Genomic DNA, 115,343 nt, shown 5'->3' with positions numbered 1-115,343 from the left:
TCCATCTGATAAAATCATTTAATTCTAATAGCTCGCTCATAGAGCATCTCATTTATGAACACTTAATTTCAACAATACTATTAAACATAGCCAACACTTATTGAGATATATTTCTAGTTTTAGGATAGGGTATTTTTACCTAGAAAAGTTTTACTTTACTAAAGCATCATAAACCACTTTTCCATTTACAATGGTTAAGCATACCTTTATATCTCTAATATAGTTCATGTCTGTTTTAAAAATGTCACCATCCAATACTGCAATATCAGCCAGCTTTCCAGGCTCTAATGTTCCTAGCACATCTTCCTGTCCTAGATTAAATTGGCCACCTAGTGTCCAAGCTTTAAGCAGTTCTTCTTTTGTTAAAGTGTTCTCTTTATTAAAAGGTTCTCCACCTTCGGGAAATAAACCGCCGAAAGTATGATAAATTGACTCGGGAATATCTGGAATCATAAGAGGAAGATCTGTGCCGCAGGAAATTGTAATGTTGCAATCAGCCATCTTTCTTCTATTCCAGTAGTATCTACCTCTATCAGCACCTATCTTTTCATTAATCATGGATATTTTCTCTTTTGCATTTGTTATGGACATTATCTGGGGGTATACTTCTGCTATGATTCCTAATCTGCCCATTACTTCTAAGTCCTTAGGATCTGAAAATTCAACATCGGTTATAGCGTGACGATTCGATAGTTTACCATCTGCCTTTTTACATTTACTAAATATATCAATAGCCTTTCCTATTGCAGCATCTCCTTGAGCATGAAGAGAAAAACGAAAATCTTCCTTATCGCAAGCAAGAACTTCAGCTTCAATCATAGAATAATCAATTTCTTGGGCACAATGAATCTTTGGAGCACACAAGTAAGGTTCCTTCAAGTCTCCACAAAGAGCTGATATAGAACCATCAGTCATCCTATTGTAACCGCTAAATTTAATAAAAGTACCTTTGAATTTTTCTCTCATGGTTTTTCCAAAGCTAAGGTTAGCTCCAGAACCAACCGGTTGTGACATAAAGGAAACTCTTAGTGTTAAATCTTCATTATTCTCTAATTCCTCTAAAATATCTGTGAAGCTATAAAAATCATCAAATCCCATCTCCTTTATAGCAGTTATTCCTTTAGTGTTAAGCATGGACATATAAGATTTAAACTGCTCAACAATGAAATCGTGATCATTCAAAATATCTTTTAACAATCTCCAGTAAGCTTCTGGGTAGCAGTTAGTTTCGGAAAAGCAGTATTTTATTTTTGCTGCGGTATTCATATAACAACTTTCTCCACCTTCTTCAAATAGAATTACAGGTTTGGTTGTTGAGAGGCGATCAAGAGAATTACTTTGAAGATAATTTAGTTTGTTTGAATTTAGGTTGCGTCCAAGGATTGGAGAATTATCTGAAACTACAGAGTCCTGTTCTGCCAGTACTTTCATTAGTTCCTCTAAACTATTTATTTGAGATAAGTCTATACCTGCATAATTTAAGACATATCCAGTAAAAAAGCAATGTACATCAACAAAGCCAGGACAAATCACTCGATTACCAAGTTCAAAAATTCTAGTATCTTGTCCAATGTACTTTTGTAGGTCATCATTAGTTCCAACTGCTAGGATTTTTTCTCCAGTTATAGCTACAAAACCCTTGGTAGTTGAGTTATTAGTGGAAGTAAAAATATTAGTAGACTTTAACACAATATCAGCTTTTAACATAATACACACCTCGCACATCTTTAAATATAATCTCAAAACAAATGCTGTTTTTACAATTATATTCCAATTAAATATATTTGTAAATTGGTATAAAAAACTTTTATAATTGATACTTACATAGTAGAACATATTCATTAATAAGATGAATTTATACCAATATTAAATGATTCTTCAATAAAAACTATATATAAACTAAATATATACTAGAAAAACCGTGGATTTATACATGAAAATGTTGTGGTAAATATTTACTAATGTAGATTGACAAGGAAAAAGTGTGATGCTATACTAAAAGTGGTTCGGAAATATTAGTAACATGTATGGTTGGCTCTTAGTTGTGTTCGTTCAATTTTAGTTCAATGAGCATCAATTTATGTTGAAAGGGAGGTAAAAGTGAAAGTAGCAGTCATTGGTGACAATTGCATTGACTATTATAAAAGACTTAATCGATTATATCCTACTGGAAATGTTGTAGATACTGGTGTTAATTTAAGAAAGCTAGGGATTAATACATCGATCATTTCCACAACTGGCTCAGATGATTATGGACAGCTAATGATTGACACGTTGGAAAAGGAGGGACTTGATATTTCACATTTGAAGGTTGCTATAGGAAAAACAGCAATTACTTATATGGATATGGATGGTCTTGAGAGAATACATGGTGAATATGATGAGGGAGTTCTTGAAAACATTTTCTTTGATGAAGAGGATATTGACTTTGCAGCTACGCATAACCTAGTACACAGCGCCTTTTGGGGAAAAGCTGATGGGGTTCTTGAGGAAATAAAAAGAAAAGGAGCGCTAGTTTCTTTTGACTATGCAACTGGTTTTGACAAAGAAATAGTAGACAGAACAGTTCCCTTTGTAGATTACGGTTTTTTCTCTTTTGTAGAAAAGGATGATTATGTAAGAAACTTCTTAAAGGAAAAAGTAGAGAAAGGTCTAAAGATAGCAGTGGCAACCTTTGGTGAAAAGGGTAGTTTGGCTTACGATGGACAAGATTACTATGAATTTGGTGTCTTTAAGGCGAAGGTAGTTAATACAGTTGGTGCTGGAGATGCCTTTATAGCAGGGTTTTTGTATAGTATTTTAAATAATGAGCCAGTAGAAAAAGCCTTAGAACAAGGCGCAAAAATTGCAGCTAAAGTGATAGAGGTCTTTGAGCCTTGGGTCACTGAAATAAATTAATTCAAATGAGAAGAGGTAGATATTATGTTAGAAATTGATAAGAGTAAAGTAGATTTTTTAGTAACAGAAAACATGGTAGTTGAAGTTGAAAAATTAATGTCAAAGGATTTTCCTATGATAGATGGCTTTGTAAAGACCATGGTTGAGAGGAAAATAGAAAGAGTATATTTTGTGGCCTGTGGTTCACCGCTATGCGCTTGTCAAACTGCAAAGCTTCTATTCCAAAAATACTCTGATATATCAGCAGAAGCTTTTAGTGGATTTGACTTCTTAGATCAAACACCAGCTAAGCTTGATAGCAAAACTTTAGTAGTTGGAGTATCCCACTACGGAAAGACTGAAGAGGTTGCAAATTCAATAATACTTGCAAAGAATGCAGGGGCTATGACTATAGGTATTACTCGTGATCCAGCTAACACTTTGCTATCAGAAGCAGCGGAGTTTGTCATAGGCTATGGAGCAGAATGCATCTGGGAAATTCACCTACTAGCAACTTATTATATTGCTTGTAAATATATTAACTCAATAAAAGAAAATACAGAAGTTACAAAGATACTAGAAGATATGAAGAAACTTCCAAAGGTATTAGCAGAGCTAGTAGTTTCTGCAGAAGAAAAGTCAAAAGAGTTAGGAATTAGAGCAAGCCAATGGCCTTTCATCTACACTGTAGCAGCAGGTCCACTACTTCCACTTGCCTATAAGGAAGGCATTATAACAATGCTTGAGTTTACTTGGACACATGGTTCAATGATAAACGCAGCTGAATTCAGACATGGACCATTAGAAGTGGTAGAGAAGGGTGTTCCTTATGTATTTATGTTAGGAACTGATGAATCTAGAAAAACTACAGAGAGAGCAATTAATTTTGTAAAGCAACTTACTGATGACTACATAGTATTTGACTATGCAGATCTAAATTGTGATCTACATCCAATGCTTGCACCTATGGTTTTATTTGTTCCACTTGAATATTTCTACTATTACCTGGCAATAGCTAAAGATCACAACCCAGACGATAGACGTTACTATGGTGGTCTAATGAAATACTAATTTTCTACTTGTACTAGCCTGCAGTTGAAATGTTGCTGCAGGCGAATACCTTATGAAATTGGGAGGTATTATTAATGAAAATTGGATTATTCACTTCAGGTTATCAGCGAAATACTATAGAAGACATTTTTATAGATGCTAAACGATTTGGCTATGATTATATAGAGCTTTGGGATAGGCTTATAAAATGCATGAAAGAGATCACAGAATATGCAGATAACATTCAGCATAAGGTCGTACTGGAAGCGTTGACACCCTATGAAACTAATGTAGTAAAGAGTGCCAATGACTTATGTGAGGTCTTTAGATTGGTTCCATCACAAAACTTGTTGGGAATGTGCGATATAGTTCCTCCTTATGTTCAGCAAGAAAGTATTACTAGTTATTTTGATAAACTTAAAGATAAGATGTATCACATGCATGTGGTAGACAGTGATGGAGCAAGTGATACTCATTTAATGCCTGGTGAAGGAAATATACCTCTGAAGGAGTTAATGGAGGAAATAAAAGAAATTAAATATGATGGGACGATCACAATAGAGCTGGTAACAGCTTATATAAATGAACCGAGGTTATATGCAAAGAAAGCAATAAATAATATTAAATCACTTTTGTAGTTTAGATAGTAAGCAATCAGAAAGGTGAAAATTATGTTTATAGATATCCATGTTCATCCCGCTTTTTTCGAACCTATAAACTTAGAGCCAAAGATAACGGAATTTAGGCATAAAGCCTTAGACATACAGAAAAACGGTTTAGCCCCACTAGAGCATATCTTTAATCAAATGGAGTGTGCTGGGCTAGATAAACTTACTTTACTACCTGAAGATTACACAACAATTGAAGGAGGCATCGTAGTAAGTAATGAAGAAATAAAAAAGCTTGTAGATACGGCACCAGACCGATTTATCGGTTTTGCAGCGGTGGATCCCTTTGTTAAAGGTCACTTAGACGCAATAGAGAAAGCTTTTACAGAGTTGAAGCTTAAGGGATTAAAGTTACATCCATCTAAACAACATTTCTATCCATCAGATAAATCCTTGGAGCCGCTATATAAAATATGTGAAAAGTATGATAAACCAATTTTATTTCACAGCGGTGTATCTTGGGAACCAAATACCTTATCTAAATATTCCAGACCAATAGAATTTGAAGAACTTGCATTAAATCATCCTAAGCTTAGGATTTGCCTTGCTCATTTTGGCTGGCCTTATGTTCAGGAAACGGCAATGCTTATGTTAAAGTTCCCTAATATATATGCGGATACTGCGTTACTATACTTTGATAGCGCAAGAGAATTTTATAAAAGGGTTTTCACCGAGGATATACCTTCTACTTGGATAGATAGGAGTCTTAGGCATCAAGTTATGTTTGGCTCAAATAATCCTAGATTTGAACAGATTAGAATGGCAGAAGCAATTGAGCACCTTGGTTTTAGAGAAAGTACCCTTGAACTTATAAAAGGACAAAATGCCCTTGAATTCATTGGTGGTATATAAAAGGAGAGAAATTATGGTTGTGTATGAAAGTTTTACACTACTTACTAAAGACTATAATCAGCTTATAGTATTGACAGATAAGATAAGTGAAGTTGTTTTAGAAAGTGGTATAAAAAATGGAATAGTAGCTGTTATTACAAAACACACCACTACAGGAATAACAGTTAATGAGTCGTTGGAGTGCCTTGAAAACGATATACAAACCTTTTTGGAAAGGTTAATTCCAGAAGATTTTCCTTATACCCACGCAAGGATGCTTAGAAGCTATGGGTCAACTGCAGGAAATCCTACAGGTCATTTAAAGGCACACATAACAGGTAATAATTGTGTTTTTCCTATTGTTGAAGGTGAGATAGTAAAGGGCGATGCACAGGATATATATTTCTGTGAATTCGATGGACCAGCAAGAAGGACTGTTAGTATCAGCATAATTGGTGAATAAATTTATAATTTAATAAATTTAAAGGAGGAATTATTATGTCATTGGAAATTAATAAAGCTCCTGGTGGTGGCACAAAGACTGAATTGGCCCGTAAACTTGGATTAGGTGCTGCGGTAGCACTTGGGGTTGGGACAACTGTAGGATCAGGTATATTCTCATCAGTAGGTGGAGTTGCAAGCGCTGCTGGTTGCGCAGCTTTTACTATACTAGCGTTTTTAATTGGTGGACTTATAAATATACCGGCAAATCTTGTTTATGCAGAATTAGCTACAGCCTATCCTGAAGATGGGGGGCAGTATGTGTACTTTAGGGAAGCAGGTTCACGACCTTTAGCATTCTTCTGTGGATGGATTAGCTTTTGGGCTACTGATCCACCATCAATATCTATAATGGCTTTAGCAATTGCAAACTATCTTGCTTTCTTCACTGGTTTTTCAGGGATTGTAGTAAAGCTTGTAGCTACAGCTTTAGTTCTTATATTCATGGCAATACACCTACGCTCAGTAGAAGGTGGTGGAAAGTTCCAAACCTTTATAACTGCCTTTAAGATACTTCCTTTTGTTCTTTTAATAGGAATTGGTTTATTTTATATGAATGGAAGCCTTATAACTGCACCAGCAGCTAAAGGAGCTCCAGTTGGAATAATGGCGTTACTGGCTGCAATTTCAGCAACTACTTGGTCCTATGATGGAATGGGTGCTGTATGCTATATGACTGGAGAGATAAAGAACCCTAAAAAGACAATGCCAAGAGCACTTATCATCACTGTTTTAATAGTTATAACCTTGTATACTGCTTTAAGTACTGCAATTACTGGATTACTTCCAATTAAAGACTTGGCAGGATCAGATGCACCAGTGGCTTTAGCAGCTTCAAAAATTCCTTTGATAGGAAGTGCTGCAGGTACCGTAACCGCTATAATGGCTATAATAGTTATAATTGGTTCTCTTTCAAGCTGCATCATGTTCCAACCTCGTATAGAATATGCAATGGCAAAGGATGGATTGTTCTTCAAGTCTTTTGCTAAGGTTCATCCAAAGTGGGAAACTCCTTATTTCTCTATTTTGATACAATGCGCTGTTGCAATAGTCTTGATATTTGCCTCTAATATAAGTAATTTGTTAGGTTATTTCACTTTGGTAGCACTTCTTAAGAACTTTTTAACCTTTGGAACAGTATTTGTTCATAGGAAAAAAGAGAGCTATAAACCACTATGGAAGATGCCAGCTTGGAGAGTAATGGCAACAATTGCTATGTTTATGACCTTTACTTTAATTTTTTCAACCTTTATGTGGGCTCCAGTACAAGGTATTGTTGCAGCAGCTGTAATCGTTGCCACAGGTCTTCCAGTATATTATTATTGGGAGAAAAAGAATAGATCCATAAAGCAAAGTTAGAAACGGTTTTTCTATATAGGGAACTAACTTCAACTGTTAATTTATACATGCTACAAAATCGCCAGAAGCTGCTATTTTATAATAAGTATAAATTAAGTATTCGTAAAGGTTCCCTATATTATAGAATCCATAACTAAACTACTAAATTATGTGTGGTCGAAAGTCCCAAGAAGCTGGGACTTTTGAATAAGTATAAATTAAGTTTATATAGGAACATTTAAAAAAGATAATAACAAAATTTAGATTTAAGATTATTATTAGGCGTAGTATTAATTATATTAAAAAGTTACCATATTGCCAATTTTTGTAGGTGTGATATCATAGTACTTGAACTGAAAATGCCACATTGTAGTTACAGATGAGCTACTTCTTCGAACAATGTATTTTTAATACTCTTATAAAATTTATAGTAAGTTTTATAAGTCTAATTTTCGTAAGAAGCAGTTCATCTATTAGAGATGTGTCACAGCGTATAAAGGCTATTTTCAAAACGTCATGTTGCAGGTGAGGTTTGAAAAATATAAGTTTATTTGTGAAGTGATATGTGTCTATAGATAAACTAGGAGGAAATTCAATGATTGAAAAGAATGGAAACCGATCTCGAGATGAGGCTATAGAAAAGATCGAGTACTATATAATTGAAAATAAATTAGCACCACATTCAAAGATACCATCTGAAAGAGATTTGTGTGATATGTGGAACTTTAATAGATCTACACTTCGTTCAGCTATTCAAAGATTGGTAGTTGAAGGAAAGTTGTATCAGAAAAAAGGATCAGGAACTTATGTAGCTAAGCCTAAGCTTATAAGAAATCTTCAAGAGTTAAGATCTCTATCTAGAGAAGTTATGGATAATGGTCAGTCTATTGAAAGTAAGGTGCTTTCAGCAGAAATAATAGAGAGCAACAAGCAAACTACAAAGAAACTACATTTGCCATTAGGCCATAGTGTTTATGCTTTAACTCGTATTCGTTACATAGATGACGATCCAGTGACTATAGAGTCTTCATTTATTGATGGTGAACGTTTTAAGGAATTAAAAATCCATGATTTTTCCAAGGAATCTCTATATGCCGTACTTGAAGAACAGTATAATATTGAGATAATGAAAGGTGAAGAAAGAGTTGGTATAGCCTATGCCACTGAATACGAGGCAGAACTTTTAAACATTGAACCTGGGCAAGCTGTATTTTACCTTACTGGAGTAGTATACGAAGAAGACGGAAGTCCTATAGAATATTTTAAGTCTATTGTAAGATCAGACAAGATAAGATTTTCTAGTATATTAACGAAAAGAGAGGATGGGTAATAATGAAATTAGCAGCAGTTGGAGATAACTGTATGGACGTATATGAAAGTTTAAATCAGGCCTATACTGGAGGAAATCCTGTAAATGTAGCAGTGTTTTTCGTTAGACTTGGCGGAGAAGCTTCCTATACAGGCGTAGTCGGGGATGATAAGTATGGTAAGATAATGATAGATGCAATAAAAAATAAATCAGTAGATACCTCACATATAAGAGTTTTGCATGGAAACACTGCAATAACAAAGGTTGAGATTGTTAATGGAGATAGAATCCTTGGGGATTACGACGAAGGGGTTTTATCACAGTTTAAGATTTCCGATGAGGATATAGACTTCTTAAGTACTCATGACATGGTGGTATCAGGACTTTGGGGTATGGTAGAAAACGATTTATGGAAGATAAAAGCTAAAGGAACTAAAATAGCCTTTGACTTTGCTACAAAGCTTGATGATCCAGTTGTGGAGAAAGCAATATATAATGTAGATTATGCATTCTTTTCCTATGATGAAGGGGATGATGATTTTATAAGAAACTATATGAAAGATATGTACTCTAAAGGGCCAAAGCTTGTTATTGTAACCCTTGGAGAAAAAGGATCTATCTGCTATAATGGCAAAGATTATATAACTCATGGTATTGTTCCTTGTGAGGTAAAGGATACTATGGGAGCTGGAGATTCCTATATAGCTGGATTTTTAAGAGGAATTTTATTAAATAAAGCTATAGAAGAGTGTATGCAAATTGGTGCAGAAAGTGCTGCTATTACGCTTCAGTATAGTGGTACTTGGAATTAGATTTTTTCATTATTTAGGAAATTATATTTTGATAAATCTATGTATAAGCATGCTCATAAATAAAGCTGTTTTAGACAAATCTTATTTCCAATGCTACTTCAGCATATTTCTAAAATTTTAGTTTTGAGGTTAGGAGGTGCTTTGTTTGAGTAAGGAAGAAATAAATTATCAATCTCCAATATATTTACAGCTTAGAGAGGTAATAAGAAATAAGATAGAAGATGGTGAATATTTACCTGGAATGGCCATACCTTCAGAAAATGACTTAGCAGAAATCTATGGTATTAATAGAATGACTGTACGAAATGGAATAGATACTCTTGTGAATGAAGGTATCTTAAAAAGGGTACAGGGCAAAGGTGTATATGTGGTAGGAAGCAAAGTGGAGAGGGATCTGGAAACTCTAGGTGGTTTCACTCAGACTATGAGAGAGAAGAATACTCAGCCATGCACTAAAGTACTAACCAAGGTTTTAAGAAAAGCTGGAGATAAGTATGGAACTATATTTGGAATAGATAAAGAAGATGAAATCTATTATATAAAACGTTTATGTTCTGCAGATGGTGAGCCGGTGTCCTTAGAGGAGATTTATATACCGAAGTATGTGGTGCCAAAGCTAGAAGGGATAGACCTTGGGGTATTTTCTATTTACGAAGTATATGAATTTTATGGTATAAAAATATCAAAAGCTTTTCAAACATTAGATCTAACTCAGCTTGAGCAAAGAGATGCTAGAATGCTTGGAATAGACACTAAGCTATCTGTAATGCTCTTTGAGTGTGTTAGCTATGATGAAAATGGAAAAGTTATTGAGTTATCTCGCAATTATACAAGGGGAGATAAGTGTAACTTTAATGTGCATTTTCACAAAGAAAGTTAGAATATATTTTTATATTTAGGCTTTGTTGATTTTAACAATATTATTAAACATAGTTTATTTAAATATGTGCCACTTAGTGAGGAAATTTACATTTTCAAATTATTCTTTCGGAAAGCAAAGGAGATTGAAGATAGATTTCTTATCGAAGTGGTGCATTTTTGTTTACTGTTGAAGGTTTATAGATATATGGTAGAATATTAAATGTATTACATTTTTGTGCAAAAAATATGCGAAATACTCTATAAACTAGATAAAGGTGGATTATTATGCAGATTAACGTATCCTTATCTTCAGCAGAGGAAATGACAAAGATATTAACTGAGTTTTCTAAGGGCGTAAATATAAGAAGAGAAGAAATAATGAATTTCTTAAACAAGGATGAAGGCTGCAGGATGCAGTTCAAGTTTTATGAGGATGAAATAGATAAAAATGACTACTTGGATATGCTTTATGCAGCAGTTAAAAAAACTAGTTATGAAACTGAAAACTTTATTCTTAAAAGAATGTATGATGCATTAAAAAACATATATAGCAACTTAGATTTATTATATAAGAAGCTTGATAATGTTAAGAATTTTGATCTTAAAGGCTTTGAACATAGGCTAGTGAGTACATTACCGCTGGGTACAAAGCTTAATCTAAATATATTTTTCTGTTTAGATGGCTACAATGGTGGAAGTATTGTTGATGACAACACTATGTGTCTTGATGTACTGTTCTGGCCTTCAAAGAAGGAACTTGAGAAAAATATAGAAGGAGTAGTTTTACATGAATTTCATCATATAGGATTTCTATATTGGTTAAAGAAAAATGTAAGAAGAAATGAGCTTGTGAAGAATAAGGACAAGATTTCTTTGGCAGTAAATCTAGTTGAAGGTATCCTTAGTGAAGGCGCAGCGGTATATTTTTTTAATAAAGAGCAGGATTTATATGAATTAGTTTTAGAAGGCTACGGAGAAGAACTAGCGAAAGGTTTTAAAGAAAGTTATCTAGAATCTTGGAATAACCTTGATGAAAAGATGGCAGACTTTAATCGTACTATGCTGCAGCTGTTAGATGGTACAGAAGATAATTACGATGCATTAAATGATGCTACAGAAAAGTATTTTTATATGACTAAAGATGAAGAGGCTCTAAATAAGGTTATAGGAAAATATATGTGTTCTGTTATAGAAGAAGTTTTTGGTAGACAAGCTTTGATAGATAGTTTTGTAAATTTGCAGAAATTTTTAAACTATATATATTGCAAATTGGTTTCTACAATCTAACACATAGCCTGTCTATTGTTTGAGTAGGAACCTTATTTATGTTACTTATAAACTTTTGAATTGCAGTTCTAACTTGTGGCAGAGATTTATAAAAGACATTGTTAATAACAGATGCCTTTAGCCATCCCCATAACCCCTCTATAAGATTCATTTCTGGACTATACGGTGGTAAAAACATCAATTCAAGCCTATCTTTAACTCTATTAAGAAATGGCTGAATCAGCTTTGCATGATGAATCTTAGCATTGTCTAATACCACAACAATTTTTCCTTTTGGATACTGCTTAAGTACGTTTTCTAAAAAGTCATTAAATATCTTAGCGTCATATCTTTCATGTTCCTCGCAATATACGTTACCAGTCTCGTAATCCAATATTCCCATAAGTTTAACACCTGCATTTTTACCGAACGTAGGAATTTTCCTTTGTTGTCCTCTTATAAACCAGCTCTTTTGAATTGCTTGATAATCTCTAATCATTGATTCATCTTCAAATAAGATGGTATCAACTAAGCCATTGAGGCATTTTTTTTAAAGCTTTAAAGTCACTTTTAAAAATTTCTTGCTTTTCTTTATCAGCTTTCGCTAAGACGTAAGTAGGTCTAGTATAACTTAAATTTAATCTATGAAGTACATATGCTATTCCTCTATGTGACATATTTATATTAAATTCTTTAATAACCCATTGCCTCACTAATTCAATAGTCCAATTCATTTTAGATTCGAAGCCTACATCTTCTGGAGTTTTTGTAGTTATAGTTTCTACAATGAGCTTCTCTTGAAGTGAATTGATTTTCTTTTGCGCTCCGCCGCCGTGGCCAATATTTAATCCATCTATTCCTTTTGATTTATAATTTTTTATATATGTAGAAACAGTATGTTCTTCTAGATTCTCCATTTCAGCTATTTTTCTATTTGTAAATCCATCAAAATGCTTAAGTAAAACAGAATATCTTTTATATAACCTTGTGTTTTTAGTCTTTTTTAAAGCTGATTTTAACTCGTTTATATCATCTTCATGCCCAGCAATCTTATTAAGAATCAAAATATCCATATTTAAAACCTCGCTATAATTTTTATTTTATATTCTAGTTTGGATATTTTAGTTATCTTATATTAATGGATGTTCTTACCTAAATATCATATCGAAATTTTCATCTTGCAACATATATATGTAGAAACAGTATGTTCTTCTAGATTCTCCATTTCAGCTATTTTTCTATTTGTAAATCCATCAAAATGCTTAAGTAAAACAGAATATCTTTTATATAACCTTGTGTTTTTAGTCTTTTTTAAAGCTGATTTTAACTCGTTTATATCATCTTCATGCCCAGCAATCTTATTAAGAATCAAAATATCCATATTTAAAACCTCGCTATAATTTTTATTTTATATTCTAGTTTGGATATTTTAGTTATCTTATATTAATGGATGTTCTTACCTAAATATCATATCGAAATTTTCATCTTGCAACATATATATTAAGATTGAATTTGCATAATTATTAAGTTTAACTTGTTCTTTACATAGGAATAAGATGTAATTAATAATCACATATTAAACTTAAATCAATAAATAGCTTCTAAAGGATAGGTGAAATAATGTATACCAAAAATTTACTAGCTTATAAACATAAAAATAATAGCTTCAAGAAACTAATTACCAAATCTGCCAACATAAAAATTATATTTTTTGCACTAATATTAATGGGATCTTTTTTTACTATTTCTTACCTAAATAAGTCCACTGTACAGGCTAAAAGAAATAATATTGTATTAGCAGACTTTAAGACTGATATAAATATGCTCAGCGAAAGTGCCAATGTCATTGAGATAGAAAGACGCTCTAGTAATAATATGCAGTTAAGTATGTTTGGAGCAGATGGAAAGCTACTTAAGGTAAGTGATGTTTCATCTGGATTATCAAATGCTTTAATAAAGCTTGGAGATGATAATGTAGATGGCATGTTGGAGGATAAAGAGCTTTCAGAATTAGGTATAATGAGGCTAAATCCTCAGCACTATAGAAAAACTCTTACACAACTTAAGTTTAATCTAAAATCTTTAGATAGAAATATAAAGAATTATGTGGTTATAACCAAGGGAAAGTATGCTGGAACTGTACTTTACAATGGTAGTATAAAGTTTCTCGATGATGATAATAAAAGGTATTTTGGATTGGAACTTTCAATTTAGAATATTGGCGTTGTTAAAGCAACTTCAACTATTAATTTATACATGCCACAAAATCCCCAGAAGCCGGGATTCTATAACAAGTATAAATTAAGTTTTCATAAAGTTTCCCTATAGCTAGAACTGTAAACTTGCTAAGTTAAAATATAAAAAATCAAATATAGGTATATATCTTAAAACTTGCCTTGTACAAGACCGTGGCAAGTTTTCTTTTATTTGTAAACAGTATATAATAGTAGTTGATTTTATTAGTTAATCTATTAGAAAAGGCAATTTTATAGAAGTTATGGAGTGATTTAGCTTATGAATAAAAGTAAAGAAAAAATAGATATAGATTTATATAAGGACTTAAGAATTGATTGCAGGAAATGCTTTGGATTCTGTTGCGTAGCATTGTATTTTTCTGCTTTTGAAGGATTTCCTTCTGATAAAGAGGCAGGAAAACCCTGTTCAAATTTGAATGAAGATTTTAGTTGCAAGATACATAAGAATCTAAGAAGCAAAGGCCTTAAGGGATGTACTTCTTATGATTGCTTTGGTGCAGGGCAGAAGGTAGCTCAGACTACCTATACAGGAAAAAGCTGGAGAGATAATCCAGAGTCAGCTAAAAAGATGTTTGATGCATTTTTAGTAATAAAGCAGCTTCATGAAATGCAGTGGTATCTTACAGATGCATTAAATAAAAGTAGTGATAAGGATATTAAACCTAGAATAAGTGCTTTGATGGACGAAACAAAAGAAATGACGATGTTAAGGGAAGATTCCTTGAGGACACTTGATTTAGAATCCCATAGAGATAGAGTGAATTTATTACTTAAAAAGACCAGTAAAGAGGTTAGGAGTACTTTGCTTAAAGGAAGAGAGAATAACTTAAAGCAAAAAAGGAGAGTCGCAGGAAGACTTGATCTTATAGGTGCTGAACTTAAGAAAACTAATCTTAGAGGAGCGGATTTAAGCGGGGCTTTGCTTATGGCAGCAGACCTTAGAAATAATGAACTTAACTGTACTGATTTAATTGGTGCAGATTTGAGAGATGCAGATCTTAGAGGCGCAGATTTAACTAATACAATATATATAACTCAAGCGCAGATAAATACAGCAAAAGGTGATTTAAGTACAAAGTTACCAGCTCATATAGTTCGTCCATCATATTGGACAGATTAAAAAACAAGCTTATCTAAATTAGATAAGCTTGTTTTTTTGCAGATACTATATAAATAATTTTGTGTTTTAAAGTGAAAAGTGAGATATTTAAATAAAAGGTATTATATAATATTCTGAAAAAAATAGTGTGGGGAAGTATTTAATTGGCTTTAGTAGAAGTTGTTTTTCTTAAAAGATACCATTTAGGAAACATTATACAAAATACAATTAATAAAGCGTCTGAAATATTAGATACAGTTGTGTTAAAAGCGTAATATGAGCTCATAGACATGTGATTTAGAAGCAAGGCTCTAATAATTGCTTGAACAACATTAAGTGCGCCCCAAGCAATAGTTAATATCTTCCAAGCTGATTGATATCTTGGATTATTTTTTATTTTGTCAGGAACATTTTTTATATAGGTTTGTTCAGCTATAACTTGAACTAAAGATCTATTGAAAAATAAAGAACCGAAGAATACTAAGGCTAGTAATGCATCTTGTATAATAGGTGCGATAAAATAAAACTTTGGATTATTGGAAATTATAGTTCCAACCAGACCAATTACAGCAAAGGTTCCTGCAAAGGCTGCTAATGCATTAATTTTACGTTCTTTTATAAAACCAGAAGCAATAACAGAAATACTCCATAAGGCTGAAAGTATAATCCCTACAAGTGTTAGCTTAGCCTTATCAAAACCTACAAAAATGATTATTGGAATTAGAGCACTTACAATAAAATCTTTATTTAATATTACTTTTATTAATGAAGGGTTTGTATTTACAGAATTAGGTGATAATTTTTCCATGATAAATCTTCCTTTCTATTAACGCCAATTTTTATTGGCATTCTCTATATAAATTTCAGATGGTATAACATTTGTATCAAGAATTTTTTGAGTTTCAGTTTTGATATAGCCTAAAGTTAATATCTCTTTACCAGCGTCTTCTAAGGCTGAAAAGTATGGTTTATAAAGTTCCGTTAATGCTTCGCTTTTATTAATACCTTGGAGCACGCCACCTTGGGAGCAGAGTATTGTACCAGCAAGGTTTCCTTTTGTTAACACCTTAAAGGTTTCAGCTAGACCAGAAAAATTATAGTTACCTGGAAAGCCAGAGTTAGAAATCAAAACAGTTTTTGTAGGAGTTGTTTTTTTAATACGTCTAGGGTGAGAGTAGCTTTTATCATTTTCAACTATTTCTCCAAGATTTAATGGTAACATACGATCCATAAAGTCTTTCATAATACCTGTTACTGTAAAGTAATAAAGTGGAGTAGCATAAACAATAACATCTGCCTCTGACACCTTTGTTAGTAATTCTTCCATGTCATCTTTTATGACGCAGCTTCCGGGAGTTTTTGTCCAGCAACAAAAACATCCTTGGCAGTGGTTAATGTTTTTATCTTTTAAATAAATGACTTCTGTATCAGCTCCTTCTGATTTGCAGCCATCAATAAATTTATCTAAAAGAACTTCAGTATTACCATATTTTCCTCTTGGACTACCGTTTATGGCTAAGATCTTCATTTTTATCCTCCAATAATTTTTATTTTAATTATATTAAGTCATTATTTATTTAATTCTCTTAAGGATTGTAAAGTTTCTTCACACCATTTTAGTCTTGCTTCTTCACCTATTCTACCATTACGTAAGGTTATCTTCCAAAGTGTGAAGGTTTTTTCATCTACCTTGTCTTTTCTGCTCATTATTAAACCTTCAATTACATCGTATTGAGCCAGTTCCTTTAGGGAAGCTTCTTTTATTTCTTCCATATTCCTTATGATATCTTCAGTTGGTAGGTTTCTAGAAAGAAAAAGTTTAAGAAGAAGCTCCGATCTAACAGGTTGATTTTCTGGAGGAAGTTTAAGCCATTCTTCTAATTCATTTCTTCCTTTTTCAGTAATAGAGTATACATTTCTTGAAGGTTTACCTTCCGTTTGCTCTACACGCTTGGTAACCAGTTCATCTTCTTCGAGTTTCTGTAATACGGGGTAGATATGGCCGTAATTCTCATTCCAAAAGAATCCTATAGAATGATCGCAGAACTTTTTTATGTCATATCCTGATCCTGAAATAATATTTAATACTCCTAACAGTGCATATTTAGTTTTATTTACCTTTGCCAAATCAATCACGCCTTTACGTTTATTATAATGTGATATATTTAAAAGCGATATATATCAATCTGATATATTAAGTATAAATCTCTGTGGTATATAATGTCAATACATTTTTGGAAAAAATTTAAATATAAACTGCTGTAAAGTTATAATGATTTTATTAGCATAAATATGCTTAGAAGCAAAGCTTATTGTTATAATAGGGAGTTAGTGGTATATTATATAGTTGTAATTAGAAAAGGATTAAGGTATATAGTATGTTAGAACTTATTTTAGATTTATTTAAAAGATTTAATGATGATGATGTACCGTCATTAAGTTCACAGTTAGCATTTAATTTGCTTCTTTCATTTTTTCCGTTTCTCATTTTCTTAATGACTATTTTAGGACGTACATCTCTAAATGGAATGGATATATTGATGATACTTAATAAAATACTTCCTGAGAATGTATTTAGCCTTATAAGAAATTCAGTATTAGAAATTATTAATAAGAAGAATAGTGGACTGATGTCTTTTAGTTTAATTGTCACTTTGTGGACTGCATCTGCTGCATTTAATTCGGTAATAAAGGGCCTAAATAAAGCTTACGATATAATAGAAACAAGATCCTTTATAATTGTAAGACTTGTTTCTATGCTTTGTACTATTGGCATGGCTTTTTTAATAGTTTTAGTTGGTTTATTACTTGTATTTGGAAGGATTATATGGAGAGAAGTGGATAAGAAGTTTGTATTTCTTCATAATCTGTCTAATGTTTGGAGTATTGGAAGATATTCTATCGTTGTTGCTTTAGGCACAGGTGTATTTACTTTACTTTATTATTTCGCACCAAGCACTAAGCTTAAATGGAAGGAAGTTATACCCGGAGCCATATTTTCCACAATTGGGATGATGGCTGTATCAAGTATTTTTGCATATTATGTAGATAACTTTGCAAACTATTCTTTAATTTATGGGAGCTTAGGGGCTATTATGTTTTTACTAACATGGCTATTTTTAGCTTCTATAATAGTTATTATGGGAGGGGAGTTTAATGCTTCAATAGCTTCTAGAAGTAATAATATAATAACTCATCGGATTAATAATATAAGATTTCATATATAAATAATTTTATATTTTGAAAAACTCCTCTAAAGCAATTTGGAGGAGTTTTTCGTATATATCAAAGTGAGATGACCTTACTGAGAGTTATCAATTACAACTGGAGAACCTGAAATTCTTACTTGGGCTTCTTCATGTTTCAATATCTCATCAATATGAACTAGTTCTTCAAACTGTTGTTTATATACGGATACATCTTCTAGTTTTACCTTATGTTTTGAGAATTCAACCCTATCTTCGCTTAGAGGAATACAGATTATGTCTTCAGGATTGGCGGCACTTTTATTATTAGAAGTATCAATAGATGTTTTTTCTATAATCAATACTTCCCGCTGAACAGGTATACTAAAAATCTTTTCTTCAGACAAAAGTTCTTTATGTATTTTTACATCACCAGTTTTTATCCATTCTTTAGCTAAGTCAAGTTGTTCTTCCTTGAGTTTTAGGGTGATATCTTGCAAGTCATTGTTCATACTTTACCTCCACATATCTCAAAAAAACACCTCTCAAACTTAAGCTAAGATTGGAGGTGTTTTTGTTTTATAGAGAACCTTTATGGAAACTTAATTTATACTTGTTATAAAATCACCGTTTCTGGCGATTTTGTGTCAGTATAAATTGTTTCCCTTACTAGTGATCAAGTTCGCTATCTACTACGTCAGGATCTCCGATTCTATTAACTCTTGCTTCTTCTCTTCTTAAAGTTTCGTCGATATGCTCAGTTTCTTCAACTGAACGTTTGTGTGCAGAAACTTCTCCTGTTACAACAGTATGTTTTCCAACATTAACTTTTTCTTCACTGACAGGAATTCTTATAGTTTCCTCATCAGATATAGGTGTATCACATACTTCATTATTTAAGGATTTTCTTTCGATTACTACTTCTTCATGAGCTACAGGAACATCCATTTCTTTATGTTCCTCCACAATTTCTTTACCAAGCTCCACTTCACCTTTTTGAACTCTATTTTTGGCTACATCAAGCTCTTCTTTACGTAGGCTAAGTTTTGCTTCGTTGGTATCTTTTTTGTTTTCATCGTTTCCAAAAATTCCTCCTAAAATCCCCATGTCAAAACACCTCCATCAATAAAGTCATTTGTTACGATAATAGCTTGTGCTTTTAAAAAACAAATATGTCTATTTAATATTGGAAAGAGAAGAAGCTATTATCATAATATAAAATAGAATTAAAGATAATATATTATCTATAATGAAGTAGCATATTTTATACTATTTTCTATTAAAATTTAAATTATACTATAAAAATAATTTAAAACTTATTAAAAATAATGACGTAATATGTTATGCTAGTATGTAGGAATAGTATTTATTGAGGTGATGTAGATGAAGTTGGTATTAACCAATGATAAGTTAATAGGTCAAGTTTTAGGAAATCCCATATATACTGAAAGCGGAACAATGTTTGTTAATAGAGGAAATAAAATAACTGACCGCGCTATAGCATTACTAAGAAAAATGGGGATAATAACGATTTATATAGAGGATGGTAATGATGATTTTAATTTGCAGGAAGTTCTTGAGGCACCTATCAAACTTAATGCAATAAAAGTTTTAAAGCAGATCTTTGAAGAAGTAAAGAAGAAGGAATATGTAGATGAGAAGAAAGTTACTGAGCTTGTTAAGGATATAATGAGCAATATGAACTTATCAGAGAATGCTGCTATGATAAGCAATTTAGTTCCCAATGATGACTTAGCAAAGTTAGCGGTACATTCTTTAGACGTAACTGTTTTAACCTTGATGGTTGGAATTAAAAAAAGATATGATGAAAAGAAGCTAGCAAAGTTAGGAGCAGCGGCATTGCTTCATGAGATAGGAAAACTTTTTACAAATGATAAAGACCATGTAAAGAAGGCGCAAGAAATAATAAAAAGAAATCCTTCATTTATGTCTACCACATATATGGCAGTATTTTATATGTTTGAGAGAGAGGATGGCTCAGGATTATTTGGGGTATCAGGAGATAAAGTTCATGAGTTTGCAAAGATTCTTGGTATATGTGATGAATACATAAATGATATAAGTGGAACAGAGGCGATGATTCCTCACGAAGCTATAGAAAAAATAACAGCTGATGCAATAAGTAAATTTGATAAGCAGATCTATAAAGATTTTGTTGAGTCTGTTTATTGTTATCCTAATGGATTGCAGGTAAAGTTAAATAATGGACTTAAAGCAGTTGTAGTAATGCAGAATAAGGGCTCTACAACTAGACCTATTTTAGCAGCAGAGGTTAATGGCAACTACAAATTTATTAATTTGCTTGATGGGGAGAATTTAACTCTTTTTATTGAAGAAGTAATAATGTAATATAATTTTAAAAGATATAAGAGGCTTACATAGATTATCTACTATTTTCCATGATATTGTTTGATAGTTAATTGAATCTTTGGTATTATTTATGTTATAAGATTTAATTGGGAGATGATAATATGAGATTTGAATTAGAACTGTGTGAGAAGCTGAGAGTACTCTGTGCAAAGTCTGTAAGTATGGCATATGGCGACAAATTGTGCAGAGGTTAATATATTAGGTCGCCTTTACTTAAAAGTCATACTTGTATAGGCTTTGCCTCCTTGATTTTTAATATAAGTTTAAGGAGCTGAGCTTTATGAGGTATGTAAAGGCTGAAACAATTTTACCAGAGAATTTATTAAAAGAAATTCAAAAGTATGTACAAGGAGAATATATATATATTCCCACAGAAAATATGTTTAGGAAAAGATGGGGAGAAAAATCAGGTGCCAGACATCAGATAAATGAAAGAAATGTTGAAATACGAGATAAGTATAAAGCAGGTCATTCTGTTTCTGAGCTGGCAGAGGAATTTTTTCTATCTATAGATAGTATTAAAAAGATCATATATAGAAAAAGTTAAGTGGACAAGAGTTGCTTCCTTAAGATAGAGAGGCAACTCTTAATTAATTAAAGTTTAAAGGGAGGACACTTTATGCCAACTATAGGTATAGATTTAGGTACCACTAATAGTCTTGTTGCTTATTGGACTGAAGACGGTCCAAGGATAATACCAAATATTCACGGGTCTAACCTAACACCGTCAGTGGTTAGTGTAGATGATAATGGAGAGATAATTGTAGGTGAAGTTGCTAAAGAGCGTCTTATCACTCATCCTAATTTGACAGCTTCAGTTTTTAAGAGATATATGGGAACAGAAAAATTATATAGGATAGGAAAATACTCTTTTACACCAGAAGAACTATCATCTTTTGTTCTTAAAGCATTAAAAGCAGATGCTGAAGCTTTTTTTGGACAAGAGGTAGAAGAGGCTGTAATTAGTGTGCCAGCGTATTTTAATGATACTCAGAGAAAAGCTACAAAGCGTGCAGCTGAAATTGCTGGCTTAAAAGTGGAGCGTTTGATAAGTGAGCCTACAGCAGCAGCTATAGCTTATGGACTTCATCAAGAAGAAACAGAGACTCAGTTTATGGTTTTTGACTTAGGGGGTGGAACATTCGATGTATCTATTCTTGAGTTATTTGAAGAGGTTATGGAGGTAAGGTCAATTGCTGGAGATAACTTCCTTGGAGGAGAAGACTTTACCAATCTTTTTGTATCTTATTTTTTAGAAAGCGAAGGAATTGATATAAAATCTCTAACTTCTAAAGAAGCCTCTGCAATTTATAAACAAGGGGAGATGTGTAAGCGTTCCATAGGTGAGAGTGGTACTGGAAAGATGAGCTTTAACTATAACGGCAGAGTTTTAGAAAAGAGTTTAGATAAAAATGAGTTTGAAAAACTAGCTGGTCAACTTATTTTGAGATTACGTCATCCAATAGAACGTGCATTAAGAGACGCATCTCTTAAACCTAGTGATTTAGATGCTGTAATTCTTATTGGTGGAGCTACAAGAATGCCGCTTGTAAAATCAGTAGTAAGCAGAATGTTTGGAAAACTACCTTATTCAAATATAAATCCAGATGAAGCGGTTGCTCTTGGTGCTGCCATACAGGTAGCGTTAAAAGAAAGAAATGAAATGCTCAGTGAGGTAATACTTACAGATGTATGCCCTTATACTTTAGGAGTAGAAATAGCCAAGAGGGTTGATAAGGGACATTATGAGTCAGGTTATTTTCTACCAATAATAGAAAGGAATACTCCTATTCCTGTAAGTAGAGTTGAGCGCCTTTCTACAATAAGTGATAACCAGACTACAGTAAATTTAGCTATATATCAAGGCGAAAACCGTAAGGTTGAAGAAAATATACGACTAGGTGAACTTAATGTTATGGTTCCACCAGGTCCAGCAGGTAAGGAACAATTGGACATACGCTACACCTATGATATAAACGGTATATTAGAAGTTGAGGTCACTCTAGTAAGTACTGGAGAAAAGAATAGAGTTGTAATTGAAAAAAATCAAGGAAGTATGACTAGTGAAGAAGTTGAAAAGAGATTAAATGAGCTGAAGGATATTAAGATTCACCCTAGAGACAAAATGGAAAATAAACTCTTGCTTGCAAAAGGGGAACGCTTATATCAAGAAGCTTTAGGAGATAGAAGGGAGTACATAGGACATTTACTAGAAAAGTTTGAAAGTATCCTTTCTCGTCAGAATGAAAGGGAGATAAAAAGTGCAGCTAAAGAGTTACAAGAGCAATTAGAACAACTTGAGGGGTGGACTGATTATTAATGAATAGTTGGGAAATTCTAGAGATAGAACCAACTGAGGAACTTTCAGTTATAAAAAAGGCTTATGCTAAGAAGTTAAAGGTATATCACCCAGAGGATGATCCAGAAGGCTTTCAGAAACTGAGAGAAGCCTATGATAATGCATTAAAGTATGCAAAGAAAAGTAAATCCAGTATTAGTGAAAGTACAAAGGTTCTTTCAGAAGAAAGTATTAGTTCTCAGCAAAAAGTATTTAATCAACCTGATATTAAGGAAGCTGATCACTACAAAGAAGAAGTGTATAATTATAATATCCCACATACTCGTATTGTAGATGATTATGTTGAGGAACAGATAGACTATTATGAGCTTATAGATGAATTCTTTGAAAGTGCAGAGAGTTTATATAATGACTTTTACAAACGTATTGATACTAAGAATTGGCAAGAGCTTTTGAACCATGATATTATGTGGCAGCTAAACTATAAAGAGCAATTAAGCAGAAATATGATAGAATTTTTGTTTAATCATCGTTACTTGCCTAGAGATGTATGGAGGCTACTTAATGAGACTTTTAATTGGAGTGAGATGGAAGAATATCTTGCTTACTACTATCCAAAAGGTTTCATAAACTATTTTTATAGACAATTAGGCAGTGAAAGAATACCAGGTTATAAATATTTTAGAAAAGTTGAGAAATTTGATTTTGAGAAATATCTTGAATTAAGAGAAAGAGCCTTCGCTAACTTATTAAACGGAGCTTTGGAAGAAGCAAAGGAAAATATTTTTCAAGCATATGAGCTTTATGACAAAGATCCATACTTAAAAACTCTTGAAGGTGAATATTATATAAAAAATAAGAAAAACCTCACTGCTAAGATAAAATTTAATGAAGCAGTTAAACTAACTCCAAAGGATATTGAAATACATTATTTTCAAGCAGAAACTATGTTTGATAATAAAAGATATAAGGAAGCTTTAAAAATTTGTAGCTACATAGAGGATTATTTTAAAACAACCATAGAAGTAAAGATGCTTATAGGAAAATGTAATTTGTATAGAGGTAAACTTATTAAAGCTGCACAGATGTTTAGATTGATTTTAGAATATAAGCCTCTAAATACTATGTCAAGAAAGTATCTTGCTAAAACAGCAGAACTAATGAGGGCATCTATATATAGAAAACCTCCTAGTATTCTGCTTAGATTGGAGATAAAGAAAATATATAGGCTACTTGGAGAAGAACAGAAGATAAAAGATTTACGATTCACCTTAATGGATTGTTTCAGGTTGATTAAGAGGCTATTTTATCTTTTTATTTTTTTAGTAATTGCTTTGCTTGTGCTTCAGGCATTGCTCAATGGTGAATTTGGGGCAATTGGTGTTGTTATTGTAGTGAGAATAATCTATTCAGCTAATAAGAGAAGAAGATATAAATAGTTTTTGATATAGATTATTTAGACAGTAAAAAGCAACTAACCTAGGTTAGTTGCTTTTTACTGCTTATCTACCAGTGGACATCAGATATCCTTTTATTAAAGTAAGAGATTACCTGAGAACTTACTCGGCTTGAATAGTTCAATCCTTTACTTTTACAGAGGTCTTCTGAGTCTTGCTTAAAGGTGACAAGAGCAGCTTTTATAGTTTTTTCTAAATCTTTTAAATCAGCTTTAGATAAGTACAGTTTAAGATGTTCTCGTTTGTCCATAGGTATGCAGTGATTTACTTTAGTCTCCCAAGAACCGTAATCTAAGGAGTCATATTGGAAAAGAAGTAAGTCTACATGGCTATGAAAAAGTATATCTATATTCTTAAGCAACTTAAAGATGTCATTTCTTTTGAAGTACTTTATCAACATTTCAGCATGAAACCAATAGATTCTTATCCATAAATTAATACCCCTTTAATAAAAATAGATTTATTATTCCTTAGGAATATAGATAAAGTAAAACTATACCAGTTTTTATATTTATAGTATAATTATAGTGCGTTATATAATAAAAGAATAGCTCTACAGCTATATTTATGAAATTAGAAAACTTAAGGAGTAAAGATGAAAGAAGATATAAATATTTTAGTAGTAGAAGATGATAACAGCATAAATAATCTTATTGCGAAAGTAATGCGGAAAAATCATTATAATGTAGTACAAGCTTACTCTGGTACAGAAGCATTATTATATATTGATAGAGAAAAATTTCAAATGATTATACTAGATTTAATGCTACCAGGGCTAAGTGGAGAAGAGCTGATAGAGAAGATAAGAGAAAATGAAACCATGCCTATAATTATAGTTTCAGCCAAGATAGACAAAGAGTCTAAGCTTAAGTTATTTAAACTTGGAGCAGATGATTATATCACTAAGCCTTTTGATGTAGAAGAACTGTCGGTAAGGGTTGAGGCAAACCTTAGAAGATATATTAGTTTTAGCAGCAGTGAAAAATCTAATGATAGGCTTGTGTTTAAGGATATAATTTTAGACAGAGACACAAAAGAGGTAGAGGTTAATGGAAAAAACATTATATTGACTGCTAGGGAGTTTAATATATTAGAATTGCTTTTAACTCATCCTAAGAAGGTGTTTAGTAAAGCTAATATCTTTGAAAGTGTTTGGGAAGATGAGTATTTATGTGATGATAATACTATAAATGTACATATGAGTAATTTGAGAAATAAATTACAGAAGGCAAATCCAAGTGAGGAATATATTGAGACCATATGGGGAATGGGATATAAACTTAAAGGAGTAACTTAAGATTTTCTTAAGGATTCCTTTAAGTTTTTTTATATTTTGCTTTATAAAATAATCTCATAAGGTCTACTAAGGCTTTACAGATTATATAGATATGCTTCATAAATTTGAAGTGAACAAAAAAAGCAGAAGCGGACCTATAGATGTACTGCTTAGTAATAAAGTTTATGTTTTCAAATTCTCCTCTTAGAAAACAGAGGAGCTCTGAAAATAGATTTCGGATTGAAGTAGTACAGCATTAATAAAAAAACTTGGAGGAATCAACCATGAATGAGATTTTAAAAATACAAAAAGTAAGCAAATGTTATGGAAAGCAGAAGGTTTTAGAGGATGTTAGTCTATCTTTAGAGCCAGGTGAGATATTAGGACTTGTAGGCCCCAACGGAGCTGGCAAGACTACTCTTATGAAAATAATAACTGGTCTTATAAGAAGATATGATGGAGAGGTATTCATAAAAGAGGAAAATATAAAAAGTTCCAAGGCAAGCAATACTAAAAAGGTAGGGTGTGTTATTGAAACCCCAGGCTTTTATCCTAACCTTACAGGTTATGAAAACCTATTGTTCTTTGCTGAAATATCTGGAATGAAGGATAAGAAGGACATAGATGAAATAGTTAGAAATGTAGGCATTGAGAGTTATATCCATAAAAAAGTAAAGCAGTATTCTTTAGGTATGAAGCAGAGACTTGGAGTTGCACAAGCAGTGTTGTCTTATCCACCGGTGTTAATATTAGATGAGCCTACTAACGGCTTAGATCCTGCAATAGTTCCAGAGTTTAGACGGTTCATAAAGCAAATTGCAAAGGAGAAAAATACTGCTGTTCTAATATCTAGTCATATACTTTCAGAAATAGAGCTTATGTGTGACAAGGTAGCTTTTATTCAAAATGGGAAAATAATTAGGCTTGAAAGCATGAAGAATGAAGACAGCATGAGAGCCAAGGTAGCTTTTAAAACTAGCAAGATAGAGAAGTTGGAAAATTTCTTTAAAGAAATAAATATGAGCTATGTAGTAATATCAGACAGTGAGCTTAGGGTTGAAATGGATAAAACTAGTATAGAAGATTTAGTCCTAAAAATAAGTAAAGCTGACATACCACTTAGGAGCATAAACGAAGTGAGAGAGAGCTTAGAACAAAAATACTTGAATACAATGAGAGGTGAGTAAAATGGACAGACTACTTAAGATATCTTATTTAAATGCTAAAAATCTTTGTAAATCAAAGGAATTTATTATAGGACTGTTTGCTTCCTTTGCCTATTCAATGTTATGGGTTCTTGTGGTTCATCCTCCTAAATATGATCTTTATGGCTATAGCTTTGAATTTGGAAGAGTGTTTTTTTTAATAGTGCTATATATGACTGTTTCAGTATTGAGAGATGATATTAGGTTTAACACCACTAAGACGATTTTTACAGGAATATTTAATCGAGTAGAAATCATGTTTTCTAAAGCAATATCTTTATTGATACTTGGAGTAGTATTTTATGTAGTAGCTGAAATAAATAATATCTTAGCAGCCTTGCTTTTATATTCAAGAATCGGGATAAGTGGATTTCTTTCCTTTGCTCATTGGCAATTATTAATAATTTATGTGATTACTGCTTTTACAATGGGAAGCCTTATGCTTTTGATAGCAGCATTTAGCTTTAGTGACAGTAAGTCTGTGCTATTTTATATAGTATTTATAGCTATGATCAATTTCTATACAGCAGGTGTAACAATGCTGCTTCATAGACAACCAGCCTTAAAAGAAAAGTTATGGGGCTATATGATTACACCGTTTTATAATGTAGTTTTGTTGAATCAAGGTTACTTTAATATTAAGTCAGTATATATTAATTTACTTTGGGCTATTGGCTTCATATTGGTTTCTATGATTGTAGTTAGTAGAAGAGAGATTAAATAGAGAGGAATGGAAGAAGTTATGGAAAGAGTTTTGAGTTATAGCATACTTGAGATAAAGAAAAAGAAGTTTATGAGAGACTTATTTACTTCATTGATTGCTTTTACAGCATATGCGGTTTTAGTATATTTGGTCTCGTTTAATTTAGCGAAAACTGGAGATTTACAAGATATACCACGAAATTTCCTTATGCTTATCCCATATCTTATTTTAGTATTGAGCAGCTATTCCTTAAATCAAGAATTTTCAAATCATACAGATAAGGTGATTTTTACAGGTGTATTTACCAGAAGTGAAGTATTAGCTTCTAAGCTATTAAGTTTAATTTTTACTTCATTGATAAGCTTCCTTTTTTATGAAGTTCTTGAAGTAATAACAGGCAGCTTTGAAGTTAAGCTTATAATACCACACTTATTGACCTTTATAATTTACTCCTTTGTTATAAGCTCCTTTATACTTATGGTATCAACTATGACTTCTAATTTTATTGTCACTGGTGTAATTGGTTATGTATTATATTTTGATTTAATACTTGCACTTTTCTCTAATGCGTTGGAATCCACTAATAGTGAACTTATGAGAAAGGTAATCCCTGAACTACCTTTCTATATAGCTAATACTGGCTTTGTTAGAGGAAGCTACAGTTTACATCAGGGCTTAGTAATGCTTATGTGGGGATTGTTATTTTTTGTCATAAGTTGTGTTATAATTAATAAAAAAGCTATATAAAAGGAATATACTATGAATGAAATAATACTAAGGCTAAATCATGTAACAAAAAGTTATAAAAATATCAAAGTACTTAATGATATAAGTATGACTATAAAACGAGGGCAAATCTATGGCCTTATTGGACTTAACGGAGCAGGAAAAACTACATTGTTAAAGCTTATAACAGGTATATCAATGAAGGACGGTGGCGAGCTTGAGCTTTTTGGTAAGAGTGAAAAGACAGAGATAGAGCGCGAAAGAAGAAAGCTTGGAGTTATCATAGAAAAGCCAGCTCTTTATGAAAATAAATCTATATATGAAAACATGCATATTAATAGAATGCAGAAAGGAATACCAGGGGAAGGGGCAATAGATAAGATACTAAATACTCTAGATTTAACTGAATTGAAAGATAAAAAGGTGAAAACACTATCGATAGGTGGTAAGCAAAGAGTAGCAATAGCTATGGCACTGCTTGGAGATCCGGAGTTTTTAATATTAGACGAGCCTATTAACGGCTTAGATCCAATGAAAGTAATAGAAATTAGAGAACTATTTAAGAAGCTGAATAGAGAATATGGAACTACAATACTAATTTCTAGCCATATACTAGGAGAATTATATCAATTAGCAAACTATTATGGGATTTTATATAAAGGAAGATTAGTAGAGCAATTGACCATAGAGGAGTTAAATGAGAAATGTAAGAGATTAGTTCATATTAAGGTTGACAATTCTGCTAAGGCATCAGTGGTGCTTAACAAAGCTTTAAATACATCAAATTATGATATTTTACCGGATAATATTATAAATCTTTACGATTATGTGGATGACACAGGAAGAGTCAATGAAACCTTAGTTAAAAGTGGAATTATAGTGGAACAGATTATGCCTAAATCAGAGGACTTAGAAAGTTATTTTGCAAAGGTAATCGGGAGAGAAGAAAATGTTTAATTTATTAGAAATGGAAGCATATAAGCTAAGGAGATCTAAGGCTTTCTATGGTCTTTTACTGTTAGCAGTGACTCAAAGTATCTTTGTATGGCTTTTTAATGATAAGTTAATTCAGCATAGTGGAAAAGAAACTCTGTCCTATATGTTTTTTATTCAGGCTTCCTTAGGGGCTAATATATTTGTTGGAATACTATCGGCAGACTTTATAGGTACTGATTTTACATCGGGCTACATTAAAAATTTAATTTCCTATGGACATAAAAGAAGAGATATCTTAATTGCCAAAGCTAGTGTTTACTGTTTTGGTTCTATAATTATAAACTTCATTTGTCCAGTGATATTAACCATAATAAATACTGTTAAGAATGGCTATTGTACTAATTTTACACTTGATGAAGTAATAAAGCTTATGGTATTAAGCTTAACGGCAGTTATATTACAGGTAGCTATATGTAGTATAAGCTTATTAATAATATTTTTATCCAAAAATCCAACAATTAATATAGGAATATTTGTAGCAATTGATTTTATTTTTAGAGCTATGAGCATAGTAAGCATTCGTGTTTTAAGTTTTAAAAAAGTTTATGATAACATTATTCTTTCTCAGTTCGGCATAATGTCTCAGGATAATGTTTCAATGGGACAATATGCACATTCTCTTATTATAGGCTTGATCACTATACTTATACTTTTTCCACTAACTACTTATATTTTCGAAAAGTCGGATATTAAGTAAGAAGTTATTGAAAGGCAGGATTATAATGATATATTTATCTTTAATTCTTTTTGTAATAGTAATTTTCTTAGGTTATCGTAAATTTTACATAGAAAGGCAGATAACAAGCTTAATAAAACAGCTTTCAGAAATTAATAAAAATAAAGATAGGAGAAAAGTGACCTTAGGTCTATCTAATAAAAGACTTGAAATCTTAGGAGAGTTAATAAATGAAAGTATTGATATAAGAATACAAAGCGAAGCGGAAAGGATAAAGGTAGAAAAGGATTTGAGACAAACTATAGCTAACATGTCTCATGATTTAAGAACGCCTTTAACCTCAATAATAGGATATTTACAGCTTTTAAAGCTAGACGATGCTGATAAAGCTGAGAAAAATGAATATTTACATACAGCGGAGCATAGAGCTAAATCCTTAGAGGTACTGCTAAATGACTTTTATGAATTGTCCCTTATTGAGTCTCTCGACTACGAACTAAATATGGAAAAATTAAATATAAGCAAAGTGCTTCAACAGATTGTATTAGATAGATATTCAGACTTCATGGAGAGAAATATTCGCCCAAGTATTAATATACCTGATAAGAATTTTTATATAATAGCTGAAAAAAAGTCTATAGAGAGAGTTATAGAAAATATACTTACAAACGCCATAAAGTATGCTAAGGACGCTATAGATGTATCCCTTACTCAGGAACAAGGAAAACTAATAATAACTATAAGTAATACCTTTACAAATTTAAGTGAAAAGGATATGGCAAGTCTTTTTGATAGATTTTATATGGCTGATAAAAGTCGTTCAGGAAAAGGCACAGGTCTTGGGCTAGCTATAGCTAAAGGCTTAGTAGAGAAGATGGATGGAAGTATTACAGCAAAGATAAATGATGATAGGTTTAAAATATGCTGTTGTTTTAAAGCAAGTATATAATTAAATTTGTTTTTATAGTTATAATTTTACAACTTCATAACATCTTTATGATAAGGTTGTGTTAATAAAATGAGGTGATACTATGGCTAATATTTTAATTGTGGAAGATGATGCAAGTATAAATGAATTGATAAAAAGAAATTTGAAGTTAATAGGGCACAATTGTGAAGCGGTGTTTGATGGAGAAGAGGCGCTAAAAAGAATTTCTAAAGGAGGACTTGATCTAATTATATTAGATATTATGCTTCCTAAGTATTCGGGCTTTGAGCTTATAAAGCACAAGAAGGATATCCCGGTGATTTTTGTTACAGCAAAGGATTCTTTGGAAGACAAGCTAAAAGGACTAACCTCTGGAGCAGAAGATTATCTAGTAAAACCTTTTGAAATACTAGAATTGATTGCAAGAGTTAATATAGTTTTAAGAAGAAATAGTAAGAATGAAGTTTTTACTTTTGGAGAGGTAAAAGTAGACTTCAAATGTCGGAAGGTATTCTTAGATAATAAAGAAATAGAGATGACACCTCAGGAATACACATTGTTTGAAGTTTTAATAATGAATAGAAATATTGCAATGTCTAGAGAAAAATTATTAGAAGTAGGCTGGGGCTTTGACTATGAAGGGGATACAAGGACCGTTGATGTACATATTCAAAAGCTTAGAAAAAAGTTAAGATTAGAGAACCAGATTAAAACCGTATATAAATTAGGTTATAGATTGGAGGCATGATACTATGAAGTTTTGGACTAAAACTTATTTCAGTGTACTGCTTCTATTTTTGCTAGTCTTTAATATTAGTATCTGCTATATAATGTATACAACTTATAATTCTATGATTGGAAGTGAAAAAGAAAAAGTCCTAAGCGAGTATTCTTTTATAAAGCAATCCTTAATAAATGATATGGATACCTTAGATAGTAACGGCAAGCTTTCCAATGATACTATAAAAAATCTCATAACTTATTATAGCGGTTATTACAGTAGTGAAATAACCTCTTTTCTATTTTTAGAAGATAATAAGAGTATATTTTCTAACCTACAATATAATTTGAAAACCGTGCCTGATAGTATGCTAAATACAGAAAGTAGTGAAAAAGTTGCTCTTTTATCAGAGAAGGAAAATAAATATATATTAGTATCTAGTGCTTTTGATAAAGATTCTAAGAGATATTCTCTAGTTTATTGTTACAGGATAGACAGGGTAATGGATACATGGAGGAAATTAAAAATAAACTTTATTTATTTTAGCTTTGGAATTTCATCTGCGTTAGCTATATTTTTAGCTATTCTACTAAATAGTAGTTCTAAACCTTTAAAAAAGCTTACTGATTTTGTAGTTAGAATAAAGAGTGGAGACTACGATAATAAAATTGAAGTAAAAGGCAGAGATGAATTTGCGTTACTTGGAGAACAATTTAATGAAATGTCAGAAAAAATTAGTACTACTATGCAGCAGTTAAGTAGTGATATGGAGATGAAACAGCAGTTCATAGATAACCTTTCTCATGAGTTAAGAACGCCTCTAACATCTATATATGGATATGCGGATTATATTCAAAAGGCTGCAATCTCAGAGGAAGACAAATATGAAGCAACAAGCTTCATAATGAAAGAAAGTAGGAGGCTACAGGTTATGGCTAGCAGATTGCTTGATATGACTATAAGAAGAAAGGTTGATATAGAGAAGAAAAGGATTAATTTAGACGAACTCTTTGAAAAGGTTTTAAAGAATATATCCTTAACTGCCAAGGAGAAGTCTATATCAATAAGTGTAAAAAACGAACTATACAGTATTTTAGGTGATGAGGATTTAATTGAAAGCCTTTTAATAAACTTGTTAGAAAATGCATTAAAAGCTTCAGAAAATAATCAGACTATAGAGCTAGTGGGGAAGAATTTAAATGAAAAAGCCATAATCGAGGTTATTGACCATGGAAAAGGAATAGAAGCGGAGCACATAACACACATAACAGAAGCATTTTATAGAGTTGATAAGGCAAGAGCAAAAGCTGAAGGTGGAGCAGGTTTAGGACTTACCTTATGTAAACAAATCATGGACATGCATCATGGAGAGTTGCAAGTAACCTCTGAATTAAATAAAGGAACAACAGTAATATTAACTTTTACAACTCTATAATAACTTTAATATAAGTTTATAATAGTAGATTTTTATAATTATTATGAACCAATGAGAGTTAAAAAGATCTTTGGGCTCAAATCTCATATATTTATAAATATAAAGTGAGGGTGTTATGTATGCATAAGCTAAAAAACAATGTATTAATAATAGTTTCAGGTACAGTAGTTTTAGTTTTCGTTTGTACTGTGCTGCTTGAGAGGGGTATATCTTTAGCTAGCAAAAGTGATGAAGGAAAAATCTACAATGTATCCAATAAAGTGATTTCTGAAAAGCCTATTACTAGCAATTTATCAGACAATCATGGTAGTGGGAATCTAAAAAAAATAGAATTAAATGATAAACAAAAGAATAACCAACAAGAAGTTAATAGTAATATAGAAAGTGATAAACCTACAAAGGAGTATTTAGAAGGTTATTCCTTAGGGGAGCCTGTAGATCTTAATGAGCAGGAAGCACTTTACCAATCGGTTAAGTCAGAGATAAATATAAAAAAAGAGGACGCAAAAAATATATTTGCTAAGGAAATCTATAAGATATTTGGTGTAAACTTGGATATACCAGAAAAAAAATTATCTCTTATGGGAATTAATTCGGGATATGAATGGAGTTTTTATACTGAGAGTGAAAAGGATAAAAAAGCTTACTGGTGCATTTTAAATGCACTGACAGGACAGTGCAATAAGTTTGTGAGAGTTGATTATAACGGTTTAAGCAAGGCAGAATATGGAGCTATACAGTCTAAAAGAGCTGCAACCCTAGACGAAAACCAATTAAATCATTATATCAAGCTAACTAAAGACTTAATAATTGAAAAGAACATACTCAATGCCAATATTGATAGCTTTAAAAATATATATTTAGAAAACAGTATTTATGTAGGGTTAAGACCAGTGGTAGTTATGGCTGTTCAGCTAGATATAAAAAGAAAAGTTGAGGTAATGTTCTATACAGATACAGATGAGTTATATTCAATAGATATATTTGATAGTTGGCATTAAAGAAGCTTATGGTTGTAGTTTAAACTGATTATAGTGAGATATATTTTTATACTATAGATATAGAAAATGATAAAACACCTCATCCTATGATGGAAGAAGGTGTTTTATTATTTACAAATTTATTAATTATCAACCTTAGTAAAGCTGGAAATAATAACATAGCCTAATATTACTTGGAATAGTGACAGGATGTTAACATTATTATTAAAAAAATAATCTAATGGATAAGCTATGATATCTCTAACAAAAGATATTGAAGAATAGTACAAGAATATGCCTAAAGAAAAATAAAGTGAGGGTATACCTAGAAATATAAGCTTAGGTAAATTAATTTTCCAGATGCCATTCTTCTTACGTTCAGCTGCCAGTCTTTCTATGCCTAGTAATACCCCAAGTCCAATAAATACTAGTGTTACCAATAACATAGAAGGTAAGATTTGAAAGGTGGCTTCTTTTTGTTTATTTGCCAATACTAGTGCATTGTTACTCAATACCACATAGCCTATTAATACGATACCATAGAGAAAATAGATGCCCCAATTGCTTTTTTCAATTATATCGCTCCTTTTTATAATATTTAAATTACTGAATATTTAACTGCTTAATTAACCATGTCATTTTTAATCCTTAGTTATATAAAGAGTATATCACCAATGGTATTATTTTTATACCAAATAATACCACTATGTCTTGACATTATTTTCACGTTGATAAGTGTAAGATAAGTTGAATCTTAATGCAATTATATTATATATATGGTATTATTTACATATTGATATGTGAAATAGTTATAGAAACTGTATTATAAAAATGTACATATAATAACTGTTTATAAATATACCAGATAACAATAAAGTTTGCCTTTGTAAAAATGCGAGAAAAGTTTCTTTTAACAGATAGTTTATTGTAAGTTTTATCAAACTTAGGAGGGGGAAGATGGAAAAGTATAAAGGGGCAGCTACAGCAGAATTATTAATTATTATTGATATGGGAGGATAGTATGAAATTATTATTTGAAGAATTTAAGGATGAAATAGAAGAATTAGTAAGTTTTTTAACAGCAGACTCTTGGGAGTTTTTTGGTACACCAAATCAAAAGGAAGAGAGAATTAGGGAAGCATATAAGAATGGGACCTACAATAGTGAATATTGTAAGACTTTTTGGATTATGATTGATTCATCCACGAGAGCTGGATTTATAAGGATTTATGATCTGGAAGATGATATACCAGTGTTTGATATAAGACTTTCCAGTAAATATAGAGGAAAAGGAATTGGAACAATTGCTGTTAATTGGATGGTGGATTATATATTTAATAATTTTCCGGATAAGACAAGTATAGAAGGTTATACTAGACAAGATAACTATCCAATGAGAAATGTATTTCATAAATGCGGCTTTGTTAAAGAGGCACATCACAGAAATGGATGGGTTTGCAGTGATGGAAGAAAATATGATTCCATAGGATATGGATTTATAAAAGAGGACTGGAAAAAAGGTACAAGCACTCCAGTGCAGTGGAATGATTATAAGTTTTAAAGACATACCACCTCAAAATTAAATATATCAATATAAAGCTTCGTAGATTCATCGAAAGCTTTATTTTGAGTCTAGTGATTGAAGTAGTAGGTCTTTTCAGCGGAATAGATATTTCAGTTTTACAGGATTGAAAAATGACATAAATTTAACCCTTAAGGGTGTTTTTTTGATTTATATAATTTACTTTAAACTGTATATCTATATATTATTTAAGTACATTAGAACAAAAGTTAGTAAAAAACAAATCTTATTCACTTTTCGTATTTTACCAATATATATTCGGAAATGCAGATACGCAAAAAATCGCTAAAGTTCGCTTTAGCGATTTTTTTTATTCTTTAGGAAATTGTACTTTAGATAAAGCTGTAGGTAACTATGTGCAGATGGCTTAAATGTATATATTTGAGGAAGAATAAAAAGGAGAAATTATATCGTCTAACAGATTTTTCGCATATGCATATATAATTAAAGGAATTTTGTAATAATAGTATCAATATTATAATGTAACTATTCAGCTATTCAAATAATTTAGTATAGGCTATAAAATTAATTTTCATAAACCCCTTTCTATTATTGTTAGTTTTTGATATTATATAGCCTGTCTTAAAAAACTAATGATAAGGTGGTGACTTCCGTGAGTGAAGGCAAAATAATTGAAATCTATAATCAAGGATTAACACAAGTCATGAGTGTTATTAGAGAACTTACTAATGAAATCAAGAGTTTAAATTCTCAAGTAGAAACACTATCGAAGGATAATAAAGCCCTTTCAAATCGTGTTAAATCACTAGAAAGCCAAGTTAATAAAAATAGTAATAACAGTAGTAAACCACCATCATCAGACGGTTTTAAAAAGAAAACTAAAAGTTTAAGAGTGAAGACAGATAAAAATCCCGGTGGTCAAGAAGGTCATGAGGGAAAGACTCTTGAACTCAATGATAATCCTGACGAAATAATCATACACACAGTAGATAAGTGTGATATCTGCGGAACATCTTTACAGGATGTAAAATCGGAGAGAAATATTATCCGCCAAGTAGTTGATATACCAGAGATAGAAGTTAAAGTTGTTGAACATAGAGCAGAAATTAAAAAGTGTCCAAAATGTAGAAGAAAAAATACCGGTAAATTCCCAGAGGGAATAACCAATACAGTACAATATGGAGAAAGATAAAGGCTGTATCTGTTTATTTAACTCAGTATCAATTGATTCCGTATAAACGTGGTGCAGAGTTAATTTCAGATTTATTTGATATAAATTTAAGTCAAGGATCAATGGTTAATTTTAATGAATCTTGTCATGAAAACTTGAAACCTATTGAGAAAAAATATAAAAGCATCATTAATTAATTCTCAAGGTGCTGTACATTTTGATGAAACAGGTTTGGCTATAGATAAAAAGCGTCAATGGTTACATGTTGCTTCAAACGAGAGATATACATATTATGAAGCACATGAAAAGCGTGGAAAAGAAGCTGTTGACTCTATAGGTATTTTACCTAATTTCATCGGAACAGCAGTCCATGACTGCTGGAAAACATATCTTCAATACACAGATTGTGATCACTCTCTGTGTAACGCCCATATTCTCAGAGAACTAAATGGTATCTCTGATCTAGAAAAACAATCATGGGCTGAACCAATGAAAAATCTACTAATTGAGATAAAGAAAGAAGTAGATTTAAATTGGAATATTGCTAATGCTTTAACCTTAGATAAAATAGAAGCTTTCGAAAAAAGATATACTCAAATCTTAGAAGATGGTTTCAAAGAAGATTATATTGCCAATAGTGAGTCTTATGCTAAAAAGAAAGCAAAGAAAAGTGCTAGCCTTAATTTATTAAATAGATTAAGTACTTATAGAGAACAGATACTTGCTTTCATGCATGACTTTGATATACCTTTTGATAATAATCTAGCAGAACGAGATCTGCGAATGGCTAAGGTTAAACAAAAAATCTCTGGAACCTTTAGAAGTGTTAGTGGCGCTAAAGCATTTACTCGTATTCGTGGATATGTATCCACGGTGCGAAAGCAAGGCATGAATGCACTTAAGTGTATAAACTCTACATTTACAGAAAATCCAGTTGATCCGACCTTGGCTTAGATAAGATTATTTAAGGGGTATTAAGGACTTTGATACCCCTATTTGTCATATCTAAAATTTTATCAAAAATAAAATTATATGCTATAGCTGAATAGTTACATTATAATTATATAAATAATAAGATATATAGCTAGAGTTTGATACCTGTTTTTAACTTTGGTTATGTCTAAAAATATTTTCAAAATTAAGTGGTTAATAAGGTTATGCTATATGTGCAAGTTTATAAAAGCATCGGATGGTTGACCACTGAATTTCAACATGGTACTTTAACAGAGCCTTATCTTTAAATACATATCAATATTAAGGGAGTAATGACTATGATTAATTATTTATTAGATACAAATGTGGTAATAGGACTTTGGAATCAGTATCCTTTTGTTATTGATAAGCTTATTGAAGATAATAGAATAAAGATATCAAGAGAGGTAAGTGAAGAGCTTGTTATAAAGGAAAGACGTATATATAAAGGACAACAAGTATTATCAGAGAGGTTTTGTAAACTATTATTCTCCATCATAGATACAGATAGAAAAGCAATTAAAGAGTTTTATTCTACGCTTAACATAAAGCATTCTAAGAATGGAAATACCTATGTTAATGAAAAAAACAAACTTTCCCATAATGACTTATCGCTTTTATACACTTGTTACTTAGATAAAAATCTTGTGTTAGCTACAAATGATAAGTACCTATTCAACGCAGCCACAACAATATTAGGAGAAGATAGAGTTATCACTCTAAAGACCCTGGTAGAAAATGTAGAAGTACAGGTACAGTTATAGTTATAGTTATGTAGTATAGAATTTGATATTAAGTTAAAAGTTATAGGCATTATCTTAGCATATATAGAATGAACTAATTTCATGCCATATAGCTGAGATAATGCCTTAATTTTAATAATTTACCTAACTACTATTCCCATTAGACTTACAAGAGTTATGGTTTGAGCAGTGGAAACAATCATTCCAGCAACGTCTTCTACTCTTGCTGAAATTCCATCTATCTCACAGCTTCTAAAATCCATGTCTTTTAACTTGGTATTGAAAAATTGTCCTTGAGTAAGGTCGGTGTTTCTAAACTCTACCTTTGTGAATTTACTTTCTTGATAGTCAGAAAAGCGCATCTGACATTCATGGAACAGTACTTGTTTTAATTCTGAGAATCTGAATAAGGCGTATTGACCATTACAATTGGTAAACAGTACATCTTTTAGAACAGCTTCACTAAAATTAATGCCAACTATCTTGCAGTTAACAAATTCAACTCTAAGAAGAGAAGCTTCAGAAAAATCGATATTGCATAGATCGCAATTTTCGAATCTAACATCAATTAAATCAGCTTTTTGAAGGGAGACTCCATTGATAGTCCCGTTTTCAAATACTACCTCGTTAAAGGATATTCTATCTGCCTCACATCCACTTAAGTAGCAATCACTTATATGAGCTTCAGTTATTGTGTCATAATCTAGTATATTATCCTCTGTAAGATCAAAAGTATTTAAGTTGTTTGATAGCTTTGGTTTAACTATTTTTATAGTAGCTTTGTTTTCCATATTATTTTCACCTTTACTTATGTACGTATTTTTACTTAATCAAAAATATAAGTTTATCTTAAAACTCGCAAGTATATTTTAAGCATAACTATATTTTTACATAGATGAATGAAATTTGTCTACTTAAATATTAAAGAGGTACAACTTCAATACGAAATATATTTTTATAACTCCTCTGGGTTTTGAAAGGAGAATTTGAAAATATAAATTTTACTGTGAAGTGGTACATCTATATAATTAAACTGAAAGAATAAAAAACAAAATTATATTACCTGCCTAGATTTATTCATATGTATTAAGAAAAGGCAGGTAAGCAAGAAAAACGCTAAAGAAGTTGCTTTAGCGTTTTTCTCATTAACTTTCTATTTTATTATCAATAAGCCAGGAGGCCGAAAAGAAAACAACTATTAATGATGCTATATTTAGCAATAGGTATGAAAGAGTATTTATTTTCCCTAATATATCAAATTGATAAATAGGGAACATCACTGTAAATAAGTTTAAATAGTGTTTTACTATAAGACCAACTATGAAAATAAGTATTGATATTAGCACAGAAGCTTTATTCTTATTATTTATAGCTCTTGAAACGGTTATGCAAAAGCAAATATATAGGAAAGTCAAACTAGAGTTTATTAGAGTTAGCAATAATGAAATAAAGCTAGATCCTAAAGGAGAAGGACTTTTTTCGTATAAAAGCTTAAGTAGGTTAACTGAAGGATCGAATATTGCTGTCTTATCTCCCAGTTGATGTACGAAAAGTAAAGTAAATATAGTAGTTAATATACCGAAGACTAATATATTAAAACCTGTTGATATTAACTTGGAAAGTACTTTTTTCCAGCCAGGGTAAGGTAGCATTAACTCAAGGGGAGATTGCTTGCCTGAGAGATCCCAGTTGTATACTATTATTCCCTCAACAATAGAATAAAGCGAGAAAATTCCAACCACCAGAAAGAATATGCCTGCTGCCATAACATAGCCATAATTAATGTTGCCTGGGTCTAGGGAAAAAGAAGTATCTCCGCTATTTGACACTGAGAAAGCACTGCTAGCAATCTTACCTAAGGGAAGTGTATTTATATAGAATAACAGTAAAGCTTCTATGACTATATACGCTATAAGAAAAAATCTTGTATGTCTCCATTTTTTCATATAATCATATTTTATCAAATTTATTAACATGAGAATACCTCCCTATAGATTTCATCAAGACTCATATTTTTCTCTTCTCTAAGCTGATCAGCTCCAGATCTTAGTACTATTTTACCTTGCTTTAAGAAGCATACTTCATCCAAAAGACTCTCCACTTCGTTAATTAAGTGGCTTGTTATTATCATTGAGCTTTCATAGTTAAACCCCTTCATAATAGCTGTTAGTATCTCTTCTCTAGCTACGGGATCCACACCGTTTAGAGGTTCATCTAGTACTATAAGTTTAGCTTCTCTTGATAAGGTTAAAGTTAAAGCCAGTTTTTCTTTCATACCTTTCGAAAGTGACTTCACCGTAGAATTAGGATCAAGCTTCATAAAAGTAAGGAGTTCATCAAATTTTGCCATATTGAAGTCCTTAAAAAATGTAGCATATATATTTTTTACTTTAGAAATTTTCATCCAAGGATATAAGAAATCGCTGTCTGGTAAGTAAGAAACCATTTCCTTTGTAAGATAACCAACTTCAGTTCCGCAAATTTCTATACTGCCTTTAGAAGGATGTATAAGTCCTGCAAGCAATTTTAGAAAGGTTGTTTTGCCACTACCATTTGGTCCAAGAAGACCAAGGATTTTTCCCTTTTCAAGTGTAAGATTTACATCCACTAGTGCTCTTTTGGAAAGATAATTTTTACTTACAGAATTAGCTTCAAGAATATTCATTGCTATTTGCCTCCAAGATTTTTAATAGATATTTGTTTATTTCATCTTTATTCATACCAAGAGAAGACATTTCGTTTATGAATCTTTTGGTATATTTTTGAGCTTGTGCATTTTTTAGTTTATTAACCAGATCAGCACCGTCAACAATAAAGGTACCAATACCACGCTGAGAATAGGCTATATTTTCTTTTTCAAGCTCTTGAAAAACTCTTTGAACTGTATTGGGGTTCACCTGAAAACTCTCGGAAAAATCTCTAACAGAAGGAAGTTTTTCACCACCTTTTATCTTTCCAGATACTATATCAGCCTTTATTTTTTCAATAATTTGAATATAAATAGGTGATCTTTCTTTAAAGTTCAAAATATATCACACCTCCTAAGAAATCAATAGAAATTATTATGTTAGTGTATTATTATGATAGTACACCTGTAGTAGGAAGTAAATATATAAAATGTAATTTTAATGATTTTAAGGGAATCTTAAGGTTGGTAATAAAATTATAGACACACTACTTCATATTAAGATCCTTTAAAGAAAAGCTTGTTATATAGGGAACCTTTATGAAAACTTAATTTATACTTGTTATAAAATCCCGGCTTCTGGGGATTTTGTGGCATGTATAAATTAATAGTTGAAGTTGGTTCCCTATAGAGCTTTATTTAAAGTTCAAGTTTTGAAATAGTATGTCTATATTTATGATACTGAATTCAATGAAATTCTTTATTTTGTAGTTAAGAATTGGCTTATATAATCAGCCAGTTCTGCTGCTGCTTTTTTATGTGATAATTCACCAGGATGGCTTCTTGCCCCTACAGTTTCATTTGTTGTATTTGGAAGCTGAAACACAGAAACTTTTTTATCGCCTGTTCTCTTAATATAGGAATCTACAGCTCTATTTATAGAAGGCATCATTGATAAGCCTAGCATTCCATATGCCCAGACTATATGGGCGGTTTTATTATATTTTCTGAGCTTTATAAGAAAGTTTTCAGCGGCAGTTTCAAAAGCTTTAAGATCTTCTTCATTATAAGAGCCATCTTCATTTAGTTTCTGCTTAAAAGTTTCTCCTGTAACACTATCCTTCCATTCTGGAGAGTTAAAGGCACCGCCATCATTTGTTCCTAAGTTGACAATAATTATGTCTGGCTGCCAGGAATTAAAATCGTTCTCTTTAAAGGCACCTAAAGCTACATTTTTTTCTCCAGTAAGTAAACCACAAACTTTTTCATAGTATTCAGGAATATTAAAATGAGGATTATTATCCCAGCTTGAAAGAACTCCCCATCCACTTTGAGATATAATTCTATATTCTGCATTTAAGGCTTCTGCTGTTATTGCAGTATAATTTTTAATTGAACTAAACCACATAGAGATCCAATCTTCTTCAGCTTTAGCACCTATGGCACCTTCACCTGAGGTAATGCTATCTCCAATGAACTCAAGCTTATAAGGTTTTTCTTCAACAGGATAAAGTTCACCATCAAACTTTAATGCATGTATTTGTAAAGAACAGTTTGGATCACCGTTCATAGCTTGAACATCCCTTATTATACGAATATTTTTAACAGTATTTTCATTCATTCCTCTAAATATACAAATCCAGTACCTTCCTGCAGTTAACATTTGTCTGCTTACAGGAACAGAGTTAATAAGGACACTAATCCAAGGCTCGTATAAATCATAATCAACTTCAAACTCAATCCAAAGCTCAGAGCTTTTTGCATTTAATTCAATACCACTACCTGTCCAAAATAACACTAGTGGGGAAAGAGAATTTGTTGTTCTTCCATGCACTTTTAAATTTTCAATATTGTAAAGTGGCTGCACTTTTAAATTTGTATTTTCTTTCATTGATAATCACCTCTTATTAAACTAGACTATTTAGATTGGGCATAAAACCTTTACATTAAGTTGTTAATTGAGTTTTCTTATAAATTACATAAATATTATAATATATTTATATATTAAATGTATATACCTTTATATGAGCTTGCTTTTTAAATTGTATTTAACCCTAATTTAAGGATGTAAAACTTAGGTCCGAAATCTATAAAAATAGGCTATGTTTAGTAATATTGTTGAAATTCAGTGGTTATGAAGGAGATGCTATATGAGCGAGCAATTAGAATTAAATGATTTTTTCAGATGGAATGGCGTTAATAAACTGTACTGTTTGAACGTAGTGAGTTTACAGTTTTAGCCATGGAATATGACAAAATCATATTAATTCTTTGCGTAAGCTCATCTAAGCATCGGATGACTGACCACTGAATTTCAACACAGTACATTAACATAGCCTCAAAATAAAGTTTCATATATTGATAAAAAGCTTTATTTTGAGTATAAGGATTGAAGTACTATATATAGATAATTCTATACAAAATTAATAAACTGTATAATTACAATATTTTCTTATTGCATTATAATTAAAATAAATAAAGCATTTAAACTTACTTAATATTTTATTTGTTACGTGGAGGGAAAGGTATGGGAAAAAACTCTAAAAAGGATAACACTAATCTTTGGATTGCGCTGGGTGCCATTGCTGGAGCGGCCACTATAGCTGCAGTAGGTGCTAAGAAGTTGAAAGATAGAGCTAAGAAAGAAGAAACTAATACTTTGCCTAATAGTTTTAAGGACGGAGAAAGGCAAGTTTATTTTATCGGAGGAGGACTAGCATCATTAGCTGGTGCAGCCTATCTTATAAGAGATTGTAATTTTAAAGGAGAAAATATTCATATAATTGAAGGCCTTAAGGTTCTTGGAGGCAGTAATGATGGTGCAGGAGATGCGGAAAATGGTTTTATCTGTAGAGGCGGAAGAATGTTAAATGAAGAAACCTATGAGAACTTTTGGGAACTTTTTTCAACTATACCTTCAATAGATATGCCAGGAATGACTGTTACTGAGGAAATATTAAACTTCGATCATTCACATCCTACTCACGCTAAGGCTAGATTGATCGATAGAAATGGAAAGATTCAAGATGTTAAGAGGATGGGCTTTAACAATGCAGATCGAATAGCACTTGGTAAACTTTTGGCTACTCCAGAAGAAAAGCTTGATGATATGACCATAGAGCAATGGTTTAAACATACTCCACATTTTTTTGAGACTAATTTCTGGTACATGTGGCAGACTACCTTTGCTTTTCAAAAATGGTCGAGTCTATTTGAATTTAAAAGATATATGGATAGAATGATATTTGAGTTTTCACGTATAGAAACACTTGAAGGGGTTACTAGAACACCATACAATCAATATGACTCAGTAATATTGCCGCTTAAGACTTATTTAGATAAATTTGGGGTAGACTTCAGCATTAATGCAACTGTAACTGATTTGGATTTTAAAGCTGGTGAAGAAATTACCGTTACAGCTATACACGTTGAAGATGTTGAAGGTGAAAAGGTAATTACCCTTAAGGATGAAGATGTTTGCATCATGATAAATGGATGCATGACTGACAATGCCACCTTAGGTGATTTTCATAAAGCACCAGATTATAACCCTGAAAAACCTATGTCAGGAGAGCTTTGGAGCAAAATTGCTAAAAAGAAGTGGGGACTTGGCAACCCAGAGCCATTCTTTAATCACCCAGAGGAGACTAATTGGGAGAGCTTCACTGTAACTTGTAAGGGAAATAAGCTTCTTAAGATGCTTGAGAGATTTTCTTCTAATGTACCTGGTAGTGGAGCGCTTATGACTTTTAAAGATTCAAATTGGCTTATGAGTATAGTTGTTGCAGCACAGCCACACTTTAGAAATCAACCTTTGGATACTACAATATTCTGGGGGTATGGATTGTACACAGATAGAGTTGGAGATTATGTAAAGAAACCAATGAGAGAGTGTACAGGAGAAGAATTATTAATAGAGCTATTACATCATCTCCATATGGAGGATAACCTTGAAGAGCTAATGGAAGATGTGGTCAATGTAATACCATGTATGATGCCATATATAGATGCTCAGTTCCAGCCACGAAAGAAGACTGATCGTCCTGAGGTTGTACCTAAAGGGTCAACAAATTTTGCAATGATAAGTCAATTCGTTGAAATTCCTGAAGACATGGTGTTTACTGAAGAATATTCGGTCCGTGCAGCTAGAATAGCTGTATACACCTTGTTTAATGTAAAGGACAAGAAAATATGTCCTGTAACACCATACAACAAAAAGCCTAAGGTTTTAAAGGAAGCATTGAAGACTTCTTTTAGATAGATTATGAAGGTACAATAAGGTTTTCTCTTTATTGTACTTTTTTTCTTTATACTTTATTAAATGACCGTGATGAGATCGAGTGGTGAGCCATACGATGCTTTTAAAGCTTGGGTAAAGAAGTAATATGATATAAGTAAAATATACAAAACTAAATGCAATATATATTTGACATTATATATAGTATATATTATATTTATCTTATTAATAAAAAAGTAAAAAGATGGAGATTGATGGTGATGAAATATCTTTTAAAGGATGAAAGAATAAAGAAAAAAGAAAATGAAATCTTAGCGCAAATGTTTCTTCTTATATTAGTTATGATAGGCATATTATTGATATTAAAGCTAATCTTTTTAGAAATAACTATAAAGTATTATGTATTCGACATAGGAGCTTTACTAATATCAATAGGATATTTGATATTAAGATCATTAATATCAGGAGTACCTCTTTTAAAAACTGATGATGAGTACTTAAAGCAGTTGCAGAGTAAATACAGAGCACATTGCTTCTATATTTGTATACATATATATCTAGCAGCAGTGGTTGTATCTGTTTTTTTACTTGATATGGTAAATTTCTGGAGCTTTTATTACTCAGCCATTTGTATCTTACCATCCTATGTTTATGGTAAAGTTGCCATTAAAAATGGATTGTTTACCTTTGGAGGTAAAAAGCGAGAAGCAAGAAGCCTTAGAAATCTGAAGATAAATGCTTTAATAGGAGGACTATGTTTTGTAGGATATAACATAATAATGGAAATATATAGAGGAACTATATTAGATAAACATACGTTAATTGGCATTGCTATAGTTTTCTTAATATATTCAGGGGTGAGTTACTTTAAAATAAAGCATGATATATATATGTCCGAAGAATATGCAGAGGAGCAGATTAGTGGTATGGTATATAACGATGAAAATGAAGTGTAAAATAGGTGATTAATAAATGAAGAATAAAAAGATGAAAATAGCTAGAATTGAATGCGACTTATCACAGGAGCAGTTGGCTGAAGTTGTAGGCGTTACAAGGCAAACTATTGGTTTAATTGAGTCTGGTAAATATAATCCAACTCTTAACTTGTGCATATCAATATGTAAGGCGTTGAATAAAACTCTAAATGACCTATTTTGGGAAGAGTAATATAATATTTGTTGGTAAGACTATATAGAGATGTACTACTTCATAAACAATATTGTTTTTGGAAGGGGTACATCTTTATATTTATGATAGAGGTGATTGCTATGAGTTTAAAAGGTTTTTATTTGCTTCCTCATCCACCAATAGCCTTGCCAGAAGTGGGAAAAGGGGAAGAGCAAAAGATAAGTGCAACCGGCGAAAGTTTTCATTTTATAGGAGAAGATATTGCTAAAAATGCTCCAGATACTATAATACTGGTGACTCCCCATGGGGTTATGTTTCAAGATGCCATAGCAATTAGCTATGAAGATGAGATATATGGAGATTTAAAGAATTTTAGAGTTCCTAATGTTTCCATGAAGCTTAAAATAGATAAGGCTCTTACAAAGAAAATTTATGAGTTAGCTTATAATGATGGAATACCTGTTGTAATGGCTACAAATTCTTTGCTCAATAAATATGACCAATCAGTAACTTTAGATCATGGATCTATGGTTCCCCTATATTTTATTAATAAGCACTATAGCGATTATAAATTTGTTCATATAACCTACGCTGCCTTAAGTGATATTGACTTATATAGGTTTGGAATAGCTATAAGAAGAGCAGTGGAGGACTTAAATGCAAATGCTGTGCTTATAGCCAGTGGAGATTTATCCCATAGATTAAAGGAAGAAGGCCCTTATGGATATAACCCTTATGGTGAAAAGTTTGATAAAGAGTTCCTTGACAATTTGGCCAAAGGTGATGTGAAGAAGGTTCTAAGCATAGATAAAGAAACTGTTTGTGAAGCAGGAGAATGTGGTAGGAGATCTACAGTAACACTCCTTGGAGCGTTAGAAGGAAACAAATTTAATGGTGACTTACTAAGCTACGAGGGTACTTTTGGTGTAGGTTACGGAGTAATGAAATTTAATGTGCTATCAGAAGATGTGCCAAAGCTTCCAGAGCTTGAAGATATACGAAAAACACAGCATGAAAAAAAGAGTAGTCAAAGTGATCCTTATGTAAGACTTGCTAGAGAAAGTCTTACCACTTATTGTGTGCCCAGCATGGGCAACAACTTGGCGGTGAAAGTCCGCTGTGGGCTTGATAGTGGGAACCCAATGTCATCAACTTAAGAGTATTAAATATAAATTTAATACTAATAGCATCTCCTTTGGAATTTATACACTGTAATTCCAAGGGTTTTTCATTGCACTGAAGGGATTTACAGCTTACGATATTTTGTAAAAAATATAGAAAGGATATCTTCAGAATAGGAACTAAAGATGAAAGCCTACGAGCGAATACTAGAGACTTTTGAAAAATTTACTACTGAAAGAATCAAAGAAATTGGTAGATTAGAAAAGAAAGATTTCATTAGGGAAAGGAAAATGCCTTTTGCAGACATACTAAGATATATATTAAGTCAGAAAGGTAAAACAATAACAATGGAAATCAATAACTATTTCAAAGAAGTAAACAGACGAGAGAATCGAGTCACAAAACAAGCCTTTTGTAAGCAGCGCTGTCGCTTAAATCCTGAGGTGTTTAAACAGTTAAATCGTGAGTATGTGGAAGCTATATATAAAGGGAGTGAATATAAGACCTACAAAGGATATATTATTACAGCTGTTGATGGTACAGTTTTAGAAATACCAAATACGAAAGAACTTCAAAAAGAATATGAGTGTCAGTCGCCAACATCTAAAAATACTAGAAAAAGTGCTCGTGCGAAGGCCTCTGGTATTTATGATGTAGAAAACAACATAATGATTGACGCAATACTAGAAAAATATAGTGCACAAGAAAGACCTTTGGCTAAGAAAAATATTGAAAATATGCTTAGAATAGTTGGAAATGATAAAAAAATAATAACTATATTTGATAGAGGTTATGCATCACTTGACATACTATTTCACCTAAAGCATATGCCAATTCTCTATTTATTTAGATTGCAAAGTGACATATATGCGCAAGAAAAGAATTCAATGAAGAATGATGATGAAATAGTGAATTTAAAGATTACAAAAGACAGACTAAAAAACTTTATGGATGAAGAGCTTAAAATGAAGGCCAAACAGGCTGGAGGAATAGACACAAGGCTAGTACGGGTAGTATTGTCAACAGGTGAAGTAGAATACTTAATTACCAACATACCATATGATCTAATGGATACTAAAGAGATAGGTCAATTATACTTTAAACGATGGGGTATAGAAACTGCCTATGACGTTATCAAGAATAAGTTGCATATAGAAAATATCTCAGGCAGAAAAAAGGTGATAATTGAACAAGATTTTTATGCACAAATACTATTGTTTAATATGGTAGAAGACTTAAAAAATGATGCAAATAAACAACTTGAGGAAAACAAGAATAAGGACCTTAAGTATGAATATAAGGTGAATATGAACATTCTAATAGGAACATTTAAAGAGTACATTATAAAAATTGCAGTAGAGGATGATGATTTAAAACGTAAGCAATTGTATGAATACATGTTAGGAGAAATTATGGAAAACTTAGTTCCTATAAGGCCTGGGAGAACCTTTCCTAGAACTTTTTATAAAGGTAGAAATAAGGCTAGATTAAACATTCGACGTAATAGTTAGAGATCTGCATGAAGAATATGGACTATTCAAAAATTTAATTATTGAATAGCTTATTTGCTATGCAATAATTTTCATGCCGCCTCCCTCCCCTAGCGAGGTAAGTTTAAGCAAAAAATCAAATTCTCTGTTAAGTTGATGACATTGAGTGGGAACCACTAGCTAAGGGCAAGGGTGTCCATCGTGAGGTGGAATCTGAAGGAAGCTTAAGGCAAAGTCTCGGTCTGAGGGATACGAACTACATACAAGGCTTACTAGGAACGGACGAGTTTGCAATACAAAACGAAGTCCTACACTATCCCAATTCCTAGGAGTAAATGTAGCAGATATATGAGATGAAGGTTGTTGTTCTTACCTGGGGAGGTCTGATAGATACATCGCTAACAAAGATGAATTTCTAAGCGGTAACCTACATAGCGATATGTAACTGAACTATCAGAAGTCAGCAGAAGTCATAGTAACTCCGCTAATCGCGATAGCGGATGAAGGACTGAACTTTAAGGAGGTTTTCAAGTTTGAAAGTTTCGCAGAATACTCAAAGATTGCAGAAAACTAAATATTTAGGCTCTAGTGCCCAAGATAGAGTGGAACTCGAAGATAAGCAAAGAGTGCATAGAGAATTCTCGGCAACTCCAAAGGAGAAAATCAGTGGATTTGAATATGGCTCACTAGAAAGGATATTATCCAAGGATAATATGAACTTGGCTCTTAAAAGAGTAATTTCTAATAAAGGTAGCCACGGCGTGGACGGAATGACAGTTTATGAACTTAAACAATTTTTGAAAACAAACTGGATATCTATTAGAGAAAGTATTCTTAATGGTGAGTATAGACCAATGCCAGTTAGAAGAGTAGAAATTCCAAAACCTAATGGTGGAACTAGGCTCTTAGGTATACCTACAGTTTTGGATAGACTTATCCAACAAGCTATTGCTCAAGAATTAAATAGTATTTATGATAGAAGATTCTCTGAAAGTAGCTTTGGCTTCCGCCCTCAAAGAGGAGCTAAAGATGCAATTAAGAAAGCAGAACAGTATATCAATGATGGCTATAGGTGGGTTGTTGATATGGACTTAGAGAAATTCTTTGATAAGGTTAACCATGATATCTTAATGCATAAATTATCAAGAAGCATTAAGGATAAGAGAGTATTATCCCTAATAAGGAAATATCTTCAGTCAGGAATAATGATAAATGGTGTAGTGGTCAGAAATGAAGAAGGAACTCCACAAGGAGGACCGTTGAGTCCACTATTATCTAACATAATGCTAGATGAACTAGATAAAGAGTTAGAAATGAGAGGTCATAAATTTTGTCGCTACGCGGACGACTGTAATATCTATGTTAAAAGTGAGAGAGCTGGGAAAAGAGTAATGGCAAATATAACAAATTTCATTGAAGGCAAACTCAAATTGAAGGTGAACAGAGATAAAAGTGCAGTAGATAGACCTTGGAAGAGAAAGTTTCTAGGATTCACGCTAAACCTAATGTTTGGTAAAGCATACTCATCTATATCAAAGCAATCGTTAAAGAGATACAAAGATAAAATCAGAGAAGTCCTATCTAGATCAAAACCGATAACTTTGGAACAAAGAATAGAAAAATTGAACCAAATTAATATTGGTTGGATTAACTATTATGGAATAGCCAAATGCAAAGGAATAGTGGAGCATTTAGATATTTGGATAAGGAAAAGATTAAGAATGTGTATATGGAAACAGTGGAAGAAAGTTAGAACTAGATATAAAAACCTTAAGAAGCTGGGACTTGAACACTACCAAGCTATAAAGTTTGCCAATACCCGCAAAGGATACTGGCGAGTAGCAAATAGTGCAATATTAAACACAACTCTTACAAATAAATTCTTCTCGGACTTAGGCTTAAAAAGCCTAACGCGTCAATATATTAAAATTCATTCAACTTAAAGAACCGCCGTGTACCAGACCGGTATGCACGGTGGTGTGAGAGGACGCTGAATAAAATAATTATTCAGCTCCCACTCGATTGACCACAAGAAGAAAGCTAAAAGAAATACCTGACTATGTACCAAATGAAATGAAAAATATGCAGAGAGGTGTATTTGTTTCTCTCAAAAAGCATGGAGACTTAAGAGGATGTATAGGGACCATATTTCCAGCAACAGATAGTGTTGCAAAGGAGATTATTAGAAATGCTATAGAAGCAGGACTAAATGATCCTAGATTTTATGAAGTGGAAGAAGAAGAACTTATGGATATTGATTTTTCAGTTGATGTATTAACAGAGCCAGAAGTTGCTTCTAAAGAAGACTTAAATCCAAGTGAGTATGGTGTTATTGTAAGGCATATGGGAAAGACAGGTCTTTTACTTCCAGATTTGGAGGGTGTGGATACTGTAGAAGAACAGCTTTCCATAGCTTTAGAAAAAGGTAACATAGACCCTGATGAAGATTATACTATTCAAAGATTTCAGGTAATAAGACATAAAGAAAGCTAGGAAGTGGGAAAAAGATGAAAAGAGAAGCTATGTTTTATGAGCAGCTGAAGGACAAAGTGCATTGTTATCTATGTCCACACAATTGCGTAATTGAAAATGGACACATTGGAAAATGTAATGTAAGAACTCATGAAGATGGAAAGCTTTATAGCTTAAACTATGGAGAAATAACCTCTGCTTCCTTAGATCCTATTGAAAAGAAACCACTGTATTACTTTAAACCAGGTTCTTATATATTATCTGTAGGAAGCTATGGCTGTAATTTTGTATGTGGCTTTTGCCAGAATTATAATATATCTCAGCAAATAGCTAAAAGTGAACTTGTAACTAAAGAGGAATTGGTGGATACCATACTAACTACAAAAGATAATATTGGTATAGCCTTTACCTACAATGAGCCTAGTATTTGGTATGAATATGTATATGATTGTGCTAAACTTTTGAAGGAAACTAGTAAAGAATCATCTGTTGTTATAGTCACTAACGGTTATATCAGTGAAGAACCTTTAAAAATGCTTCTGCCTTACGTAGATGCAATGAATATAGATTTAAAAAGCTATAGCAATAGATACTATAAAGAGTTATGCGGAGGAAGTTTACAGCCGGTTTTAAAAACTATAGAAATAGCCTCTAAGGCTTGTCATGTTGAGATAACTACCTTACTTGTTAGTGAAGAAAATGATAGTTTAGAGGAAGTAGAGGAGATTGCAAAGTTCTTAAGTTCCATAGATAAGGATATTCCATTGCACCTTTCAAGATACTTCCCAAGGTATAAACTTATGAATTCGCCTACAGATCTAAAATTTATGAGAGATGCAGAAATAACAGCAAGAAGGTATTTAAATAGAGTTATGTTAGGAAACGTATGATATATTTTATATAAATTAGAGTATGTTAAACCACCATATCATTGAACTTATAATCTTTTCTTTTGGTCTTTCTAACCTTCAAAGTGAGCTTTGAAGGTTTTCTATTTAATCTAATTTTTTAGGAAACCAATTTTTTTTGATTCAGTCCAATTATTACATTAAAGATATTAGACGAAAGCTAAGAGTAATATTTAGTAACATGTTATAAAGAATATGCTATTAAAAGTGTGAATTTAATATTGCAATGAAGAACTTACTTTTTCATTTTACGAAAAATATTTTAACGATGTATTGACTTAGAGTATACTTAAGGGTGTAATATTTATAATGTGTGGAAGCCGAAGAGTAAGTTAGAATAATAAGAAGAATTTAAGAGTAATGGTATTATTTAAGAGGAGGAGTTGTAATGTTATACAGAAATTTTGGTAAGACAAATGAAAAGGTTTCGATTTTAGGCTTTGGATGTATGAGACTTCCTTTAATTCCAGGAGGAGATCCATCTCAGATTGATGAAGAAAAGGCTACAAAATTAGTAAGATATGCCATAGATAACGGTGTAAACTATATAGATACTGCTTACCCATATCATGGTAATGGAATGACAAAAGGTGGAGGAGCAAGTGAACCTTTTGTTGGAAGAGTTCTAAAAGACGGATATAGAGAAAAGGTAAAGCTAGCAACAAAGCTTCCAAGCTGGTTAATAAAGTCTAGAAGCGATATGGACAAATATTTGAATGAGCAATTAGAGCGTTTAGATACAGATCATATAGATTTTTATTTAGTACATGCTCTTAACAAGGGTGATTGGGACAGGCTAAAAGCTAATGGAATAAATGAATTTTTAGATTCAGCTATTAAGGATGGAAGGATAAAGCATGCAGGATTCTCTTTCCATGATAAGTTAGAAGTATTTAAAGAAATAGTTGACTCTTATGATTGGTCTTTCTGCCAAATACAGTATAACTATTTAGATGAAGAGTTCCAAGCTGGTACTGAAGGTTTAGAGTATGCAGCGGAAAGAGGCTTGGGTATTACTATAATGGAACCTATAAGAGGCGGAAAGTTAGTTAATAATCTTCCAAATGAAGCTAAAGCTGCCTTTGATACTGCTGAAGTAAAGAGAACTCCTGCAGAGTGGGCTTTAAGATGGGTATGGAATCATCCAGAAGTTAAGGTAGTACTTAGTGGGATGAATACTTTAGAGCAAGTGGTTGAAAACATAAAAACAGCTAGCGAAGCTGAAGAAAACTCACTAACTGAAAAAGAATTACAGCTAGTTACTGATGTTAAGAATATTATAGAAAGTAAAGTTAAGGTAAACTGTACTGCTTGTGCTTATTGTATGCCATGCCCAGCAGGTGTTAATATTCCTAGGTGCTTCAGTGCTTACAATAACTACAATATGTTCCCAGGAGATGAATCATATAAATATATTCCTGAAAAAGAAAGAGCTACAAGCTGCGTACAATGCGGTAAATGTGAAACTCACTGTCCTCAAGGAATTAAAATTCGCGAACATTTAAAAGATATAAGAGCGGTTTTGGCATAGAAGTTAGATAAAGATATAATTATTATTAGGTTGCTCTAGCAAATTTCATTTTTGCTAGAGCAGTTATTTAAATAATGGCTATGTTAAATAATATTATTGAAATTAAGTGGTTATGAAGGAGATGCTATATGCGCAAGCTCATCTAAGCATCGGATGACTGTACACTTCATTTCAACATGATACTTTAATAGAGCCTAAATAATAAATTCAATGGAGAGAATAAGATGAAGATATTATATTATGATTGTTTTTGCGGAATCAGTGGAGATATGAATCTAGGGGCACTAATTGATTTAGGCGTAGATAAGGAATATTTACTTAAGGAAATATCAAAATTGAATATTTCTTCTGAATATGAAATAAAGATTGAAAAAGGGATTAAGAATGGAATAACCGGAACTAAAGTAGATGTTATCATAAAAAAGCAGGACAGTCATAGTCATATACATACTGAGGAAGAGCGTGTAGAGGAGTATCATACTCATGTAGATGCTAATGGTATTGAGTATAAGCATGTTCATAGCCACAATTCTGATGACGAACATGGACAGCATAATCACATTCATAGTCATGACAATAATCATGAGCATCAGCATACAGAGCATGAACACCAACATATAGAACATGATCATATTCATGAAGCTCATGATGACCATCATCACCATGAACATCATGGTCATAGAAATTTAAAAGATATTGAGAATATAATAAATTCCAGTGATTTAAGTGAAAGCGTTAAGAACTTAAGTCTAGCTATATTTATGAGAGTAGCTGAGGCAGAAGCAGAAGTACATGGTAAGTCAATAGAAGAAGTTCATTTCCATGAAGTTGGTGCTATTGATTCCATAATAGATATAGTTGGAGCTGCCATAGCACTAGATTACTTAAAGGTAGATAAAATAATGGCATCTACAGTACAGCTTGGTGGGGGATTTGTAAAATGCGCCCATGGGCTTATACCAGTTCCTGCTCCAGCCACAATAAGAATACTTAAAAATATACCTGTAAAAACTGGAATAGTTAATTTTGAAACTACCACTCCAACAGGGGCGGCTATTTTAGCAGAAAATGTTAATAGCTTCACTGACAAGATGGAGTTTGAAATAAAAAGCATAGGATACGGTCTTGGAACTAGAGAATTGGATATACCTAATGTGTTAAGAGTTTACTTAGGAGAGCAAGTTAAAGCTGAAGAAATAGAGGAACAGCTTTTACTTGAAACAAATATAGATGATATGAATCCAGAGATGTATGGCTATATAGAAGAAAAGCTTTTTTCTTCAGGTGCGTTGGATGTATTTAAGACTCCAATAATCATGAAAAAAGGAAGACCAGCCATAAAGCTAAGCGTTCTAACTAACAGTGCTAACGAAGAAAAAGTTCTAGCAATAATATTTAAAGAAACTACATCTATTGGTGTAAGAAAATTCAAGGTTGAAAAAGTTATGTTAAGTAGGGATTTTTCAAAAGTAAATACAGCCTATGGACAAGTGGTTGTAAAAAATTCTTACTATAAGGGAGAATTAGTTAAAGCTAAAGCTGAATATGAAGATTGTAAGAAGATAGCAATAGAAAAAGACATTCCACTATTAAAGGTTTATAGTGAAGTAAACAAATTAATTAAGTAGGAATCTTAGACTAATAAGAAATTAGGAGTGAGTAATATGTTGCTTAAAGAGAAATTTCAATTACTAAAAGATATAATTAAAGAAAAAGGAAGTGCTGCAGTAGCTTTTTCCGGTGGAGTAGACAGTACTTTTCTGGTAAAGGTTGCTTATGAAGTTCTAGGAGACAAGGTAATAGCTGTGACAGCTACCTCATCAACTTACCCAGAAAGAGAGTTGAAAGAAGCTATTAAATATGCAGAGGACATGGGCGTTAAGCATCTAATCATTTCCTCAGAGGAACTTGACATAGAGGGTTTTGCTAGTAATCCTAAAAACAGATGCTATTTTTGTAAGAAGGAGCTTTTTACAAAAATTAAAGAAGTGGCTAAAGAGAATGCGGTAGAGTATGTATTTGACGGTTCTAATTTAGATGATAACGGTGACTATAGACCAGGTATGCAGGCTGCAAAAGAATTGGAAGTTATAAGTCCGTTAAAGCTAGCAGGGCTAACAAAAAATGATATAAGAGAGTTATCAAAGGAGCTTGGGCTGCCAACCTGGGATAAACCATCCTTTGCATGTCTATCCTCAAGATTTCCTTATGGGCATAAGATAACCATGCCAAAACTTAAGATGGTAGATCAAGCGGAACAGTTTCTTCTTGATATGGGGATAAGACAAGTGAGAGTAAGGCATCATGGAGAAATCGCAAGAATAGAAGTTTCACCAGAAGAAAGAAAACAATTCTTTGATATTGAGGTTATGGACAAGATAGGCGAAAGATTTAAAGAAATTGGCTTTACTTATGTTACCCTAGACATGTTAGGTTACAGAACAGGTAGCATGAATGAAGTTTTGAAAAAAGAAGAGAAAGCTCTATTTACTATACAAAAAAAGAGTCTTAACTAGAGGTAATTATGGACAAGATTGATATAATAAAGCTACTTGAAGCAGTTAAAAATAATGAAATAGAAATAGATACTGCAGCTAAAGAAATAGAAGATCTACCTTTTAAGGATCTAGGTTTTGCTGTAATTGATAACCATAGGCAAATAAGAACAGGTTATCCAGAAGTAATATACTGTGAAGGCAAGACCGTAGAACAGGTAAAAAATATAGTTGAGTTTATGCTTACAAAGGATAGTAATATACTAGCTACTAGAGCCAGCGAAGAAATGTTTAAGGCTGTTAAAGAAATATGTGATGATGCTAACTACAACAAGCTTGGAAGGACTATAACTATAAGGAAGAATGCTTTGGAACCAACTGAAAGCTACATAGCTATAGTTTCTGCTGGAACCTCTGACTTACCTGTAGTGGAAGAAGCAGCGGAGACTGCGATGATTCTTGGAAACAGAGTAGAGAAGATTGTAGATGTAGGGGTTGCAGGAATACACAGGTTGTTTGCTAGACTTGAGGTCATAAGAGGAGCTAAAGTAGTGATTGTTATCGCTGGTATGGAAGGGGCTCTTGCAAGTGTAATTGGAGGACTAGTAGACAAACCAGTTATTGCTGTTCCTACTAGTATTGGTTATGGAGCAAACTTTGGAGGTTTTGCGGCGCTCCTATCAATGCTTAATAGCTGTGCAAATGGTATAAGCGTTGTTAATATAGATAATGGCTTTGGTGCTGCTTATAATGCAAGCATGATTAACCAGTTATAAGTTTGTAATAAAGATATCCTATATAAGTTAATGTTATAAAATTAAAGAAAAATATTATTGCCTATGATACAATTACTATATAAGTATTAAGTGATTGTATCATAGGCATTTTACATTTTGAGTCTAAGGTATATTTTTGATTTATATATTTTACTTTGAGCTGGTATATCTATATGATAAGATAGAACATAATTTGCCACTGGAAAAAGTCTAACAAATACTTAATTTAAGAATTTATTTAGATCATATAGAAAGTAAGTTTCAAAACTATAGAAAAGATTATATAGGAGGCATACAACAGTTTTAAAACACCTACTAAAACCCACTAAAATATATTGGAATATTGTTAGTTTTATGTTGTCATAATATGTGTAAAGAGGTGATAGCATGAAGTATTATACAATCGGTCAATTCTCAAAATTAGTGGGAAAAAGTATTCAAACTTTAAGATTGTGGGATAATGAAGGAAAGTTAAAACCACATCATATAACAGAAGGTAGACACCGTTATTATTCTGAACAACAAATTAATCAAGTTTTGCAAGTGCCATTTGTTAAGAAAGCTAAAAAAGTAATTGGATATTGTAGAGTATCAAGTAATAAACAAAAAGATGATTTAGCAAGACAAGTTGCTGAGATTTGGGTTTGAAATAATAGAAAATCTATGTAATAAGTATGGGACTGATATCGAAATCATAGATAACACTGAAAAAACAGAAGAACAGGAATTAGTTGAGGATTTAATTCAAATTGTTACAGTTTTTAGTTGTAGTTTGCAAGGCAAAAGAGCCAATAAAGCAAAGAAAATGATTAAGGAGCTGTTAGAGAATGATACTGGCGAAGAAAGTTAGAATTATTCCGAATATAGAGCAAGAACAAAAATTATGGCAGTCTGTTGGTACTTCAAGATATATTTATAATTGGACACTTGCAAGACAAGAAGAAAATCACAAAAATGGTGGCAAGTTTATAAAAGATGGAGATTTAAGAAAAGAATTAACTATTTTAAAGAAATCAGAACTTAACTGGCTTAATGAAGTATCTAATAATGTAGCAAAACAGGCTGTAAAAAGATGGTTGTAATGCTTATAAAAATTTCTTTAAAGGGTTAGCGGATAAACCAAGATTTAAGAGCAGAAGAAAAAGCAAACCTTCATTCTATAATGATACAGATAAACTAAAGGTTAAAGAAAATTTAGTATTAATTGAAAAAGTAGGTTGGCTTAAAACAGTAGAGCAAATACCTACAGATATTAAATATATTAATCCAAGAATAAGTTTTGACGATAAGTTTTGGTATATATCTATAGGCATAGAAAAAAAAGAAACTATATCAGAAAATACAGATATATCAATAGGTGTGGATTTAGGATTAAAAGATTTAGCAATAGTTTCAAATATAGATAAGCCATTTAAAAATATTAACAAAGCTAAAGAAGTGAAAAGACTAAAAAAGAAGTTAAAAAGAAAGCATAAACAAGTTTCAAGAAAATATGAAGATGGAAAAATTCGAATAGGAAAGGAAGGTGAAAACCGTTATAAATTTACTAAAACTAATAATATTAAAAAACTCGAAAGAGAATTAAAACTTATTCAAAGAAGGCTTTCAAATATACGTTTAAATCATATTCATCAAACAACAACTGAAATAGTGAAAACCAAGCCAAGCAGAATAGTTGTTGAGGATTTAAATGTAAAGGGGATTCTTAAAAATAGACACTTAGCAAAGGCTATACAAGAACAATGTTTCCATAAGTTTATTAGTATCTTAGAATATAAGAGTAAATTTAATGGCATTGAATTTGTAAAAGCAGATAGGTTTTATCCTTCAAGCAAAACTTGTTCTTGTTGTGGAGCAATAAAGAAAGATTTAAAACTTAAAGACAGAGTTTTTGTTTGTCCATCATGTAATGCTCAGATGGATAGGGACAAAAATGCGTCAATAAATCTTTCAAGGTATAAAAAATCAGCATAATATCACTAACAAGATAGTGCTGATATGTACTGTGCGTTACGCAGGATTTTAAGCCTTTGGAGCAACATATCAAACTGGAGTAGTCTTATGACAAAACAGGTTGCGTTGAATAAGGAATAAATCTCTAAATATTAGATTTTAGTAGATTTTATGTAACGGAGTTTAATGGCAAATTCATATATGACTAAGCAATTAATGGCGGATTCATTAAAAAAGCTAATGGAAAAGACACCCTTTAATAAAATATCAATACAAAATATTGTAGATGGCTGTGGAGTTACAAGACAAGCTTTCTATTATCACTTTCAGGATGTTTATCAGTTGCTAGGGTGGATTTATAATAATGAAGCTGTATACTATTTGGAGCAAAATAAATCCTATTCTACTTGGAAGGAAGGTTATCTTGAGGCCTTTAAATATATAGAGCAAAATAAGGCCTTTTGTATTAATACACTTCATTCGATAGGAAGAGATCATCTTGAAAGATTTCTATTTTCCAATACATCTAATTCATTAAAGCAGATTATAGATGAAATCTCTGAAGGAATAAAAGTTCCAGAAAGCTATAAGAAGTTTATAATTGACTTCTACACTCCAGCTTTTATAGCCTTGGTTGGAAAGTGGATGGAAGAGGACATGAAGGAAAAGCCGGAAACAATAATTGAAGATGTAGGATTTTTGGTAGATGGAACCATAAGGCAGGCAATGTTAAGATATGAAGAAAAACACAGATAATTGAGAAATCTGTGTTTTTTTGACGTTTAAAATTACAATAGGATTAATATGTAAAGATATTTTACAAATGGACTTTTCTGTAAATTGTAAAATTTGATACAAAAAACTATATTGTAGTTGGTATTAAATTTGTTTTATATGAAAGGGTGAAGGCTTATGAAAAATTATGAGAGAATTAATACAGTGGCTCAAAAAGGTATTGAAAGGAAGAAGGCTTATTTAGTAGGTGGAGGAATAGCCTCTCTTGCTGCAGCTGCGTTTCTAATTAGGGATGGACATATGCCACCAGAAAATATTCATATTTTAGAAGAGTCCCAGGTTTTTGGTGGAAGTATGGATGGAGCTGGGAATGCAGAAGACGGCTATAGTGCTCGTGGTGGAAGAGAATTAGAATCTAGAATGGAGTGTTTGTACGAATTATATAGTTTTATACCTTCATTAACAAACCCTGAAAGAACTGTTCTTGATGAATTTAGAGAACTAAATATTGCAGAGCCAATAAAATCACACTGTAGATTAGTAGAAAACAAAGGTCAGAAGGCGAATTTTTCTACTTTAGGCTTAGAATTTGAAGATATTATCTCCTTAAATAAATTAGTATTAGCTCATGATGATGAAATAGGAAATGCTACCTGTGAACAATGGTTCAAGCCTCACTTTTTTGAGACAAACTTCTGGTATTTTTGGCGCTCTATGTTTGCCTTTGAAAACTGGCATAGTGTATTAGAAGTTAAAAGATATATGGTTCGTTTCATGCATTTAATTGGAGGCATGAATCAGCTAGATGGTATCCTTCATACAGAATATAATCAGTATGATTCTTTAATACTGCCTTTAATTACTTGGTTAAAAAATACAGGTGTGATTATGGAACTAGGAGTACAGGTTACTAATCTAGATATAAGAAATGAAGACAATGAAAAGACCGTTGAACGAATTTATATTAATAGAAATGGAGTTGAAGAAATTATAGATACTACTTCTGAAGATTTAGTATTTGTAACTAATGGATCAATGACTGAGAATTCTACTCTGGGTAATACTGATACACCAGCTATACTTAATAGGAATCAAAAAGAAAGAGGCTGCTGGACCTTATGGGAAAACATCGCTAAACAAGATCCTGAGTTTGGACATCCTGAAGTATTTTGCGGTGATATTGACAAATCAAAATGGCTTTCTTTTACTGTAACAATAACAGATGATACTACTGTTTTTGATCATCTATTAAATCTAACTGGGGACGAGCCTGGAATGGGAGGTGTTGTAACCATAAAGGATTCAAACTGGCTTATTTCATGGGTTACTCCAAAGCAACCACATTTTATTAATCAACCTGATAATGTTCAAGTCCTTTGGGCTTATGGTCTATTCATAGATAAGGTCGGGAACTTTGTTAATAAGAAGATGAGTGACTGTACAGGAGCAGAATTACTCTCAGAACTTTTGTATCATATGGGATTAGAAGATAAGATCGATGAAATACTTCCTTCCTGCAAGGTTATTCCATGTATTATGCCTTATATAACTAGCCAATTTATGCCTCGTAGAAAAGGTGATCGCCCAGCAGTTATTCCTAACGGTTCTACTAACTTAGCTTTCTTAGGACAATTTTCAGAGATCCCAAATGATTGTGTATTTACAGTAGAATACTCTGTAAGATCAGCCATAATGGCTGTGTATGGATTATTAAAATTGGATAAAATAGTTCCACCGGTTTATGAAGGACAATATGATGTTCGTGTGCTATTAAATGCAGTTAAGACAATGTTAGGAAATAGAGAAATATCCATAGACAAATTGGTTGGAAAGCTTCTGTTTAACACAGGAATAATAAAATAAACCTTATTTCAACAGAGATTTTAGGGAACTTATATTAAAAGGTTCCCTTTATTTTTTTGATATATTTTACACAATATAATTGGATAATAAATATGCCAAAACATGAGGAAGTAACCAAAATATAAAGCTATATGCATAAAAAACAGCTATTAGTATAAATAAATAAGTTAGACTAATATAATAACCAAGTGTTATAATCTTTTTAGTCAAAAATATTATTTAAAAAGTCTTAAATGCCTAAGAGACTTTGATAGAGAAAGTAGGAGAGTGTAACCATATGATGAATGTTAATGCAGAAAAGTGTATAGGTTGTGGCTTATGCGTAAAGGATTGTTTTGTAAGGGACATAGAGTTAGTTGATGGAAAAGCTAAAATAAAAAATGAAGCTTGCTTCAAATGTGGACATTGTATAGCAGTTTGTCCAAAGGAAGCTGTATCAACAGATGATTACAATATGGAAGATGTAAAAGCTTATAATAAAGAAGAGTTTGAAATAGAGCCAGAAAGATTATTAAACTTCATTAAATTTAGAAGAACAGTAAGACAATTTCAAAAGAAAGATGTAGAAGTTGAAAAGCTTAATAAGATAATCGAAGCTGGAAGATTTACTCAAACTGGAACAAATGCTCAAAATGTTTCTTATATTGTAGTTAAAGACGGTATAAAAGAGTTAAAGGAACTTGCCTTCGAAGGATTGAAAAATGCAGGAGAATATATGCTTGCAAATCTAACTCCACAGACTATGCCTTATAAGAGATATGCAGAAATGTGGATTAATATGTATGAGGCTTTTAAAGCGGATTCGTTACAGGACAAGCTATTTTTCAATGCTCCAGCAGTAGTACTTGTTGTATCAGATTCAGAAGTTAATGCATCTTTAGCAGCTTCTAATATGGAATTAATGACTGATGCTTTAGGTCTTGGAACTTTCTTCAGTGGGTTCTTTATAAAAGCAGCTGAGACAAACAAAGCAATTAGAGAATTTTTAGGACTAAATGAAGGTCAAAAAATAGTGAATTGTATGGTTATTGGATATCCAGCAGTTAAATATCAAAGAACAGTACCAAGAAAAGATGCAGTGGTTTCTTGGAAATAATAAATAATTTATAGACATTAAGGTTGTTACTAATATTATATTAGTGACAGCCTTAATTAGTTGTTATTATTCCTCTGCAAATTTTTTTATTCAGTAGTGAAATTTTTAAGTTAAATATCTACATAATTAGGGTGAACAGGATCGACGTTTTTAGTTAGCATTTTATTTGGAATTTCGTAAATCATATAGTTATCTTTTGACTTGAAACCATGGCGTGAATAAAGATCTTTACTATCATCAGTTGCATTTAGTATTATAGCTAGACATTCCTTTTCTCTAGCAAACTCTACCAATTTAGTCAGTATCAAAGTTCCGATTTTCTGCCTTCTATAATCTGGATGAACATAGATGCTCTCTATGTAACCACACTTTCCGGTTCTATTATCAATGGAGGGAACAGTATCATAGAAAGATAGAATTCCATTTCCGATGATTGCAGCATCATCTTCAGCTAGCATAACTGCACACTGACCAGTAGATAATTTAGCTTTATAATAATCTTTCAGGTTCTCTCTGATTTCATAATATTCGTCATCAGTAGGTACCAATTCTAAAAAATCAAGTCTCAAAGACGCAAGAAGTTTAACATCGAAATCATCTGCAAATCTATATGTAAGCAATAAAATCACTCCCTAAAAAGTCTAAATGTTAAGCGAATAGATATAACATACTAAAATTTAGCAATATATTTTTACTAATATATAAATAAAAATAAAGAAATAAAATATATTATTCCTTTATTTTTATAAATTTTTGATTTAATTATTCAGGCTTTTAGATTACTGTTGTTATACTATATAAGATTAAAATGCCATTACTAAGAGTCATGTTAGTTATTATATAGCAGTTAAAATAATAGGCTCACCTTTTGTGATCACTATGGTATGTTCAAATTGTGCTACAAAACTATTATCAGGAGTTTTGTAGGTCCAACCATTAGGATCTTGTATAACATGCTCAGCCTTAGTGGAAATAAAGGTTTCAACTGCAAGAACTAAACCGTTCTTTAGTATTGTATTGTCATTAACATCAAAATAATTCAAAACATTTTCTGGTGCATCATGAAGCTTTTTACCAATGCCATGTCCAGTAAGATCTCTTATAACTGTAAAGCCATTACTATGTGCTTCATTAAATATTGCTCTGCCAATTTGATTTATTTTACTACCAGCTTTGGCTTTCATTATTGCTTTACTCAATGCAAGCTTTGAGCAATCACAAAGTTGTTTTTTTACTTCGGAAGCTGGTTCTACAACAACAGTTGCTCCTGTATCTGAAAAATACCCATCTAAAACTGCAGAAATATCTATATTTACAGAATCACCTTCTCGTATAATTCGCGTACTAGGAATACCATGAGCAGCCTCATCGTTAATACTTATGCAGGTTGTTCCTGGAAAGTCATATTCATGTTTTGGTGCTGATTCTGCACCATAAGAAGAGAGGATTTTTTCACCAATCATATCAAGTTCCTTTGTGGTTATACCTGGTCTAACTGCTTTAAGCATTTCCTCTCTTGCTTCTGCAACTATCTTTCCGATTTTCCTTAAGGAAGTTAAATCATTATCAGAATTAATAATCAAAATATCACATCCTAAATATCTACCTTTTCAGGCATTGTTTTTTATTATAATAACATACTATAGCAATATAATGGTTAAATTTTGTTATTATCTTACTAGTATCAGTTAATAAAGCTGTTAAGAGTACTGTTAGATATTATAATGGTCTAAGAAAACTCAACAAAAATATGAGTTAAATATAATGAACCTGATATAATAAAAGTATCAAAAGAAAGCAGGTTTTCATTATGAGAAAAAGAACATTCACACCAGAATTCAAAGCTAAAGTAATAATAGAGCTACTAAAAGGCGAAAAGGAGTTGAGCCAGCTGGCAAGTGAACACGAGATTGCTCCAAACCAGTTGCGTAACTGGAAGAGCGAATTCCTCGAAAACGCCGCCAATGCCTTTGATAATAAAAAGGATGAAAAGCTTAAAGAAAGCCTTAAATCAAGCGAAGCGGAGAAGGATGATCTATATAAGAAAGTTGGTCAGTTAACTACGCAGGTTGATTGGCTCAAAAAAATCTGAAGAACTCTTTGGACCTGATTGGGAGAGTAAATTTACTCCGCGCCCAAAAGATAGCAAGGAACTCCTTTATCCACAGTAGCTGAATTACTGGACGTAAACCGTACCAGTGCATACTACAAGAGTAAAAGTCCGTCTGAAACAGAATTAGCTATAAAAGACTCCATAGATAGAATGCACACTGACAACCCATCCTGGGGCTCCAGGCAGATTTCAAAGCAGCTGCAGCGCCAAGGATTCGATATAGGTAGATTGAAGACTCGCAGGTACATGCAGGATATGGACATACATGCGATCTACCCTAAACCCAACCTGTCCAAGCCTGCTAAAGGACACAAGATATACCCTTATCTTCTTAGGAATGTGGATATTGTAAGGCCGAATCAAGCATGGTCTATCGATATAACCTACATCCGCCTCAAACATGGTTTTGTCTATCTGACAGCCATTATCGACTGGCACAGTCGTCTCATCGTAGGCTGGGAGCTGGACGATACGTTATCCACAAATATGGTTAAAAGCGCTCTTGAAAAAAGCCTTTTCTGTTGCTAAACCTGAAACATTGAACTCTGATCAAGGCGACCAATTCACAGGTCATGAGTATATTAGCTTTGTGGAAAACCATAGAGTCAAAATTAGCATGGATGGTAAGAGCAGATGGGCAGACAATATCATGATTGAACGCTGGTTCCGCACGCTCAAATATGACGAAGTCTACCTGAAGGACTATGTTAACATAAGAGATGCCCGTAAGCAGATTGGTGATTTTATCCACAGCTACAATTTTGAAAAGCTCCACTCTGCACTTGGCTATCAAACTCCGGCAGAAAACTACTATCCTGTGCTACTTGGTATTACTGCATAGTGCAACTACATAATGGTAAAATATGGTTCATTGTAAACTTAAATATTTTTGTCTTGACAATCGAGCCACTATATATAGCATTGAAATTATGAAAAAAATTTTGATTATAAGATACAACTTCTCAGGGTTTGAGGTTTTTTATATTTATAAACATAAAAAATAGTTAATTAGTATATTGTTACTATATTCTAATTAACTATAATGAGAATCTTATATTTAATTTTTAGAGCTTGGCCAAAGTTATAGATATTAGCTTAAACAAAGTTTTCATACACATTGGATATTTTTATTATATATATGTTGCAAGATGAAAATTTCGATATGATATTTAGGTAAGAACATCCATTAATATAAGATAACTAAAATATCCAAACTAGAATATAAAATAAAAATTATAGCGAGGTTTTAAATATGGATATTTTGATTCTTAATAAGATTGCTGGGCATGAAGATGATATAAACGAGTTAAAATCAGCTTTAAAAAAGACTAAAAACACAAGGTTATATAAAAGATATTCTGTTTTACTTAAGCATTTTGATGGATTTACAAATAGAAAAATAGCTGAAATGGAGAATCTAGAAGAACATACTGTTTCTACATATATAAAAAAATTATAAATCAAAAGGAATAGATGGATTAAATATTGGCCACGGCGGCGGAGCGCAAAGAAAATCAATTCACTTCAAGAGAAGCTCATTGTAGAAACTATAACTACAAAAACTCCAGAAGATGTAGGCTTCGAATCTAAAATGAATTGGACTATTGAATTAGTGAGGCAATGGGTTATTAAAGAATTTAATATAAATATGTCACATAGAGGAATAGCATATGTACTTCATAGATTAAATTTAAGTTATACTAGACCTACTTACGTCTTAGCCGAAAGCTGATAAAGAAAAGCAAGAAATTTTTAAAGTGACTTTAAAGCTTTAAAAAAATGCCTCAATGGCTTAGTTGATACCATCTTATTTGAAGATGAATCAATGATTAGAGATTATCAAGCAATTCAAAAGAGCTGGTTTATAAGAGGACAACAAAGGAAAATTCCTACGTTCGGTAAAAATGCAGGTGTTAAACTTATGGGAATATTGGATTACGAGACTGGTAACGTATATTGCGAGGAACATGAAAGATATGACGCTAAGATATTTAATGACTTTTAGAAAACGTACTTAAGCAGTATCCAAAAGGAAAAATTGTTGTGGTATTAGACAATGCTAAGATTCATCATGCAAAGCTGATTCAGCCATTTCTTAATAGAGTTAAAGATAGGCTTGAATTGATGTTTTTACCACCGTATAGTCCAGAAATGAATCTTATAGAGGGGTTATGGGGATGGCTAAAGGCATCTGTTATTAACAATGTCTTTTATAAATCTCTGCCACAAGTTAGAACTGCAATTCAAAAGTTTATAAGTAACATAAATAAGGTTCCTACTCAAACAATAGACAGGCTATGTGTTAGATTGTAGAAACCAATTTGCAATATATATATTATCTAAAATATCGATCCACTTGTCTTTTGAGTATAATGGTCTAAGAAAACTCAACAAAAATATGAGTTAAATATAATGAACCTGATATAATAAAAGTATCAAAAGAAAGCAGGTTTTCATTATGAGAAAAAGAACATTCACACCAGAATTCAAAGCTAAAGTAATAATAGAGCTACTAAAAGGCGAAAAGGAGTTGAGCCAGCTGGCAAGTGAACACGAGATTGCTCCAAACCAGTTGCGTAACTGGAAGAGCGAATTCCTCGAAAACGCCGCCAATGCCTTTGATAATAAAAAGGATGAAAAGCTTAAAGAAAGCCTTAAATCAAGCGAAGCGGAGAAGGATGATCTATATAAGAAAGTTGGTCAGTTAACTACGCAGGTTGATTGGCTCAAAAAAAAATCTGAAGAACTCTTTGGACCTGATTGGGAGAGTAAATTTACTCCGCGCCCAAAAAGATAGCAAGGAACTCCCTTTATCCACAGTAGCTGAATTACTGGACGTAAACCGTACCAGTGCATACTACAAGAGTAAAAGTCCGTCTGAAACAGAATTAGCTATAAAAGACTCCATAGATAGAATGCACACTGACAACCCATCCTGGGGCTCCAGGCAGATTTCAAAGCAGCTGCAGCGCCAAGGATTCGATATAGGTAGATTGAAGACTCGCAGGTACATGCAGGATATGGACATACATGCGATCTACCCTAAACCCAACCTGTCCAAGCCTGCTAAAGGACACAAGATATACCCTTATCTTCTTAGGAATGTGGATATTGTAAGGCCGAATCAAGCATGGTCTATCGATATAACCTACATCCGCCTCAAACATGGTTTTGTCTATCTGACAGCCATTATCGACTGGCACAGTCGTCTCATCGTAGGCTGGGAGCTGGACGATACGTTATCCACAAATATGGTTAAAAGCGCTCTTGAAAAAGCCTTTTCTGTTGCTAAACCTGAAACATTGAACTCTGATCAAGGCAGCCAATTCACAGGTCATGAGTATATTAGCTTTGTGGAAAACCATAGAGTCAAAATTAGCATGGATGGTAAGAGCAGATGGGCAGACAATATCATGATTGAACGCTGGTTCCGCACGCTCAAATATGACGAAGTCTACCTGAAGGACTATGTTAACATAAGAGATGCCCGTAAGCAGATTGGTGATTTTATCCACAGCTACAATTTTGAAAAGCTCCACTCTGCACTTGGCTATCAAACTCCGGCAGAAAACTACTATCCTGTGCTACTTGGTATTACTGCATAGTGCAACTACATAATGGTAAAATATGGTTCATTGTAAACTTAAATATTTTTGTCTTGACAATCGAGCCACTATAGAGATGACTTCTTGCTTTACATCCCCATTGCTCACATAAGGCTTTAAGGTCTTTAGAACTTCTGAGTAGAAATCTGAAAGATTACTTAAAGTATCTGCTTTTTTATCATCTATAGTAATTATATTATTGTTGTATAGGCTACTATCAAGTAAAGAGGTTATGTATTCATTGGACTTTTTAAAAGGTTCATATTTTGCTTTTGGAGTAGTATAGTCATCATATTCAGCATAATTACTGTTATTAAAACTAATATTATTATATTTATTTTCTAAATCAAAAGCTAATCTCTGAATATTTATAATTTGATCTTGTGTAGCATTTTTATCAGTGATGATTTGCTGAATTTCTTGGTTTAAAGAACTACAATTACTATTTATCATAATTAAGTCCCGTGAGATATTACTATAATATAAGTTGTCATATTTTCTATAGGATTTAAAGTAAAATACGCATATTACAATCATTGAGAAAATAAGAAAAGTAGTTAATATAAATTTTAGATTTTCCTTAAGCTTATTCATTTTGTCCTCCTTATAAGATATTTTTATAAAAATTTATAGAAATAGTTATCTACTTATAAATTCTAACAATTAAATGTTTATATGTAAATATTTTCTTCGGAGTACGACTTGATAATTTTTTTCTAATCTGTATAAGAAGATAGAATAATATTCTAATAATAGATAATACTACTTTAGTGAGAGTTTGTGTTAAACTATTACCATTTTAGTATAGAAATTATAGAGTTCCATTACGAAAACCTAAGTTATGCATGTTCGAAAATCTTAGTATCTAGAAATTTTAGACGTGTATAAATTAGTAGTCAAGTTAGAAACTCTATAAAAGCTCATTTAAGCATAAGATGACTAACCACTTAATTTCAATACGGTACTTTAACATAGGCTATATTTTAAGTTTTCTTAGTAATTAAATTATTAGCTATTTGAATTCTATATTAAGGTGATATACGTTCTTGGAAAAAAAGATAAGATTCTTCTTAGAATATAAACTCGATATATGCTGTTTTTATATTGTTTTGAGATTTAATAAGAAGATATTTATCTATAATTATGGAGGTATAAATGAAGGTAGGTATTCCTAAGGGACTTTTGTACTATAAGTATCATCCCTTTTTACAAACATTTTTTAGTGAATTAGGAGCTGAAATAATAACTTCAACAGATACTAATAAAAGGGTGTTAGATGAAGGCGTCAAATACTGCGTAGATGAGGCTTGTTTACCTATAAAGATATTCCATGGTCATGTTTCATTATTAAAGAATAAATGTGATGTGATTGTAATTCCTAGAATCATGCAGATAAGATCTAGGGAGTATATATGCCCTAAGTTTTGTGGTCTTCCAGAAATGGTTCTAAGTAGTATACCAGATATGCCACAGGCTATAATTGAGCCAATTTATGCTTCCAGCGAAGAAGAGCTATATGATTGGGCACAGAAAGCTGGAAAAACTATTACTAAAAATAGAAATGTAATAAAGAATGCTTTTCATAAAGCTATTGATGAACAGCAAAAATATAAAACTGGAATAAAAAATGAAAACTATAATTTAAATGTAGCATTGGCGGGGCATCCTTACAATATTTATGATGAATTTATAAATATGAACATAGTTAAAAAGCTTAATAAATTAGGTGTAGGTGTAGTTACTGAAGAGTACATGGAGGATGAGCTTATTGACAGTAGGGTAAAAACCCTTTATAAAAGACCCTTTTGGACTTTTGCTAGAAACACTTACGGTTTTACGGTGGAATCTTCTTTAGAGAAGAAGGTCAATGGAATAATATATATATCCTCCTTTGCTTGTGGAATTGATTCTGTAATAGTAGAGCTAATTAAAGATAAGATAGGAGATTTTCCATTTATGATTTTAAAAGTTGATGAGCATACTGGAGAAGCAGGTCTAGAAACTAGAGTTGAAGCCTTTGTTGATATGCTTGAAAGGAGCTGTTAATTTGAAGATAACCTTTCCACATATGGGCAATGTCTATCTTGCAGCCAAAGCAATGTTTGATGGACTTGGCATAGAATATGTAATACCAAAACAAAATAGCAAATTATCTCTTGAACTTGGAGCACTTTATTCACCAGAAGAAATATGCCTACCTTTTAAGATAATGATAGGAAATTATATTCAAGCAATAGAAGAGGGAGCAGATACTGTAATAATCACAGGAAGCTGCGGGCCTTGCCGTTTTGGAGAATATTGTGAGATGCAGATGAACCTATTGAAAAAACTAGGTCATGATTTAGAATTCATAGTAATAGATGCTCCAAAGGAAATAGGAATAAGAGAGTTGTTCTCTAGAGTAAATAAAATTTCGTCGGCAAGTAGCAAAAATAAGTATGAGAAGCTAAGGGTGCTGTTTGACAGTCTAAGGGTTGTAAAATTAATAGATGAAATAGAAGCTAAGGCTCACTATTTAGCCGGTTATGAAAAAAAACATGGAGAGTGTAAGAGATTATTAAACAGATGTAAGATAGATGCACTAAAGTCAAATAACCCTAAAGAAATGATTAAAGTACTTTTAAACTATAGATCAATATTAGATAAAGTGGAAAAAGATAAAACTAAGGACCCTATTAAGATAGCAATAATAGGAGAAATATATACGGTTATTGAACCCTTTTCTAATTTGTATATTGAAGAAAAATTAATGGATTATGGAGTTTCAACTAAGCGAAGACTTACACCAAGCTGGTGGGTGAAAAATACTACTTTAATTCCAACAAAATTAAATTCCCTTGATATAAGAAAAAAATCTAAAAAATATCTCCCTCTATATATAGGGGGCCATGCTAGAGAGTGTATAGGAGAAGCAGTGTTGGCATATGAAGAAGGTTTTGATGGAGCTATTCAAATATTCCCCATGGGCTGCATGCCAGAAATTGTTTCAAAGTCCATACTACCAAAGATATCAAGTGATAACGACTTTCCTATTATGTCTTTAGTAGTAGATGAAATGACTGGTGAAGCTGGATATGTTACTAGAATAGAAGCTTTTGTAGATTTACTTGAAAGGAGAAAGATGAAATGTACTACCTTGGCGTAGATGTTGGATCAGTAAGTACAGATCTTGTACTTATAGATGAGAAAATGAATGTAATTGAAAAACTTTATTTGAGAACAAAGGGAAGACCTATAAATGCTATTCAGCAAGGATTTAAGATATTAAAGGATAAATATGACGGCATAAAGGTAAGTGCAGCAGGTACTACTGGAAGTGGAAGACATATAGCATCAACTTTAATTGGTGGCGATGCTATAAAGAATGAGATTACAGCTCATGCTGTTGCTGCTTTAGAGATTGATAAGGATGTAAGAACTATAATTGAAATTGGTGGTCAGGATTCAAAAATAATCATATTAAAAAATGGAGTGGTTTCTGACTTTGCAATGAACACTGTTTGTGCTGCAGGAACAGGATCCTTTCTAGATAGGCAGGCAGAAAGACTAGATATTCCAATAGAAGAGTTCGGAGAATACGCACTTAAATCTACAACTCCGGTAAGAATTGCAGGAAGGTGTGCTGTATTTGCAGAATCAGATATGATACATAAACAACAGTTAGGGTATAATGAATCTGATATAGTAAGAGGACTCTGCGATGCTTTAGTAAGAAATTACTTGAATAACATAGGTAAGGGAAAAGACATAGAATCTAAAGTGTTTTTCCAAGGTGGAGTAGCTGCAAACAAGGGAATGAAAAAAGCATTTGAAAATGCCTTAGGTTTTGAAATATTTGTACCTGAACACTATAATATGATGGGAGCTATAGGGGCTGCGCTAATTGCAAAAGCAGCTGTAGAAAAAGCTGGTGTAAGTAGGTTTAAAGGCTTTGATCTTGCTGAAAGTAAATTCGTTTCAAAAAGTTTTGAGTGTGAAGGCTGTCCAAACAGATGCGAAGTTGTTAAAATCAATGAAAATGATAGTACTATAGGTTGCTTTGGTGATAGATGTGGAAAGTATAGTAATAAGGTGGCTATATAAATAATAAAAAATTAATTATGTCGCCTGCCAGAATTTCTTCACATAGGTTCAGAAAGGCAGATGCGCAAAAAAGTAGCTGAAGAAGGGGCTCTTCAGCTACTTTTTTATCTTAGTGAATATCTATTTTTCTATTTTTAGGTTCACCTTTTACTTTTTTAGGGAGAACTATTCTTAAAACACCATCTTTAAAGGATGCATCAATTGAATTTTCATCTACATTATCAACATAGAAGCTCCTCTTAAACTCGCCATAATGTCTTTCTCTTCTTACGTAGTTTTCTTTTGTCTCTTCCAAAGAATCATTTCTTTTAGCGCTTATTATTAGATTGTTACTAGAGTAATCAATATCTATTGCATCTTTTTTAATTCCTGGCAGATCAGCTTCAACTAGGTAGTTTTCATCTGTTTCTTTTAAGTCAACCTTAAAACTTCCGTTTATGTTTGTCATTTCTGTAAAGAAATCATCATCAAAGAAGTTTTTAAAAAATGGTGTAAAGAAATCATCTCCCCTAGATAAGTTGCTTTTTCTAAAAGGTATCATTTCAAACATTTAAAATCCCTCCTAATGAATTGTATTTAATTTACCTTACAGCTATATAATAAATTAAAGGTCAAGGAAAGTCAAAGTCTGATTTTTTAAGACTTCTTTTAATTTTTTTAAGTATTTGATGCCAGTAATAAATAATTTATTGTATTAAATTATTTTAAAGCTAAATCGGCATTTATAAGGTTTTATAAGCATTTTTTATTATTTGGTTATTTATTAGTTGACTATAAGAGTGAAGTCATAAAGATTATAAGAAAAAAAAATTTATTATTTAGGAAATCGTCTTTTAGATAAAGTTTTTCTAATAGTTTTCTTCAAAAATAAGTTATAATTTTAAATATAACGAAAAATGTACTAGGAGAGATAAAATGAAAAAACTAAAATTAGAAGAAATAAAGCTTTATGAAGCTTTTGAACATAAAACAACAGAATGTCCAGTATGCAATCTAGAGAAAAACTATGAAGAACAGTTAATGCATTCAATTCTAGGAGAAAGAGTTATGGATCTTGATTTTTATCCTAAGATAGGAGCTGAATATAAGTTTTGCTCAACACATATAGAGAAATTAAATAGAGGAAGCGACAAACTTGGTTTAGCCATAATGTTAGATAAAATAATAAATAAAAAGCTAAAGGATGCTAAAAAAAATAAAGTTACACTAAAGCCAGATCAATCAATTTTAAACAAGCTGTTTAAACAAAATAAGGAAGTAGATAAAGAAACAAATGCTGAGCTGGAAAATCACTGCTTTATTTGTTCCAATGTAAAAAAGCATAATAAGGATATGGTTAAGGTACTTGTGGATCTTTGGATAAAGGATAGTGAATTTAAAGAGCTATATAAAGCTTCCAATGGTTTTTGCAACAAGCACCATTTAAATATATTAGAGGGTTCTTCCAATATAAAAAGTTCAGATCACCGTAAAGAATTCATTGATATTACCAATAAGATACATATAGATAATTTGGAGCGGTTACAAAAAGAATTACAGTGGTTTATAAAGAAATTTGATTATTTAAATGCAGATGCTCCTTGGGGAACCTCCAAGGATTCAGTACAAAGAGCACTTCAAAAACTTTTGAGTAATTATTAAAAAAATGGGTGAGAGTTTATGTATAAAGTTTTGAGCAAAGAGTCAATAGAAGAGGCTTACAAACTTCTTAATCAGGAGCAAAAAATATTCTTAGACAACTATGTTAAGAGGGGAAAGAAGACCCAATGGTTAAATAGCTGGGCAAAAAAATTAGGAGCTGTACTTACGGAAGAGGAGCTAGCTGATCCTGAAGCTTCTATGAACAAATTACTTAAATGGGTGTTGTTAGAATACGAGGAGGCTGAAGCTAGAACTGGAGATATGAGATGTGAATGCGGGAGAGCATTAAAGTATAGGTATACCATAAAAAACCTTGAGACTGGTAAGCTTTATAGACTTGGAATAATACATCTTCAGCAGCATACTGGACTTAATCCAGAACTTGTTAGGGAGATAAGTAAAGGTTTAAGCAAGATAGATCTAGAGAAGGATGAGATATTATCAAAGGTTTTAGAAAACAGGGAATTACCCTTTAATGTACCAGAACACTTAGAGCTTCCATTAGATATTAAGCTTCAGTTAAATATTGGGCTTCCATTATTGGATTCGCAAGAAAAAAGACTTAAAAGGCTAATTAATGATGTCAATGGCAGAGTTGATATAAAGCGAAACATAGATCTGGTTCAATTACCTAAAAGGAACAATGTTGTAGATGTTGATAAGGCTCATGAATATATAAGAAAGCTAGAGAAACTTGAGATAAGTGAAGAAGAAATTTTGCAGTTATACAAGTTTATTAAGGAAAATATAAGTACTTTAGAAAAATATAATATTGATATAAGGGCTATTAAAAGATATGTAATAAAAGCTGAGGCTAATATTAAGGATAGGAATATCAGAAGATGCCTAATAGATATAGAGTATATAATAGATTATAATTATTAACTTATGCTTTATAATTTAGGATATGTTAATGCGCAATCTACATAACAAATCAATTAGAAATATAGTATTAAGCCTAGCCAAATTTAAAAAGCCACCATTAAGCACTGAAAGGTGGCTTTTAATTAGTTTGCTTCATATAAAGTTCCAGTTTATTTTGTTTTTAAATCTTTAAAAGATTATTTAGTAGTATAAAAGTACTACTAGGCTAAGGACAAGCTGTCATCACAATTTATAATTTTATATATTTTTAATAAGACAATATTAATAGTAAGCCATACTAAACCAAAGACATAACCGGACAAAATATCAGATAATCTATCAACTGTTGAAAGTAAGCTTCCTATACCACAGAAAGTACAAATTAATAAAGCTAAGGAACATAAGAGCACTGAACCAGCAGGATTTCTTATAGTATCTAACAACAAGTAGGTTAAATAACCATATACAACAATTGACATAATACCTTCATGACTAGGAAGAGTATAAGAACTGTTGTAGAGTTCAGACGCTGGTCTAAGAGATTTGAAGATGTTATTAAGTAGAGAGCACAAAACTTCCCCGCCTACAATAGTGGTAAATAGAAATTGCAGATCAAGAGTAGGTGATGAACTCTTTCTGATTATTATAATTGAAAACAGTACTATCAATGGTATTATAAATAAATAAGAAGTTAATAACCTGAATATAGGGATAAATTTAGTCAAATGATTATTAAATATGCCCTTAATATAATAAGTTGCTATAAAGTTGCAGTGAGTAGAGTCTGATGTTATATAGTCTTGAATTATGCCTATAATTAGAGCAAAAATACCTATAAATGCTAAGTTCATTATATTGAGCACCTGTTTGCTCTTAGTGAAGGAATAAATATATATAAGACTATTATTTAGAGCTTTAAAACTAAACTTAATCAGTCTAAAACCTTTATTCTTGTATGAATATACAGCTGATATAATTATGAGAATAAGTATAAAAATATAAGGTGTATATTTTGAAATATAACTATCAAGCTTCTCCCAATTTGGACCTAAGAACATGCCTAAGGATATAAAGGTAAAGGTCCATAATATAGCTCCTAAGTAAGCATTTATAGCAAATTTTTTAAATGATACTTTGCTTATACCTGAAAAGTATCCGGTTATATGTCTTACACCTGGAATAAAATATGCAAATAGCAATAGATTATTTCCATAAGAGTTAAACCAGTTAGATGGTTTTTCTAAGGTATTTTTATTGATGTGGAAATAAGAAAAGTATTTATTAATAAAATCAACCCCTAGTTTGCTTCCAATAATATATGCTAAAGTTATTCCGAATACAACTCCCATGGAGGCTGAAATTAGACTACCATATAGATTCATCTTAGATTCATAAATAAGAAATCCACAGTAAGTCATCATTATTTCTCCAGGTAGTGGGAAAGCTATTAATTCAAGAGTTAAAGACAGAAACAATATAATATAACCGTAGTCATTGAATAAATTAAATATAAATTCCACTTTATCACCTCCTATGATATAAGTATTTGTAATATTATTAGATTTTATGTCTAAATAATCATCTAGAAGAAAATTTTACAATTAAGTTTTTTGTATAAAATAAAGGTTGGAGATATTATGCTTAAAAGTTTTACTAATATATTTGGATTGTCTTTAAAAAAATTTAAAAATAGAACTAAGAATATGAAGAAGGAGATTGGAGCTTTATATTTAGCTTATAGAAGAAAAGAAATACCTATATATACAAAGCTAATTATTTTATTAGTAGTAGGTTATGCTTTAAGTCCAATTGATTTAATACCAGATTTTATACCGATTTTAGGCTATGTTGATGATTTGATAATACTGCCTCTAGGTATTGCTTTAGCGGTTAAATTGATACCGAAGAATATTATGGAAGAGTGTAGAGCTGAGGCGGAAAAAAAGTATAGTAATATAAAGAAAAAAAGCTATGTCTTTGCTGTTTTAATAATAGCAATTTGGGTTGCACTAGCTATGTACATTATATTCAAGATTAGAGCGTTGCTATCATAAAAATTAATGATATATTTGATTACAAATCAAATGTAATACTTTAATTAGAAATTATTGTTAAACCTCCTCAAAGTTTTGTGAGGAGGTTTAACAATATATGTTTATAATTAGGTTTTACAGCTAGAGATGTACCACTTAGTAATAAATAAAAATATTAATAGGCTATATTGTTCTTATCGTAATCTTGTTTCTTAAGAAGATAAGATGGATGATTTAGATTGGTTGGTGGGTAAAACTCATCCCTTAAATATTGGAATCCTAGCTTTTTTAGAAGTTTTGATGAAATTGTATTATTGGGGTTATGGCCTGCAAAAAGAGCAGATACATTTAAGGTACTAAAGGCATATTCCATTACTGCTTTGCATGCTTCTATAGCAAGACCATTGCCCCAGAATCTTTCTTTTACATGAACACCAAGTTCTAAGATATTGTTTTCTAAGTCGTAGGGTCTTAAACCACAACAACCAATGGCTTCACCGGTTTCTAAAAGGTAAATAGGCCAGTATTGAACTTTAAATTTATTAAAAACATCAATTTCTTTATGCAATCTTTCCAAAACTTGTTCTTCTGACATCTTTCCGCTTGCAACTATATATTTAGTTACATTTGGGTTTGCCCAAAGTTCCATTGCTTCATCGTAATCATCTTCATTCCATAAGGAAAAACCAATTCTATTAGTTGATAAGAAAAAATCCTTCATAAAAAATCTATCCTTTCATAAAATTCTCATACTAATAAATTATTATTAGGTTCATTCCATATAAACTATATTATAACTCTAAGCATAATAGTTTTATGTTTAAATTATCATATTTTTGCAAGTTAATTAATGATAAAGATAATCTCATTTAATTTAAAAAATATTCAGGATTCTTAATGTGTAATTTTAAAATATAGGTATCATATAGAGAAACATATAGAGAGCATATAAAGATAGTTAAATAAAAGCAATAAAATCTTTAATCATGTTTTAAAAGAAAATTTGAATTATGCCTGTTTTTGGAGTATTATATCAAATGGAATAAAAATAGCTATAACTATTAAATATTCCAATGAGAGTAGGCAGGAGGAAAAAACATGACGGGTAGAGCGAATTTTTTATCAAAATTAATGAATACAAGCCTCAGATTCTTAATAGCGCTTATAATACTATCTGTTTTATATTTAGTTCAACAGTATTCAAAAGTTATGAGTTATAAGGACTTTTTATTTGCAGCATTTTTTATTATCGGCGGATTGGTTTTGAATTACTGCATAAAAAGAGGTGTTAAAACTAGAACTTTAATTATAGCAATGGTGCTTTTTGGTTTCATCTTAAGACTGGCATGGATAATATCTATAAATAGTATACCGGTATCAGATTTTGGTGGAATGTATATGAGAAGTGAATACTTTTTAAAGGGGCAATATGCTATGTTCAAGGGACATAGTTACTATGCAAGATTTCCACACTTGACTATGACCATTTTATACTTCGCTTTTATTAGAAAATTCTTCACTTATCCTTTGCTTACATTAAAGTTTGTAAATGTAATATGTTCCACAAGCACAATTTTTATCTGCTATTTGATTTCTAAAGAAGTTTTTAATTCAAGGTTGAAGGCTATTTGGACAAGTTATATAGCGGCCATATATCCACCAATTCTAATTTATAGCGCGGTGTATTGCTCAGAGAATATGGCAATACCATTTTATATGCTTAGTGCTTATATTTTTATTTTAGTTGTAAAAAATAAAAAACCTTCATGGTTCTTACTATTTTCTGCCTTAAGTTTAACTATTGGCAATCTATTCAGAATGGTAGGCTCAGTGATGATAGTTGCCTATATAATGTATTTAATATTTTACAGCAGAGAAAAGCTAAAGAAAAAAATATTAGCTTCTTCTTATATATTAGCAGGCTTCTTAGTTCCTTTGGTAATAGTAAGTAATGTTCTTATTTTTAAAGGAATTACAGAGCAACAGCTTTGGGGAGGCAGCGAGCCTAAATGGACATCTATATTAAAAGGGTCAAATATAAAGACTTATGGAAGGTTTAATTATGATGATTCCAATATAGGTGATAAATATAATAATGATTACGACAAAACTTCAGAAGCAGCAAAGAATCTTGTGATTGATAGGTTAACCAGGACTCCTTTAGATGAACTTGGAAAATTCTTTTTTGTAAAGTATACAATGCAATGGGCGGAAGGGGACTTTGGTGCTATTTACTGGGCACATTCTAAGCTGAAAGCTAGTGATATAACTATTGATCTTCGATATTCAGCTCACTTTTACAGCCAGATATTCTACTTAGGTATTATGCTACTAACCTACAAAGGATTATTTAATAAAAAGCAGTATTTAGAAAATTCAATAATAAATCTGTTTTATATAATATACTGTGGCTATGGTCTGCTATATTTAATCACTGAATCACAGGATAGATACTCCTTTATTATAAGTTGGGTATTTATAATACTTGCCTTTGCAGCATTAGATGAGGAAAAGTATTTTAAATCAAAGACAGTTAGCGGTAGTGAGAGTAAAGCTGTAGTTGAAGTGGAATCTAAAGATGTACTACTTCAATCATAAATTTATTTTTAAGACTTTTCTGGTTTCTGTGAGGAGAATATACAAATATAAATTTTGTTACGAAATGGTACATCTATAAGTATAGGGAACCAACTTCAACTATTAATTTATACATACCACAAAATCGCCAGAAGCCGCGATTTTATAACAAGTATAAATTAAGTTTTCGTAAAGGTTCCCTATAAATAGTTCCGATATCGAAACTTATTTGTACTTATTTGAATATTGAGGTTCTTGGGGAATTGGATGAGGTAAAAATTAATAGCTAAGCCAGAAACTCTGTAAATATTAATTTAGATTATATATTAATGTATAAAATAAATGTAGTTAGATTTATATATGAGAGAGGTTATTATATGGTATTTAGATTAGCTGATAAAAAGGATATTTCTAGTCTTGCAGAATTAAGATGGCTGCACGAAGAGGAAGAGTGTGATTTGTTTGGTATCAATAAGGAAGAATTTATTAATGAATGTTCTATTTTCCTAACTAATGGATTGGTAAATAACGAATGGGTCTATTGGATTGCAGAAGAAGATAAAGAGATAGTAGCTAACATTTATGTAAGAAGAATACGTAAGGTTCCTAAGCCTCAAAAGTTTTTTGCAGAGATAGGTTATGTAACCAATGTTCATACTAAGGAACAATATAGGGGAAAAGGCATAGGCAGTGAGTTACTAGCTAAGGTTAAGCAGTGGAGTGTTGACAATAAAATTGAACTGCTGTTTCTATGGCCAAGTAAGAGAGCAGTGGATTTTTATAATAGGCAAGGTTTTGATATTAATAATGAGATTATGGAGTTAGAATTTTAAAAAAGCTCAGAATCATGATATATTAGCATGATTCTGAGCTTTTTCTAGTTAATAGGAGCAATAGTTGTACTGCTGTAAATAAATGCAAACTACGTTATGGATAAAGATGCATCACTTTAATCCGAAAGCTACATAATTACTATATATTTATATAATTATATAAGCTTATTGCAAAAGCTTTAATACCGTCTTTATAGTTTCATCTTTATCTACATCAATATATTTTGAATTATCAGTAGGGACTTTGATATCAGGTTCAGTTTTCTTTTCGAAGTTAGAAGAACCATCTGGATTTAATCCCATTTCCCTAGTAAAGCCGAAAACATAGCCACTATTTGGTAGCGTACAAACTACAGGATCACCACCAACTCCATCTCCACCAGTAGCTTCTCCAACAATTGTTGCAAAGCCTGTACTTTTACAAAAAACTGCTAATGCTTCTGAAGATGAAAAAACATTTTTATCTGTTAATAAATAAATTTTCCCTTTAAAACCAACATAATCTTTAGGTGAGATGGTATAAGAAGATTTGATATAGTATTTAAATTTATCGTAGGTTTCTGGAGGCGTATTTTTTAAACCTTCACCTTTCAATTTACTGATTTGATAACACTTATTATAGTCTAAATCATCTTCACATTTTAAAAATGGTTCAATAAAAGTTCCACCTCTAAGTAAAATATAGCTATTATAAGTTAGAGGTTTGTCTATAAGCATTGGAACAATATTATCTGACCAGTAACGACTGTCTCCGCCACCATTGCCCCTTATATCTATTATCAATGCTTTGTAGCTACTGATTTCTTTAAGAAAAGGTTTTATTAGTTTCATATCTGGTTCAGTATTAAAACCCAAAAAAGATTTTATACTAAGGTAAGCAACTTTTTTATCTTCAAATTTCTTAATGTAAACATTGTTAGGAGTAATAAAGTTCGTTGAATTACTGTTAGTGGAATTCTTACTATCACTACTTTTATTCAAAGAAGCATATCTTTTTACAGCTACAGGTTTATTCAGTTCCTTAAGCCATGAACTGAAGTGTTTTGGTTCTTCTTCAAAAATTTTCTTGGTTTCATTATAGAGGTCTCTAGAAAAAATATGAGTATGCCCATTATTTAGCTCCTTCAGTATATCTTGCAAAGTTGAGCAAAAATCAGAATCGCTTTTTGTGGCTTTTAGCATTTCTACATATTGATCCTTCTTACTTAACCAATCAATATTATGTAATCTTTTATCAACTTCAAAATATGGATAGTTATCTTTAAGTATGTTGTACATATATTCAAAATCATCTAATTTCTGTTTTTGTGTTAAGCTTAAATTTGATTTTTCTTTATTAGTCTGTCCCAATGTACAACTAGTGAAACTAAAACAAAGTATTATGCTGATTACTGATTGCAATATTTTCTTTTTCATAATAGAACTCCTTTATTTGTGCTAAATGCTTAATAATAATATAAGTATTATAACATAATCACAATTAATATATAAAATGTGTAATAAATAATTTATATTTCTAATTAGTACATTAATATACAGGTATTATTTAGTAACTGGTCTAATCTAGTTTAACTAGGTAAATTAAGATTTTTTAAATATTCGGATGATTGAATCTAAAATTTGTAAATAATTATAAAAAGCATTGTTTTCTATATTAATAAGAGAGTATAATTTTTTGTATGTATATATATGGAAGTAAGTTGGTCGCTGTTAAGTATTAGGGATGCGTGATATAACGTAAATTTGAATATATAAATAAATATACATAGAAGAAAAGTTGAAGTTGTACATCTATGGCACAGCGGTCATAAGGAGATGAGTTTGTGAGTATTGAGAAGAAAAAAACTATACTAAAAGTAGTCGGCATTATAATATATCTTTTCTGGTTTATAGTATGGAGTGAGGTTGGTCTAAATCATCTGAATCTTAAGGTTATACCATTCATTTTAATATTTTTTCTTGGAAATATTATTTTGGGTAGTATGAATCAACTAATATACAAAGCAATAGTAAAAGCAAAGGAATGAAAATATGTAGTTAATTTGTAATATAATGTATACTTGCTCCGTGGTATAATATGTATTAATTGCAATAAAAGACCGTGGGGGTAAGGGAATGTCGAAAAAAAGAAAAGTTTTATTATTTATGGTATTAATTGTAGTATTGGTTGCAGGAGTATATATGGTTTTACAAAAGAAACCTGCAAAAGATCTGGGGGATACAAATACAGTAGTTTCAAATAAGCAAGGAGAAGAAGCTAAAAAAAGTGATGACTCAGACACAAATTCCAATGATGAAAGCAAAAATGTAAGCAATATAGATAATCTTGCGCTTACTACAATTTCTACTAAGAACAAGGTGAATTATCTTTATACAAATAACAATTTAAAGAAACAATATGCATTGAAGGATATGGATAAGACTAGTAGTAATACATCAGTATTATATAATTCAAAATTATATTATACATATAGAGATGGCGATGGATTATGCAAGTTGAAAATACTGGATTTGGCAACAAAAAGGGAAGAAGAAGCAAATTTAAGTATTCAGTTAAACTCAATTGATTATATAGAAGCAGTAAACAATAATATATATATGAAGGCTACGAAGAATGGAAAGAGCAATTCGGGGTTAGTGGTCTATAGCATTGAAGATAAGACTTGTAAAACTTTTGATTATGATGATGACGATGATTCATTACAATGTTTTGATGTTAATAAAGGTAAGATTGTAGAAGCAAAGTGTTCTTTGAAACAGCAGAAAGATGCCTTAAAATCCGATAATGGAAATGCTGGATATACTATAAAAATCATTGATGAAAAAACGTCTAAGGTTGTCTATAGCTATCACAGCGATAAAATAATAACTTTTGTTGGGTTAAGCGATGATTTAAATAAGGTTCTACTATCTGTCATAAATACAGAATATAGAACAACATCTATTAGAGTTCTGGATATTAAGGAGAACAATGAAGAACAATTATCTGTTAAATATCAGGATTACAAATTAGTAGATGGCGCTAAATACTCTAGTGATGGCAAGGGTGTTTACTTTTTAGCTACAAATAAAGAAAGTAAGGCTGATGGTAATAATATTCTATATAATACCACAACCTTATACTATTATGATTTGAAGGATAATGCTTTAAGGGAGGTATTGCATCCTTTAGACGGAGTTATAAGTAATTACTCTATATCAAGAGAGAATGAGATAAAAGATAGTGATATAGCTAAGTATGGATTAAAAGAGTTTGTGAATGTAGAAAACTTAAGTAATAATATTACTAAGCCTGTAGTTAAAGATTCATCTGGTGCTCCAGCAACCTTATCTGATATTAAAGCACCATATACCATACAAGATGCTAAGAGAAATAATGATTTAGTTTTTATTAAGGATGAGGATAAAGCTTTAAACCAAGATAAATTAAAACAATTTTTAGAAATGTATAAAAGCAAAAAGCAGTGTAAAGTAAGGTATGTGGAATTCATAGGTGAACAGCTACAAGCTATTGAAGATTTAATTTATGACGGAGAAAAATTATACTTGGTTAATTACTCTATAGATGATCAAGGAAATGGAGGCTCTTATAAGAAGGAAGCACCAGAGTATTTTAAGGACTTTGGGTTTAGCGATCCAAGATACTACCTTGTAGATGAATCGGGAACTGACAGCACTTTTTTTGAGAAACGTTAAAGTATATAAACATATACCACTTCTACCCGAAATATATTGTCAAAACTCCTCTGGGTTTAGAAAGGAAGATTTGAAAATATAAATTATATTACGAAGTTGTATATCTATAGTTAGAAGGAGATAATTGATGGGTACTGCATCTGGTTCAATATTAATAGCTATTTTATCAGGAATAGTAAGTTGGATTATATATGTTATATTAAATAAAAAATATATGATTTCAAAAAAGCTAAGTAAAATTATACCTGGTCAATGTAAAGTAAAGAGCTTTATTTGGAGGATAATTAGTATGATTCTAGTACTTATAATTTGTATATTATCAATATTTGTATTCAAGATACCAGAAAAGATGTTCCTTATTGTAATTGGAGGGATTGTGGCAGTTGGAAATAAGGTTGCTAATGACTTAAAGTTTAATGATGGAATATAGAAATTATAAGAAAAGTCTGCTATAAATATGAAAGCTATGCGCAAAAAGCTTATTTAATCTTCCTTTGTGCATAGCTTTAATTGTATTATTTACATATGCTTATTTAGCAGCAAGGCTTTAATAGAAATTGTTATTGCAATAAATAATTCCATAAAGTATTATAAAATCTATGTAGATTTCCTAACTTAACTATTAATTTATGAATGCCCGATAATCTCCAGAAGCCAGGAGTGTCAAACATGTATAAATTAAGTTTTCGTAAAGGTTCCCTATAATTAAAGAACTTTTAAATGGAGGTAAATTAATGAAACCAAAGGTAGCTTTTATATGTGTTCATAATTCTTGTAGATCTCAAATGGCTGAAGCCTTAGGAAAGCTTTTTGCATCAGATAGTTTTGAGTCATATTCAGCAGGCACTGAATTAAGGCCTCAAATTAACCAAGACGCTGTGAGGATAATAAAGGATTTGTACAATATAGATATGAATGAAAGTCAAAAGTCTAAGCTTCTTACAGATATTCCTGAAGTAGATATAGTTATTAAGATGGGATGCAACGTAGTATGTCCATTTTTACCTTCAAAACATGAAGAAGATTGGGGATTGGATGATCCATCTGGTAAGAATGACGAAGAATTTATAAAAACAGCTAAAGCTATTGAAGATAAGGTGAAAGATTTAGCTAGAAGAATACAAAACAAGGAAATATAGTTTTTATAGACAGTAACTAGAAAATAATTATGTTATTTTGTTACTGTCTATCTGAATTCTGAGTACCTCTTTTTTAATCTATACAAATAGTAAAATGTATGGAGAAATGTTTTATGGCAAATTTATTATGAAATCCATTAGTTCCACTTTTTAAATAGCAACTATAAATACATTAATTATTGTTATTATAAATCAGGGATTCGCTTATGCCTCTTAGTATATTAAGTTACCGTAGGGAGAAAAGTAAAATGAACATATATGATAATCTATATTGCAAGATTTATGTTGATACTGATAAAAGTATACAAGATATAATAAATGTTATATTGAGTGTTGTCTCAGGCCAAGTTAGAAGAAAAGGAGTATACTCAACTAATCTAGAAATAGATATAAGATATAATAAAGAATATGATGAACTAGAACGACTTGGTGTGGAAGATGGGTTCTTATATTATAAATATTATTTGGAGATAGAGCCCAATGAAAATGCGGCACAAAAAAAATACATATTAAGTGTTTCTCAATTACTAGAAGGATTATGGGGAGTCGGATATAAGGCTGTTGCTTCTTGCGATTTTGAGGTGGATTTGCCTAGAAGTGGTGGATATAAGGCTCAAATTTAACCTCCAAGAAAACTAGCTATAGGATGAATTTTTCAAAGCATATAGCATCTTTGTTGTTTATATATTTTCCGTAAGTAGGTATTGTAATGTAGCCTTTTCTTATATAAAAGTCAACAGCATTTTTATTTATAACCCTTGTTTCAACATATAGCTTTTTATAGCCTAAGCTAGTAGCTTCAGCCTCTAAATATTTTAAGATAGCTGTTCCTACTCCTTTACTATTTGGGCGGGAATACATTCTTTTTACTTCAGCTATGGTATCAGTTATAGGTCTTATTGCTCCGCATCCAATAGGGTTATCATCGTTATCATAAGCTATAGCAAATAAAGCTCTAGGTACCATTACATCACTTGGATTAAATGAACTTTTCCCACTGGCTCCAGTTATGGACTTCAAAACTACAGATAGCTCCTCTGTTAATTCTATAGCATCCTTTGAATTTGGATCTCTTAATAATATCTTCATATAAACTCCTCAAAATAATAAAAATATTTAAAAACCAAAATTACCATCTACTATTAGTAGTGTAATCCTATTAGGTTTACTTTGTCCTTCAATTATTGAAAGGGTATTGCAAACTCTTTTCTTAGACAAACAATCAACGCACTTATTTAAGGTAACGCAAGGAGGATTAAAACCAGCTCTTTTGGCATTAAGAGGACAAGCTGTATTTTTTACTCTCTTAATTGCTTCATCTAGATTTTCTGTAATTTTATTTGTGCTAACAACAATAAAAACTTTCTCAGGACCAAAGGTTAGTGCAGCTACTCTGTTCCCACTATGGTCTACATTAACGATTTTTCCATCTTCTGATATGGCATTGGAGCCGCTTATATAGAAATCCGTAAGAAGTGCTTTCCTCTTTATATCATTACATGCTTCTTTAGTAGAGGCAAGTTCTTTGTCAAGAACAATATGGTTCTTTCCAAAGTTAGTTGAAAGTACGAAGTCTTTCGTAGGAAAGAACCTTTTTACGTAGGGTCTCAAAAGTACACCTTCCATACATTATTCTCTTTATTACCTTTATCTTATTTACACTGCCTTCTGCTAATCCATTACTATATTTATACATGATAGCATTTTTGACTGCAGCTATATCTTTAGTTAATCCTTTAATAAAACTGTTGATTTCAGATATATTTAACTTCTTAGCATCTTCAAGCCAAGTGTCTAAAGCGGTTGGTTTCTTGCTAAATAAAATCTTCTTGAATGAATCTACCAATAAATATATTTTAGACAAAATAGGATATTTTTTACATATCACTTCTAATTGTTCAATTGAAATAGCCTTGACTTTATCTAGTGGCTTATATAGTAATTTTATAAGATATTTACGATCAATCAATTCATACTTCAGATAATTAGAATCTATAACTTGCTTTATTAGTCTTCTTTTTCTTGTAGAATACATTCTTATTGCTGAAGCGGAGCCTGTATAACCGTTTAAACGTAAATGTTCTTCAATTATTCTAAATGTATATCCTTTTGTAAGTAAATCATCAATTATGCTATGAAATGGTGACAAAGGAGATTTTTTAGAAATTCCAAATGTGCCGTGAACTGCGCAAGCATTACTATCAAGGTATCTTCTAACGGTTTGTCTTGATATTCCTGTTTCTCTTGAAATTTCTCTTATTCCGTAACCTTGCTTATGCAAGTTACGAACTTGATTTAAGTTTTTCTCTTTCTTAGTAACATTTTCTTTATGATTTAAATTTGGAGAATCATTTTCCTTAAGAATTAACTCAGACTTATCCAGAGAAAGATATTTCTTAACAGTACGTATGTCCATCTTTAATTCTAATCCTATTTCTTTAGGAGATTTACCCTTATCATATAGAATATTTGCTTGATTTATTCTATTAAGCTTTCTCGTATTACCGTAAGCTGTTTCCTGCTTAAGATTTCTGCTTGTTTGTTTTTCCAACTTTACATTAAAACTCAGTATCTTAGTTAGATATTTTTTGCAGTAGTCTGTTAAATTCTTCAATATATGAAATCTATCACTGATTTGAATTGATTTTGGATGAGCTTTCTTTATAGCAGTTGCATATGTCTGGGCCCCATCTCGTGAAATCACTTCCAAGTTAGGATATGTTTTTAACCATTCAACAACATTATCTAATTCTCTAGAATCTAATATGTCTACAATATGTTTTGTTTCAATATCAATCATAACTGTTCCATAAGTGCTACGTTTTTTCATTGCAAAATCATCTATACAAACTTTAGTTACAGAGCTCTTATCTATTATATGAGTTTCTTTTTTTTAAGAGATTGCAAATGGTACTTTTACCTATATTTGCAATCCTATTTCTTATAATTCTTTCCGCTGCTAATGAGCTTACATTAACAGATATATTAATTATCTCATTTTCTAATCTAGAACTTTTCTTAGCATTAGGAGCTAAAAATTCAAAAGTTTCTGCAAAAGTCTTTGTAGAACAGCTTTGGTTATTACAAAACATCTTTCTATTATTTAAGATAATAACTACTTTCTTATCTTGCATAGGCAGGTCTTGAAAGCTTTTTTTATACCATGAATGAGCTTTATCAGATTTTTCTCCACAGTAGGGGCAACTTACACTTTTTCGATTAGATGATACCTCAATATATATAGTATCATTAACTAATTCATGCTTAATATATTGTAAATTAGAGTCAAGTAGTTTAATAAGTTCATCCATCTATATTCGCCTCGTTATCATTTGTTAGTAAAAATAATTATGACACAATATGACAAAGTTTTCAACTAACTTTGGAAAGAACCAACAATATTACCTCTAGATACTAATGCATTGGTTATATCCATAGCTTGAAGCGTACCTGAATGACCTATACCAACAGTACAATTGTGAGGTATAGAATTTAGTATATAATCCTTTACTTCATCTAAAGATTGAAAAAATTCTGATTGTATATTTCTTGAGGAAAAATTATCCATTAGATTATTAATAGTTTTAGAATCCATAATTAAACTCCTAATTTAATGTAATATATTTACTTTAATATAGGTATTATAACACTATTTGGATGTTATTTGCCAAATAGCCATCTGTTGGTATAATATTTATAGTGTAAGATCAGATTTATAGTTTAGTATATACATATTAGTAGAAGATTTAATAATTTGTCTATGTTTAATTTCAACACGGTACTTTAACAGAGCCAATAATTTTAAGCTGTTTTTAGATAAGTTTAAATACGTTACTTTAATATTGCATAATTTTAAAATTAATTTTTAGAATCAAGGGTAGTAGTATTATTGTAGTTGTCTGTAAAATATTAGGTTTTCCTTGGTATATCACATATTTTAGAGTAGAGGAGAAGAATATGAAAATTTGGGACTTTTTTAGTAAAAAAAATGAAGTAGACTTGCTTTTGAGTAAAGTAGCAAGTGATTTTGATGATGAAAGAGATGAAGCTCTTGAAGTTTTGTCAAAGATTAATCTTTCATTGAATGAGGGAATCAAAGTTATAATGGCTGCAACTAAGGAATATAGACCAGCAAAGTATCAGTGGCAGACAGTAGCTTCAGAACTGCTTAACATATGCTTTAAAAAACCGCATTTTGGATATATATCTAAGCTTTTACAAGTTTACGACAGCCTAGAGCCAACTGCTAAATTGGCTACTATGGATTTTTTTGCTAGATATGATAATGAAGAGGCCTTAAAGGCATATATAAAAATATTAGACAAGGATTATGATAAACTTTCCAGTTTGCCAACAGGTAGCTTATACGATAATCCTAGATGTGTAGGAATTTTATTTCCAAATTTATTAAAGTATACAGATAATAAAAATATAACTCCAGAAATATATTTGGTTTTATTAGGTTTCTTCAATGATGGAAAGATAGATGAAAGTTATATAGCTGACTATAAGAATGCCATTATTGAAGATATTAGAACTTACACAGATAAAATACTTGAGTATAAAATTGAGAGTGAAGTAAGGTTATGGGAAGATGAAGAATACTATAACTTGCGTTCAAATGCTGGAATTCATTTTGATTTAGCTGGCTACATAAAAGATGAGAAGGTGATTTTTGCGCTTAAAGAACTTATGAGATGTAAAGATGCAAAGCTGAAGATGTTTGCTTATATAAGTCTTATAAGACTAGGAGAAGAAGTTGAAGAAGAGTATGCTTTACAGATAGCTTCTAGTAATGAAGTAAGAAACTTCTTCTATGGTAATCTTCAAAGTTTAGGTAGAGAAGCTTTGTATCCAGAAGAGTATAAAAAACAGGAGTATTTTGCTGAGGCAGATATGGTCAATTGGCTGGTATATCCTACAGAGCTGGGGAGAGTACCAGATAAAATAGAACTTATGGAGATCTTTGATACTGGAGAAGAGGAGTATTATCTATTTAGGTTCAAATGTGAAAACAGTGAAAGCTGGAGTGACAAAGGGTGGATGGCTGGTGTTTCTGGACCATTTGATAAAGCTGATAAACCATCTGTTTCTGCTGGTGGATGTACTTTTAGTAGATTTGAAGCTTGGGGTGAAAAGAATCCGGAAGATCACTTTAAAGATATAGTAGGAAATGTTCAGACTTATTGGAAGAAGAGGGCAGAGGATTTGGACAGTTAATACAACTAGATATTAAGATAAAACTATAGTAGAAGCAAATCACCGTTCCTGTAAATTAAATAGGGTATTAAAAGCATGACTTTTTATTGCACACTAATCTGAAAGGAAGATGAGTAGAAAAGTTCACTGAAGAAGCTTCAGTGAGCTTTTTTATGGTGTGCCTTAAAAAGTAAATCTAAGTGCTTTAATATCAAGGTCATAAAAGAGATAAATTCTCTTCTTTTACTTCATTGTAAGATGAACTTATTGTTAGTTCAATATTTTCAGGTGCCTCCTTCGTAGCGTAATAGCCTTTCTTATACATCCATTGCCATATATCATAAGCATGTCTTGAACACATTCTGAAAGCATCCTCAAGGAATATTCTTATGGTAGGGTTAGTTGCTTCCATGGCAGACCATGCGTACTCTCTACCAGCTCTTTTTAAGGTTAGAAGATATGATGTAGCAATCTCGCGGTCATTAAACTGATTTAAGGTAGTTCTTGGTGTAACAGGCTGTATAGGTGCAGTGGTATCAGAGGATGACTGTAAGATATGTGATATCTCTGGAACCTCTAGTATAGTCTTTTCTCCTTTTGCTTTTAGTAAGTCAACTTTAGTATTATAGTCTTTAATGTGTGCTGGCATATGTGAATGAATAAGCTGTTTAAGCTCTGGATCTCCAACTTGTTTTAGAAAAATTGACATACAGGTTATTGTATTAACACAGCTAAGAGTTAAATCATTTAAGTCGTGAAGTTCACGTGAAGATAAATTCATAGTTGTACCTCCAAATAAGTATTTTCAAACTTATAATTTCCTTTTACCCATAGAATATTCGGTTATTAAACATATACTGCATGAAAATTACATCTTATTGTATATATGGTATAATTTAAGTTGAATTGTTGCCAAGCATATGTGACTACAAAATATATATTATAAGGAGATTTTAAAATGGATATAATGTTTAAACAACCCCAACTTTATAGATTTTTACAGTATTGTAATGAGAGTACATTGGAAAAGAATATACTTGATTGCGGAGCAGGAGGAGACTGTCCGCCATTAGCAGTTTTTGCAAAGGAAGGATATAAAACACAAGGTATTGAGATTGATAACGTTCAGCTTGAAAGGCTAAAAAATTTGAAGATAAGCATAATCTAAAGCTAAATATTATCAAAGGAGATATAAGAAAACTGGATTTTGAAGATGAATCTATGAGTTTTGTTTATTCATATAATACGATATTTCATATGAAGAAATCTGACATAGGAGTAGCTATGGAAGAAATAAAGCGAGTTTTAAAACCAGAAGGGCTATGTCTAGTGAATTTTCTTTCTATATATGATGAAGGTTATGGGGAAGGTAAAGAGTTAAATAAAGGTGAGTACTTGCAGATGGAAAGAGGGGCTAAAGTAATACATAGCTATTTAGACTTAGAAGAGGGAGAAAAATATTTTGAGGGATTAAATATTTTATTTAAGGAGAGTAGAATATTGGAAAGAATGTATGAAGGGAAAAAGATTAGACAAGCATATGTTGACTATATTTTATGTAAATAAACTTTATAATATATAAAATAAAAATCATGTATATTTAATTACACATGATTTTTATTTTGGCTGTGTAAAGTACTTGTTGAAATTAAGTGGTCAGTCATCCGATGCTTTAATGAGCTTGCGTATATAGTATCTTCTTCGTAACCACTTAATTTTAATAATATTGTTATACATAGCCTTTAATTTAGTTGTTAAGAAATTTCTCATTAAAGTCTATCTATAATAATTACTTAGCAGTATGAGAGGTTATTGTCTATCGATCTTGGAGGTATAAACAGCTAAATCAACAAGCTTATTTGAATAACCCCATTCGTTGTCATACCATGCAACTAACTTTACAAAGGTAGGATTTAATTGAATGCCTGCGCTGGCATCAAATATACAAGTTCTCTTATCATGGATGAAATCAGTAGAAACCACCGCATCTTCGGTATAACCAACGATTCCTTTATAATCTTTCTCCGAAGCCTCTTTAATTACTTTCTTTATATCATCATAACTAGTTGGTGTCTTAAGCTTAACTGTAAGATCTATTACAGAAGAATCTATGGTTGGAACTCTAAAGGACATACCAGTGATTTTTCCGTTAAGCTCTGGTATTACTTTACCTACTGCTTTTGCAGCTCCTGTAGAGGAAGGTATTATATTTACAGCAGAAGCTCTACCCCCTCTCCAATCCTTTTTAGAAGGACCATCTACTGTTTTCTGAGTTGCTGTAGTTGAGTGGATTGTACTCATTAAAGCCTCCTCTATTCCAAAATTATCATTTATAATTTTAGCTAGAGGTGCTAGACAGTTAGTGGTACAGGAAGCATTTGATATTACGTTTAAATCCTTTGTGTATTTTGTATTGTTTACTCCCATAACAAACATAGGAGCATCTTTTGAAGGGCCAGAAATAATAACTTTTTTAGCGCCACCACTAAAATGTGCTGAAGCTTTTTCGTAATCAGTAAATTGACCAGTACATTCTAAAATATACTCAGCTCCAGAGGATTGCCAATCTATATTAGCAGGATCCTTTTCGCAGAAAACTTTTATCTTATGATCATTTACAATCAAGGAATTTGTGCTTTCATCATAATTTAAGTCTCCTTCAAATCTTCCATGAACTGAATCGTAACGAAGTAGATATATCATATATGGCAAATCCATAAATGGTTCGTTTATACCAAGAACTTCTACTTCTTGATTATCTAGTGCAGCTTTAAAAGCTAGACGACCTATCCTTCCAAATCCGTTGATACCTATTTTTGTTTTCATATTGATAACCTCCTCAAATTTAAATGTTGTATCTTCCTTACAACTTAATTATAATAAGGTTATTGATATAAGTGAAATGCATATCTTGCATATCAGGTATAAGGAGAAGTTATAGCTTTGAATTTAGAATTGTATAGATCATTTTATTATGTAGCGAAGTTTGGTAATATCTCCAAAGCTTCAGAACATTTATTTGTTACTCAACCTGCAGTAAGTAGGTCTATAAAGCAACTGGAAGATGATTTAGGGTGCCAATTGTTTTTTAGAACCTCTAAAGGAGTTCAACTTACTCAGGAAGGAACCGTTTTATTTGAACATATAGAAAAAGCTTTTAATTTAATTTCTACTGGTGAAAAGAGAATTTCAGAGTTTAAAGGTCTTGAAGTAGGAGAGGTAAGAATAGCAGCAAGTGATACCTTGTGCAAATATTATCTAGTTCCATACCTAAAGCTTTTTAAGACGTATTATCCTGCCATAAAGGTTATAGTTACTTGTCCTAACACTCCAGAGATAGTGAGATTATTAAAAGATGGAGAAATTGACTTTGGATTAGTAAATATGCCTGTAGAAGATGATAATCTTCAGTTTAAGCACATAATGGATATTCAGGATTGCTTTATAGTGGGACAGAAACTCAAACATCTTTCTGGTTCAAAAAAACATATAAGTGAAATTGTTGACTATCCAATGCTTTTACTTGAGAAAACCAGCAATACAAGGATTTATATTGATAAATACTTTGAAAAACATAAAATAAATAAAGTTCCTGATTTTGAGTTTCCTAATATAGATCTGCTAATACATTTTGCAAAGTATGACTTTGGAGTGGCAGCGGTTATAGAAAACTTTGCGGAAGATGCTTTGAAAAAAAGTAATTTGTATAAAGTGAATTTAATAGAGGAAATACCAAAAAGAAGTATGAGTATTGCGTATCTTAAAAATGTCCCTCTAACAGCTGCGGCAAAAGAACTTATGAAATATCTTGAATATAATGTCCCTTATGAATTTTAGGATAACTAGGATTTATTTGTGAATAGTCTTAATTAAAGCTTTAACTCTGGTGAAGTAGAGCTATTTATCTCTAGTTTTTCTATATCTACTCTTTGCGTTCATAGACTCACTTAAGTGGACCATGTGATGTCTAGTTGCAGGCATTAGTAGAATGCCTGCAACATTTTTCCTTGCCCAAAAATCAATGAGCCAATTGGCAGATGGTACGTCAGCCACAGCTTTTTCATCTAAAATTCTATCTATTGATGCTTTATTAAACTTCCTCTTTAAGTCGCTGGCTGTTAAGCTACTTATTATCGCATTACTTCTTCTTCCTACGGCTATTCTATAATTTCGTAACTCCTCCATGTCTATATATGAGCTGAAAATTAATATTTCCTCAGGGCTAAGTTGATTTCCAGTGTCGCATATGGATGATCTGATTCTCATAAGAAAGTTGTCTTGGTTAATCACTTGAGATGATTCGGCTACTAGAATGTTCATGGTGATATCTTCTATTCTAGAACAGTGCCATAGTCCGTAGGCGATGGTACGTCCTTTTTCATTAGTAGCAGTTCTAAATACTATATCATCTAAATCATCCCACAACTCGTCTTCGAAAGTCATGTGATTAATATGAGACATTTGAGATGAATGGACCATTGAATGCTGTTCTAAGCATAATCTTAAGGTTGAAGCTAAGTCGGTGGGTTTAGATAACATTTCTCTTAATTTTTTTTGGTTTAAGTTCCATAAACCTTTTTTAGTATCCATTTGTATATTCCTCCATTAATAAGTATTTTTATAAATATAAGAGTTACCTAGGGAATGTTTTTTTATTGGGAAAGGTAGATGTGAAAAAATTCGCTAAAAAAGATCAATTTAGCGAATTTTTTTGTTTGTATATTTTGTTTAAGTTTCTTCTAGCTAAGGCGCCTAAAATAAAAGGTGGAATGATATAAGCTATTGAAAGGCTTATATTTTCAGTGTTAAATACAATAGTTCTATGCCCTAAAACAAAGAAAAATACAGCTAATGAAATAAGATTAAGATCATAGTTAGTTTTATTTTGATTTATTATAAGTTTTCCGAAGATTACTCCTGCTAAAAATAATGAAAAAGAACAGATATATTCCATTGAACACCTCATATGTAAATAATGTATTCATATTACCATAACAGGCATAAATAGACAAGCTTACTAATACAGCAAAATAGTATAAAAGCTAACAACAAGCAAAACATATATATTAAGAGGTGATTTGTATGGATGTTGCAATAATAGGTGCGGGGCTATCTGGATTGTCTGCTGCTTTATCCTTAGAAAGGTATGGTGTAAAGCCTACAGTTTTTGAAAAGGAAGCTTCTGTTGGGTATAAGTTTTTTAACACAGAGGCTATGTTTAGTATCCTCAATAGGCCATCAAAAGATTGTATTGAGTACATAGAAAAAGAAGTGAAGGTTAAACTAGAACCTATTGATATGATAGATAAGCTAACGATCTTTTCGAAAAACTCAAAAGGCAGCATTGAAGGAGAAATAGGTTATTCCAATATAAGGGGACGTACTGAAAAATCCTATGAAAAACAATTAGAAAGTAAGCTGAGTGCAAAAATATTATTTAACTCTACAGAAGATTATGCTTATATATGCAAAAACTTTGAAAAGGTTATTTTAGCTACAGGTGATGGCGAATATGCTTCAAGGCTTGGAAACTTTAAAAGTGATCTTACCTGCACAATAAAAGGAGCTATTGCTAATGGAGCTTTTTCAACTAATACAGCATATGTTTGGTTTGATTATGATTTAATACCTAAAGGTTATGGATGGATTATACCTTATTCAGATAAAGAAGCTAATCTAGTTATAGCTTATCCAGATTATCCTAATAATATAAAATTAGATTTAGATTATATGTGGAAGAGTTTTTGCGATGTTGTACAAAGAACTCTTAATCAAAGTTTGAGAATTGACGAAGCTTTTGAAATAACAAGATATATGATGGGAGTTAGTGTTAGACCTAAGATTGACGATACTTACTTCGTAGGTAATTGTTTTGGTGCATTACTTCCTGGTCTTGGTTTTGGGCAGTTTGCATCTATATTGACTGGAGCGTATGCAGCTTATGATATCTGCAATATTGGAAAGTATGAAGAATTAGTTAAACCGTTATATGAGACTTATAACCATTCTTTGGTATTAAGAAGATATTTAGAGAGCTTGGATAATGAGAAGTTAGATGCGGCTATAAGAAGTTTGGATAATAAGTTTTTAGATGGAATTATAGATAAGGTTTGTAATACTAATACAAGTTTAGATATCTTAAAAATACTAACACCTCTTATGAGGGTAGCAACTTTGAAGAATAAATAAGTTAAGTGTTTATAAAGTGAAAATATAATTTTGTTTAGAAAGTGTAAATTTATATTGTTTTTGAAAAGTAATTATAATATCAGTTTTGTGGAATTAGAACATGGATATCTATATATACCTATATAGTTAACCTTTATAAAAACTAATTTATAAAGGTTCAATAATCTTAGCTTATGGGGATTGTCGGGAGTGTATAAATTAATAGGTGAGTTAGAAACTCTATATAAAAGTAGTTATATAAAATTATATAAGAAAGGGTGATTTATAATTGAGTTCAAAGTATGAAAAATTATTTGAGGCAAGAGAACTTTGTGGAGGAAGAAGGGTTAAAAGTCCGTTGGTAATGGCGCCTATGACTAATTTTGCTAGTGATAAGAATGGCAATGTTACTGAAGAAGAATTGGCCTATTATAAGAGAAGAGCTAAAAACGTATCAATGGTTATTACGGCTACAACTTATGTTACAGAGTCTGGAAAGGGATTTCCTGGAGAGTTTGCAGCTTACTCTGATGATTTCATGCCTAGCTTGAAAAGATTAGCTGAGACCATAAAGTCAGAGGGAGCACTGGCTATACTACAAATCTTTCATGCAGGAAGAATGGCTTTGCCAAATGAAATTCCTAACAATGAAACAATTAGTGCAAGTGCAGTAGCACCGGAAAGACCGGGAGCAGTAACTCCAAGAGAAATGACAGATATAGAAATAGATTATACTATTAAAGCTTTTGGAGATGCTACAAGAAGAGCTATCATGGCAGGCTTTGATGGAGTAGAAATACATGGTGCTAACACTTACTTAATTCAACAGTTCTTTTCTCCGCATTCAAATAGGAGAAATGACAATTGGGGTGGAACTATTGAAAAGAGAATGAATTTTCCTTTAGCGGTCATTGCTGAAGTAAAGAGAGTGATTAAAGCCGAAGGACAAAGTGATTTCATAGTTGGTTATCGTTTTTCTCCGGAAGAAATTGAAAATCCAGGAATAACCTTAGACGACACCTTAAAACTTGTAGATGTACTCTCTAAGCAAGAATTAAGCTATTTGCATGTATCTTTAAATAACTTCTGGCAGGGATCAATAAGGGATAATTCAAATACTGATCCGGTAATATTAAAGATAAAAGATGCAGTAAAGGGTAGGGTGCCTTTAATTGGAGTAGGATCTATTCGCACTCCAGATGATGCTTTAAAGGCTATAGATAGTGGAGTAGAGTTCATTGCTTTAGGAAGAGAGTTGATCATGGAACCTGAATGGTCTGAAAAAATAAAGACTGATAAACCAAAACAAATTCTTACCACACTAAGCAAGAAGGATAAGGAAGCTTTGGATATTCCAGAAGCTTTATGGCAAAGTATAATGAATACTCCAGGCTGGTTCCCTGTGACAGAGTAGATATATCTATCACGGGATAAATTATTTAAGCTGGTTTTGTACGGTGGATTATATCTAATAGAAGGCAAATATTAATTAATTGATCTGTATGAATTAGTTGATTTATAGTAAAAAGTTTAAGATTATTATAATTATTAAAAATAAGTTGTTGATTTATCTATATAATAGTGTTATTATAATATTGTAACTTAAATGAAACGTAAATAATGTAACACAAATATATTTCAATTAGTGCTTATTATGTATGAGGACAACGAAATTTTATTGTGAATTATTACAGAAGTTTAAGAAAAAAATAAAATTTCGGAGGTACACAGAATGACTGGTACAGTTAAATGGTTTAACGCAGAAAAAGGATACGGATTTATAACAGGAGAAGATGGAAAAGACGTTTTCGCTCATTTCTCACAAATCCAAAAAGATGGTTACAAGAGTCTTGAAGAAGGACAAAAAGTTAACTACGAAGTAGCTCAAGGACCTAAGGGACCTCAAGCTGAAAATATCACTTTAGCTTAATTAGTGGATATTTACCCCTAAAGATTTTATCTTTAGGGGTTTTATTTTTTTGTTTTATAGAAAACATGTTTCTGATGAAGTTGATGATAATTATAGTTGGAAAATTAAAATATACAATAAAAGTGAAGAAGTTACATATTTGTTGAAAGTTATTATCATATATGTTGTAATATGATTATAGATGTGCAAGTTGATTTGAAAATGATTTTCTAGTCGAAGTAGTACATCTTTGTTGATTATACTTACATAATTATAAAAATATGAGTTAAATTAACTTTGTGTAAATCTATGCTTTTAAAAGCGATTAAGGAGTGCTAAATATGAGTGAAATTGCAAAAAGATTAAATCAATGTAGAAAGCCTACCGGTGATCTAGGAAAGATTATTGTAGAGGATATGAACAAAAGTCATTTTAACCTTACAAGTTGGGGGCTTGAAAAGATAAATATTGAGAATGATTTCTTAGTGCTTGATATAGGCTGTGGTGGTGGTAAAACAGTAAATAGAATTGCTGAAAGAGCAGATAAGGGAAAAGTATATGGTATGGATTACTCTGATGATTGTGTAAAATGGTCTATAGATCTCAACATAAACTTGATAAAAGAAAATAAAGTTGAAATATTCCAAGGCACGGTAGAAAATATCCCATTTGAGGCTGAAAAGTTTGATTTAATTACTGCTGTAGAAACAATATATTTTTGGCCTGATGTAAAAGCTAATTTTAGTGAAGTTAGAAGAGTTTTAAAAACAGGAGGAACTTTTGCTATTATAAATGAAATGTATGATAGTGAAGCTTTTAGAGACAGAAACAATGAATTTGCAGCAATAGGAAATATGAATATACTAAGCTCTGAAGAACTTAAAATAGTATTATCTGAAGTTGGTTTTAATGATATAGAGATAGATTTGGTAGAAGAAAAGAATTGGTTAAGATGTGTATGCAGCAAGTAAAAAAGAAGTTTTTATTATCCATAATATTACAATTGTGTTATAATTAATATTATTTTTCTGTGAAGCTTTGCTTTTCAGTTATAATAGAGGAAATTATTTAGAAATGGATGTGATAATTATGGAATTGAACAAAGGTGCTAACATTGAGATCAAATATCCTTACCCTAGGCAAAAGGTTTGTGGGCTATTTCTATTGGGAGCTGGAATAACAATGGCTTTAGCTAGTTTCTTTGGAACTTCAAAAAGTCCTAGTGTTCCTATATTTGTAATTGGTTATTTTATAAGTAATGTTGGAATAATGTTTAATAGTAAAGTTAGAAAGAAGTATTCTGTAGGAGAGCCTACAGCACTTCAGAAAAAAGCATCTAATTTTGCTTTGATTTTCTTAATGGTTATGGCTGTTGCTGTTGGTATGACAGTAGGTAGAAGAGGCGATGTTAGATTAACTTGGCTTCTGATATTGATAATTGTAGGAGCTCATTTTGTACCATTTGCACTTATTCATGGTAAGCTCATGTATCTATTGGCTGCCTTGTTAGTCGCAAATGCATTCGTAGGAATATATTTAAATAATGAGACTTTTTTCATTATAGGTATTATTGATGCTCTAATTAAGATTTCAATCGGAGTAAGTTTATATGTAATAAGTCCCAAACCTAGTTGCAATTTGAACGTAGATAAATAAAAAGAAAATTTATTCGCCTGTCAGATTTTTGTTCATATTCATACTAAAAGGCAGATACTAAAAAAGCTTGCTGAAGAAGGTTGCTTCTGTAAGCTTTTTTAGTATATATTCAATAGTGTCCTTAAAATTGTATCTTAAAGCCCTTAAACTGGTGGATGCCTGTACCAAATCTTATTAAGTTTTTGGATCTCAATTCCGTAATAGCTATGGATACTTCTTTAAGTATATCATTAGATAATGATAGCTTATTGTGACTTCCAAATACCTTTGTTACATTAGGGATTGTTAGCAATCTTTCTAGAGAATTGACTAATTTTGCTGGGTCAGTGCTTGGGTAGAATGCATATATAGGTGTATCATCACTATAGAGAAGGTCTCCTGTAAATAAATACCCGTTTAACATATCATGAATGCATATATGTCCTGGAGAGTGCCCTGGCGTGTGATAGATCTTTAGGGTTCTTTTTCCTAAATCTATAATGTCTCCGTCTTCTAAAAGTCCTTTGGGTTTTCCTGTATAGGGAATATATTTGCTAGCATCAAAATTACCAGGTATATCCTTGGTAGTATCGCGTATTATATCTTTTCTTATCTGATCTATGGAAATTCCTTTGATGCCATTTTCTAGCCAATCGGAATCTGCAGAATGAACAAAAATTTCTTCGAACATGTGGTGGTTACCTATGTGGTCCCAGTGAACGTGAGTTGTTAAAACCTTTATAGGTAGTTTTGTAAGTCTATCGGTTATTCTTTTAATGTTATCAATACCTAAGCCTGTATCTATAAGAACCGCAGATGTATGACCTAATAAAAGAAAAGAGTGAACTTTTTCCCAATGACCATACTCACTTATAGCAAATGTACTATCGTCTATTTTCTCTATGGTAAACCAATTATCCTCAATTTGCATTGTTATTATCTTCTTTCATTTTATATTTGTTTAAAGGAATTCCAAAACATCAAATATTCGAATTCATTAGTTGCGGTATCTAAATTTTCTTCTTCGATATAAAAGTTCATATTTTTATAAAAGTTAGTGGCTTTAACATTCTTTTTGTAAACAGATAAACTCAATTGGTTATAGTGCTTTTGAACATGACTGATTAGTTTAGAGCCTATTCCATTGTTTTGGTGCTTTGTATCTATGAATAATGCCCCTATATAATTGTTGTTTAGTATGCTTATAAAACCTTTGATCAAGTGAACATCTTCAAAAACATAGGTTTTGGAAGTAGGTAAATAATGTTCTTTTATTAAGACGTAATTTTCTGTCCAATAACTTTTTGGTATAAAACTATGAGCCTCAGCTGTAGATTCTAGCCAGATATCTATTAGTGTATCTATGTCTTCGTGGTTCATTTCTCTTATCATCTTAATCTCCTTAGAGTTATAACTATTTGTAGTAATTGAATTATTGTTATACTTATAGTATATATTTTTTCTTATGTTTAGTAAAACTTTAGGTTAAAGAATTATGGAGGTAAAAGTACGTATAAGTACGTATAAGTTAAAGAGAATTAGACTTGTTTGGTTGAAATTTTGCCTTTTTATTTTAATCTATACTATATTAGTGCATATATAATTAACATAAAATAGTGTATATTTTAAATATTATTATAATGAAAACGTATAAATAAATATTTTTATAAAATATTTCATTAAGAATTATTGACTTATATCTATAAAGATGTAATATTATTATTGTATATGTCCGTACAAATTTTTACGGATATATGAACAAATAGAAACTGGGGGGAAGCTATGGATAGCAATTGTGAAGGTAAGGCTTTCGACTTATATGATGGAATGGTTGCATATTATGATTTTAGTACCATTAAAGATGGAAATAAAATCATAGATGCCTCAGGAAGAAACAATCACGCAATACTCTGCCATGAAGGTGAGGTTATAGCTGAAGAAGATAGTGATAGCTTCTTAAGACTAAAGGGGTTTGGGTATGTAAAGCTGCCGGAGGATGTACTGAAAGGCATAGAAGAAATCACTGTAGCATGCTGGGTGAGATTTCATACTTTTAATGGAGCGTTACCGGAATGGCAGAGAGTTTTCGATTTTGGTATAGATGAGAAAAATTATTTCTTTTTGAGTAAAAATAGAAAGACTAGAATACTCATCGATGATTATTCAGAAGAAACTTTAGGTAGTGATCTAGAACCAGATGAAAAATGGATTCATGTTGCTGTAACTGTAAAAGACGACACTATAACTTACTATGAAAATGGAAAAACTGTTGCTGTTAGATCTGGTCTATCCAATAGAATTGGGTTCCTAAGTGATGGCAAGGAAAACTACATAGGTAAATCAAAGTTTCCGGTAGATCCTAACTTACATGGTGATATAGATGATTTTGTAATATATGAAAAGAGTCTTAGTGATTGGCAAGTAAAGAACTTAATGTTAAACACTATTACAGATAAAGGCTCTGTATCTATTGTTAAACAATCCTTAACCATAGATAGCTGCAGCGAAATAGTAAGTGATATAGAATTGCCTAGAACCACTTATCTAGGTGTAGATATAAGTTGGCAATCTAGTGATCATACTTTAGTATCTGATGCTGGAAAAATCAATAGACCTGAGGAAGAAATGAAAAAGGCTATTCTTACAGCAAAACTTATAAAAGGTGAAGTTAGAGAAACTGTTGATTTTGAGATTACAGTATTGGATGAAAAAACCACTAACTACAACTTGGAGGTTGCTGCAAAAGAAGAGTTGTTCGAAATTAGTCCTATACTCATAGGTGCCTTTTATGAAGATATAAATCATAGTGCTGATGGTGGGTTATATGCTGAACTAATCGAAAATAATTCTTTTGAATACAGAAATCCGTTACATGGATGGAAGGTAAGAAATCTATGTGAAGAATCAAAAGTAAAGGTATGCATAGATAATAGTACACCTATAAATGAAAAAAATAGAAACTACTTAAGGATTGAATTTATAGAAGATGGACAAAAAATAGAAATATTGAACAATGGATATAGAGGAATAGCTTTAAAAGAAAACTCATTATACGATTTATCTTTATGGTCAGCTTCCACGGATTTTGTTGGAGAAGTTTCAGTATATTTAGAAGATGAAGAAGGAAATAAAATAACTGAAGAGTTAACGATAAAGTTAGATGATAAAGAATGGAAGAAATATGAGTATGAAGTTTTAGCTAAAGCTACAACTAAAAGAGGAAGGTTAGTAATCTCTATCCAAGGAAAAGGAATATTGGATCTAGATATGGTTTCCCTGTTTCCACAAGAAACCTGGATGGGCAGAAAAAATGGTCTTAGAAAAGATTTGGTAAAAATCTTGGCTGACTATAAGCCTAGGTTTTTAAGATTTCCAGGTGGATGTATAGTTGAGGGGAATAGTTATGGTAATATGTACAAATGGAAAGATACCATTGGGAAGATTGAGGAGAGAAAAACTAACACAAATCTCTGGGGATATCATCAGTCTTATGGCTTAGGCTTCTATGAATATTTTCAGTTGGCTGAAGATATTGGAGCTGAACCAGTTCCGGTGGTTAACGTAGGAATGGTTTGTCAGATAAGAACAAATCTTACAATCCCAGTAGACAATCTAGAAAGTTACATTCAAGATGCTTTGGATCTTATAGAATATGCTAATGGTCCTGAGTTTAGTGTATGGGGAAGAAAAAGAGTAGAAGCAGGACATCCAGAACCATTTAATCTAAGATATCTAGCAATAGGTAATGAACAATGGGGATCTGAATATTTTGAAAGATATACTAGATTTAAAAATGTTTTAAAAGCGACCCATCCTGAGATACAGCTTATAACTTCATCTGGTCCTTTTGCTTCAGGTGAGTACTATGATGAGGCCTGGGAATGGATAAAAGAAAGTTGTACGGATGACATAGTGGATGAACACTATTATATGTCACCGGAATGGTTTATAGCTAATAGAAATAGATATGACAGTTTTAATAGAAATGGAGCAAAGATATTTGTAGGGGAATATGCGGCTAGAAGCAATACATTAAAGTCTGCTCTTTCTGAAGCTGTTTTTCTAACTGGATTAGAAAGAAATTCAGATGTGGTTGCAATGGCTTCATACGCACCACTTTTTGCAAAAACTGATGATTTTCAATGGGCTCCTGATATGATCTGGTTTGATGGAGATAAAGTATATGGAACACCTAATTATTATGTGCAGAAATTGTTTAGTACTAATTTAGGTAGCTTTTATATAAGATCCTCACTCAGAAAATTTAATAATGAAGAGGTTGAAGGTCTATTTGGAGAAGTGTTTTCCTCTACATCAAAAGATAATGAAGGAAATCTAATAATTAAATTGGTTAATACATCTGGTAGTACAAAGTTTATTAATATTGAACTGAAGGATGTTGAAACGTTAAATACCATGGGATTTATACAAACTGTAAAAGGAACTTCGTTAGACGATGTTAATAGTTTAGATAATCCTGAAAAAATAGCTATACTAGAAGAGAATTTTGATATTAGTAGTACTAAATTTACTTTAGAACTTAGCAAATATTCGGTGAGCTCTTTGAAATTTAAAATCTAAAGACAACTTGCTTTTAGAAAAATTTAAAATAATGTCTACTCATGAGGTGCTATAATTTAGTATCTTATGAATAGATATTTATAAATTTAACATGAATATGTCTAAGAATCATGAAAGCAGATATTGTCAAATTTTGCTGTTAGATTTAGATTAAGTTAAAACAATGAGAGATTTAAAGATGCAAATGCCTTGTATTATAGGGTGTTGATAAAACTATTTTAACAAACACTAAAATATTTTAAGTAAATTTTAAATAAAGCATTGACTTAATTCTTAAATGAGTTATAATATAATTAAGGAAGGCGAAAGAAAACAATATAGAGTAGTAAATATTTTTTTTAAAAGAAATGAAAATGTTTACTAGTAAATTATACACTATATTTGGAGAAAATAAAAGCTTAAAACTTCCTGAATATCTGATACATAAGGATTTATGTTGAAGATCCTAACTAACAATCAGCTTAATATTATTTCATATAATATTAAAACAAATGAAGAATGAGTTGAGAAAAGCTTTAAACTCATGAAAGTATAGGCCTAAACAAAAAAACTTTTACTAATCATTAAAGTCTACATTTAAAACTATCAAGGGGGAGAATGTATGTTAAAAAGATCAAAAAAAATAATGTCAATCGTTATTACAGCAGTAATGGCAGCATCAGTATTTGTAGGTTGTGGCAATAAGGACAATAAAACAGCCGATGGTAAAATTGAATTAACTTGGATGTGTTATGGACAACCACAAGAAACTAAGGTTTTTGACCAAGTAATTAAGAAATTCGAAGCTAAGTACCCAAATGTAAAGGTTAAGATTGTTTCTACAACTCAAGATCAATACGGACAAAAGATACAAGCTTCTATGGCATCAAAGAAATTGCCTGATGTATTATATATGAATCCAGGAGATGTTAAGGCTTGGGTTAACTCAGGAAATATATTAAATATGACACCTTATCTTAAGAAAGCAGAAGAAGCTAAAATATTAGATTTATCTGATATATGGCCAAAAGGACTTGCAAAATATAAATATGATGGTGAAAAGATTGGACAAGGTGATCAATACGCATTACCTAAAGATATCGGGCCTTTCGGTTTCGGTTATAACAAAGATTTATTCATAAAGGCAGGCATTCCACTTCCTGACAAGAACAAGCCATATACATGGGAAGAATGGATAGACGTTTGTAAGAAGCTTACTAAAGATACAAACGGTGATGGAAAGATGGATCAATGGGGAACTGGTTTGAATGTTAACTGGACACTTCAAAGCTTTGTATGGAGCAATGGAGCAGACTTCTTAGACGAATCAAAGACAAAAGTAACTGTTGATGATCCAAAGTTTGCAGAAGCATTACAATTCTTCGCAGATCAGACTTTAAAATATAAAATAACTCCTTCAGCTCAAGAAGGACAAACACTTGATACTTATCAAAGATGGATAAAAGGACAATTAGGATTCTTCGCTGTAGCTCCATGGGATATAGCAGCATTTAAGGATCTACCTTTCAAATATGACATAATACCATATCCAGCAAGCACAGCTACTGGTAAGTCAGCTACATGGTTAGGATCAGTTGGTTTCGCAGTTGGTGCTAATACAAAACATCCACAAGAAGCTGTTAACTTAGCTATATTCTTATCAACAGATAAAGATGCTAACAAGATGGTTTCAGATATGCAAATTCAAGTACCTAACTTAATGTCAATGGCTAAGAATGAATATGTAAATAATGCTAATATTCAACCAGAAAACAAACAACAATTCTTAGATATAATAGAAAACACTGGTAGATCAATGCCAGCTGAATACACTTACAATGCAGAATGGATCAACAAGTTCTTCGAAGGAATTCAACCAGTTCTTGATGGTAAGAAGACTGCTGCTGATTACTGTAAGGAAGTTCAACCTAAGATGCAAGAACTTTTAGATAAGGCTATTGAAAGAGAAAAGAAAGAAAAGAAAAAATAATAAAGATTAACCATTAATGCTATTGCAGGAGAAAGAGATTTTCTTCTGCAATAGGTATTAAATAAGTAAAACATACTATAAATAAAAGCAGTAATTAATATAATATAGGTGGTGAAATCATGGCTAGAAAATCAGACTATTACGCTAAAGAGCGTAAAGCAGGTCTATTATTTGTTCTTGCACCAGTTCTTGGCTTTTTCCTTTTTGCATTTGGTCCATTGATGTTTTCACTTTATGCTGGCTTCACGGATTGGAGCTCAATAGGTGATATACATTTTGTAGGTCTTCAAAACTTTAAAGACATGTTCCATGATATAAACTTTTGGAGATCCCTTTACAATACAATATTTATGATGATTGGTATTCCTATCGGACTTATTTTAGCATTAGCATTAGCACTAATGATGAATAGAAAAATATTCGGAATAAAAGCTTTTAGAGTCATTTACTATATACCAGTTATATCTTCTGTAGCAGCTGTATCAATACTATGGAGATGGGTATATAACGGAGACTACGGTCTATTAAATCAATTATTAGAAGGTTGGTTCCATATAAAAGGACCAAACTGGTTATTCAATGAAGCTACTGTTAAGCCAGCTATTATGGGTATGGCTATATGGAAGGGTCTTGGAGGATCCATGCTTTTATACCTAGCTGGTATACAAAGTATTTCAAAAGACTATTACGAAGCAGCTCAGTTAGATGGAGCAACTTCTTTTAACATATTTAGATATATCACAATTCCACTTTTAAAGCCAGTTACATTCTATATGGTTATAACAGGAATAATAGGTGGTTCACAAATGTTCGTTGAACCAAACATAATGACTGATAATGGTGGTCCTAACTATAGTGCAGCTACAATAGTTTACTATTTATGGGACAAGGCCTTTAAAAATTACCAAATGGGATATGCTTGTGCAGTTGCATGGCTTCTAGCAATATTCATATTTATAATCACACTAATTCAATTCAGAAATAACGATACATTCTTTGAAAGCTAACAAGAAAGAGGTGATATAAGTGCTAAATACTGAAACAATAAAAAAGAAACCAAAATTTCAAATGTCAGGAATGAAAAGAAGAAATCAGATAGCTAATATAATTATATTTCTTATATTGTTAGCAGGATCATTAGTAATGATAGTACCATTGCTTTGGATGGTTTCTACTTCTGTAAAGGAGAAACTTCAAGTATTCCAATTGCCACCTGTATGGATACCTAAGCCTTTCGTTTGGGGAAAATACTCTGAAATATGGGAAAAGGGACCATTACTAAGCGGTTTTATAAACAGTTTAAAGGTTGGATTAACTGTTACAATAGTAGGTACTTTTACATCAAGCTTAGCTGCGTTCAGTTTTGCGAAGCTTACATTCCCACATAAGAATAAGATATTCTTAGCTTTACTTGGTACTATGATGATACCATTCCCAGTTGTAATGATTCCTCAATTCGTTTTCTTCTCAAAGATAGGATGGGTAGACTCATTATTACCACTTATAGTTCCAGGGTTATTCGGTAATGTAACGATGATATTCTTCTTAAGACAGTATATTCAAGGTATTCCTAATGACATTATAGATGCGGCAAAAATAGATGGATGTTCCTTCTTTAAAATATACTATAAGATTATATTCCCTCTAACAGGTCCAGCGTTGTCTGCTCAGATAATATTATGGTTCATGGGAATATGGAATGACTTCTTAGCACCAGCAATATATATAAGTACACCAGAAAAAATGACTATTCAAACAGTTATACAATCATTTAATGCTACTTATGCAATACAAACAGATTACCCGTTGATAATGGCTGCTTCTGTAGTTGCAATGCTTCCAATAATAATAGTATTCATTATATTCCAAAAGTGGATTATAGAATCTGTTGCCATCAGTGGGGTTAAGGGCTAAGAGTAACATTAAAAATAGTCAAACTAAAGGGAGAAATAGTTATGAAACAAGTAAAATACTTTGTAGATAGAAACTATAAGATTTCTGAAGTAGATCCACGTATGTTTGCATCTTTTATTGAACACCTTGGTAGAGCAGTTTATACAGGAATATATGAGCCAGATCATCCGTTAGCGGATGATCAAGGCTTTAGACAAGACGTTATGGAACTGATTAAGGAACTTAAGGTTCCTATGGTTAGATATCCAGGCGGTAACTTTGTATCTGGTTATAACTGGAGAGATGGAATAGGTCCTAAGGAAGATAGACCAAGAAGACTAGATTATGCTTGGAGAACCACTGAAACAAACGAAGTTGGTATAGATGAATTTGTGGATTGGGCTAAGAAAGCTGAAATAGAACCAATGGTTGCTGTAAACTTAGGCACCGGGACTCCTCAAGATGCTGGATATTTTGTAGAGTACTGTAATCATCCCGGTGGTACTGACTTAAGTGAACTTAGAAAAAGAAATGGACATGAAGAACCTCATAATTTTAAACTTTGGTGTTTAGGAAATGAGATGGATGGACCTTGGCAAATAGGTCATCTAAATGCTGATGACTATGGTAAAAAAGCTTTAGAAGCTGCAAAGATAATGAGATGGGTTGATCCTACAATCGAGCTAGTTGCCTGTGGCAGTTCTAATGCGGATATGCCAACTTTTCCAGAGTGGGATAGGACTGTACTTGAATATCTTTATGAACAAGTGGATTATATTTCTTGTCATAGATATTATGAAAACTTTGGTAATACAGAAGATTTCTTAGGATCTTTTGTGGATATGGAGAAATTCATTAAAACTATAGTAAGTACTGCAGATTATGTGAAAGCTAAAAAAAGAAGTAACAAGACAATGTATTTATCTTTTGATGAGTGGAATGTTTGGTATCAAAAACAGATTAAACTAACAGATTGGGAGATTGCTCCCCCGATATTAGAGGATATATATTCTTTATTGGATGCCCTTGTATTTGGAGGTCTTATGTGTTCATTACTAAAACATGCAGACAGAGTTAAGATAGCTTGCCTTGCACAGTTAGTTAATGTAATAGCACCTATATTTACTAAGAAAGGTGGACCAGTTATAAAACAGACTACCTTCTATCCTTTCCAGCAAGTTTCAACTTATGGAAGAGGGGAAGTACTAAATGTTTTAATCGAGGCCCCAACTTTCAAAACTAATCTTCATGGGGATGTTCCAATAGTGCAATCAACTGCAACTTATAATAAGGAAGATAATACAGTTACAATATTTGCACTTAATTGTGATCAAACTGATGATGTAGAGTTGTCAGCAGAACTTAGATCTTTTGGAGTATTGAAAGTAATAGAACATGTGGTCTTGGATGGACCAGATCTAAATGCAAAAAATACTTTCGAAAACCCAGAAAATGTTAAGCCAAGGAAGGTTGATTTACCTGAAGTAAAAGATGGTTCATTAAATATTGTTTTACCTAAGCTATCATGGAATACGATAAGACTTAGCTGTGAATAAAGATTTTTTAGCGATGATTTTTTCATAATATTGATCTCTTAGTTAGGATTTAGTGCACAATTAAAATTGATGTGCTAAATCCTATTTTTACTATCATAAAAAATCTAACTAAGAGATTTTTGTGTGGGAAATCCTTTCTAATCGTTATATTGAGAGGTTTACAGAATCATTGCTTTATAAGCTATAGAATATGGTAAGTATTTAGGAAAATTGGGTTTTGGTATAAATTAAGATTAAGGGGGTTTTACTATTAAGAAATATATAGCAGTTGCAATAGCATTAGTTTGTTCGGTAAGTATTGTGGGCTGTTCTTCCAATTCTAAGAAAGAAAAGGCGCTTAAAGAAATTACTTTTCCAAGCGGCATAGCAAAAGAAAAAGTAAGAGATGCAGATACAATAAATGATAAAAGTAAGTGGGGACCAGTGGGAACCCATGATCCATCAGTATTCAAGGATGGGGATACATATTATGTGTTTTCTACTGATGCAAGAGTTGGAGGAATTGCAACTCCTGGAATACAAGTGAGAAAATCTAAAGATATGATAAATTGGGAGTTTGTAGGTCAAGCTTTAGAGGGGGTACCAACAGGAGCTTATGAATGGACAGGTGCTACTGGATTATGGGCTCCAGATGTAACAAAAATTGGAGATTACTATTACTTGTATTATGCTGCATCAAGTTTTGGTAAAAATAAATCCTATATAGGGTTAGAGAGAAGTAAATCTTTAACTGGGCCATGGGAAGACATGGGGGTAGTAGTGAAAACAGATGAAGGCGATGAGATGAACGCCATTGATCCTAATATAGTGTATGATCAAGATGGTACTCCTTGGATGAGTTATGGATCTTTCTGGACAGGGATATATATAGTTAAACTTGATAAAGCTACTGGAAAACCTGTTAATCCTGCAGATAAAGGTAAAAATATTTCTTCTAGAAGTAAGTCCGTCAGTGGAGGAGTTGAAGGACCGTATATAATTTATAACGATAAAGAGAAGAAATATTACTTATTTGAATCTTATGATTCTTTATCTAAGGATTATAATATAAGAGTAGGAAGATCAGAAAAGATCGATGGTCCATATGTTGATATAAACGGCAATGATATGACCAATACAGAAATACTTCCAACTGAGGTTGGAAATAAAATAATGGGCGGCTATAAATTTGGAGATGGTCAAGGATGGCTTGCTCCTGGACATAATTCAGTACTTAAAGAGGGTGACAATTATTATATTTATCACCATATAAGAGTTGAAGAAGATATAAATTGGTTTAGTTTAAATGTAAGAAAGATAGAATGGTCAAAAGATGGCTGGCCTATGGTTTCGCCAGAAAAGTATGCTGGTGAGAAAGAGCAGAAGATATCAAAAGATGCAGTACCAGGTGATTGGGATGTGATTGTTTTAGACAAAGCTAATAACGACATCATACCATCTGAAAAATATACTTTTAAGTCTAATGGAAACACAGATAAGAAAGATAGTACATGGTCTTTAGAAGGTGATAATGATCTTACTTTGACGATTTCATCTGATGCAGATGGTAAATTTGAGTGTAAGATACTTCCAGCTTGGGACTGGGAAAATAATAAGGCTACATTAGTGTTTACTGGTATTAATAAAAAAGGTTTAGCTATTTGGGGAAAAATGGCTAAATAAAAACATTAAACTATAATAACAGGATAATATAGCTTTGCTTGTACAATTATTGAATTGAAAAAATAAATATATATTAAAAAATCACTAAAGCAATTTGCTTTAGTGATTTTTCTTTGTAAAATTTTCTAGTTATTATAAGCCAAATATAAAAAACATAAGGAGACTATGGCAAGTAATAGAATTTTCTTAAATAATTTGTAAGAAGCAGATATGTAAAAAAATCCACTAAAAAAGATTCTTTTAGTGAATTTTTCATCATATTAGCGATTTGGAATGTCGTATACAACCCTTACATTTAAACCTTGATTGTAGTTACCAAAGTTTTTTCCGAATATAGTCAAACCGCCTACGTGTTTTGTCTCTTCAGGAACTGCTAGTTTTAGAATTAGATCGCTCTTATAGTTTAAATCTATATCATTTATGTTTATATCAGAAATCTTTAATCCATCTATAAAAGTCCCAAACTTATTTATTATAAGAAGTTTCAATAATCCGTATTGATTCCAATTTGGGAACCACCAAGAAGGAGTTAATATGCCTTTACTATCAGCATAATCTCCTGGACTAGTCCAGCTGCCTATATTAATATTGTTTAGAATAAAATGTATATCTGAAGGCCATATGTTGCAGTTGCCTGGAGCTTCCGAACTTATTTCCATAGATATTTGAATTTCAGAAAATTCTTGGCCAGGTTTTAAGTAGTTTGGTATGCGGTATTCAATAAAACCTTTTGTAAACCATAAAATATCTGCATTTATTCTTTCTGGATCAGCAAAATAACTAGGGTTATCAACTTCTCCAATCAATCTTTCTTTTGTAGCTATCCCGCAAGTAGGTGAAATCTCATAAGAAGAGTAGTGACCTATACCTATTTCTAATTCATAGGAATTTTCTACATCTTGTGTACCTATATCGATTACAAATTTATCCTCATGCAGATAGCAAATTTTTTGAATTCCGTGCTTTGCGGTCAAGGTATTTGTTTTTATTAAACCACACTCTTCTAATTTTTTGATATGCATTGTTACAGCACCATTAGTAAGAGAGAGCTTTTCTGCTAATTCATTCATATTAAGTTGTTTATGTTCAGCCAAAAGTTCTATTATCTGTACTCTTATATCAGAACTTAAAGCTTTAAATAAAGGTAAGCTTTCTTTTAAGTCTGTTATGTGTATCATGATATTCTCCTCAAAAAGTATTAATATTATTTGGGCTTTACTCTTAATTTGTGGATGTTTGAAAATACCATGGATAAAGGATTTTCGTGCATTTAAAAATAAAGTTGAATTAAACCCATTACTCTTACATTATTATACTATTTTAATGAAAATAATGAAATAATATTTTAAATTTTTCTAAAATAAAATCAAAATTTGTGTATTACTACAAGATTTAGCGGCGCATATAGTAGGGAATTAATCATTTACATATGCAAAATAATGATTAATTTACATATTTAAACATATTTAAAGTGAAGAAATAAATATAGGGAACCTATATGAAAACTTAATAGTTGAAGTTGGTTCCCTATAGACGTGAATTACTTAAATTGAATTTATAATTTATTAGCATAAAAATAAGATCTGTTAAGCATAGCTTATAATTTAAGGTTAACAATAGGTCTAGGAATATATAAATAAGAAGCTATATTCAAGTTATTTATACTTGAATATAGCTTCTTATATTTAAAAAGTTACTATTTTATGAATTTGTTCTCAACAAAATCAAATATTTTTCTCATATTGAACAATATTCCGTAGCAGGCTAGACTTCCTAAAAACAAACCTACGATTCCCTTAGCATTTAAGAATAGGTAAGAAGCAACTGCTAATATTGCAAGATTGATTACTGAAGGTATCAGATTCTTTAGTGAAAGATAAATTGATAGCTTTAGTATATCTTTTATCTTCATACTGAATCTTGAAAGTAAAGGGAAGGAATAAGAAAACATTAAAACAATGAATAAAACAATTAATACAGTAGGAATTAGTAAAAATAAAAAGATTCTATTTAAAAAGCAAAGCTTTATATCTAAAAGTAGTATAAACATTGAAACTAAAAATATTAACCAAAGTTTCATTGAAGAAACGAAATTTTCTTTGTAAGCTTTAAAATAATCTCTAGTAGTGTCAACGTATTTCTCTCTGATTATTTTTCCCATTGTATAACAAAGTGCAGTAATGGATGGGCCAGTGGGTATTAAAGCGATGAAGAATATTATAATATATTCGAATTTTAGTTCCATTGTAAATATAGATACGATAAAAAGTATATTGCATAGGAAAAAGTAGATGTTTAATAGAAAGAACCAGTGAACATAATTTAAAACTTTGCTTAAATTACTGTCACCAAAATCATTTGTATTAGCCATAATATCATCACTCCATTTTTGTGTTTAATATTGTAATGTTAAATATAATTCTTTATTTATAGGGAACCAACATCAACTATTAATTAAGTTTTTGTAAAGGGTACCTATATAATTATAAACTAAGTTTAATATTGAAAACTACCAAAAATAACAAGATTAAATAGGTTTATATTTATTTTCAAAATCTCTTGGTATTTAAACCAAGAGTTCTGAAAATATGTTAATGATATACATAAAAAGATCAGCAGTATTAAAAATGTATTCATAACAGTAGATCAGGATACAAAATTTAAAGGGCAGAGTAGTGCCAATCTTTTTAAGAGGTTTTCAACACTAAAATTAATTTACAAATGAATTGCATAAAAATATATAATATAAGAATAAAACTCTGAAATATATGTACTATTTAATTTGATTTTATTGTATCAAGATTTTATAAATAGAGATTATGTTGATCAAATTGATTTTTATAATAGTGACTGCATCGATTATAAATGATGCAGCCACATTATATATTAACAAATTATTAATGTGAGTAATAAAGAAGTTAATTTATATTATCTTAATTTCCAAGCGATGTCATTCCAAAGAATTTGATTCTTGAAATCACGAATCTTAGTATCTGCATCAATGATTAAAGTTTCCATTCCAACCATTTCAGCATAATCTAATAATTGTTCAGTTGTTACTTCAAGTGAGAAGCTTGTATGGTGAGCGCCACCAGCAAGTATCCATGCTTCAGCAGATTCCTTTAATGAAGAAAGTGGTTTCCAAAGTACTCTAGCTACTGGAAGCTTAGGTAATGGTTTTGTTATTTCTACAGCTTCAACTTCATTGATTAATAATCTGAAACGGTTACCCATATCAAGTACAGTAGCGCATAGACCTGCACCAGCAGCTCCATTAAATACTACTCTAGCTGGATCTTCTCTGTCACCGATTCCTAGTGGATGTACTTCTACTCTTGGTTTAGTAGCTGCAATTGTTGGATCAACTTCTAACATATGAGCTCCTAGGATTAATTCATTACCTTGTTCTAAGTGGTAAGTGTAATCTTCCATGAAAGCAGTACCTTTGTTTTCAGCCATTATCTTCATGATACGAACTAGA

General features: G+C 31.6%; 114 protein-coding genes and 5 pseudogenes (1 of these 119 running past the window's edge). 82 read left to right on the top strand and 37 right to left on the bottom strand.

Going from position 1 to position 115,343, the window contains the following annotated elements:
* Positions 1–150 precede the first annotated feature (150 nt).
* Positions 151–1,707 (bottom strand): amidohydrolase, encoded by a 1,557-nt coding sequence (locus C1I91_RS18280; protein ID WP_128214166.1) that lies wholly within the window; start codon positions 1,705–1,707, stop codon positions 151–153.
* Between the two features lie 393 nt (positions 1,708–2,100).
* On the opposite strand from C1I91_RS18280, the gene frlD (C1I91_RS18275) reads away from it, so the two are divergent.
* The 10 genes from frlD (C1I91_RS18275) (at position 2,101) to C1I91_RS18230 (ending at position 11,534) form a co-directional block, all read left to right on the top strand.
* Complete coding sequence (gene frlD, locus C1I91_RS18275) at positions 2,101–2,898, top strand: fructoselysine 6-kinase (RefSeq protein ID WP_128214165.1); 798 nt, start codon at positions 2,101–2,103, stop codon at positions 2,896–2,898.
* Positions 2,899–2,922: 24 nt separating this feature from the next.
* Complete coding sequence (frlB, locus tag C1I91_RS18270; protein WP_128214164.1) at positions 2,923–3,948, top strand: fructoselysine 6-phosphate deglycase; 1,026 nt, start codon at positions 2,923–2,925, stop codon at positions 3,946–3,948.
* 74 nt (positions 3,949–4,022) lie between these two features.
* A complete protein-coding gene (locus C1I91_RS18265; protein ID WP_128214163.1) occupies positions 4,023–4,565 on the top strand; it encodes a TIM barrel protein in 543 nt (180 codons plus the stop codon).
* 33 nt (positions 4,566–4,598) lie between these two features.
* The gene (locus C1I91_RS18260) at positions 4,599–5,447 is read left to right on the top strand and encodes an amidohydrolase family protein (RefSeq protein ID WP_128214162.1); all 849 of its coding nucleotides are present in this window, start codon (positions 4,599–4,601) and stop codon (positions 5,445–5,447) included.
* A 13-nt stretch (positions 5,448–5,460) separates the two neighbouring features.
* A complete protein-coding gene (locus C1I91_RS18255; protein WP_128214161.1) occupies positions 5,461–5,889 on the top strand; it encodes a secondary thiamine-phosphate synthase enzyme YjbQ in 429 nt (142 codons plus the stop codon).
* Positions 5,890–5,924: 35 nt separating this feature from the next.
* Positions 5,925–7,286 carry an amino acid permease gene (locus C1I91_RS18250; protein WP_128214160.1) on the top strand — a complete coding sequence of 454 codons (1,362 nt, stop codon included), beginning with the start codon at positions 5,925–5,927 and terminating at the stop codon, positions 7,284–7,286.
* Between the two features lie 574 nt (positions 7,287–7,860).
* Positions 7,861–8,595, top strand: a complete 735-nt coding sequence (locus tag C1I91_RS18245) for a GntR family transcriptional regulator (protein WP_128214159.1) — start codon at positions 7,861–7,863, stop codon at positions 8,593–8,595.
* A gap of 2 nt (positions 8,596–8,597) precedes the next feature.
* The gene (frlD, locus tag C1I91_RS18240) at positions 8,598–9,386 is read left to right on the top strand and encodes a fructoselysine 6-kinase (RefSeq protein WP_128214158.1); all 789 of its coding nucleotides are present in this window, start codon (positions 8,598–8,600) and stop codon (positions 9,384–9,386) included.
* Between the two features lie 145 nt (positions 9,387–9,531).
* Complete coding sequence (locus C1I91_RS18235; RefSeq protein WP_128214157.1) at positions 9,532–10,266, top strand: GntR family transcriptional regulator; 735 nt, start codon at positions 9,532–9,534, stop codon at positions 10,264–10,266.
* 266 nt (positions 10,267–10,532) lie between these two features.
* Positions 10,533–11,534 (top strand): DUF5700 domain-containing putative Zn-dependent protease, encoded by a 1,002-nt coding sequence (locus C1I91_RS18230; RefSeq protein ID WP_128214156.1) that lies wholly within the window; start codon positions 10,533–10,535, stop codon positions 11,532–11,534.
* Here the strand turns inward: C1I91_RS18230 and C1I91_RS18225 are convergent.
* Both C1I91_RS18225 and C1I91_RS18220 read right to left on the bottom strand, forming a co-directional pair.
* Positions 11,524–12,586, bottom strand: a protein-coding gene (locus tag C1I91_RS18225) for an IS630 family transposase (protein WP_420808429.1) whose coding sequence is annotated in 2 segments (ribosomal slippage) — positions 11,524–12,054 and positions 12,056–12,586 — 1,062 coding nt in all. Because the reading frame shifts where the segments join, the coding sequence is not laid out codon by codon here. The genes C1I91_RS18230 and C1I91_RS18225 overlap by 11 nt on opposite strands.
* 86 nt (positions 12,587–12,672) lie before the next feature.
* The gene (locus C1I91_RS18220) at positions 12,673–12,894 is read right to left on the bottom strand and encodes a hypothetical protein (protein WP_128214155.1); all 222 of its coding nucleotides are present in this window, start codon (positions 12,892–12,894) and stop codon (positions 12,673–12,675) included.
* Between the two features lie 239 nt (positions 12,895–13,133).
* Between C1I91_RS18220 and C1I91_RS18215 the strand changes: the two genes are divergently transcribed.
* Both C1I91_RS18215 and C1I91_RS18210 read left to right on the top strand, forming a co-directional pair.
* Entirely contained in the window at positions 13,134–13,727 is a 594-nt protein-coding gene (locus C1I91_RS18215; RefSeq protein WP_164880579.1) for a hypothetical protein, read from the top strand.
* A 300-nt stretch (positions 13,728–14,027) separates the two neighbouring features.
* Positions 14,028–14,888 carry a pentapeptide repeat-containing protein gene (locus C1I91_RS18210; protein WP_128214153.1) on the top strand — a complete coding sequence of 287 codons (861 nt, stop codon included), beginning with the start codon at positions 14,028–14,030 and terminating at the stop codon, positions 14,886–14,888.
* Positions 14,889–15,027: 139 nt separating this feature from the next.
* Here the strand turns inward: C1I91_RS18210 and C1I91_RS18205 are convergent, their stop codons facing one another.
* From C1I91_RS18205 to C1I91_RS18195, 3 genes are read right to left on the bottom strand one after another with little or no spacing between them, the layout of a single operon-like run.
* Positions 15,028–15,675 carry a VC0807 family protein gene (locus C1I91_RS18205; protein ID WP_128214152.1) on the bottom strand — a complete coding sequence of 216 codons (648 nt, stop codon included), beginning with the start codon at positions 15,673–15,675 and terminating at the stop codon, positions 15,028–15,030.
* 18 nt (positions 15,676–15,693) lie between these two features.
* On the bottom strand, positions 15,694–16,395 hold the full coding sequence (locus C1I91_RS18200; RefSeq protein ID WP_128214151.1) for a flavodoxin family protein: 702 nt from the start codon (positions 16,393–16,395) through the stop codon (positions 15,694–15,696).
* A 41-nt stretch (positions 16,396–16,436) separates the two neighbouring features.
* Complete coding sequence (locus C1I91_RS18195; protein ID WP_128214150.1) at positions 16,437–16,994, bottom strand: PadR family transcriptional regulator; 558 nt, start codon at positions 16,992–16,994, stop codon at positions 16,437–16,439.
* A gap of 251 nt (positions 16,995–17,245) precedes the next feature.
* Between C1I91_RS18195 and C1I91_RS18190 the strand changes: the two genes are divergently transcribed.
* Entirely contained in the window at positions 17,246–18,094 is an 849-nt protein-coding gene (locus tag C1I91_RS18190; protein ID WP_128214149.1) for a YihY/virulence factor BrkB family protein, read from the top strand.
* A gap of 74 nt (positions 18,095–18,168) precedes the next feature.
* Here C1I91_RS18190 and C1I91_RS18185 read toward each other — a convergent pair whose 3' ends face one another.
* Together C1I91_RS18185 and C1I91_RS18180 are read right to left on the bottom strand one after the other, a co-directional pair.
* Positions 18,169–18,564 carry a YsnF/AvaK domain-containing protein gene (locus C1I91_RS18185; RefSeq protein ID WP_128214148.1) on the bottom strand — a complete coding sequence of 132 codons (396 nt, stop codon included), beginning with the start codon at positions 18,562–18,564 and terminating at the stop codon, positions 18,169–18,171.
* Positions 18,565–18,721: 157 nt separating this feature from the next.
* Positions 18,722–19,159, bottom strand: a complete 438-nt coding sequence (locus C1I91_RS18180) for a YsnF/AvaK domain-containing protein (protein ID WP_128214147.1) — start codon at positions 19,157–19,159, stop codon at positions 18,722–18,724.
* 276 nt (positions 19,160–19,435) lie between these two features.
* Here C1I91_RS18180 and C1I91_RS18175 point away from each other — a divergent pair, with 276 nt between their 5' ends.
* From C1I91_RS18175 to C1I91_RS18160, 4 genes are all read left to right on the top strand, one after another.
* Complete coding sequence (locus C1I91_RS18175; protein ID WP_128214146.1) at positions 19,436–20,422, top strand: HD-GYP domain-containing protein; 987 nt, start codon at positions 19,436–19,438, stop codon at positions 20,420–20,422.
* 301 nt (positions 20,423–20,723) lie between these two features.
* The gene (locus C1I91_RS18170) at positions 20,724–20,990 is read left to right on the top strand and encodes a CD3324 family protein (RefSeq protein ID WP_128214145.1); all 267 of its coding nucleotides are present in this window, start codon (positions 20,724–20,726) and stop codon (positions 20,988–20,990) included.
* A gap of 72 nt (positions 20,991–21,062) precedes the next feature.
* On the top strand, positions 21,063–22,763 hold the full coding sequence (locus C1I91_RS18165; protein WP_128214144.1) for a molecular chaperone HscC: 1,701 nt from the start codon (positions 21,063–21,065) through the stop codon (positions 22,761–22,763).
* On the top strand, positions 22,763–24,181 hold the full coding sequence (locus C1I91_RS18160) for a J domain-containing protein (protein WP_128214143.1): 1,419 nt from the start codon (positions 22,763–22,765) through the stop codon (positions 24,179–24,181). Before C1I91_RS18165 ends, C1I91_RS18160 begins: the two co-directional genes overlap by 1 nt.
* 67 nt (positions 24,182–24,248) lie before the next feature.
* On the opposite strand, the gene C1I91_RS18155 is transcribed toward C1I91_RS18160, so the two are convergent.
* Positions 24,249–24,599: a hypothetical protein gene (locus C1I91_RS18155; RefSeq protein ID WP_128214142.1), complete on the bottom strand. Its 351-nt coding sequence runs from the start codon at positions 24,597–24,599 to the stop codon at positions 24,249–24,251.
* Positions 24,600–24,794: 195 nt separating this feature from the next.
* On the opposite strand from C1I91_RS18155, the gene C1I91_RS18150 reads away from it, so the two are divergent.
* The 10 genes from C1I91_RS18150 to C1I91_RS18105 all read left to right on the top strand — a co-directional run bounded on the left by C1I91_RS18150 (position 24,795) and on the right by C1I91_RS18105 (position 33,866).
* The gene (locus tag C1I91_RS18150) at positions 24,795–25,496 is read left to right on the top strand and encodes a response regulator transcription factor (protein WP_128214141.1); all 702 of its coding nucleotides are present in this window, start codon (positions 24,795–24,797) and stop codon (positions 25,494–25,496) included.
* 263 nt (positions 25,497–25,759) lie between these two features.
* Positions 25,760–26,662 carry an ABC transporter ATP-binding protein gene (locus tag C1I91_RS18145; RefSeq protein WP_128214140.1) on the top strand — a complete coding sequence of 301 codons (903 nt, stop codon included), beginning with the start codon at positions 25,760–25,762 and terminating at the stop codon, positions 26,660–26,662.
* Position 26,663: 1 nt separating this feature from the next.
* A complete protein-coding gene (locus tag C1I91_RS18140) occupies positions 26,664–27,404 on the top strand; it encodes a hypothetical protein (RefSeq protein ID WP_128214139.1) in 741 nt (246 codons plus the stop codon).
* 18 nt (positions 27,405–27,422) lie between these two features.
* Positions 27,423–28,130, top strand: coding sequence for an ABC transporter permease (locus C1I91_RS18135; RefSeq protein WP_128214138.1), 708 nt, complete (start codon positions 27,423–27,425; stop codon positions 28,128–28,130).
* Between the two features lie 12 nt (positions 28,131–28,142).
* Positions 28,143–29,066, top strand: a complete 924-nt coding sequence (locus C1I91_RS18130) for an ABC transporter ATP-binding protein (RefSeq protein WP_128214137.1) — start codon at positions 28,143–28,145, stop codon at positions 29,064–29,066.
* Positions 29,059–29,802, top strand: coding sequence for an ABC transporter permease (locus C1I91_RS18125; RefSeq protein ID WP_128214136.1), 744 nt, complete (start codon positions 29,059–29,061; stop codon positions 29,800–29,802). Before C1I91_RS18130 ends, C1I91_RS18125 begins: the two co-directional genes overlap by 8 nt.
* 25 nt (positions 29,803–29,827) lie before the next feature.
* Positions 29,828–30,730 carry a sensor histidine kinase gene (locus tag C1I91_RS18120; protein ID WP_128214135.1) on the top strand — a complete coding sequence of 301 codons (903 nt, stop codon included), beginning with the start codon at positions 29,828–29,830 and terminating at the stop codon, positions 30,728–30,730.
* Positions 30,731–30,812: 82 nt separating this feature from the next.
* Positions 30,813–31,457 (top strand): response regulator transcription factor, encoded by a 645-nt coding sequence (locus C1I91_RS18115; RefSeq protein ID WP_128214134.1) that lies wholly within the window; start codon positions 30,813–30,815, stop codon positions 31,455–31,457.
* 4 nt (positions 31,458–31,461) lie between these two features.
* Positions 31,462–32,865, top strand: coding sequence for a sensor histidine kinase (locus C1I91_RS18110; protein ID WP_128214133.1), 1,404 nt, complete (start codon positions 31,462–31,464; stop codon positions 32,863–32,865).
* Between the two features lie 119 nt (positions 32,866–32,984).
* Positions 32,985–33,866 (top strand): hypothetical protein, encoded by an 882-nt coding sequence (locus C1I91_RS18105; RefSeq protein ID WP_128214132.1) that lies wholly within the window; start codon positions 32,985–32,987, stop codon positions 33,864–33,866.
* 122 nt (positions 33,867–33,988) lie between these two features.
* Here C1I91_RS18105 and C1I91_RS18100 read toward each other — a convergent pair whose 3' ends face one another.
* On the bottom strand, positions 33,989–34,357 hold the full coding sequence (locus C1I91_RS18100; protein WP_128214131.1) for a hypothetical protein: 369 nt from the start codon (positions 34,355–34,357) through the stop codon (positions 33,989–33,991).
* Positions 34,358–34,866: 509 nt separating this feature from the next.
* On the opposite strand from C1I91_RS18100, the gene C1I91_RS18095 reads away from it, so the two are divergent.
* The 4 genes from C1I91_RS18095 to C1I91_RS18085 all read left to right on the top strand — a co-directional run bounded on the left by C1I91_RS18095 (position 34,867) and on the right by C1I91_RS18085 (position 38,295).
* On the top strand, positions 34,867–35,406 hold the full coding sequence (locus C1I91_RS18095; protein WP_128214130.1) for a GNAT family N-acetyltransferase: 540 nt from the start codon (positions 34,867–34,869) through the stop codon (positions 35,404–35,406).
* A 634-nt stretch (positions 35,407–36,040) separates the two neighbouring features.
* Positions 36,041–36,580, top strand: coding sequence for a DUF6444 domain-containing protein (locus C1I91_RS29065; RefSeq protein WP_238475827.1), 540 nt, complete (start codon positions 36,041–36,043; stop codon positions 36,578–36,580).
* Between the two features lie 144 nt (positions 36,581–36,724).
* Positions 36,725–37,513: an IS66 family transposase gene (gene tnpC / locus C1I91_RS29060; protein ID WP_238475826.1), complete on the top strand. Its 789-nt coding sequence runs from the start codon at positions 36,725–36,727 to the stop codon at positions 37,511–37,513.
* A gap of 317 nt (positions 37,514–37,830) precedes the next feature.
* A complete protein-coding gene (locus C1I91_RS18085) occupies positions 37,831–38,295 on the top strand; it encodes a PIN domain-containing protein (RefSeq protein WP_128214129.1) in 465 nt (154 codons plus the stop codon).
* 119 nt (positions 38,296–38,414) lie between these two features.
* Here C1I91_RS18085 and C1I91_RS18080 read toward each other — a convergent pair whose 3' ends face one another.
* The 6 genes from C1I91_RS18080 to C1I91_RS28290 all read right to left on the bottom strand — a co-directional run bounded on the left by C1I91_RS18080 (position 38,415) and on the right by C1I91_RS28290 (position 43,255).
* Complete coding sequence (locus C1I91_RS18080) at positions 38,415–39,065, bottom strand: pentapeptide repeat-containing protein (protein WP_128214128.1); 651 nt, start codon at positions 39,063–39,065, stop codon at positions 38,415–38,417.
* A 354-nt stretch (positions 39,066–39,419) separates the two neighbouring features.
* Complete coding sequence (locus C1I91_RS18075; RefSeq protein WP_128214127.1) at positions 39,420–40,250, bottom strand: hypothetical protein; 831 nt, start codon at positions 40,248–40,250, stop codon at positions 39,420–39,422.
* Positions 40,244–40,939 carry an ABC transporter ATP-binding protein gene (locus C1I91_RS18070; RefSeq protein ID WP_128214126.1) on the bottom strand — a complete coding sequence of 232 codons (696 nt, stop codon included), beginning with the start codon at positions 40,937–40,939 and terminating at the stop codon, positions 40,244–40,246. The genes C1I91_RS18075 and C1I91_RS18070 overlap by 7 nt, the downstream gene beginning before the upstream one ends.
* Positions 40,926–41,300, bottom strand: a complete 375-nt coding sequence (locus C1I91_RS18065) for a GntR family transcriptional regulator (protein WP_338032559.1) — start codon at positions 41,298–41,300, stop codon at positions 40,926–40,928. Before C1I91_RS18065 ends, C1I91_RS18070 begins: the two co-directional genes overlap by 14 nt.
* A gap of 360 nt (positions 41,301–41,660) precedes the next feature.
* The gene (locus C1I91_RS18060; protein ID WP_128214124.1) at positions 41,661–42,791 is read right to left on the bottom strand and encodes an SGNH/GDSL hydrolase family protein; all 1,131 of its coding nucleotides are present in this window, start codon (positions 42,789–42,791) and stop codon (positions 41,661–41,663) included.
* Between the two features lie 305 nt (positions 42,792–43,096).
* Positions 43,097–43,255 (bottom strand): hypothetical protein, encoded by a 159-nt coding sequence (locus C1I91_RS28290; RefSeq protein ID WP_164880578.1) that lies wholly within the window; start codon positions 43,253–43,255, stop codon positions 43,097–43,099.
* A 172-nt stretch (positions 43,256–43,427) separates the two neighbouring features.
* On the opposite strand from C1I91_RS28290, the gene C1I91_RS18055 reads away from it, so the two are divergent.
* The 17 genes and pseudogenes from C1I91_RS18055 (at position 43,428) to C1I91_RS17975 (ending at position 62,706) form a co-directional block, all read left to right on the top strand.
* Positions 43,428–45,161 carry an oleate hydratase gene (locus C1I91_RS18055; RefSeq protein WP_128214123.1) on the top strand — a complete coding sequence of 578 codons (1,734 nt, stop codon included), beginning with the start codon at positions 43,428–43,430 and terminating at the stop codon, positions 45,159–45,161.
* A gap of 236 nt (positions 45,162–45,397) precedes the next feature.
* Positions 45,398–46,093 carry a DUF6773 family protein gene (locus C1I91_RS18050; protein WP_128214122.1) on the top strand — a complete coding sequence of 232 codons (696 nt, stop codon included), beginning with the start codon at positions 45,398–45,400 and terminating at the stop codon, positions 46,091–46,093.
* Between the two features lie 16 nt (positions 46,094–46,109).
* Entirely contained in the window at positions 46,110–46,304 is a 195-nt protein-coding gene (locus C1I91_RS18045; protein ID WP_128214121.1) for a helix-turn-helix transcriptional regulator, read from the top strand.
* A gap of 101 nt (positions 46,305–46,405) precedes the next feature.
* Positions 46,406–47,341 (top strand): annotated as a pseudogene (amrB, locus tag C1I91_RS18040) (AmmeMemoRadiSam system protein B); the annotation flags it as partial.
* A 231-nt stretch (positions 47,342–47,572) separates the two neighbouring features.
* Entirely contained in the window at positions 47,573–48,898 is a 1,326-nt protein-coding gene (locus C1I91_RS18035; RefSeq protein WP_128214120.1) for an IS4 family transposase, read from the top strand.
* A 512-nt stretch (positions 48,899–49,410) separates the two neighbouring features.
* Positions 49,411–50,820, top strand: coding sequence for a group II intron reverse transcriptase/maturase (gene ltrA, locus C1I91_RS18030; protein ID WP_205694228.1), 1,410 nt, complete (start codon positions 49,411–49,413; stop codon positions 50,818–50,820).
* Positions 50,821–50,899: 79 nt separating this feature from the next.
* Positions 50,900–51,370: pseudogene (amrA, locus tag C1I91_RS18025) on the top strand (AmmeMemoRadiSam system protein A); the annotation flags it as partial.
* A gap of 14 nt (positions 51,371–51,384) precedes the next feature.
* Complete coding sequence (gene amrS, locus C1I91_RS18020; protein WP_128214119.1) at positions 51,385–52,239, top strand: AmmeMemoRadiSam system radical SAM enzyme; 855 nt, start codon at positions 51,385–51,387, stop codon at positions 52,237–52,239.
* 406 nt (positions 52,240–52,645) lie between these two features.
* Complete coding sequence (locus C1I91_RS18015; RefSeq protein WP_128214118.1) at positions 52,646–53,788, top strand: aldo/keto reductase; 1,143 nt, start codon at positions 52,646–52,648, stop codon at positions 53,786–53,788.
* Between the two features lie 224 nt (positions 53,789–54,012).
* A complete protein-coding gene (larC, locus tag C1I91_RS18010) occupies positions 54,013–55,416 on the top strand; it encodes a nickel pincer cofactor biosynthesis protein LarC (protein WP_128214117.1) in 1,404 nt (467 codons plus the stop codon).
* Between the two features lie 36 nt (positions 55,417–55,452).
* Positions 55,453–56,304 carry an ATP-dependent sacrificial sulfur transferase LarE gene (larE, locus tag C1I91_RS18005; protein ID WP_128214116.1) on the top strand — a complete coding sequence of 284 codons (852 nt, stop codon included), beginning with the start codon at positions 55,453–55,455 and terminating at the stop codon, positions 56,302–56,304.
* An 8-nt stretch (positions 56,305–56,312) separates the two neighbouring features.
* Positions 56,313–57,059, top strand: a complete 747-nt coding sequence (gene larB / locus C1I91_RS18000; RefSeq protein WP_128214115.1) for a nickel pincer cofactor biosynthesis protein LarB — start codon at positions 56,313–56,315, stop codon at positions 57,057–57,059.
* Positions 57,060–57,446: 387 nt separating this feature from the next.
* Positions 57,447–57,909, top strand: a pseudogene (locus tag C1I91_RS17995) (MerR family DNA-binding transcriptional regulator).
* A pseudogene (locus tag C1I91_RS17990) lies at positions 57,887–59,033 on the top strand (RNA-guided endonuclease InsQ/TnpB family protein). The pseudogenes C1I91_RS17995 and C1I91_RS17990 overlap by 23 nt, the downstream one beginning before the upstream one ends.
* Positions 59,034–59,198: 165 nt before the next feature.
* A complete protein-coding gene (locus C1I91_RS17985; protein ID WP_128214114.1) occupies positions 59,199–59,768 on the top strand; it encodes a TetR/AcrR family transcriptional regulator in 570 nt (189 codons plus the stop codon).
* A 156-nt stretch (positions 59,769–59,924) separates the two neighbouring features.
* Entirely contained in the window at positions 59,925–61,610 is a 1,686-nt protein-coding gene (locus tag C1I91_RS17980; RefSeq protein ID WP_128214113.1) for an oleate hydratase, read from the top strand.
* Positions 61,611–61,887: 277 nt separating this feature from the next.
* Positions 61,888–62,706, top strand: coding sequence for a nitroreductase family protein (locus C1I91_RS17975; protein ID WP_128214112.1), 819 nt, complete (start codon positions 61,888–61,890; stop codon positions 62,704–62,706).
* A gap of 110 nt (positions 62,707–62,816) precedes the next feature.
* Here C1I91_RS17975 and C1I91_RS17970 read toward each other — a convergent pair whose 3' ends face one another.
* Together C1I91_RS17970 and map are read right to left on the bottom strand one after the other, a co-directional pair.
* Positions 62,817–63,326, bottom strand: a complete 510-nt coding sequence (locus C1I91_RS17970; protein WP_164880577.1) for a GNAT family N-acetyltransferase — start codon at positions 63,324–63,326, stop codon at positions 62,817–62,819.
* Between the two features lie 216 nt (positions 63,327–63,542).
* Positions 63,543–64,289 (bottom strand): type I methionyl aminopeptidase, encoded by a 747-nt coding sequence (gene map, locus C1I91_RS17965; RefSeq protein ID WP_128214110.1) that lies wholly within the window; start codon positions 64,287–64,289, stop codon positions 63,543–63,545.
* A 227-nt stretch (positions 64,290–64,516) separates the two neighbouring features.
* Between map and C1I91_RS29055 the strand changes: the two genes are divergently transcribed.
* The 6 genes and pseudogenes from C1I91_RS29055 (at position 64,517) to C1I91_RS17950 (ending at position 68,424) form a co-directional block, all read left to right on the top strand.
* Complete coding sequence (locus C1I91_RS29055) at positions 64,517–64,798, top strand: transposase (protein WP_238475825.1); 282 nt, start codon at positions 64,517–64,519, stop codon at positions 64,796–64,798.
* A gap of 171 nt (positions 64,799–64,969) precedes the next feature.
* Positions 64,970–65,347: a DDE-type integrase/transposase/recombinase gene (locus tag C1I91_RS29825; protein WP_238475824.1), complete on the top strand. Its 378-nt coding sequence runs from the start codon at positions 64,970–64,972 to the stop codon at positions 65,345–65,347.
* Positions 65,322–65,660, top strand: a complete 339-nt coding sequence (locus C1I91_RS29045; protein ID WP_238475823.1) for an integrase core domain-containing protein — start codon at positions 65,322–65,324, stop codon at positions 65,658–65,660. Before C1I91_RS29825 ends, C1I91_RS29045 begins: the two co-directional genes overlap by 26 nt.
* Positions 65,661–66,071: 411 nt before the next feature.
* Positions 66,072–67,132: pseudogene (locus tag C1I91_RS17955) on the top strand (IS630 family transposase).
* Between the two features lie 145 nt (positions 67,133–67,277).
* Positions 67,278–67,616, top strand: coding sequence for a transposase (locus tag C1I91_RS29040; RefSeq protein WP_238475822.1), 339 nt, complete (start codon positions 67,278–67,280; stop codon positions 67,614–67,616).
* Positions 67,537–68,424 carry an IS3 family transposase gene (locus C1I91_RS17950; RefSeq protein WP_338032558.1) on the top strand — a complete coding sequence of 296 codons (888 nt, stop codon included), beginning with the start codon at positions 67,537–67,539 and terminating at the stop codon, positions 68,422–68,424. The genes C1I91_RS29040 and C1I91_RS17950 overlap by 80 nt, the downstream gene beginning before the upstream one ends.
* A 27-nt stretch (positions 68,425–68,451) precedes the next feature.
* On the opposite strand, the gene C1I91_RS17945 is transcribed toward C1I91_RS17950, so the two are convergent.
* On the bottom strand, positions 68,452–69,018 hold the full coding sequence (locus C1I91_RS17945; protein ID WP_128214109.1) for a hypothetical protein: 567 nt from the start codon (positions 69,016–69,018) through the stop codon (positions 68,452–68,454).
* Between the two features lie 561 nt (positions 69,019–69,579).
* Here C1I91_RS17945 and C1I91_RS17940 point away from each other — a divergent pair.
* Genes C1I91_RS17940 through C1I91_RS17930 form a run of 3 tightly spaced genes read left to right on the top strand, consistent with a single transcriptional unit; the run spans position 69,580 to position 72,507 of the window.
* Positions 69,580–70,470, top strand: a complete 891-nt coding sequence (locus C1I91_RS17940) for an acyl-CoA dehydratase activase-related protein (RefSeq protein WP_128214108.1) — start codon at positions 69,580–69,582, stop codon at positions 70,468–70,470.
* Between the two features lies 1 nt (position 70,471).
* A complete protein-coding gene (locus tag C1I91_RS17935) occupies positions 70,472–71,569 on the top strand; it encodes a 2-hydroxyglutaryl-CoA dehydratase (protein ID WP_128214107.1) in 1,098 nt (365 codons plus the stop codon).
* The gene (locus tag C1I91_RS17930; RefSeq protein WP_128214106.1) at positions 71,551–72,507 is read left to right on the top strand and encodes an acyl-CoA dehydratase activase; all 957 of its coding nucleotides are present in this window, start codon (positions 71,551–71,553) and stop codon (positions 72,505–72,507) included. The genes C1I91_RS17935 and C1I91_RS17930 overlap by 19 nt, the downstream gene beginning before the upstream one ends.
* Before the next feature lie 109 nt (positions 72,508–72,616).
* Here C1I91_RS17930 and hsp18 read toward each other — a convergent pair whose 3' ends face one another.
* Positions 72,617–73,057: a heat shock protein Hsp18 gene (gene hsp18 / locus C1I91_RS17925; protein ID WP_128214105.1), complete on the bottom strand. Its 441-nt coding sequence runs from the start codon at positions 73,055–73,057 to the stop codon at positions 72,617–72,619.
* A gap of 365 nt (positions 73,058–73,422) precedes the next feature.
* Here hsp18 and C1I91_RS17920 point away from each other — a divergent pair, with 365 nt between their 5' ends.
* Both C1I91_RS17920 and C1I91_RS17915 read left to right on the top strand, forming a co-directional pair.
* A complete protein-coding gene (locus tag C1I91_RS17920) occupies positions 73,423–74,148 on the top strand; it encodes a DUF6062 family protein (protein WP_128214104.1) in 726 nt (241 codons plus the stop codon).
* Positions 74,149–74,166: 18 nt separating this feature from the next.
* Positions 74,167–75,033 (top strand): hypothetical protein, encoded by an 867-nt coding sequence (locus C1I91_RS17915; RefSeq protein ID WP_128214103.1) that lies wholly within the window; start codon positions 74,167–74,169, stop codon positions 75,031–75,033.
* A gap of 200 nt (positions 75,034–75,233) precedes the next feature.
* On the opposite strand, the gene C1I91_RS17910 is transcribed toward C1I91_RS17915, so the two are convergent.
* The gene (locus C1I91_RS17910; RefSeq protein WP_205694227.1) at positions 75,234–76,532 is read right to left on the bottom strand and encodes a VTT domain-containing protein; all 1,299 of its coding nucleotides are present in this window, start codon (positions 76,530–76,532) and stop codon (positions 75,234–75,236) included.
* Positions 76,533–76,649: 117 nt separating this feature from the next.
* Between C1I91_RS17910 and C1I91_RS17905 the strand changes: the two genes are divergently transcribed.
* Complete coding sequence (locus C1I91_RS17905; protein WP_128214101.1) at positions 76,650–77,066, top strand: YkvA family protein; 417 nt, start codon at positions 76,650–76,652, stop codon at positions 77,064–77,066.
* A 154-nt stretch (positions 77,067–77,220) separates the two neighbouring features.
* Here the strand turns inward: C1I91_RS17905 and C1I91_RS17900 are convergent, their stop codons facing one another.
* A complete protein-coding gene (locus C1I91_RS17900) occupies positions 77,221–77,766 on the bottom strand; it encodes a GNAT family N-acetyltransferase (protein ID WP_128214100.1) in 546 nt (181 codons plus the stop codon).
* Between the two features lie 377 nt (positions 77,767–78,143).
* Here C1I91_RS17900 and C1I91_RS17895 point away from each other — a divergent pair, with 377 nt between their 5' ends.
* Both C1I91_RS17895 and C1I91_RS17890 read left to right on the top strand, forming a co-directional pair.
* Complete coding sequence (locus C1I91_RS17895) at positions 78,144–79,643, top strand: glycosyltransferase family 39 protein (protein WP_128214099.1); 1,500 nt, start codon at positions 78,144–78,146, stop codon at positions 79,641–79,643.
* A gap of 356 nt (positions 79,644–79,999) precedes the next feature.
* Positions 80,000–80,455 carry a GNAT family N-acetyltransferase gene (locus C1I91_RS17890; RefSeq protein ID WP_128214098.1) on the top strand — a complete coding sequence of 152 codons (456 nt, stop codon included), beginning with the start codon at positions 80,000–80,002 and terminating at the stop codon, positions 80,453–80,455.
* Positions 80,456–80,620: 165 nt separating this feature from the next.
* Here the strand turns inward: C1I91_RS17890 and C1I91_RS17885 are convergent, their stop codons facing one another.
* Positions 80,621–81,871 (bottom strand): S41 family peptidase, encoded by a 1,251-nt coding sequence (locus tag C1I91_RS17885; RefSeq protein ID WP_128214097.1) that lies wholly within the window; start codon positions 81,869–81,871, stop codon positions 80,621–80,623.
* A 407-nt stretch (positions 81,872–82,278) separates the two neighbouring features.
* Here C1I91_RS17885 and C1I91_RS17880 point away from each other — a divergent pair, with 407 nt between their 5' ends.
* The 5 genes from C1I91_RS17880 (at position 82,279) to C1I91_RS17860 (ending at position 85,913) form a co-directional block, all read left to right on the top strand.
* On the top strand, positions 82,279–82,482 hold the full coding sequence (locus tag C1I91_RS17880; protein WP_128214096.1) for a hypothetical protein: 204 nt from the start codon (positions 82,279–82,281) through the stop codon (positions 82,480–82,482).
* Between the two features lie 88 nt (positions 82,483–82,570).
* Positions 82,571–84,151, top strand: a complete 1,581-nt coding sequence (locus C1I91_RS17875; protein WP_128214095.1) for a hypothetical protein — start codon at positions 82,571–82,573, stop codon at positions 84,149–84,151.
* A gap of 127 nt (positions 84,152–84,278) precedes the next feature.
* A complete protein-coding gene (locus tag C1I91_RS17870; RefSeq protein ID WP_128214094.1) occupies positions 84,279–84,581 on the top strand; it encodes a hypothetical protein in 303 nt (100 codons plus the stop codon).
* A gap of 304 nt (positions 84,582–84,885) precedes the next feature.
* Positions 84,886–85,290 carry an arsenate reductase ArsC gene (locus C1I91_RS17865; protein ID WP_128214093.1) on the top strand — a complete coding sequence of 135 codons (405 nt, stop codon included), beginning with the start codon at positions 84,886–84,888 and terminating at the stop codon, positions 85,288–85,290.
* A 248-nt stretch (positions 85,291–85,538) separates the two neighbouring features.
* A complete protein-coding gene (locus C1I91_RS17860) occupies positions 85,539–85,913 on the top strand; it encodes a 1,4-dihydroxy-6-naphthoate synthase (RefSeq protein ID WP_128214092.1) in 375 nt (124 codons plus the stop codon).
* 16 nt (positions 85,914–85,929) lie between these two features.
* On the opposite strand, the gene C1I91_RS17855 is transcribed toward C1I91_RS17860, so the two are convergent.
* The 5 genes from C1I91_RS17855 to C1I91_RS17835 all read right to left on the bottom strand — a co-directional run bounded on the left by C1I91_RS17855 (position 85,930) and on the right by C1I91_RS17835 (position 88,885).
* Positions 85,930–86,379 (bottom strand): GNAT family N-acetyltransferase, encoded by a 450-nt coding sequence (locus tag C1I91_RS17855; RefSeq protein ID WP_128214091.1) that lies wholly within the window; start codon positions 86,377–86,379, stop codon positions 85,930–85,932.
* 27 nt (positions 86,380–86,406) lie between these two features.
* Positions 86,407–86,916 (bottom strand): lactate utilization protein, encoded by a 510-nt coding sequence (locus C1I91_RS17850; RefSeq protein ID WP_128214090.1) that lies wholly within the window; start codon positions 86,914–86,916, stop codon positions 86,407–86,409.
* Positions 86,846–88,120 (bottom strand): ISL3 family transposase, encoded by a 1,275-nt coding sequence (locus C1I91_RS17845; protein WP_128214089.1) that lies wholly within the window; start codon positions 88,118–88,120, stop codon positions 86,846–86,848. The genes C1I91_RS17850 and C1I91_RS17845 overlap by 71 nt, the downstream gene beginning before the upstream one ends.
* 37 nt (positions 88,121–88,157) lie before the next feature.
* A complete protein-coding gene (locus C1I91_RS17840; RefSeq protein ID WP_128214088.1) occupies positions 88,158–88,601 on the bottom strand; it encodes a transposase family protein in 444 nt (147 codons plus the stop codon).
* A 65-nt stretch (positions 88,602–88,666) separates the two neighbouring features.
* Positions 88,667–88,885, bottom strand: coding sequence for a hypothetical protein (locus tag C1I91_RS17835; RefSeq protein ID WP_128214087.1), 219 nt, complete (start codon positions 88,883–88,885; stop codon positions 88,667–88,669).
* Between the two features lie 362 nt (positions 88,886–89,247).
* On the opposite strand from C1I91_RS17835, the gene C1I91_RS17830 reads away from it, so the two are divergent.
* Positions 89,248–90,510, top strand: coding sequence for a hypothetical protein (locus C1I91_RS17830; protein WP_128214086.1), 1,263 nt, complete (start codon positions 89,248–89,250; stop codon positions 90,508–90,510).
* Positions 90,511–90,706: 196 nt separating this feature from the next.
* Here the strand turns inward: C1I91_RS17830 and C1I91_RS17825 are convergent, their stop codons facing one another.
* Positions 90,707–91,270, bottom strand: coding sequence for a spore coat protein (locus C1I91_RS17825; protein WP_128214085.1), 564 nt, complete (start codon positions 91,268–91,270; stop codon positions 90,707–90,709).
* Positions 91,271–91,447: 177 nt separating this feature from the next.
* On the opposite strand from C1I91_RS17825, the gene C1I91_RS29035 reads away from it, so the two are divergent.
* On the top strand, positions 91,448–91,657 hold the full coding sequence (locus C1I91_RS29035) for a hypothetical protein (protein WP_238475820.1): 210 nt from the start codon (positions 91,448–91,450) through the stop codon (positions 91,655–91,657).
* An 8-nt stretch (positions 91,658–91,665) separates the two neighbouring features.
* Positions 91,666–92,055: a methyltransferase domain-containing protein gene (locus tag C1I91_RS29030; protein ID WP_338032622.1), complete on the top strand. Its 390-nt coding sequence runs from the start codon at positions 91,666–91,668 to the stop codon at positions 92,053–92,055.
* Positions 92,056–92,298: 243 nt separating this feature from the next.
* Here the strand turns inward: C1I91_RS29030 and gap are convergent, their stop codons facing one another.
* On the bottom strand, positions 92,299–93,315 hold the full coding sequence (gene gap, locus C1I91_RS17815; RefSeq protein WP_128214084.1) for a type I glyceraldehyde-3-phosphate dehydrogenase: 1,017 nt from the start codon (positions 93,313–93,315) through the stop codon (positions 92,299–92,301).
* A 117-nt stretch (positions 93,316–93,432) separates the two neighbouring features.
* On the opposite strand from gap, the gene C1I91_RS17810 reads away from it, so the two are divergent.
* Positions 93,433–94,326, top strand: a complete 894-nt coding sequence (locus C1I91_RS17810; RefSeq protein ID WP_128214083.1) for a LysR family transcriptional regulator — start codon at positions 93,433–93,435, stop codon at positions 94,324–94,326.
* Between the two features lie 60 nt (positions 94,327–94,386).
* On the opposite strand, the gene C1I91_RS17805 is transcribed toward C1I91_RS17810, so the two are convergent.
* Complete coding sequence (locus C1I91_RS17805; protein ID WP_128214082.1) at positions 94,387–95,079, bottom strand: DinB family protein; 693 nt, start codon at positions 95,077–95,079, stop codon at positions 94,387–94,389.
* A 103-nt stretch (positions 95,080–95,182) separates the two neighbouring features.
* Positions 95,183–95,443, bottom strand: coding sequence for a hypothetical protein (locus tag C1I91_RS17800; protein WP_128214081.1), 261 nt, complete (start codon positions 95,441–95,443; stop codon positions 95,183–95,185).
* A gap of 128 nt (positions 95,444–95,571) precedes the next feature.
* On the opposite strand from C1I91_RS17800, the gene C1I91_RS17795 reads away from it, so the two are divergent.
* From C1I91_RS17795 to C1I91_RS17775, 5 genes are all read left to right on the top strand, one after another.
* On the top strand, positions 95,572–96,678 hold the full coding sequence (locus tag C1I91_RS17795; protein WP_128214080.1) for an FAD-dependent oxidoreductase: 1,107 nt from the start codon (positions 95,572–95,574) through the stop codon (positions 96,676–96,678).
* Positions 96,679–96,946: 268 nt separating this feature from the next.
* Positions 96,947–98,071 carry an NADH-dependent flavin oxidoreductase gene (locus C1I91_RS17790; protein WP_164880576.1) on the top strand — a complete coding sequence of 375 codons (1,125 nt, stop codon included), beginning with the start codon at positions 96,947–96,949 and terminating at the stop codon, positions 98,069–98,071.
* A gap of 318 nt (positions 98,072–98,389) precedes the next feature.
* Positions 98,390–98,587: a cold-shock protein gene (locus C1I91_RS17785; protein ID WP_128214079.1), complete on the top strand. Its 198-nt coding sequence runs from the start codon at positions 98,390–98,392 to the stop codon at positions 98,585–98,587.
* Between the two features lie 320 nt (positions 98,588–98,907).
* Positions 98,908–99,537, top strand: coding sequence for a class I SAM-dependent methyltransferase (locus C1I91_RS17780; RefSeq protein ID WP_128214078.1), 630 nt, complete (start codon positions 98,908–98,910; stop codon positions 99,535–99,537).
* A 118-nt stretch (positions 99,538–99,655) separates the two neighbouring features.
* Positions 99,656–100,222, top strand: coding sequence for a DUF6609 family protein (locus tag C1I91_RS17775; protein WP_128214077.1), 567 nt, complete (start codon positions 99,656–99,658; stop codon positions 100,220–100,222).
* 121 nt (positions 100,223–100,343) lie between these two features.
* Here the strand turns inward: C1I91_RS17775 and C1I91_RS17770 are convergent, their stop codons facing one another.
* Both C1I91_RS17770 and C1I91_RS17765 read right to left on the bottom strand, forming a co-directional pair.
* On the bottom strand, positions 100,344–101,132 hold the full coding sequence (locus C1I91_RS17770; protein ID WP_128214076.1) for an MBL fold metallo-hydrolase: 789 nt from the start codon (positions 101,130–101,132) through the stop codon (positions 100,344–100,346).
* A 20-nt stretch (positions 101,133–101,152) separates the two neighbouring features.
* Positions 101,153–101,593 (bottom strand): N-acetyltransferase, encoded by a 441-nt coding sequence (locus C1I91_RS17765; protein WP_128214075.1) that lies wholly within the window; start codon positions 101,591–101,593, stop codon positions 101,153–101,155.
* Positions 101,594–101,983: 390 nt separating this feature from the next.
* On the opposite strand from C1I91_RS17765, the gene C1I91_RS17760 reads away from it, so the two are divergent.
* The 6 genes from C1I91_RS17760 to C1I91_RS17735 all read left to right on the top strand — a co-directional run bounded on the left by C1I91_RS17760 (position 101,984) and on the right by C1I91_RS17735 (position 111,862).
* On the top strand, positions 101,984–104,782 hold the full coding sequence (locus C1I91_RS17760) for an alpha-L-arabinofuranosidase C-terminal domain-containing protein (protein ID WP_128214074.1): 2,799 nt from the start codon (positions 101,984–101,986) through the stop codon (positions 104,780–104,782).
* Between the two features lie 601 nt (positions 104,783–105,383).
* Positions 105,384–106,751 carry an ABC transporter substrate-binding protein gene (locus tag C1I91_RS17755; RefSeq protein WP_128214073.1) on the top strand — a complete coding sequence of 456 codons (1,368 nt, stop codon included), beginning with the start codon at positions 105,384–105,386 and terminating at the stop codon, positions 106,749–106,751.
* A gap of 119 nt (positions 106,752–106,870) precedes the next feature.
* Positions 106,871–107,758, top strand: a complete 888-nt coding sequence (locus C1I91_RS17750; RefSeq protein ID WP_128214072.1) for a carbohydrate ABC transporter permease — start codon at positions 106,871–106,873, stop codon at positions 107,756–107,758.
* A 19-nt stretch (positions 107,759–107,777) separates the two neighbouring features.
* Positions 107,778–108,665 carry a carbohydrate ABC transporter permease gene (locus C1I91_RS17745; protein ID WP_238475819.1) on the top strand — a complete coding sequence of 296 codons (888 nt, stop codon included), beginning with the start codon at positions 107,778–107,780 and terminating at the stop codon, positions 108,663–108,665.
* Between the two features lie 41 nt (positions 108,666–108,706).
* Complete coding sequence (gene arfA / locus C1I91_RS17740; RefSeq protein WP_128214071.1) at positions 108,707–110,200, top strand: arabinosylfuranosidase ArfA; 1,494 nt, start codon at positions 108,707–108,709, stop codon at positions 110,198–110,200.
* Positions 110,201–110,500: 300 nt separating this feature from the next.
* A complete protein-coding gene (locus C1I91_RS17735) occupies positions 110,501–111,862 on the top strand; it encodes an arabinan endo-1,5-alpha-L-arabinosidase (RefSeq protein WP_238475818.1) in 1,362 nt (453 codons plus the stop codon).
* 260 nt (positions 111,863–112,122) lie between these two features.
* On the opposite strand, the gene C1I91_RS17730 is transcribed toward C1I91_RS17735, so the two are convergent.
* The 3 genes from C1I91_RS17730 to araA all read right to left on the bottom strand — a co-directional run.
* On the bottom strand, positions 112,123–113,040 hold the full coding sequence (locus C1I91_RS17730) for an ArsR/SmtB family transcription factor (protein ID WP_128214069.1): 918 nt from the start codon (positions 113,038–113,040) through the stop codon (positions 112,123–112,125).
* 518 nt (positions 113,041–113,558) lie between these two features.
* On the bottom strand, positions 113,559–114,233 hold the full coding sequence (locus C1I91_RS17725; RefSeq protein ID WP_128214068.1) for a YesL family protein: 675 nt from the start codon (positions 114,231–114,233) through the stop codon (positions 113,559–113,561).
* Positions 114,234–114,790: 557 nt separating this feature from the next.
* Positions 114,791–115,343, bottom strand: partial view of an L-arabinose isomerase gene (gene araA / locus C1I91_RS17720; RefSeq protein ID WP_128214067.1) — the 3' end only. 938 nt of this gene lie beyond the right edge of the window; only the last 553 of its 1,491 coding nucleotides appear in the window; its start codon lies beyond the right edge, outside the window; its stop codon occupies positions 114,791–114,793.

Source organism: Clostridium manihotivorum, assembly GCF_004015185.1.
Taxonomy (GTDB): domain Bacteria; phylum Bacillota; class Clostridia; order Clostridiales; family Clostridiaceae; genus Clostridium_AR; species Clostridium_AR manihotivorum.
Note: the sequence above shows the minus strand (reverse complement) of the source record. Positions and strands in the feature narration are given on the sequence as shown.

Coding starts and splice junctions, on each gene's coding strand:
- C1I91_RS18280 (WP_128214166.1), bottom strand. CDS start 1,707: ATGTTAAAAGCTGATATTGTGTTAAAGTCTACTAATATTTTTACTTCC.
- frlB (WP_128214164.1), top strand. CDS start 2,923: ATGTTAGAAATTGATAAGAGTAAAGTAGATTTTTTAGTAACAGAAAAC.
- C1I91_RS18265 (WP_128214163.1), top strand. CDS start 4,023: ATGAAAATTGGATTATTCACTTCAGGTTATCAGCGAAATACTATAGAA.
- C1I91_RS18260 (WP_128214162.1), top strand. CDS start 4,599: ATGTTTATAGATATCCATGTTCATCCCGCTTTTTTCGAACCTATAAAC.
- C1I91_RS18255 (WP_128214161.1), top strand. CDS start 5,461: ATGGTTGTGTATGAAAGTTTTACACTACTTACTAAAGACTATAATCAG.
- C1I91_RS18250 (WP_128214160.1), top strand. CDS start 5,925: ATGTCATTGGAAATTAATAAAGCTCCTGGTGGTGGCACAAAGACTGAA.
- C1I91_RS18245 (WP_128214159.1), top strand. CDS start 7,861: ATGATTGAAAAGAATGGAAACCGATCTCGAGATGAGGCTATAGAAAAG.
- frlD (WP_128214158.1), top strand. CDS start 8,598: ATGAAATTAGCAGCAGTTGGAGATAACTGTATGGACGTATATGAAAGT.
- C1I91_RS18230 (WP_128214156.1), top strand. CDS start 10,533: ATGCAGATTAACGTATCCTTATCTTCAGCAGAGGAAATGACAAAGATA.
- C1I91_RS18220 (WP_128214155.1), bottom strand. CDS start 12,894: ATGGATATTTTGATTCTTAATAAGATTGCTGGGCATGAAGATGATATA.
- C1I91_RS18215 (WP_164880579.1), top strand. CDS start 13,134: ATGTATACCAAAAATTTACTAGCTTATAAACATAAAAATAATAGCTTC.
- C1I91_RS18210 (WP_128214153.1), top strand. CDS start 14,028: ATGAATAAAAGTAAAGAAAAAATAGATATAGATTTATATAAGGACTTA.
- C1I91_RS18205 (WP_128214152.1), bottom strand. CDS start 15,675: ATGGAAAAATTATCACCTAATTCTGTAAATACAAACCCTTCATTAATA.
- C1I91_RS18200 (WP_128214151.1), bottom strand. CDS start 16,395: ATGAAGATCTTAGCCATAAACGGTAGTCCAAGAGGAAAATATGGTAAT.
- C1I91_RS18190 (WP_128214149.1), top strand. CDS start 17,246: ATGTTAGAACTTATTTTAGATTTATTTAAAAGATTTAATGATGATGAT.
- C1I91_RS18185 (WP_128214148.1), bottom strand. CDS start 18,564: ATGAACAATGACTTGCAAGATATCACCCTAAAACTCAAGGAAGAACAA.
- C1I91_RS18180 (WP_128214147.1), bottom strand. CDS start 19,159: ATGGGGATTTTAGGAGGAATTTTTGGAAACGATGAAAACAAAAAAGAT.
- C1I91_RS18175 (WP_128214146.1), top strand. CDS start 19,436: ATGAAGTTGGTATTAACCAATGATAAGTTAATAGGTCAAGTTTTAGGA.
- C1I91_RS18170 (WP_128214145.1), top strand. CDS start 20,724: ATGAGGTATGTAAAGGCTGAAACAATTTTACCAGAGAATTTATTAAAA.
- C1I91_RS18165 (WP_128214144.1), top strand. CDS start 21,063: ATGCCAACTATAGGTATAGATTTAGGTACCACTAATAGTCTTGTTGCT.
- C1I91_RS18160 (WP_128214143.1), top strand. CDS start 22,763: ATGAATAGTTGGGAAATTCTAGAGATAGAACCAACTGAGGAACTTTCA.
- C1I91_RS18155 (WP_128214142.1), bottom strand. CDS start 24,599: ATGTTGATAAAGTACTTCAAAAGAAATGACATCTTTAAGTTGCTTAAG.
- C1I91_RS18150 (WP_128214141.1), top strand. CDS start 24,795: ATGAAAGAAGATATAAATATTTTAGTAGTAGAAGATGATAACAGCATA.
- C1I91_RS18145 (WP_128214140.1), top strand. CDS start 25,760: ATGAATGAGATTTTAAAAATACAAAAAGTAAGCAAATGTTATGGAAAG.
- C1I91_RS18140 (WP_128214139.1), top strand. CDS start 26,664: ATGGACAGACTACTTAAGATATCTTATTTAAATGCTAAAAATCTTTGT.
- C1I91_RS18135 (WP_128214138.1), top strand. CDS start 27,423: ATGGAAAGAGTTTTGAGTTATAGCATACTTGAGATAAAGAAAAAGAAG.
- C1I91_RS18130 (WP_128214137.1), top strand. CDS start 28,143: ATGAATGAAATAATACTAAGGCTAAATCATGTAACAAAAAGTTATAAA.
- C1I91_RS18125 (WP_128214136.1), top strand. CDS start 29,059: ATGTTTAATTTATTAGAAATGGAAGCATATAAGCTAAGGAGATCTAAG.
- C1I91_RS18120 (WP_128214135.1), top strand. CDS start 29,828: ATGATATATTTATCTTTAATTCTTTTTGTAATAGTAATTTTCTTAGGT.
- C1I91_RS18115 (WP_128214134.1), top strand. CDS start 30,813: ATGGCTAATATTTTAATTGTGGAAGATGATGCAAGTATAAATGAATTG.
- C1I91_RS18110 (WP_128214133.1), top strand. CDS start 31,462: ATGAAGTTTTGGACTAAAACTTATTTCAGTGTACTGCTTCTATTTTTG.
- C1I91_RS18105 (WP_128214132.1), top strand. CDS start 32,985: ATGCATAAGCTAAAAAACAATGTATTAATAATAGTTTCAGGTACAGTA.
- C1I91_RS18095 (WP_128214130.1), top strand. CDS start 34,867: ATGAAATTATTATTTGAAGAATTTAAGGATGAAATAGAAGAATTAGTA.
- C1I91_RS18085 (WP_128214129.1), top strand. CDS start 37,831: ATGATTAATTATTTATTAGATACAAATGTGGTAATAGGACTTTGGAAT.
- C1I91_RS18080 (WP_128214128.1), bottom strand. CDS start 39,065: ATGGAAAACAAAGCTACTATAAAAATAGTTAAACCAAAGCTATCAAAC.
- C1I91_RS18075 (WP_128214127.1), bottom strand. CDS start 40,250: ATGTTAATAAATTTGATAAAATATGATTATATGAAAAAATGGAGACAT.
- C1I91_RS18070 (WP_128214126.1), bottom strand. CDS start 40,939: ATGAATATTCTTGAAGCTAATTCTGTAAGTAAAAATTATCTTTCCAAA.
- C1I91_RS18060 (WP_128214124.1), bottom strand. CDS start 42,791: ATGAAAGAAAATACAAATTTAAAAGTGCAGCCACTTTACAATATTGAA.
- C1I91_RS28290 (WP_164880578.1), bottom strand. CDS start 43,255: ATGAAACTTTATTTTGAGGCTATGTTAATGTACTGTGTTGAAATTCAG.
- C1I91_RS18055 (WP_128214123.1), top strand. CDS start 43,428: ATGGGAAAAAACTCTAAAAAGGATAACACTAATCTTTGGATTGCGCTG.
- C1I91_RS18050 (WP_128214122.1), top strand. CDS start 45,398: ATGAAATATCTTTTAAAGGATGAAAGAATAAAGAAAAAAGAAAATGAA.
- C1I91_RS18045 (WP_128214121.1), top strand. CDS start 46,110: ATGAAGAATAAAAAGATGAAAATAGCTAGAATTGAATGCGACTTATCA.
- C1I91_RS18035 (WP_128214120.1), top strand. CDS start 47,573: ATGAAAGCCTACGAGCGAATACTAGAGACTTTTGAAAAATTTACTACT.
- amrS (WP_128214119.1), top strand. CDS start 51,385: ATGAAAAGAGAAGCTATGTTTTATGAGCAGCTGAAGGACAAAGTGCAT.
- C1I91_RS18015 (WP_128214118.1), top strand. CDS start 52,646: ATGTTATACAGAAATTTTGGTAAGACAAATGAAAAGGTTTCGATTTTA.
- larC (WP_128214117.1), top strand. CDS start 54,013: ATGAAGATATTATATTATGATTGTTTTTGCGGAATCAGTGGAGATATG.
- larE (WP_128214116.1), top strand. CDS start 55,453: ATGTTGCTTAAAGAGAAATTTCAATTACTAAAAGATATAATTAAAGAA.
- larB (WP_128214115.1), top strand. CDS start 56,313: ATGGACAAGATTGATATAATAAAGCTACTTGAAGCAGTTAAAAATAAT.
- C1I91_RS17985 (WP_128214114.1), top strand. CDS start 59,199: ATGGCAAATTCATATATGACTAAGCAATTAATGGCGGATTCATTAAAA.
- C1I91_RS17980 (WP_128214113.1), top strand. CDS start 59,925: ATGAAAAATTATGAGAGAATTAATACAGTGGCTCAAAAAGGTATTGAA.
- C1I91_RS17975 (WP_128214112.1), top strand. CDS start 61,888: ATGATGAATGTTAATGCAGAAAAGTGTATAGGTTGTGGCTTATGCGTA.
- C1I91_RS29055 (WP_238475825.1), top strand. CDS start 64,517: ATGAGAAAAAGAACATTCACACCAGAATTCAAAGCTAAAGTAATAATA.
- C1I91_RS29825 (WP_238475824.1), top strand. CDS start 64,970: ATGCACACTGACAACCCATCCTGGGGCTCCAGGCAGATTTCAAAGCAG.
- C1I91_RS29040 (WP_238475822.1), top strand. CDS start 67,278: ATGAGAAAAAGAACATTCACACCAGAATTCAAAGCTAAAGTAATAATA.
- C1I91_RS17945 (WP_128214109.1), bottom strand. CDS start 69,018: ATGAATAAGCTTAAGGAAAATCTAAAATTTATATTAACTACTTTTCTT.
- C1I91_RS17940 (WP_128214108.1), top strand. CDS start 69,580: ATGAAGGTAGGTATTCCTAAGGGACTTTTGTACTATAAGTATCATCCC.
- C1I91_RS17930 (WP_128214106.1), top strand. CDS start 71,551: ATGTACTACCTTGGCGTAGATGTTGGATCAGTAAGTACAGATCTTGTA.
- hsp18 (WP_128214105.1), bottom strand. CDS start 73,057: ATGTTTGAAATGATACCTTTTAGAAAAAGCAACTTATCTAGGGGAGAT.
- C1I91_RS17920 (WP_128214104.1), top strand. CDS start 73,423: ATGAAAAAACTAAAATTAGAAGAAATAAAGCTTTATGAAGCTTTTGAA.
- C1I91_RS17915 (WP_128214103.1), top strand. CDS start 74,167: ATGTATAAAGTTTTGAGCAAAGAGTCAATAGAAGAGGCTTACAAACTT.
- C1I91_RS17905 (WP_128214101.1), top strand. CDS start 76,650: ATGCTTAAAAGTTTTACTAATATATTTGGATTGTCTTTAAAAAAATTT.
- C1I91_RS17900 (WP_128214100.1), bottom strand. CDS start 77,766: ATGAAGGATTTTTTCTTATCAACTAATAGAATTGGTTTTTCCTTATGG.
- C1I91_RS17895 (WP_128214099.1), top strand. CDS start 78,144: ATGACGGGTAGAGCGAATTTTTTATCAAAATTAATGAATACAAGCCTC.
- C1I91_RS17890 (WP_128214098.1), top strand. CDS start 80,000: ATGGTATTTAGATTAGCTGATAAAAAGGATATTTCTAGTCTTGCAGAA.
- C1I91_RS17885 (WP_128214097.1), bottom strand. CDS start 81,871: ATGAAAAAGAAAATATTGCAATCAGTAATCAGCATAATACTTTGTTTT.
- C1I91_RS17875 (WP_128214095.1), top strand. CDS start 82,571: ATGTCGAAAAAAAGAAAAGTTTTATTATTTATGGTATTAATTGTAGTA.
- C1I91_RS17870 (WP_128214094.1), top strand. CDS start 84,279: ATGGGTACTGCATCTGGTTCAATATTAATAGCTATTTTATCAGGAATA.
- C1I91_RS17865 (WP_128214093.1), top strand. CDS start 84,886: ATGAAACCAAAGGTAGCTTTTATATGTGTTCATAATTCTTGTAGATCT.
- C1I91_RS17860 (WP_128214092.1), top strand. CDS start 85,539: ATGAACATATATGATAATCTATATTGCAAGATTTATGTTGATACTGAT.
- C1I91_RS17855 (WP_128214091.1), bottom strand. CDS start 86,379: ATGAAGATATTATTAAGAGATCCAAATTCAAAGGATGCTATAGAATTA.
- C1I91_RS17850 (WP_128214090.1), bottom strand. CDS start 86,916: ATGGAAGGTGTACTTTTGAGACCCTACGTAAAAAGGTTCTTTCCTACG.
- C1I91_RS17845 (WP_128214089.1), bottom strand. CDS start 88,120: ATGAAAAAACGTAGCACTTATGGAACAGTTATGATTGATATTGAAACA.
- C1I91_RS17840 (WP_128214088.1), bottom strand. CDS start 88,601: ATGGATGAACTTATTAAACTACTTGACTCTAATTTACAATATATTAAG.
- C1I91_RS17835 (WP_128214087.1), bottom strand. CDS start 88,885: ATGGATTCTAAAACTATTAATAATCTAATGGATAATTTTTCCTCAAGA.
- C1I91_RS17830 (WP_128214086.1), top strand. CDS start 89,248: ATGAAAATTTGGGACTTTTTTAGTAAAAAAAATGAAGTAGACTTGCTT.
- C1I91_RS17825 (WP_128214085.1), bottom strand. CDS start 91,270: ATGAATTTATCTTCACGTGAACTTCACGACTTAAATGATTTAACTCTT.
- C1I91_RS29035 (WP_238475820.1), top strand. CDS start 91,448: ATGGATATAATGTTTAAACAACCCCAACTTTATAGATTTTTACAGTAT.
- gap (WP_128214084.1), bottom strand. CDS start 93,315: ATGAAAACAAAAATAGGTATCAACGGATTTGGAAGGATAGGTCGTCTA.
- C1I91_RS17805 (WP_128214082.1), bottom strand. CDS start 95,079: ATGGATACTAAAAAAGGTTTATGGAACTTAAACCAAAAAAAATTAAGA.
- C1I91_RS17800 (WP_128214081.1), bottom strand. CDS start 95,443: ATGGAATATATCTGTTCTTTTTCATTATTTTTAGCAGGAGTAATCTTC.
- C1I91_RS17795 (WP_128214080.1), top strand. CDS start 95,572: ATGGATGTTGCAATAATAGGTGCGGGGCTATCTGGATTGTCTGCTGCT.
- C1I91_RS17785 (WP_128214079.1), top strand. CDS start 98,390: ATGACTGGTACAGTTAAATGGTTTAACGCAGAAAAAGGATACGGATTT.
- C1I91_RS17780 (WP_128214078.1), top strand. CDS start 98,908: ATGAGTGAAATTGCAAAAAGATTAAATCAATGTAGAAAGCCTACCGGT.
- C1I91_RS17775 (WP_128214077.1), top strand. CDS start 99,656: ATGGAATTGAACAAAGGTGCTAACATTGAGATCAAATATCCTTACCCT.
- C1I91_RS17770 (WP_128214076.1), bottom strand. CDS start 101,132: ATGCAAATTGAGGATAATTGGTTTACCATAGAGAAAATAGACGATAGT.
- C1I91_RS17765 (WP_128214075.1), bottom strand. CDS start 101,593: ATGATAAGAGAAATGAACCACGAAGACATAGATACACTAATAGATATC.
- C1I91_RS17760 (WP_128214074.1), top strand. CDS start 101,984: ATGGATAGCAATTGTGAAGGTAAGGCTTTCGACTTATATGATGGAATG.
- C1I91_RS17755 (WP_128214073.1), top strand. CDS start 105,384: ATGTTAAAAAGATCAAAAAAAATAATGTCAATCGTTATTACAGCAGTA.
- C1I91_RS17750 (WP_128214072.1), top strand. CDS start 106,871: ATGGCTAGAAAATCAGACTATTACGCTAAAGAGCGTAAAGCAGGTCTA.
- arfA (WP_128214071.1), top strand. CDS start 108,707: ATGAAACAAGTAAAATACTTTGTAGATAGAAACTATAAGATTTCTGAA.
- C1I91_RS17730 (WP_128214069.1), bottom strand. CDS start 113,040: ATGATACACATAACAGACTTAAAAGAAAGCTTACCTTTATTTAAAGCT.
- C1I91_RS17725 (WP_128214068.1), bottom strand. CDS start 114,233: ATGGCTAATACAAATGATTTTGGTGACAGTAATTTAAGCAAAGTTTTA.